At 58.5% G+C, this 115,343-nt stretch carries 100 protein-coding genes, 3 tRNA genes, 4 rRNA genes and 1 pseudogene (2 of these 108 only partly in view); 36 read left to right on the top strand and 72 right to left on the bottom strand.

The annotated features are described in order from the left end of the window. The 6 genes from AC07ZE_RS01610 to dibA all read right to left on the bottom strand — a co-directional run. Positions 1-897 carry the 5' portion of a sulfate/molybdate ABC transporter ATP-binding protein gene (locus AC07ZE_RS01610; protein ID WP_207260341.1) on the bottom strand. Its footprint begins 93 nt before the window's first position, so only the first 897 of its 990 coding nucleotides appear in the window; the start codon lies at positions 895-897; the stop codon falls past the left edge of the window. Between the two features lie 4 nt (positions 898-901). Further along, positions 902-1,774, bottom strand: a complete 873-nt coding sequence (gene cysW / locus AC07ZE_RS01605; RefSeq protein WP_095192424.1) for a sulfate ABC transporter permease subunit CysW — start codon at positions 1,772-1,774, stop codon at positions 902-904. A 13-nt stretch (positions 1,775-1,787) separates the two neighbouring features. After that, a complete protein-coding gene (cysT, locus tag AC07ZE_RS01600) occupies positions 1,788-2,606 on the bottom strand; it encodes a sulfate ABC transporter permease subunit CysT (protein WP_110965776.1) in 819 nt (272 codons plus the stop codon). 175 nt (positions 2,607-2,781) lie between these two features. Continuing rightward, positions 2,782-3,795 (bottom strand): sulfate ABC transporter substrate-binding protein, encoded by a 1,014-nt coding sequence (locus AC07ZE_RS01595; protein WP_207260339.1) that lies wholly within the window; start codon positions 3,793-3,795, stop codon positions 2,782-2,784. An 81-nt stretch (positions 3,796-3,876) separates the two neighbouring features. Then, positions 3,877-4,059: a sulfur starvation response protein OscA gene (gene oscA, locus AC07ZE_RS01590; protein WP_007975618.1), complete on the bottom strand. Its 183-nt coding sequence runs from the start codon at positions 4,057-4,059 to the stop codon at positions 3,877-3,879. A gap of 184 nt (positions 4,060-4,243) precedes the next feature. After that, positions 4,244-6,163, bottom strand: a complete 1,920-nt coding sequence (gene dibA / locus AC07ZE_RS01585; RefSeq protein ID WP_207260338.1) for a phosphodiesterase DibA — start codon at positions 6,161-6,163, stop codon at positions 4,244-4,246. 146 nt (positions 6,164-6,309) lie between these two features. Between dibA and desA the strand changes: the two genes are divergently transcribed. After that, a complete protein-coding gene (desA, locus tag AC07ZE_RS01580) occupies positions 6,310-7,491 on the top strand; it encodes a delta-9 fatty acid desaturase DesA (protein WP_207260330.1) in 1,182 nt (393 codons plus the stop codon). Between the two features lie 207 nt (positions 7,492-7,698). Further along, positions 7,699-8,688, top strand: coding sequence for a GGDEF domain-containing protein (locus tag AC07ZE_RS01575; protein WP_207260328.1), 990 nt, complete (start codon positions 7,699-7,701; stop codon positions 8,686-8,688). Positions 8,689-8,726: 38 nt separating this feature from the next. On the opposite strand, the gene AC07ZE_RS01570 is transcribed toward AC07ZE_RS01575, so the two are convergent. The 3 genes from AC07ZE_RS01570 to gabD form a co-directional block, all read right to left on the bottom strand. Further along, positions 8,727-9,941, bottom strand: coding sequence for a response regulator (locus AC07ZE_RS01570; RefSeq protein WP_207260326.1), 1,215 nt, complete (start codon positions 9,939-9,941; stop codon positions 8,727-8,729). A 136-nt stretch (positions 9,942-10,077) separates the two neighbouring features. Continuing rightward, entirely contained in the window at positions 10,078-11,355 is a 1,278-nt protein-coding gene (gene gabT, locus AC07ZE_RS01565; RefSeq protein ID WP_207260324.1) for a 4-aminobutyrate--2-oxoglutarate transaminase, read from the bottom strand. Between the two features lie 184 nt (positions 11,356-11,539). Beyond that, entirely contained in the window at positions 11,540-12,982 is a 1,443-nt protein-coding gene (gene gabD, locus AC07ZE_RS01560; protein WP_207260323.1) for an NADP-dependent succinate-semialdehyde dehydrogenase, read from the bottom strand. Positions 12,983-13,330: 348 nt separating this feature from the next. On the opposite strand from gabD, the gene AC07ZE_RS01555 reads away from it, so the two are divergent. Next, positions 13,331-13,407: transfer RNA gene (locus tag AC07ZE_RS01555), tRNA-Arg, on the top strand. Between the two features lie 80 nt (positions 13,408-13,487). Here the strand turns inward: AC07ZE_RS01555 and AC07ZE_RS01550 are convergent. From AC07ZE_RS01550 to AC07ZE_RS01530, 5 genes are all read right to left on the bottom strand, one after another. Further along, the gene (locus AC07ZE_RS01550) at positions 13,488-13,697 is read right to left on the bottom strand and encodes a hypothetical protein (RefSeq protein WP_207260317.1); all 210 of its coding nucleotides are present in this window, start codon (positions 13,695-13,697) and stop codon (positions 13,488-13,490) included. Between the two features lie 81 nt (positions 13,698-13,778). Next, a complete protein-coding gene (locus tag AC07ZE_RS01545; RefSeq protein WP_207260310.1) occupies positions 13,779-14,393 on the bottom strand; it encodes a hypothetical protein in 615 nt (204 codons plus the stop codon). Continuing rightward, on the bottom strand, positions 14,390-15,001 hold the full coding sequence (locus AC07ZE_RS01540; RefSeq protein WP_310650353.1) for an RNA polymerase sigma factor: 612 nt from the start codon (positions 14,999-15,001) through the stop codon (positions 14,390-14,392). Before AC07ZE_RS01540 ends, AC07ZE_RS01545 begins: the two co-directional genes overlap by 4 nt. Next, a complete protein-coding gene (locus tag AC07ZE_RS01535) occupies positions 15,001-16,740 on the bottom strand; it encodes a vWA domain-containing protein (RefSeq protein WP_207260308.1) in 1,740 nt (579 codons plus the stop codon). The genes AC07ZE_RS01540 and AC07ZE_RS01535 overlap by 1 nt, the downstream gene beginning before the upstream one ends. Before the next feature lie 86 nt (positions 16,741-16,826). Further along, positions 16,827-17,390, bottom strand: a complete 564-nt coding sequence (locus AC07ZE_RS01530; protein ID WP_207260306.1) for a YbhB/YbcL family Raf kinase inhibitor-like protein — start codon at positions 17,388-17,390, stop codon at positions 16,827-16,829. Between the two features lie 139 nt (positions 17,391-17,529). Between AC07ZE_RS01530 and AC07ZE_RS01525 the strand changes: the two genes are divergently transcribed. Further along, a complete protein-coding gene (locus AC07ZE_RS01525) occupies positions 17,530-19,053 on the top strand; it encodes an FAD-dependent oxidoreductase (RefSeq protein WP_207260305.1) in 1,524 nt (507 codons plus the stop codon). Positions 19,054-19,128: 75 nt separating this feature from the next. Here AC07ZE_RS01525 and AC07ZE_RS01520 read toward each other — a convergent pair whose 3' ends face one another. The 7 genes from AC07ZE_RS01520 to AC07ZE_RS01490 all read right to left on the bottom strand — a co-directional run bounded on the left by AC07ZE_RS01520 (position 19,129) and on the right by AC07ZE_RS01490 (position 26,622). After that, on the bottom strand, positions 19,129-20,634 hold the full coding sequence (locus AC07ZE_RS01520; RefSeq protein ID WP_207260303.1) for a YdgA family protein: 1,506 nt from the start codon (positions 20,632-20,634) through the stop codon (positions 19,129-19,131). A 227-nt stretch (positions 20,635-20,861) separates the two neighbouring features. Next, the gene (locus AC07ZE_RS01515) at positions 20,862-21,497 is read right to left on the bottom strand and encodes an NADH:ubiquinone oxidoreductase subunit N (protein WP_207260301.1); all 636 of its coding nucleotides are present in this window, start codon (positions 21,495-21,497) and stop codon (positions 20,862-20,864) included. Between the two features lie 92 nt (positions 21,498-21,589). Then, positions 21,590-23,038, bottom strand: a complete 1,449-nt coding sequence (locus AC07ZE_RS01510; RefSeq protein ID WP_207260299.1) for an efflux transporter outer membrane subunit — start codon at positions 23,036-23,038, stop codon at positions 21,590-21,592. Further along, positions 23,035-23,922, bottom strand: a complete 888-nt coding sequence (locus AC07ZE_RS01505; protein WP_207260297.1) for an efflux RND transporter periplasmic adaptor subunit — start codon at positions 23,920-23,922, stop codon at positions 23,035-23,037. Before AC07ZE_RS01505 ends, AC07ZE_RS01510 begins: the two co-directional genes overlap by 4 nt. Beyond that, on the bottom strand, positions 23,919-24,128 hold the full coding sequence (locus AC07ZE_RS01500) for a DUF1656 domain-containing protein (protein WP_137805970.1): 210 nt from the start codon (positions 24,126-24,128) through the stop codon (positions 23,919-23,921). Before AC07ZE_RS01500 ends, AC07ZE_RS01505 begins: the two co-directional genes overlap by 4 nt. Then, positions 24,125-26,197, bottom strand: coding sequence for an FUSC family protein (locus AC07ZE_RS01495; protein ID WP_207260294.1), 2,073 nt, complete (start codon positions 26,195-26,197; stop codon positions 24,125-24,127). Before AC07ZE_RS01495 ends, AC07ZE_RS01500 begins: the two co-directional genes overlap by 4 nt. Next, positions 26,194-26,622, bottom strand: coding sequence for a MarR family winged helix-turn-helix transcriptional regulator (locus tag AC07ZE_RS01490; RefSeq protein ID WP_095192443.1), 429 nt, complete (start codon positions 26,620-26,622; stop codon positions 26,194-26,196). Before AC07ZE_RS01490 ends, AC07ZE_RS01495 begins: the two co-directional genes overlap by 4 nt. Before the next feature lie 199 nt (positions 26,623-26,821). Here AC07ZE_RS01490 and AC07ZE_RS01485 point away from each other — a divergent pair, with 199 nt between their 5' ends. Then, on the top strand, positions 26,822-27,100 hold the full coding sequence (locus AC07ZE_RS01485) for an antitoxin of toxin-antitoxin stability system (RefSeq protein ID WP_095192444.1): 279 nt from the start codon (positions 26,822-26,824) through the stop codon (positions 27,098-27,100). After that, on the top strand, positions 27,097-27,378 hold the full coding sequence (locus AC07ZE_RS01480) for a type II toxin-antitoxin system RelE/ParE family toxin (RefSeq protein WP_207260291.1): 282 nt from the start codon (positions 27,097-27,099) through the stop codon (positions 27,376-27,378). Before AC07ZE_RS01485 ends, AC07ZE_RS01480 begins: the two co-directional genes overlap by 4 nt. Positions 27,379-27,382: 4 nt before the next feature. Here AC07ZE_RS01480 and AC07ZE_RS01475 read toward each other — a convergent pair whose 3' ends face one another. Then, a complete protein-coding gene (locus AC07ZE_RS01475) occupies positions 27,383-27,628 on the bottom strand; it encodes a DUF2789 domain-containing protein (protein WP_207260285.1) in 246 nt (81 codons plus the stop codon). Positions 27,629-27,759: 131 nt separating this feature from the next. Further along, positions 27,760-28,221 carry an aminoacyl-tRNA deacylase gene (locus AC07ZE_RS01470; RefSeq protein ID WP_095192447.1) on the bottom strand — a complete coding sequence of 154 codons (462 nt, stop codon included), beginning with the start codon at positions 28,219-28,221 and terminating at the stop codon, positions 27,760-27,762. 197 nt (positions 28,222-28,418) lie between these two features. Between AC07ZE_RS01470 and AC07ZE_RS01465 the strand changes: the two genes are divergently transcribed. Both AC07ZE_RS01465 and AC07ZE_RS01460 read left to right on the top strand, forming a co-directional pair. After that, on the top strand, positions 28,419-28,952 hold the full coding sequence (locus AC07ZE_RS01465) for an NfeD family protein (RefSeq protein ID WP_207260283.1): 534 nt from the start codon (positions 28,419-28,421) through the stop codon (positions 28,950-28,952). 2 nt (positions 28,953-28,954) lie between these two features. After that, positions 28,955-29,713: a slipin family protein gene (locus tag AC07ZE_RS01460; RefSeq protein WP_207260282.1), complete on the top strand. Its 759-nt coding sequence runs from the start codon at positions 28,955-28,957 to the stop codon at positions 29,711-29,713. 15 nt (positions 29,714-29,728) lie between these two features. Here AC07ZE_RS01460 and AC07ZE_RS01455 read toward each other — a convergent pair whose 3' ends face one another. From AC07ZE_RS01455 to AC07ZE_RS01440, 4 genes are all read right to left on the bottom strand, one after another. Continuing rightward, positions 29,729-31,300, bottom strand: a complete 1,572-nt coding sequence (locus AC07ZE_RS01455) for an efflux transporter outer membrane subunit (RefSeq protein ID WP_207260281.1) — start codon at positions 31,298-31,300, stop codon at positions 29,729-29,731. Beyond that, entirely contained in the window at positions 31,297-32,364 is a 1,068-nt protein-coding gene (locus tag AC07ZE_RS01450; RefSeq protein ID WP_207260280.1) for an HlyD family secretion protein, read from the bottom strand. Before AC07ZE_RS01450 ends, AC07ZE_RS01455 begins: the two co-directional genes overlap by 4 nt. Positions 32,365-32,390: 26 nt before the next feature. Next, on the bottom strand, positions 32,391-33,923 hold the full coding sequence (locus AC07ZE_RS01445) for an MFS transporter (protein ID WP_207260279.1): 1,533 nt from the start codon (positions 33,921-33,923) through the stop codon (positions 32,391-32,393). A 226-nt stretch (positions 33,924-34,149) separates the two neighbouring features. Further along, entirely contained in the window at positions 34,150-35,070 is a 921-nt protein-coding gene (locus tag AC07ZE_RS01440; protein WP_207260277.1) for a LysR family transcriptional regulator, read from the bottom strand. A gap of 254 nt (positions 35,071-35,324) precedes the next feature. Here AC07ZE_RS01440 and AC07ZE_RS01435 point away from each other — a divergent pair, with 254 nt between their 5' ends. Next, positions 35,325-36,065, top strand: coding sequence for an RHS repeat-associated core domain-containing protein (locus AC07ZE_RS01435; protein ID WP_207260275.1), 741 nt, complete (start codon positions 35,325-35,327; stop codon positions 36,063-36,065). A gap of 34 nt (positions 36,066-36,099) precedes the next feature. Here the strand turns inward: AC07ZE_RS01435 and AC07ZE_RS01430 are convergent, their stop codons facing one another. The 4 genes from AC07ZE_RS01430 to AC07ZE_RS01415 are packed head-to-tail and all read right to left on the bottom strand — an operon-like array spanning position 36,100 to position 39,785. Beyond that, positions 36,100-36,966, bottom strand: a complete 867-nt coding sequence (locus tag AC07ZE_RS01430) for an ABC transporter permease (protein WP_207260273.1) — start codon at positions 36,964-36,966, stop codon at positions 36,100-36,102. A gap of 21 nt (positions 36,967-36,987) precedes the next feature. Next, positions 36,988-37,848, bottom strand: coding sequence for an ABC transporter ATP-binding protein (locus AC07ZE_RS01425; protein ID WP_207260271.1), 861 nt, complete (start codon positions 37,846-37,848; stop codon positions 36,988-36,990). A 5-nt stretch (positions 37,849-37,853) separates the two neighbouring features. Continuing rightward, complete coding sequence (locus AC07ZE_RS01420; RefSeq protein WP_207260269.1) at positions 37,854-38,879, bottom strand: ABC transporter substrate-binding protein; 1,026 nt, start codon at positions 38,877-38,879, stop codon at positions 37,854-37,856. A gap of 18 nt (positions 38,880-38,897) precedes the next feature. Beyond that, on the bottom strand, positions 38,898-39,785 hold the full coding sequence (locus tag AC07ZE_RS01415; RefSeq protein ID WP_207260267.1) for a TauD/TfdA dioxygenase family protein: 888 nt from the start codon (positions 39,783-39,785) through the stop codon (positions 38,898-38,900). Positions 39,786-40,014: 229 nt separating this feature from the next. On the opposite strand from AC07ZE_RS01415, the gene AC07ZE_RS01410 reads away from it, so the two are divergent. Continuing rightward, positions 40,015-40,380, top strand: a complete 366-nt coding sequence (locus AC07ZE_RS01410) for a tryptophan synthase subunit beta (RefSeq protein ID WP_207260265.1) — start codon at positions 40,015-40,017, stop codon at positions 40,378-40,380. 61 nt (positions 40,381-40,441) lie between these two features. Here AC07ZE_RS01410 and lapD read toward each other — a convergent pair whose 3' ends face one another. Together lapD and lapG are read right to left on the bottom strand one after the other, a co-directional pair. After that, positions 40,442-42,388 carry a cyclic di-GMP receptor LapD gene (gene lapD / locus AC07ZE_RS01405; RefSeq protein WP_207260264.1) on the bottom strand — a complete coding sequence of 649 codons (1,947 nt, stop codon included), beginning with the start codon at positions 42,386-42,388 and terminating at the stop codon, positions 40,442-40,444. Between the two features lie 14 nt (positions 42,389-42,402). Further along, positions 42,403-43,095, bottom strand: coding sequence for a cysteine protease LapG (lapG, locus tag AC07ZE_RS01400; RefSeq protein ID WP_207260259.1), 693 nt, complete (start codon positions 43,093-43,095; stop codon positions 42,403-42,405). A 197-nt stretch (positions 43,096-43,292) separates the two neighbouring features. On the opposite strand from lapG, the gene AC07ZE_RS01395 reads away from it, so the two are divergent. From AC07ZE_RS01395 to AC07ZE_RS01370, 6 genes and pseudogenes are all read left to right on the top strand, one after another. Next, positions 43,293-44,003, top strand: coding sequence for a GntR family transcriptional regulator (locus AC07ZE_RS01395; RefSeq protein ID WP_207260255.1), 711 nt, complete (start codon positions 43,293-43,295; stop codon positions 44,001-44,003). A 662-nt stretch (positions 44,004-44,665) separates the two neighbouring features. Continuing rightward, the gene (locus AC07ZE_RS01390) at positions 44,666-45,442 is read left to right on the top strand and encodes a DUF3050 domain-containing protein (RefSeq protein WP_207260253.1); all 777 of its coding nucleotides are present in this window, start codon (positions 44,666-44,668) and stop codon (positions 45,440-45,442) included. Further along, positions 45,439-46,368, top strand: coding sequence for a diiron oxygenase (locus AC07ZE_RS01385; protein ID WP_207260251.1), 930 nt, complete (start codon positions 45,439-45,441; stop codon positions 46,366-46,368). The genes AC07ZE_RS01390 and AC07ZE_RS01385 overlap by 4 nt, the downstream gene beginning before the upstream one ends. Positions 46,369-46,381: 13 nt before the next feature. After that, entirely contained in the window at positions 46,382-49,798 is a 3,417-nt protein-coding gene (locus tag AC07ZE_RS01380) for a non-ribosomal peptide synthetase (RefSeq protein ID WP_207260244.1), read from the top strand. A 29-nt stretch (positions 49,799-49,827) separates the two neighbouring features. Then, positions 49,828-50,295: an SRPBCC family protein gene (locus AC07ZE_RS01375; RefSeq protein ID WP_207260241.1), complete on the top strand. Its 468-nt coding sequence runs from the start codon at positions 49,828-49,830 to the stop codon at positions 50,293-50,295. Positions 50,296-50,423: 128 nt separating this feature from the next. Then, a pseudogene (locus tag AC07ZE_RS01370) lies at positions 50,424-51,083 on the top strand (TonB-dependent receptor domain-containing protein); the annotation flags it as partial. A gap of 67 nt (positions 51,084-51,150) precedes the next feature. Here AC07ZE_RS01370 and rrf (AC07ZE_RS01365) read toward each other — a convergent pair. The 8 genes from rrf (AC07ZE_RS01365) to AC07ZE_RS01330 all read right to left on the bottom strand — a co-directional run bounded on the left by rrf (AC07ZE_RS01365) (position 51,151) and on the right by AC07ZE_RS01330 (position 59,586). Next, positions 51,151-51,266 (bottom strand): 5S ribosomal RNA (rrf, locus tag AC07ZE_RS01365). Between the two features lie 108 nt (positions 51,267-51,374). Further along, positions 51,375-51,490, bottom strand: a 5S ribosomal RNA gene (rrf, locus tag AC07ZE_RS01360). 154 nt (positions 51,491-51,644) lie between these two features. Next, positions 51,645-54,538, bottom strand: a 23S ribosomal RNA gene (locus AC07ZE_RS01355). 229 nt (positions 54,539-54,767) lie between these two features. Beyond that, a tRNA-Ala gene (locus AC07ZE_RS01350) sits at positions 54,768-54,843 on the bottom strand. 9 nt (positions 54,844-54,852) lie between these two features. Further along, positions 54,853-54,929, bottom strand: a tRNA-Ile gene (locus tag AC07ZE_RS01345). Between the two features lie 121 nt (positions 54,930-55,050). Next, positions 55,051-56,587 (bottom strand): 16S ribosomal RNA (locus AC07ZE_RS01340). The 16S, 23S and 5S rRNA genes sit together here with 2 tRNA genes alongside, the layout of an rRNA operon. 584 nt (positions 56,588-57,171) lie before the next feature. Further along, positions 57,172-58,392 carry a CaiB/BaiF CoA transferase family protein gene (locus AC07ZE_RS01335; protein WP_207260239.1) on the bottom strand — a complete coding sequence of 407 codons (1,221 nt, stop codon included), beginning with the start codon at positions 58,390-58,392 and terminating at the stop codon, positions 57,172-57,174. 12 nt (positions 58,393-58,404) lie between these two features. Then, positions 58,405-59,586, bottom strand: coding sequence for an acyl-CoA dehydrogenase (locus tag AC07ZE_RS01330; RefSeq protein WP_077047085.1), 1,182 nt, complete (start codon positions 59,584-59,586; stop codon positions 58,405-58,407). Between the two features lie 158 nt (positions 59,587-59,744). Here AC07ZE_RS01330 and AC07ZE_RS01325 point away from each other — a divergent pair, with 158 nt between their 5' ends. The 10 genes from AC07ZE_RS01325 (at position 59,745) to AC07ZE_RS01280 (ending at position 69,626) form a co-directional block, all read left to right on the top strand. Then, complete coding sequence (locus AC07ZE_RS01325; RefSeq protein ID WP_207267740.1) at positions 59,745-60,644, top strand: LysR family transcriptional regulator; 900 nt, start codon at positions 59,745-59,747, stop codon at positions 60,642-60,644. Positions 60,645-61,078: 434 nt separating this feature from the next. Further along, complete coding sequence (locus AC07ZE_RS01320) at positions 61,079-62,200, top strand: Re/Si-specific NAD(P)(+) transhydrogenase subunit alpha (protein WP_137806640.1); 1,122 nt, start codon at positions 61,079-61,081, stop codon at positions 62,198-62,200. 11 nt (positions 62,201-62,211) lie between these two features. Further along, a complete protein-coding gene (locus AC07ZE_RS01315) occupies positions 62,212-62,568 on the top strand; it encodes an NAD(P) transhydrogenase subunit alpha part 2 (protein WP_007992881.1) in 357 nt (118 codons plus the stop codon). Beyond that, a complete protein-coding gene (locus tag AC07ZE_RS01310; RefSeq protein ID WP_207260238.1) occupies positions 62,565-64,001 on the top strand; it encodes an NAD(P)(+) transhydrogenase (Re/Si-specific) subunit beta in 1,437 nt (478 codons plus the stop codon). The genes AC07ZE_RS01315 and AC07ZE_RS01310 overlap by 4 nt, the downstream gene beginning before the upstream one ends. Before the next feature lie 213 nt (positions 64,002-64,214). Then, positions 64,215-65,708, top strand: a complete 1,494-nt coding sequence (gene scpC / locus AC07ZE_RS01305; protein ID WP_207260237.1) for a succinyl-CoA:acetate CoA-transferase ScpC — start codon at positions 64,215-64,217, stop codon at positions 65,706-65,708. Positions 65,709-66,027: 319 nt separating this feature from the next. After that, positions 66,028-66,243 (top strand): DUF1127 domain-containing protein, encoded by a 216-nt coding sequence (locus AC07ZE_RS01300; RefSeq protein ID WP_028619839.1) that lies wholly within the window; start codon positions 66,028-66,030, stop codon positions 66,241-66,243. 333 nt (positions 66,244-66,576) lie between these two features. Continuing rightward, positions 66,577-66,894, top strand: a complete 318-nt coding sequence (locus tag AC07ZE_RS01295; protein WP_095194638.1) for a DUF2388 domain-containing protein — start codon at positions 66,577-66,579, stop codon at positions 66,892-66,894. A 107-nt stretch (positions 66,895-67,001) separates the two neighbouring features. Continuing rightward, on the top strand, positions 67,002-67,319 hold the full coding sequence (locus AC07ZE_RS01290) for a DUF2388 domain-containing protein (protein ID WP_207260235.1): 318 nt from the start codon (positions 67,002-67,004) through the stop codon (positions 67,317-67,319). A gap of 28 nt (positions 67,320-67,347) precedes the next feature. Further along, positions 67,348-67,668, top strand: coding sequence for a DUF2388 domain-containing protein (locus AC07ZE_RS01285; protein ID WP_095194636.1), 321 nt, complete (start codon positions 67,348-67,350; stop codon positions 67,666-67,668). 20 nt (positions 67,669-67,688) lie between these two features. Further along, positions 67,689-69,626 (top strand): DUF7844 domain-containing protein, encoded by a 1,938-nt coding sequence (locus tag AC07ZE_RS01280; protein WP_219739457.1) that lies wholly within the window; start codon positions 67,689-67,691, stop codon positions 69,624-69,626. 24 nt (positions 69,627-69,650) lie between these two features. Here the strand turns inward: AC07ZE_RS01280 and AC07ZE_RS01275 are convergent, their stop codons facing one another. The 16 genes from AC07ZE_RS01275 to tssA all read right to left on the bottom strand — a co-directional run bounded on the left by AC07ZE_RS01275 (position 69,651) and on the right by tssA (position 89,977). Beyond that, complete coding sequence (locus AC07ZE_RS01275; RefSeq protein WP_207260227.1) at positions 69,651-70,646, bottom strand: serine/threonine-protein kinase; 996 nt, start codon at positions 70,644-70,646, stop codon at positions 69,651-69,653. Beyond that, the gene (locus tag AC07ZE_RS01270; RefSeq protein ID WP_207260226.1) at positions 70,643-71,371 is read right to left on the bottom strand and encodes a PP2C family protein-serine/threonine phosphatase; all 729 of its coding nucleotides are present in this window, start codon (positions 71,369-71,371) and stop codon (positions 70,643-70,645) included. The genes AC07ZE_RS01275 and AC07ZE_RS01270 overlap by 4 nt, the downstream gene beginning before the upstream one ends. Further along, positions 71,371-74,874 (bottom strand): type VI secretion system membrane subunit TssM, encoded by a 3,504-nt coding sequence (tssM, locus tag AC07ZE_RS01265; RefSeq protein ID WP_207260225.1) that lies wholly within the window; start codon positions 74,872-74,874, stop codon positions 71,371-71,373. Before tssM ends, AC07ZE_RS01270 begins: the two co-directional genes overlap by 1 nt. Beyond that, on the bottom strand, positions 74,874-75,767 hold the full coding sequence (icmH, locus tag AC07ZE_RS01260; protein WP_207260219.1) for a type IVB secretion system protein IcmH/DotU: 894 nt from the start codon (positions 75,765-75,767) through the stop codon (positions 74,874-74,876). Before icmH ends, tssM begins: the two co-directional genes overlap by 1 nt. Positions 75,768-75,772: 5 nt before the next feature. After that, entirely contained in the window at positions 75,773-77,104 is a 1,332-nt protein-coding gene (gene tssK / locus AC07ZE_RS01255) for a type VI secretion system baseplate subunit TssK (RefSeq protein ID WP_207260216.1), read from the bottom strand. Positions 77,105-77,106: 2 nt separating this feature from the next. Then, on the bottom strand, positions 77,107-77,607 hold the full coding sequence (gene tssJ, locus AC07ZE_RS01250) for a type VI secretion system lipoprotein TssJ (protein WP_259331922.1): 501 nt from the start codon (positions 77,605-77,607) through the stop codon (positions 77,107-77,109). A 5-nt stretch (positions 77,608-77,612) separates the two neighbouring features. Beyond that, positions 77,613-78,803 carry a type VI secretion system-associated FHA domain protein TagH gene (gene tagH, locus AC07ZE_RS01245; RefSeq protein WP_207260212.1) on the bottom strand — a complete coding sequence of 397 codons (1,191 nt, stop codon included), beginning with the start codon at positions 78,801-78,803 and terminating at the stop codon, positions 77,613-77,615. Between the two features lie 17 nt (positions 78,804-78,820). After that, positions 78,821-78,961 (bottom strand): type VI secretion protein, encoded by a 141-nt coding sequence (locus AC07ZE_RS01240; RefSeq protein WP_207260207.1) that lies wholly within the window; start codon positions 78,959-78,961, stop codon positions 78,821-78,823. 76 nt (positions 78,962-79,037) lie between these two features. Beyond that, complete coding sequence (locus tag AC07ZE_RS01235) at positions 79,038-80,555, bottom strand: sigma-54 interaction domain-containing protein (protein ID WP_207260205.1); 1,518 nt, start codon at positions 80,553-80,555, stop codon at positions 79,038-79,040. Between the two features lie 10 nt (positions 80,556-80,565). Further along, complete coding sequence (gene tssH / locus AC07ZE_RS01230) at positions 80,566-83,172, bottom strand: type VI secretion system ATPase TssH (RefSeq protein WP_207260202.1); 2,607 nt, start codon at positions 83,170-83,172, stop codon at positions 80,566-80,568. A 3-nt stretch (positions 83,173-83,175) separates the two neighbouring features. Beyond that, the gene (gene tssG, locus AC07ZE_RS01225; protein ID WP_207260196.1) at positions 83,176-84,192 is read right to left on the bottom strand and encodes a type VI secretion system baseplate subunit TssG; all 1,017 of its coding nucleotides are present in this window, start codon (positions 84,190-84,192) and stop codon (positions 83,176-83,178) included. Beyond that, on the bottom strand, positions 84,156-85,943 hold the full coding sequence (gene tssF, locus AC07ZE_RS01220; RefSeq protein ID WP_207260193.1) for a type VI secretion system baseplate subunit TssF: 1,788 nt from the start codon (positions 85,941-85,943) through the stop codon (positions 84,156-84,158). The genes tssG and tssF overlap by 37 nt, the downstream gene beginning before the upstream one ends. A gap of 15 nt (positions 85,944-85,958) precedes the next feature. After that, entirely contained in the window at positions 85,959-86,369 is a 411-nt protein-coding gene (gene tssE / locus AC07ZE_RS01215; protein ID WP_207260188.1) for a type VI secretion system baseplate subunit TssE, read from the bottom strand. Between the two features lie 13 nt (positions 86,370-86,382). Then, a complete protein-coding gene (gene tssC, locus AC07ZE_RS01210; protein ID WP_207260185.1) occupies positions 86,383-87,855 on the bottom strand; it encodes a type VI secretion system contractile sheath large subunit in 1,473 nt (490 codons plus the stop codon). Positions 87,856-87,884: 29 nt separating this feature from the next. Continuing rightward, complete coding sequence (gene tssB / locus AC07ZE_RS01205; RefSeq protein ID WP_207260183.1) at positions 87,885-88,388, bottom strand: type VI secretion system contractile sheath small subunit; 504 nt, start codon at positions 88,386-88,388, stop codon at positions 87,885-87,887. A gap of 32 nt (positions 88,389-88,420) precedes the next feature. Then, a complete protein-coding gene (tssA, locus tag AC07ZE_RS01200; protein WP_207260179.1) occupies positions 88,421-89,977 on the bottom strand; it encodes a type VI secretion system protein TssA in 1,557 nt (518 codons plus the stop codon). 716 nt (positions 89,978-90,693) lie between these two features. Between tssA and AC07ZE_RS01195 the strand changes: the two genes are divergently transcribed. From AC07ZE_RS01195 to AC07ZE_RS01185, 3 genes are all read left to right on the top strand, one after another. Beyond that, the gene (locus AC07ZE_RS01195; protein ID WP_207260176.1) at positions 90,694-91,089 is read left to right on the top strand and encodes a DUF6124 family protein; all 396 of its coding nucleotides are present in this window, start codon (positions 90,694-90,696) and stop codon (positions 91,087-91,089) included. Positions 91,090-91,349: 260 nt separating this feature from the next. Then, a complete protein-coding gene (locus AC07ZE_RS01190) occupies positions 91,350-92,756 on the top strand; it encodes a PAAR domain-containing protein (RefSeq protein WP_207260175.1) in 1,407 nt (468 codons plus the stop codon). Continuing rightward, the gene (locus AC07ZE_RS01185) at positions 92,753-93,139 is read left to right on the top strand and encodes a hypothetical protein (protein ID WP_207260174.1); all 387 of its coding nucleotides are present in this window, start codon (positions 92,753-92,755) and stop codon (positions 93,137-93,139) included. Before AC07ZE_RS01190 ends, AC07ZE_RS01185 begins: the two co-directional genes overlap by 4 nt. Before the next feature lie 125 nt (positions 93,140-93,264). Here the strand turns inward: AC07ZE_RS01185 and AC07ZE_RS01180 are convergent, their stop codons facing one another. The 3 genes from AC07ZE_RS01180 to AC07ZE_RS01170 form a co-directional block, all read right to left on the bottom strand. Then, positions 93,265-93,540, bottom strand: a complete 276-nt coding sequence (locus AC07ZE_RS01180; RefSeq protein WP_003213368.1) for an HU family DNA-binding protein — start codon at positions 93,538-93,540, stop codon at positions 93,265-93,267. 194 nt (positions 93,541-93,734) lie between these two features. Then, entirely contained in the window at positions 93,735-94,883 is a 1,149-nt protein-coding gene (locus AC07ZE_RS01175) for an NAD(P)/FAD-dependent oxidoreductase (protein WP_207260173.1), read from the bottom strand. Positions 94,884-94,900: 17 nt separating this feature from the next. Then, positions 94,901-95,071, bottom strand: a complete 171-nt coding sequence (locus AC07ZE_RS01170) for a rubredoxin (RefSeq protein ID WP_095194616.1) — start codon at positions 95,069-95,071, stop codon at positions 94,901-94,903. Between the two features lie 200 nt (positions 95,072-95,271). On the opposite strand from AC07ZE_RS01170, the gene AC07ZE_RS01165 reads away from it, so the two are divergent. Next, the gene (locus AC07ZE_RS01165; RefSeq protein WP_207260163.1) at positions 95,272-95,835 is read left to right on the top strand and encodes a chorismate--pyruvate lyase family protein; all 564 of its coding nucleotides are present in this window, start codon (positions 95,272-95,274) and stop codon (positions 95,833-95,835) included. Beyond that, complete coding sequence (ubiA, locus tag AC07ZE_RS01160) at positions 95,835-96,725, top strand: 4-hydroxybenzoate octaprenyltransferase (RefSeq protein ID WP_207260161.1); 891 nt, start codon at positions 95,835-95,837, stop codon at positions 96,723-96,725. Before AC07ZE_RS01165 ends, ubiA begins: the two co-directional genes overlap by 1 nt. Before the next feature lie 100 nt (positions 96,726-96,825). On the opposite strand, the gene AC07ZE_RS01155 is transcribed toward ubiA, so the two are convergent. Continuing rightward, positions 96,826-97,212 carry a COG4315 family predicted lipoprotein gene (locus tag AC07ZE_RS01155; RefSeq protein ID WP_207260155.1) on the bottom strand — a complete coding sequence of 129 codons (387 nt, stop codon included), beginning with the start codon at positions 97,210-97,212 and terminating at the stop codon, positions 96,826-96,828. Positions 97,213-97,363: 151 nt separating this feature from the next. Between AC07ZE_RS01155 and phoB the strand changes: the two genes are divergently transcribed. The 3 genes from phoB to AC07ZE_RS01140 all read left to right on the top strand — a co-directional run bounded on the left by phoB (position 97,364) and on the right by AC07ZE_RS01140 (position 100,885). Next, the gene (gene phoB, locus AC07ZE_RS01150) at positions 97,364-98,053 is read left to right on the top strand and encodes a phosphate regulon transcriptional regulator PhoB (protein ID WP_008064504.1); all 690 of its coding nucleotides are present in this window, start codon (positions 97,364-97,366) and stop codon (positions 98,051-98,053) included. A gap of 81 nt (positions 98,054-98,134) precedes the next feature. Further along, entirely contained in the window at positions 98,135-99,421 is a 1,287-nt protein-coding gene (gene phoR / locus AC07ZE_RS01145; protein ID WP_219739455.1) for a phosphate regulon sensor histidine kinase PhoR, read from the top strand. A gap of 123 nt (positions 99,422-99,544) precedes the next feature. After that, entirely contained in the window at positions 99,545-100,885 is a 1,341-nt protein-coding gene (locus AC07ZE_RS01140) for a hemolysin family protein (protein WP_137806612.1), read from the top strand. A gap of 69 nt (positions 100,886-100,954) precedes the next feature. Here the strand turns inward: AC07ZE_RS01140 and AC07ZE_RS01135 are convergent, their stop codons facing one another. From AC07ZE_RS01135 to AC07ZE_RS01100, 8 genes are all read right to left on the bottom strand, one after another. Beyond that, complete coding sequence (locus AC07ZE_RS01135; RefSeq protein ID WP_207260153.1) at positions 100,955-101,851, bottom strand: peptidoglycan DD-metalloendopeptidase family protein; 897 nt, start codon at positions 101,849-101,851, stop codon at positions 100,955-100,957. 222 nt (positions 101,852-102,073) lie between these two features. Continuing rightward, the gene (locus tag AC07ZE_RS01130; protein WP_207260150.1) at positions 102,074-103,003 is read right to left on the bottom strand and encodes a response regulator; all 930 of its coding nucleotides are present in this window, start codon (positions 103,001-103,003) and stop codon (positions 102,074-102,076) included. A gap of 167 nt (positions 103,004-103,170) precedes the next feature. Beyond that, on the bottom strand, positions 103,171-103,932 hold the full coding sequence (phoU, locus tag AC07ZE_RS01125; RefSeq protein WP_008150055.1) for a phosphate signaling complex protein PhoU: 762 nt from the start codon (positions 103,930-103,932) through the stop codon (positions 103,171-103,173). A 115-nt stretch (positions 103,933-104,047) separates the two neighbouring features. Next, positions 104,048-104,881: a phosphate ABC transporter ATP-binding protein PstB gene (gene pstB, locus AC07ZE_RS01120; RefSeq protein WP_207260147.1), complete on the bottom strand. Its 834-nt coding sequence runs from the start codon at positions 104,879-104,881 to the stop codon at positions 104,048-104,050. 146 nt (positions 104,882-105,027) lie between these two features. Then, a complete protein-coding gene (gene pstA / locus AC07ZE_RS01115; protein WP_207260145.1) occupies positions 105,028-106,698 on the bottom strand; it encodes a phosphate ABC transporter permease PstA in 1,671 nt (556 codons plus the stop codon). Positions 106,699-106,713: 15 nt separating this feature from the next. Beyond that, the gene (locus tag AC07ZE_RS01110) at positions 106,714-108,996 is read right to left on the bottom strand and encodes an ABC transporter permease subunit (protein WP_207260143.1); all 2,283 of its coding nucleotides are present in this window, start codon (positions 108,994-108,996) and stop codon (positions 106,714-106,716) included. A 251-nt stretch (positions 108,997-109,247) separates the two neighbouring features. Next, positions 109,248-110,246, bottom strand: coding sequence for a phosphate ABC transporter substrate-binding protein PstS (locus tag AC07ZE_RS01105; RefSeq protein ID WP_095194605.1), 999 nt, complete (start codon positions 110,244-110,246; stop codon positions 109,248-109,250). Positions 110,247-110,478: 232 nt separating this feature from the next. After that, positions 110,479-111,777: an MFS transporter gene (locus AC07ZE_RS01100; RefSeq protein ID WP_207260141.1), complete on the bottom strand. Its 1,299-nt coding sequence runs from the start codon at positions 111,775-111,777 to the stop codon at positions 110,479-110,481. Positions 111,778-112,141: 364 nt separating this feature from the next. On the opposite strand from AC07ZE_RS01100, the gene AC07ZE_RS01095 reads away from it, so the two are divergent. Together AC07ZE_RS01095 and AC07ZE_RS01090 are read left to right on the top strand one after the other, a co-directional pair. Continuing rightward, a complete protein-coding gene (locus tag AC07ZE_RS01095) occupies positions 112,142-112,546 on the top strand; it encodes an acyl-CoA thioesterase (RefSeq protein ID WP_007896491.1) in 405 nt (134 codons plus the stop codon). A gap of 69 nt (positions 112,547-112,615) precedes the next feature. Next, positions 112,616-113,515: a D-hexose-6-phosphate mutarotase gene (locus AC07ZE_RS01090; RefSeq protein ID WP_207260139.1), complete on the top strand. Its 900-nt coding sequence runs from the start codon at positions 112,616-112,618 to the stop codon at positions 113,513-113,515. 51 nt (positions 113,516-113,566) lie between these two features. Here AC07ZE_RS01090 and AC07ZE_RS01085 read toward each other — a convergent pair whose 3' ends face one another. From AC07ZE_RS01085 to AC07ZE_RS01075, 3 genes are all read right to left on the bottom strand, one after another. Further along, complete coding sequence (locus AC07ZE_RS01085; RefSeq protein WP_207260137.1) at positions 113,567-114,103, bottom strand: DUF3299 domain-containing protein; 537 nt, start codon at positions 114,101-114,103, stop codon at positions 113,567-113,569. Between the two features lie 83 nt (positions 114,104-114,186). Next, positions 114,187-114,432, bottom strand: coding sequence for a GlsB/YeaQ/YmgE family stress response membrane protein (locus tag AC07ZE_RS01080; protein ID WP_008064532.1), 246 nt, complete (start codon positions 114,430-114,432; stop codon positions 114,187-114,189). 112 nt (positions 114,433-114,544) lie between these two features. Next, positions 114,545-115,343 carry the 3' portion of a 5-(carboxyamino)imidazole ribonucleotide synthase gene (locus AC07ZE_RS01075; RefSeq protein ID WP_207260135.1) on the bottom strand. 284 nt of this gene lie beyond the right edge of the window, so only the last 799 of its 1,083 coding nucleotides appear in the window; the start codon falls outside the window, past its right edge; the stop codon is at positions 114,545-114,547.

Genomic DNA, 115,343 nt, shown 5'->3' with positions numbered 1-115,343 from the left:
TTCGGCTTCGATCAAATCAGTCTGGCCTTCGACCTTCAGCGTCACCCGTGTGGTCGCGCCCAGCGGACGGATATCCCGTACTTCAGCCGCATGGTGATCTTCCAGCTCATGCCGCGACAACGACACTTCGTGCGGACGGAACAGCACGTGATTGTCTTCGCCCAGATGCAGGCGGTTCGAATCACCGAGGAAGTGATAGACGAAATCGCTGGCCGGGTTTTCGTAGACGTCGCCCGGTGAGCCGATCTGCTCGATCACGCCCTTGTTCATCACCACGATACGGTCGGCGACTTCCATGGCTTCTTCCTGATCGTGGGTCACGAATACCGACGTCAGGTTGATATCTTCATGCAGGCGAGCCAGCCAGCGACGCAGCTCCTTGCGAACCTTGGCGTCGAGGGCGCCGAAGGGTTCGTCGAGCAGCAGCACTTTCGGTTCCACCGCCAGGGCACGGGCCAGGGCGATACGCTGACGCTGGCCGCCGGAAAGTTGTTCCGGGTAGCGATCCGACAGCCAGTCCAGCTGCACCATGTTCAGCAATTCGTGAACCTTGGTCGCGATCTGGCTTTCGGTCGGGCGCTGGTTCTTCGGCTTCATCCGCAGGCCGAACGCAACGTTGTCGAACACCGTCATGTGGCGGAACAAGGCGTAGTGCTGGAATACGAAACCGACGTTGCGATCACGCACATCGTGGCCGGACACGTCTTCGCCGTGGAACACGATGTTGCCTTGATCCGGGGTTTCCAGGCCGGCGATGATCCGCAACAGCGTGGTCTTGCCGCAGCCGGACGGCCCCAGCAGCGCCACCAGCTCACCGCTTTGAATGTCCAGGCTGATGTCATTGAGCGCCTTGAACGCATTGAAATTCTTGCTGACGTTACGCACTTCGATCGACATGAATTCATTCCTCCGCGGCGCTGGCGCGCAGGCGGTTAATACGGTTTTCGCTCCACTGCTTGAGCAGCAGGATGAAGAGCGCCAGGATCAGCAACAGGCTCGCCACGGCGAACGCGGCCACGTGGTTGTATTCGTTGTAGAGGATCTCGACGTGCAACGGCAAGGTGTTGGTCACCCCGCGAATGTGCCCGGAAACCACCGATACCGCACCGAACTCGCCCATGGCCCGCGCGGTACACAGCACCACGCCATAGATCAGGCCCCATTTGATGTTGGGCACGGTGACATGCCAGAACATCTGCCAGCCATTGGCCCCAAGCAGGCGCGCGGCCTCTTCTTCCTGGGTGCCCTGCTCCTGCATCAGCGGAATCAGCTCCCGAGCCACGAACGGCACAGTGACGAAGATGGTCGCCAGCACGATGCCCGGCAAAGCGAAGACGATCTGGATGTCATGATCCTGCAACCATGGGCCGAATAGCCCTTGGGCACCAAACATCAGCACATAGACCAGACCGGCGATTACCGGCGATACCGAAAACGGCAGGTCGATCAGGGTCACCAGCATGCTTTTGCCGCGGAAGGAGTATTTGCTCACGCACCAGGCAGCGCTGACGCCGAACACCAGGTTCAGCGGCACCGAAATCAGCACGGCAATCACCGTGAGTTTCAAGGCCGACAAGGCGTCCGGTTCAAAGATCGCGGTGAAAAACGCACCCAGCCCGTTCTTCAAGCCCTGGGACACCACGATAAACAGCGGCAGCAACAGGAACAGCGCAAAAATCAACCAGCCAAGGCCGATCAGTATGCGTCGCGCCGAAGCACTGCCACGGCGGGCGGCGTTGGCCGAGGAAGCGGCAGCAATAGACGATTGGGACATGTTCTGCGCCTCCTTATGGGGTTTCGATGCGCCGCTGCAGCAAGTTGATCAGCAGCAACAGGATGAAGGAAACCACCAGCATCAATACACCAATGGAGGTAGCGCCGGTGTAATCGTACTGGTCGAGCTTGACCATGATCAGCAGCGGCAGGATCTCGGTTTTCATCGGCATGTTGCCGGCGATGAAAATCACCGAACCGTACTCACCGACCCCACGCGCAAAGGCCAGGGCAAAACCCGTTAACCAGGCTGGCAACAGCGCCGGCATCAGAATATGACGGAAAACCTGCAGAGGTTTTGCGCCCAGGCACGCTGCCGCTTCTTCCACTTCCCGCGGAATATCAGCCAATACTGGCTGTACGGTACGTACTACGAATGGAAGTGTCACAAAAGTGAGGGCAAGGGTGATGCCCAGGGGGGTGTAGGCGATCTTGAAACCCAGGTCCGCGGCAAACTGACCGACCAGACCGGTGGGGGTATACAGCGCGGTCAGCGCGATACCCGCCACAGCGGTAGGCAATGCGAAGGGCAAGTCGATCATTGCATCGATGACTTTGCGCCCAGGGAAGGTATAGCGCACCAGCACCCACGCCAGCAGCGTGCCGATGATGCCGTTGATGATCGCGGCATACAGTGCGGTGCCGAAGCTCAGCTTCAACGCCGCCAGCACCCGTGGTGCCGAGATGATTGCCCAGAACTGATCCCAGGTGAGTTGAGCGGCATGCACGAACATCGCCGCCAGTGGTATGAGCACAATCAGGCTGAGGTACACCAAGGTGTAGCCCAGCGTCAGCCCGAAGCCGGGTATGACGGGGGAGATACGACGCGACATAAAAGTCCTTGGTTAAAAAGCGATCCGCTAAACGCATTAATGTGGGAGCGGGCTTGCTCGCGAAGACGGAGTATCAGTCAACACTTACGTCGTCTGACACACCGCCTTTTCGAGCAAGCCCGCTCCCACAGGTTACGCGCCTGAGCATCAGGCTCGTGGTGTGGCTTAAGTCAGATTACTGCGCCTGGTAGATCTGGTCGAATACGCCGCCGTCGTTAAAGAATTTCGGCTGCGCGGCTTTCCAGCCGCCGAAGTCTTTGTCGATGGTCACCAGATCCAGTTTCGGGAACTGCTGGGCGTATTTGGCGGCGACATCCTTGTCACGTGGACGATAGAAGTTTTTCGCTGCGATTTCCTGGCCCGCCGGGCTGTACAGGTGCTTGAGGTACGCTTCGGCGATCTCGGTGTTGCCCTTTTTCTCGGCATTCTTGTCGACCACGGCCACCGGAGGTTCGGCGAGGATCGACAGCGAAGGCACGACGATGTCGAACTTGTCGGCGCCGCCATCTTCTTTGAGCGCCAGGAACGCTTCGTTTTCCCAGGCCAGCAACACGTCGCCCTGACCGTTGTTGACGAAGGTGATGGTCGAACCGCGAGCGCCGGTGTCCAGCACAGGCACGTGCTTGAACAGGGTTTGCACGTATTCCTTGGCCTTGGCTTCGTCACCGCCGTTGGCTTTGAGGCCATAGGCCCAGGCTGCGAGGAAGTTCCAGCGTGCCCCGCCGGAGGTTTTCGGGTTCGGGGTGATCACCGAGACGTCGTTCTTGACCAGATCGCCCCAGTCCTTGATGCCCTTGGGGTTGCCCTTGCGCACCAGGAACACGATGGTCGAGGTGTAAGGCGTGCTCGCTTGCGGCAAGCGTTTTTGCCAGTCAGCCGGCAGCGATTTGCCGAGCTTGGCGATTTCGTCGATATCACCGGCCAGGGCCAGGGTCACCACGTCGGCGCGCAGGCCATCGATCACCGCGCGACCCTGCTTGCCCGAACCACCGTGAGATTGCTGGATTTTCACGGTGTCGCCGGGATTGCTTTTCTTCCAGAAATTGACGAATTCAGCGTTGTAATCCTGGTACAGCTCACGAGTCGGGTCGTATGACACGTTAAGCAGCTCGTAATCCTTGGCAACCGCGGTACCGGCAAACAGGGCACTGGCCAGGGCGGCCAAAGCGAAATGGCGAATCGACGACATGGTGAAAGCTCCTGGAATTCTTGAGTGTTGGCTTTTCTTATGGAGGTGCTGGAACTGGGGTGCCGGTCACGCGGTTTCGCTTCAGCCGGGTTTGTTGCCCGGCTGCTGCAAGCGGAATTTTTCCTTGCGCTCGATCTGAACCACCTGGGCGTTGTGGACGGTGATTTCCACAGCGCCGAAACGCAGGTCGCGCAGGGCGCTCTGGATTTCACGCAGAATGGTTGCTTCGTCCTGGCCGTCAACGCTACGTAGAGATGCGCTCATGGTGCTGCTCCTTCGACTGAGAGGTTGCCAGGCAGTGGCGGCACTGCTTGCGGCGTGGAACCAATAGTAGAGAGGCATGGATATTCTTAAAAAGACTATTTAAGAATGTTTATATAACCATAAGACATTATTTGATGGGGCAAGGGTTTGCGGGTGGGTCACGCTCCACAGGGTTTGCCGGTTGCTAACCGATCACCGGCGCATTCAGCCAATTCAGTTGCCCGGCCGGCACCGGCCGCCCATACCAGTACCCCTGCCCCAGATCACTGCCGTGTTCGAGCAGGAACGCCGCCTGCTCAAGCTGCTCGATCCCCTCCGCATGCACCTGCATTCCCATGCTCTGCGCCAGGGCGATGATCACCCGCACGATGGCGGCGTCGTCTTCGTCCCACGGCAACCCGGCGACAAAACCCTGGTCGATCTTGAGTTTCTGTACCGGCAAGCGCTTGAGCCGTAACAGTGATGAATAGCCCGTGCCGAAATCGTCGATGGCCAGCCGCACTCCCAACTCACGCAGGCGATGCATCTGCTCCAGCGCGACTTCCGGATCGTCCATCACCGCGCTTTCCGTGACCTCCAACTCCAGGCAGGCCGGGGCCAGCCCGGTTTCGTGCAGCACTTGCGCCACTTGCTGGTACAGCTCGCGGCGGGCAAACAGACGCGAAGAAACGTTCACCGCGACAAACGACAACACCACGCCTGCCTGCTGCCATTGGCACATTTGCCGACAGGCCTGCTGCATTACCCAGGCGTCGATTTCGGCGATCAGGCCGGTTCGCTCGGCAACAGGAATGAATTCTGCCGGCGACACCAAACCCCGTTGTGGATGCTCCCAGCGCACAAGCGCTTCGACGCCGATCAACCGACCGGTCCGAAGGTCGTGAACCGGTTGGTAATAAACGCGCAATTGCTGCTGATCCAGCGCACGGCGCAATTCGAAGGCAATCTCGACCCGCTGCCGGGCATGGACCGTCAACTCTTCGGTGTAGAGTGCATAGCCATTGCGGCCAGCGCTTTTGGCCTTGAACAGCGCCGAATCGGCATTGCGCAACAATTGTTCGGCGCTCAAGGCATCGCCGGGGAACAGGCTGATACCGATGCTGGTGTTGATAAACAGCGGATGCCCTTCAATCGGGAACGGCTCCTTGAGGCCATCAATGATTCGCTCGGCCAGCGCCGCCGCCTGCACCAAGTGCGGGCAGCTTTCGGCCAGCACGGCGAACTCGTCGCCTCCCAGCCGAGCCAGAGTAATGCCGGCTCCGAACATGGCCCTCAAGCGCTCAGCCACCGCCTTGAGCAACTGGTCACCGATGGTGTGCCCGAGGCTGTCGTTGATCATCTTGAAATGATCCAGATCGATCAGCAGCAATGCGCAACCGCGCTTGTGGATCTGCGCCGAAGCCAAGGCCTGCCCGGCACGGTCGGTGAACAGCAGGCGGTTGGGCAAGTCAGTCAGCGGATCGTGGTGTGCCAGGTGTATCAGTTCGTGTTCGGACTTCTTGATCGCGCTGATGTCGGAAAACACCGCAACGTAGTGGCTGCGCCGCCCCAATTCATCATGAATGACGCGGATGGTTTGCCATTGCGGGTAGATTTCGCCGCTTTTGCGTCGGTTCCAGATCTCGCCGCTCCACTCACCGGCGCTGTCGAGCGACGCGAACATCGCCTGGTAGAACTCTGCCGGATGACGGCCGGATTTGAACAGACTGGGGCGCTGCCCCATGACTTCTTCGATTTGATAGCCGGTAATCTCCATGAAGGCGCGGTTGACGTGCACGATCAAGCCGTCACGGTCGGTGACCAGCACGCCTTCGCGGGTGCAATCAAATACGGCCGCCGCTTGCCGCAAACGCTCGCGATCATCGCTGCGCTGGCGCAATTGGTCGCTGCCGCCCGGGCTACGCAACGGTCGCGCACGGGCAACGAAGACCAACCCGGCGCTGATCGCCACCCAGACATAACCGTTGATCAGATGCCATCGCAACAGCTCAACCGAGCTATCGAAGAAACTGTTCAATAAGTAGCCACCCAGCGGTAGCCAGACCACAGAAAGCAACAGGTAAAGCAGCGCTGCGCGCACGGCATCGCGATAGCTGGCAGACATAAGACTGTCCATGTCCCTACAAAAAAGCCGGGATTATAGATTAAAGACACATCCAGCCACTCTTATCTGAAAGGGCGACTGGTTTTCTCTGTGGGCTTGGTGATAATGCAACGGCTGTTTTTTCTTTATCGAGGGCCCTACAGGCTATGTGGTACGAAGGTTTTCTCGGCTTGTCGCCCTGGTCACTGGTGGCAGTCACCTTACTGATGACCCACGTGACGATCGTCGCCGTCACGGTCTATCTGCACCGCTATTCAGCCCACCGCTCTTTGGAGCTGAATGCCGGCCTGAAACATTTCTTTCGCTTCTGGCTGTGGCTGACCACGGCGCAGAATACCCGTGAGTGGACGGCCATTCACCGCAAGCATCACGCCAAATGCGAAACCGTCGATGACCCGCACAGCCCGGTCATCAAGGGCTTGTCCACGGTTCTGCGCAAAGGTGCCGAACTGTACCGCGCCGAAGCGGAAAACCCCGAGACCCTGCGCATCTACGGCAAAAACTGCCCCGAAGACTGGATCGAGCGCAATCTCTACAGCCGCTACCCGCTGCTGGGTGTGGCGATCATGGGCGTCATCGACCTGCTGCTGTTCGGTACCATCGGCATCACCATCTGGGCCATCCAGATGATGTGGATTCCGGTCTGGGCCGCAGGCGTAGTCAACGGCCTGGGCCATGCCATCGGCTACCGCAACTTCGAGTGCCGCGATGCGGCGACCAATCTGGTGCCCTGGGGCATCCTGATCGGCGGTGAAGAACTGCATAACAACCATCACACCTACCCTAACTCGGCCAAGCTGTCGGTGAAGAAGTGGGAATTCGATCTGGGCTGGGCCTGGATTCAAGTGTTCAGCTTCCTGCGCCTGGCCAAGGTTCAGCGCCTCGCTCCGATCGCCCACCGTGTCGAAGGCAAGGGCAACCTGGACATGGACACTGCCATGGCCATCCTCAACAACCGCTTCCAGATCATGGCCCAGTACCGCAAATTGGTGATCGGCCCGCTGGTCAAGCAAGAGCTGGACAAGGTCGATCATTCGGTCCGTCACCAGTTCCGCCGCGCCAAGCGCTTGCTGTCGCGGGAAACCAGCCTGCTGGATGACAAACACCACGTACGCATCCAGAACATGCTCGAGCACAGCCAGGCACTGAAGGTAATTTACGAAAAACGCCTGGCCTTGCAGCAGATCTGGGTCAAGACCAGCTCAAATGGTCATGACATGCTGGCCGCCATCAAGGATTGGGTACACGAAGCAGAAGCCAGCGGGATTCAATCCCTGCGCGACTTCGCCAACCAGCTCAAAACCTATTCCCTGCGCCCTGCTGCCTGACACCAAAAACTGTGGGAGCGGGCTTGCTCGCTCCCACATTAGTTTTTTGATCAGCTTCAAGGATGCCGCCCGGCGGAAGCCCTCCTCCTCACCGCAGAAAGCGGGAACTTCACCTTAAATCACCCATCTCAAAGACACTTCGCCATCCAGGCGGGCTTCGTGTTGGCCGCTGTCGAATCCGCGGCACGCCCTTTGAGATTTGTGCCGATGGTCAATAAAAACCTGAAAGACCCATCTCCACCGCAGTGGCCCGAGACTGCGCAAACCCTATTGGCGCTGATGCACGCTCAAGGTGAAGTGGCACGCCTGAGCGAACGCGAACAGCTGCTCAGTACCTTACTGGTGAGCGTCAACGCAGTGCTCTGGGCATTCAACTGGGAAACCCGTCAGGTGCTGTATGTCAGCCCCGCTTATGAACGGATTTTCGGCCGCTCTGCCGATCTACTGCTGGCCGATTCCAACCAATGGCGCGACGCCATTTATCCCGACGACCTGGAGTACGCCGAGCGCAGCCTGGCGGACGTGCTGGTCAAAGGCGCCGTCGAAGACCGCGAATACCGGATCATCGACGCCGACGGCCAGGTCCGCTGGCTCAGCGACAAATGCTTTATCAACCGTCAAGCCGAGCCCGGTCAGCCGGTGATCATTGTCGGTATCGCCGAAGACATCACCGACAAGAAGCTGATGGAAACCGAGCTGCAACGCCTGGCCACCACCGATGCCCTGACCCAGAGCAGCAACCGCCGGCACTTCTTCGAAGGCGCGCGCGAGGAATTCGAATTGGCGCGGCAGCGAGGCACACCGCTGTCGTTCTTGATGCTGGACATCGATGACTTCAAAGTGATCAACGACACCTACGGTCACCAGGAAGGTGACAATGTGCTGCAACGCATTGCCGACAGCGGTCGCGCGGCATTACGTCGTGGCGATCTGTTCGGGCGCATTGGTGGCGAAGAATTCGCGGCCGTGTTCCCCGGTTGCACACCGGCCATGGCCCTGCAAGTGGCCGAACGGCTGCAACGGGAGATCCAGCGTTTGAGCTTCGACCATGACGGCCAGACATTCGGCATCACCGTCAGCCAGGGGCTGACCAGCCTCAAGGACGAGGATGAAAACATCGAAAACCTGTTTGCCCGGGCGGATGCGGCGATGTATCAGGCCAAGCGCGATGGCAAGAACCGGATCGTCACGGGCTGACTCCAGGCTCAAATCCAACACCGGGATTAGCGTGAAACCTATTTTTTGCGCATCCGTATCAATTCCGGCAACCCGATCTTGAGCAACCGCGCCGTCCGGCTTTTAGCCAGCTCCTCGATGCCCTCATGCTCGGTCAGGCGCGCCAGCTGCGCCGCCATGTTCATCACCAGCGCTTCACGGGAGTACACCCCGCCACCGAGCTGGTAGGCCGCTGCAATCAGCTGTCGCAGCTCCAACGGCAAGCGCCAGCGGGTGCGCAACGCCGAACCGTAGGCCGCGCCGAATTCGGCCAGCGCTTCGCCCACCTCCTCCTGATCGTCCAGCTCGCCACCGGCCTGCTTCCATTCCTGCAGGCAACGTAACAACGCCAGGTCGCCAAGGCGATGCAGCATGCCGGCGCAATAGCAGCGCGCCTGATCCAGATCCAGCAAGCGCGCCAGGGTTCGTGCGTACTCGGCAGTGTGCAGCGACAAGTCCCAATAGCGCTCGGCATAGTCCGCCAGGTACGGATCACTGAGCCGCGCACTGCGCTTGAGGGCCAGGCCAAGAATCAGGTTCATGCTCTGACCGGTGCCCAGCCGGTGCAACGCCTGGGACAGGGTTTGCACCGCGGCGCCATGGTGCTGGGCAGCGCTGTTGGCGGCGGCGATCAGCACAGCGGTAACCTGCGGATCGGTACGGATTTCATTTTCCAGCTTCGACAGATCGAGGCCGCTGGGATTGAGGCTGCGTTTGACCGCCAACTGCACGTCGGTCATCAGCGGCGCACCTTCGGCCAGTTCACGGCGACGTTCCAGATACACCGACAAGGTCATGCCGTGCGCCAGCGATGGCACCTCGCAGGTGACTTCCTCACCGGCATCAAGCAGCAAATCCTGCAAGCGATGAGTCAGGCTTTCCATGTTCAGGGGTTTGGTCAGATAGGCGGCGGGGGCCAGCGGCAAGGCTTCGCGCACGCTGGCGCTATCGTTACGGCTGCTCATCAGAATGAAGGGCAGCGGCGGGTTGCGTTTGCGCTGGCGGACACTGCGCAACACATTCAGACCATCGACACCGGGCAGTTCCCAATCGACGATCACCAGATCGTAAGGATTGGCCGCCAGCAACTCCAGCGCCTGCTGGCCGTCGGCACACAAATCCAGTCGCGCATCGCAGCGCACGTTCAGCAGCACTTCCTTGAGCAGATCCCGGGACCAAGGGTCGGACTCGGCAATCAACACTCTGGGAACGGCGGGTAAATTAACGGCAGTCATACAGCTCTCCCTGGCAATGCCTAAACCTTAGCGAATGCTGGCCCTTCGATACAGCGCGAATGCGCGGGATGTATTACGACCGGCATGAAAAAACCCGCCGAAGCGGGTTTTTTGTCGATCAGGTCACACTTGGCGATCAGAGCTCAGCGAAGCACTCTTCGATGATTGCCAGACCTTTGTCCAGCTGCTCGTCCGGCGAGGTCAGCGGTACCAGAACGCGCAGAACGTTGCCGTAGGTGCCGCAGGACAGCAGGATCAGACCCTTGTCGCGAGCCTTGGCCACCACCGCTGCCACGGCAGTCGGGTTTGGCTTGTGGCTGTCGCCGTTTTCGAACAGCTCGACGGCGATCATCGCGCCCAGGGCACGGACTTCGCCGATCACCGGGTACTTGGCCTGGATGGCTTTCAGGCCAGTGACCAGGCGCTCGCCGACAGCCTTGCAGCGGTCCAGCAGGTGCTCTTCTTCGAACACTTCCATCACGGCCAGGGCCGCGGCGCAAGCGATCGGGCTACCGGCATAGGTACCGCCCAGGCCACCTGGAGCAATGGCGTCCATGTATTCGGCCTTGCCGCACACACCGGCCAGCGGGAAGCCGCCAGCGATGGATTTAGCGAAAGTGGTCAGGTCGGCAGCAACGCCCATCTGTTCCATGGCGAAGAAGGTGCCGGTACGGCCAGCGCCAGTTTGCACTTCGTCAGCGATCAACAGGATGCCGTGCTGGTCGCACAGGGCGCGCAGACGCTTCATGAATTCTTTAGGCGCCACGTAGAAACCACCCTCGCCTTGAACCGGCTCGATGATGATCGCCGCGATGTCACGCGGCTCGGCGTCGTTCTTGAAGATGCGTTCGATGCTGGCGATCGAATCGTCGATGCTCACACCGTGCAGTTCGTTCGGGTACAGCGCGCGGAAGATGCCGCCTGGCATCAGGCCCATGCCCGCCGAGTAAGGCACGACTTTACCGGTCAGGCCCAGGGTCATCATGGTGCGACCGTGGTAAGCGCCGGTGAAGGCGATCACGCCGGCACGGCCAGTGGCGGCACGAGCGATCTTGATGGAGTTTTCAACGGCTTCGGAACCGGTGGTCACCAGCAGGGTTTTCTTGGCGAAATCACCTGGCACCTTGGCGTTGATTTTTTCGCACACTTCTACGTATGGCTCGTAGGCCAGTACCTGGAAGCACGTGTGGGTCAGCTTGTTCAGCTGCTCGGTCACGGCGGCGATGACTTTCGGGTGCACGTGGCCGGTGTTCAGCACGGCGATACCGCCGGCGAAATCGATGAACTCGCGACCTTCAACGTCGGTCACGGTCGCGTTCTTCGCGGAGTCGGCGAAGATCGGGTGAATCTGGCCAACACCACGTGGAACAGCAGCGGTACGGCGGGCCATCAAATCAGCGTTAGTCTTGCTCATACATTCCTCATTCACCGCTCATCGGGCGGCGTGGTTCAAGGATTAAGCGGCGGGGAACAACAGCGGCAGCATGCGATGATCGACTGCTACAGCGTTCCCGGCCACCGAGAAAATTTCGTTTGAAGCACGCAAAGGGACAGCGCTCTCGTGCCCTTTGCGTTTGAAGCGATGCCTTTTTCCGGGCTTAGATGCCCAGGCAGAGGTATTTGATTTCCAGGTAATCTTCGATGCCGTACTTGGAGCCTTCACGGCCCAGGCCCGAGGCCTTGATGCCGCCGAACGGCGCGACTTCGTTGGAGATCAGACCGGTGTTAACGCCGACCATGCCGTATTCCAGGGCTTCAGCCACACGGAACACGCGACCCAGGTCGCGAGCATAGAAGTACGAGGCCAGACCGAACTCGGTGTCGTTGGACATCGCGATCACGTCGGCTTCGTCTTTGAAGCGGAACAGTGGCGCCAATGGACCGAAGGTTTCTTCCTTGGCCACGGCAGCGTTGTTTGGCACGTTGGTCAGGATGGTCGGCTCGAAGAAGTTGCCTTCCATCGGCTTGCCACCGGCCAGTACGGTCGCGCCTTTGCTCAAGGCGTCGGCAATGTGCTCTTGCACCTTGGCCACGGCTTTTTCGTCGATCAGCGGGCCAGTGGTGGTGCCAGCTTCCAGACCGTTGCCGATCTTCAGCTTGGCAACGGCCACTTTCAGTTTCTCGGCGAAGGCATCGTAGACACCGTCCTGAATGTACAGACGGTTGGCGCAGACGCAGGTCTGGCCGTTGTTACGGTATTTGGAAATGATCGCGCCTTCGACGGCCTTATCCAGGTCGGCGTCGTCGAACACGATGAACGGCGCGTTGCCGCCCAGTTCCAGGGAGACTTTCTTGATGTCCTTGGCGCATTCGGCCATCAGTTGACGACCGATTTCGGTCGAACCGGTGAAGGACAGCTTGCGCACGATCGGGTTGCTGGTCAGCTCGCTGCCGATGTCGCCGGCGCTGCCGGACACAACGCTGAACACACCGGCAGGAATACCGGCACGCTGGGCCAGTTCAGCCAGGGCGAACGCCGAGAACGGCGTTTGGGAGGCAGGCTTGAGCACCATGGTGCAACCGGCGGCCAGGGCCGGGCCGGCTTTACGGGTGATCATCGCGGCCGGGAAGTTCCACGGGGTGATGGCAGCGGTCACGCCGATCGGCTGCTTGATCACGATCAGGCGCTTGTCTGGCTGGTGGCCCGGAATCACATCACCGTAAATACGCTTGGCTTCTTCGGCGAACCATTCGATGAAGGAAGCGGCATAAACGATTTCACCCTTGGCTTCAGCCAATGGCTTGCCTTGTTCCAGGGTCATCAGGCGAGCCAGGTCGTCCTGGTTCTCGATGATCAGCTCGAACCAGCGACGCAGCTTGGTCGCACGTTCTTTGGCGGTCAGTGCACGCCAGGCCGGCAGCGCCTTGTCAGCGGCTTCGATGGCACGGCGGGTTTCGGCAGCGCCCATTTTCGGCACGGTGCCCAGAATTTCGCCCGTTGCCGGGTTGTTGACCTTGATCGTCTGACCACTGTCCGCATCGACCCACGCGCCATCGATGAAGGCTTGCTGGCGGAACAACTGGGTGTCTTTAAGCTGCATGTCGGCTTTCCTTAACAGCACCGCAATAGATGCGGAGCAAATTATGATTGTAGAAAGGCGCCTCAGTAGGCTGCCGTCAGGGAAATCATTCACCGGGCTGAAGCACAAAATAGCGCACGGATTGGACTCGTGCGGTTCAGCACCCAGACAAGAGCGTTTGAAATCTCAAACGAATCCTAGGATCAAAGGGGGTAAAGGACAATAGGCCGTTCGAAAAAAAGAACGAAAACGCCGCATTTGCCTGTTTTTTCTGATCAACGTAGCAAACGCAGGTTACGCTTGTGAAAACAGCAAGCGATTCAGCAGCATGGACGCCCGCCATGCATATGAGTATCATGGCGCCCGCTTGCACCAGTAGCTCAGCTGGATAGAGTACTGCCCTCCGAAGGCAGGGGTCGTGGGTTCGAATCCCGCCTGGTGCGCCATAGATAGAAACGAGAAAGCCTCAGGCCGTAAGGTCTGGGGCTTTTTTGTGGCCCACAAAAAAACCGCAAAAGCGGTTTTTTCATTCCGTCGTCCAATCAAACTCGTCGTACTCATCATCCTCGTCGTCATCGAACACGTCCTCTTCATGAACGTCTTCTTCCTCAGCGCCACCCTCTTGCGGCTGATTCAGCAGAAAATCCTTCCGACTCTCAGTAATCGCGCGCCGAAGTTCTTCGCCCTTTTCCGGGCAGTTGAGCATTTGGGCGATGCGGTCGATTTTTTTTGCCACGGCTTCCTCCAACCCCATCGGCGATAGCTTGATAGTGCGCGCTTTCGGGCGCGGATGCCAAATCGCCGGGGTTGGTAAGGCTCAGTTTTTTTGCAGTGCCTTGAGTCGGGTGGTGAGGTTTTCGTTGGGGAAGCGTTTGTGCAGGTCTGCCAGCAGTTTGTCGGCGGCTTGGGTCTGTCCGGTTTTTTGCAGGCGCAGGACTTCACGCAGTTGTTCATCCAGTGATTTCACCGGTGCCGCTGCGCGCTTGCTGACGTTGGCTTCGTCAGCCATCTCGGCGCTGAAGGATTCACGTTGCGCGGGGGCTGTCATGCCCGCCATGGGCGCCGCTGGAGCAGGCATAGCGCCGGCCGGGGCGGCGAGCGAACGGGCAACGGCTGACTCGGCCTCTTGTTTGGCAATCGGTGCCGAAGCCTCGGGCGCAGGTGCGAGGTCGTAGCTTGGCGCTTGCTCCGGGGTGCGTTGTACCAGCGTCAGCATCAGGGCGACGCCGACGAGGCTGGCGAATGCGACTTGCCAGCGGGGTTGTTGGCAGGCGCGTATCCAGCGCTGCCACAGGCTTGGCTTCGGTATAGGCGCTTCGCGCTGTGCGGTGGCCAGGATGAAGGCATCGAGATGGGCAGGTGGTTCGCCTTTCCCATGTTCGCGGTAATGCTCGATTACCGGGTCTTGCGGTGTCGGGCGGGCGTCAGTCATGTCAGTACCTCCTCGGCCAGCAGCCGACGCAGTTTTTGCTGGGCGTAGCGCAAGCGGCTCTTGACGGTTTCCAGCGGTGTTTCGGTGAGGGTGGCGATCTGCGGCAGGTCGAGATCGCTGTAGGCACGTAGCAGGAACACTTCGCGTTGGTCGGCGGGCAACATTTGCAAGGCGGCTTCCAGGCGCTGGCTGTCACGGCTCAGGCTCAGCAGTTGCTCGGGATCGGTTACGCCGTCAGATATCGCGTGAATCTGCTCGTCGTAACTGTCGTGCAGCGGTTGGTGGACTCCGTTTTTTCGCCAGTGATCGATCAAGCGATTGCGAGCGATCTGGTACAGCCAGGTACGAAAAGTCGCCTTTCCTTGTGGTTGACTGCCGCTGCGGATCAGGCTCAGCCAGGTTTCCTGATACACCTCCTCGGCCCGTTCCGCGCTGCCACTGAGCCCCAGCAGAAACCGGTATAACCCCTGACGATGGCGCGCGTACAGAATCTCGAACGCCGCGTTGTCGCCTTGGCGATAGCGGGCCAGCAGCGATTCGTCGCTGCTGGCCTCAACGCTGTCTGCAGGTGCGAACAGCTGGCTGATGAACCCCTTGAGTCGGCTCACTATTCAATCCGTCGGTCAGTGGTGGTTGGATTCGACGCTGTAGTGGTGCGCAGGCTCTGCGCCAGTTCCACCAATTGCACGAACTCGCTACGCAGGCCGAAGCGGTCGTCGCCCCGGGCACCACGGGCCAGCGCTTCGGTGTCCTTGAGGCTGAACTCGCCGGTGTAACGGCCGTCCTTGAGTTGTTGAGAAAACGCGGCGACGGCAGCGGCAAATCGCAGATCGTCACTGGCCAGCGTCACGCGATCCGTGATGGCGCGCTCGATCAGGCGACTATTCCCACCTTCCGGCAGCTGGTATCGCACACGCAGCATCGCCAATTCCCCGCTTTTTTCGGCAACAACACCACCCGGTTTGCCGTAACGCAGCGGCTCCAACCAGCCCTTCTCGCCCGTGGGGACAATTTCGTACAGCGCCGTCACCGTATGCCCTGCCCCGATTTCACCGGCATCGACCTTGTCGTTGCTAAAGTCCTCACGCTTCAACGCGCGGTTTTCATAGCCCAGCAGGCGATATTCACTGACCTGCGCCGGGTTGAATTCCACTTGCAGCTTGACGTTCTTCGCCACCACGGCGAGGGTCGAGCCGAGCTGGTCCACTAGCACCTTGCGCGCCTCGCGCAGGTTGTCGATGTAGGCGTAGTTGCCATCGCCGGCATCGGCCAATTGTTCCATCAGGTGTTCATTGTAGTTATCCACACCAAAACCGAGGGTGGTCAGGGATACGCCGGTCTTGCGTTTATCCACAGCCATTTGCTTGAGGCTTTCGAAGTCGCTGATGCCGACATTGAAGTCACCGTCAGTGGCCAGCAACACGCGGTTGATGCCTTTGGGGATAAATGCCTGTTGCGCCATTTGGTAGGCCAGTTCGATGCCCGAGGCCCCGGCGGTGGAGCCGCCGGCGGTCAATTGGTCGATCGCGGTACGAATCTTCGCCTTGTCGCGTCCGGAAGTGGGCTTCAGCACCACGCGCGATTCGCCGGCGTAAACCACCAGCGATACTCGATCCTGGTCGCGCAGTTGATCGACCAGCAATTTCAGCGTGCTTTTGACCAGCGGCAAGCCCTCGCGGCGGTCCATCGAGCCGGACACATCGACCAGAAATACCAGGTTCGCCGGAGCCAATTGCGCCACCGCACGGTCCGACGCCTTGATGCCGATGCGCAGCAAACGGGTATGCGGGTTCCACGGTGACGCTGCCAGTTCGGTGGTCACGCCGAAGGGCGAGCCATCGGTGGGCAAGGCGTAGTCGTAAGGGAAGTAATTGACCATCTCCTCCAGCCGTACCGCGCCTTCCGGTGGCAGGCGTCCCTGGTTGAGCAGTCGGCGGACGTTGGCGTAGGCGCCGGTATCGACGTCGGCACTGAAGGTCGAGACCGGCGCGTCGGTGACGCTGTGGATCGGGTTGTCGACCAGGGCCTGGTATTGCTCGCGCTGTTCGTCGCGATAACCCTGTGGATAAGAGTCTTGTGGATAAGCCTCCCCGGCAGGCGTCGGCGCGAAACCAGCCATGGGTGCCGCGCGTACGCTGCGCTTGGCCACCGCGGCATCAGCCATGACGGTTTCATGTTGCACCAAGGCTTCGGTTTTCAGTTCCGCCTGCGCCGGCGGCGGCACCACCGCAGACTCGGGCTTCGAAGAAACGCCGCAACCGGCAATCGCCAGTAACAGCCCGGCGGCAAAACCCTGGGTGGCCGGGCGAAGAACATGCAGAGGGAGGGACTGCAGAGAAAGGAGCATGGGGCTGGCCTCAGGAGGAAATTGATCCATTCATCCTCTGAGACGGACAGCCCAAATGATTCGGGTTAACCCATGCGCAAAAATCTTCAGCGGTGATAACGCCGCACCACGCTGCTGTTTCTCAACACATGGCCTTTGATTTTTTCCAGGAACTGCGTACGGGTCAGGCCGGCGGGCAAGGCATCCGGGGCCAGGTCCAGGGCGTAGAGCTGGATAATGTAGTGGTGCGCGCTGTCGCCCACTGGCGGGCAAGGACCGACATAGCCCGTGGTGCCTTTGCTGTTGGTGCCGCCCACGCCTTCCAGCGCGGATTTGGCACCGACACCGGCCGGGATCTGGTGGGTGGTGGCCTTGATGCCGTAATGAACCCAATGATCAACGCCCTGCCCTTTCTGGCCATCCGGGTCGTGCATGACGATGGCATAGCTGAGCGTGCCTGCCGGACCGGCATTCCAGTTCAACGCCGGCGAAACATTGTGGCCGCCGCAACCCTGGGCATCGCTGGCGGCGGCCGAGGTGAACAAACGGTCATCCGATACACCCGGGATGTTCAGGGTGAATCGTTCCTGGGCCGCCTGCGCCGGAAATTGCACGCAAAAGGCGACGGCTAAGGCTGCCAGCCAAGGGTTCAGTGAGGTCAATCGGGTCATTCCAGAGCACCTTAAGCGGGTGGGGCCGTCGTCGGCGTGCAAACTATAGCCGGACCGTTCGCGCCTTGGCACCGGGATTTGGCTGAACCTCAAATTTGGGGCCAGACTCTTAAATGAAACGCTTGTCTGGAGAGCGATCATGATCCTGCATCGCGTCGCCCGCTTCGCCGATATTCCTGAAAATCGCGGTCTTGAAGTCAAGATCGAGGACAGCAAAATCCTGCTGTTGAAGGTCGGCGACCAATTGCGCGCCTACCAAGGCGAATGCCCTCATGCCGGAGCGCCGCTGGCCGAGGGCGCGCTTTGCAACGGACGCCTGACCTGCCCGTGGCACAAGGCCCAGTTTCGTATCGAGGACGGCGGGTTGTGCGAACCACCGGCCCTCGACAGCCTCAAGCGCTACCCGCTCGAAGTGCGTGACGGCGAGGTCTGGGTGGGCGATCAGCCGTTGGTGGATGCCCACACGCCGCCGGCCGACGACGAGCGGACCTTTGTGATTGTCGGCGCCGGCGCTGCAGGCACGGCGGCGGCAGCGGCGCTGCGGGAGAAAGGCTTCGGTGGCCGGGTATTGTTGATTGACCGCGAAAACGCTGCCGGTTACGACCGTACGGTATTAAGCAAATTCGTGATTTCCGGAGAAACACCCCCGGACGATGTCCCAACCCTGCGCGATGAAGCATTTTATAAAGTGCAACGCATTGAGCGGATCAATGCGGATGTGGTGAACCTGGATTCCACCCACCGAACACTACGGCTCAGCGATGGCCAATCGCTCGATTATGACGCCGCACTGCTGGCAACCGGCGGCACACCAAAAATACTGGAACTGCCCGGCGCCGACCTGCCGCAAGTGTTTGTTTTACGCTCAAGGGACCATGCGCAGCAGATCCTGAAAAGCGCCAAACCCGGTCAGCAGGCGGTCATCATCGGTGACAGCTTCATCGCCATGGAGTCTGCTTCGTCCCTGCGCCAACATGGCCTCGACGTTACCGTCCTGGCCCGTCAGCCGGTGCCATTCGCCAAACAGTTCGGTGAGACCGTTGGCAAGGCGATCCTTGCGCTGCATCAGGCCAATGGGGTGGTGTTTCATACCGGAGGCGAAGCTGAGCGAATTGAGGGTGCGAATAAGGTTGACGCCGTGCGCCTGGGCAATGGCCAACGGTTACCGGCGGATCTGGTGCTGGTCGGCATTGGCGTGAGCCCGGCGACCGGAGCGTTTACCGACCTGCCGAAGGAAAAGGACCTCTCGCTGCAGGTCGACGGCGGCATGCGCGTGACCGATGGACTTTGGGCAGCCGGTGATATCGCCACCTTCCCCCTCAACGGGCAGCCTGTACGGATCGAACACTGGCGCCTGGCCCAGCAACAGGCACGCATCGCCGCCGCGAACATGCTCGGGGGGGATGAGCATTACCTCGACGTACCGTACTTCTGGACCTGGCACTTCGGAAAAAACTACGACTACCTCGGCCACGTGGAAGCGTGGGACGAAGTCGAATTCAAGGGTGATCCGTTCAACCCGCCCTTTATCGGGCTGTTCGGCAAGAACGGCGTGGTGACGGCAGCCGTGGCCTGCGACGAAGAGCGGACCATGGCGATGCTCGCCGAGCGGATGAAACAGCCGCTGTCGGTGGATGAGGGGTGGCGGTTGATTCGTGGATAAATCGCGATCCAGGACAGCAAAACGCCCGGCGTCTGCATTGCGCAAAGGCCGGGCATTTTTATTCAAGCAATGGTTTTACTGAACGTCGCCAGCACCACCAAACTTGCTCATCAAGAAACCGACAAACTCTTCGAGGGTCATTTTCTGGCCGTTGAAATCCACCTGATTGTTGGTGTAGTGCAGCTTGGTGACGATGTTGTTGCCTTCCAGTTTCGCCAACTGCGAACCGACGGCCATGCTGCTGAACATGTCGGCCGTGGCGGTGGCCTGATCGGCGATCAACTTGGCGTCGGTCTGACCGTCGATTTGCGACTGCACGGTGAGCACGTCAACGATCATCGGCTTGGACACTTGCAGATTGAAGTCCAGCAGTGCGATCAGTTGTCTGACCAACTGATCGGCCGGCAGGTCGATCGCTTGTGGCTTGGTCAAATCGAGCACCAGGTTGGCGCGGCTTTCGCCATTGGCGGTGTTGAACGACAGGTTCTCCAGCGCCACCTGCGGACCGGCCGCGAGCAATTGCTCCAGATGGGTCTTGAGCTGCGCCTCTTCGGCTTCGGTCAGCTGAAGCTCCGGTACCGGTTGACCCGCCTCGGTCGCCTCGGCGACAGCCTCCTCGTACGGTTGCAGTTTGGTCTGGTAGATCTGCATCAACGCCAGGGTGGAAGGAATGTCGAGGTTCTTCAGGCTCAGGGCCATCTGCGCAGAACCGACAGCCTTGCCGTTGAGGGACACCTCACCAATCTTGTAATCGGCACGCCCGGAGGCGTTGGTCCCCGATTCCGAGGTCTGGTTCTTCATTTCGAATTTTTTGAAGCCCAGCACCGACTGTTTAGGGCCAAAGGTGGTTTGGCTGTTGCTCAGCTCGACCGTGTTTTCACCGGTGTAGTAACCGTAGGTACTTTTGCTCAGGTTGCTGGCCAGGGTCAGGCCACTCAACTCCACCTGCACCGGTGACTGGTCTTCGGCGACAGTGGTCAGCTTCAGGCTGTCCATGTAGCCGTCGGCCTTGACCTTTTGTGCCTGGGCACTGGCCGCGAGGTCGACTTTCAGACCGGAGAATTTCATGCTGGACTTGTCATCCAGCGCCGTTTCCAGCGGCAGCAATTCCAGCGTGCCATGGGTGGAATTGTCGTAGCCGATGTTGACCACGCCTTTGAGTGGCGAAGCATCCTTGGTCGCGGCGAACCATTTTGCCGTGAGCGGCGTTTTTTCCAGTGTGTAATGACTGGTGGCCATGACCGGCAACCACTTCAACGAGACCAGGCGCGAGAATGGCAGCGGGCCGTGTTCGAGGCGATCGACAAACAGCAACTCGACTGGCGCCTCGCCGAACATTTCACCTTCAGCCTTGAGGCGATAATGCGCGGTGCTGCTGAATACATGGCGCTCCAGCGAGACCAGCTCCACCGTCGCCGTGCCCTTGTGTCCCACCAGCGCGGCCTGCAATTGTTGGTTGGCGTCCGCCAGGGAGGTGTTCAGTACACTTTCGATCTTGGTGCCGGTGTACCACGCCCCGCCAACGCTGATTGCGCCGATGGCGACAACAATGCCCAGAAGCACGCCTGCTGATTTATTCATGAATGACCCGATCAATGTCCGTTGTTGAAGGTGTGGTCGTCTTCCCTGAACCCATGACGGGTTGCGGTCACGACTGCGCTTGAAGTGGGGAGCAGATTAGCATCAGGTGCGCGGAGCGGCCCAATGATTAAAGGTGAAAGAGTGTCATAAGCGGGTGAGGTATTTTGTGTTCATGAAAACGCCTTCGCGAGCAGGCTCGCGAAGGCGTCAGAACACCCAACATCGATTCAGGAATACTGAACTTCGATCTCATCCAGTTGATGATCAAAGGTTTTGAGCCGAGCGGTCCAGGTGTACACCAGCACTTCAAAGTCCCGATTGATCACCGCCCCGCCCGTCACTTCCCCACGTGGATCGCAGAAATCCAGTTGATAGCGCTCACGAGCCATGGCAGTGGCGACATCGGCCAGTTCCCGGGCGTTGTTGAGCCAGTGCCGACCATCGTCGGCCACTTGTTTGTCCAGCTCCAGGCACTGCTTTTTCAAGGTTTCGAGGCTCTTTTCCAGCGGCGTGCCGGTGAGCTCGCCCATGACTTCCTGGAACGTGCGCCCCGGTTGCCAGTAACTGCCCCAGAAATAGCGGTCGAACACCGTTTCGACACGACGCAGCGCCACCTTGGTGTCCCAGATCAGCACCAGGGTCTTGCCTTGTTCGAGTTGTCTTTTTTTGACCCGCTGAGTCTGGACGGACGCCCAGGCCACCACTGCGATGGACATCACGGCGATCAGCGCGGCGGCACTGTCGAGAAATACCATCGCCTTGTCGATCTGGTGGGCCAGCATGATGCCGTAGAAATAGGTCGCCGTGAGCAGCACCAACGCCACGACGGCACACCAGAAGCCGAGAGCATAAGGGTTTTTCATTATTGGTTTCCCCATGACCTGCGCAAGCCTTGTACGAAGCAAGGGGCGTTTTCACGAACGCCCTTTCAACACTTCAAAGCATAGCAACGGCCTCAGGGTTTGCCGGAGTTCGACGCTTGCGTTCGTCCGCTTTCCCAACCGCCATCCAGGGCCAGGAACAAATCGATCTGGCTCGTCGCAACCTGAGTGTTTGCAGCCGCCAGTTGCGCCGTGACGTCGGTGTAGGTGCGGGTCGCTTGCAAGTCCGCCAGGAATGACGCACGGCCGGCCTGGAAGAAACGGTGAGTCTGGTCGGCCGCCAGTTTCGCCGATTGCTCGGCGTCCGCCAGGGCATCACGGCGTTGCAGCAAGGCGGAGTACTGGGCCAGGCCGGTCTGGGCTTCACGAATAGCGTTGAGTACCACGCCGTCGAAATGTGCCAGTGCGCCCTGAGTGGCCGCTTCGGCCTCGCGGATACGCGCGCGGGCGCCGTTGGTCGGCACCGTCCAGGTCAGCGAGGGTCCAAAGCCCCAGCGGTTGGTGGACGGTTCGCCGAGGTTATCCAGGATACCGATGGTACCGACGGTCGCGCCGATGCTGATGTCCGGGTAAAGCTGACCCGTAGCAACGCCGATGGTGGCAGTCGCAGCCGCCAGTCGGCGCTCAGCTTGCCGTACGTCGGGACGCCGTTTGAGCAATGCCGCGCCATCCCCCACCGGCATCAAGTGGGCAATTTTCGGCAGTTCGGCGCAGCTGTCGGTCCCGGCAGGCAATTGACCCACCGGTATGGCCAACAGCATCGACAAACGGAACAGTCCGGCCTGGCGCGCCGCTTCATAACGCGGCATGTCGGCGCGCAGGGATTTGAATTGGGTTTGCGAACGGGTGACCTGGGTTTCATCGCCGCGCCCAGCATCGCGCAGACGTTGAATCAGCGTGGTGCTCTGGGCTTGCAGGTCGAGGGAGTGCTGGGCGATTTCCCGCTCTTCGTTGGCTGCACACACTTGCGTATAGGCGCGTACCACGTCGGCCACCAGGGTGATGCGTGCAGTATCGGCCGCGGCTTGCGTCGCATCGGCATTGGCCTTGGCCGCTTCGATGCCGCGCTGCAAGGTGCCGAACAAATCGAACTGATAAGAAGCGCTGATGCCGATATCACCGATGTTGGCCACCGGTACTTTTTCCGGCAAGAGGAACGCTTCGCCGGACTCCTGCAAGCGTTGGGCACCCATCTTCACACCAGCGCTCCAGCCGCCCGCCGCCTCGGCTTCGTCGACCTGGGCGCGAGCCCGCAGCAGGTTCGCTGCCGCTACGCGCAAGTCGGTATTGGACGCCATGGCTTGTTGAACCAGCTGGTCGAGCCGCGGGTCGTTGTACAGGCGCCACCAATCGGCAGGTACAGGCGCCGAAACCACCGGCTTGCCATCGACCGCCAGTTCGCCCTGCAAATCCTCACGTTGGATGGCCGCTTCTTCGGGCAACTGATAGTCCGGCCCGACCACCTGGCACGCCGACAACAGCAGGCCCAATCCGGCGACCGCTAAAACCGAGGCCTTGCTCATTGCACCGGCCCCCGGACCTGATCATCAATGATCGACACCGTGGCGGTGCGTCCGGCGATCATGCGGAAATCCGCCGGCACGTCATCGAAGGCAATCCGCACCGGAATCCGTTGGGCCAGCCGCACCCAACTGAACGCCGGATTGACGTTGGGCAACAGGTTGCTGCCGCTGGTACGGTCGCGGTCTTCGATACCGGCGACGATGCTTTCGACGTGACCGCGCAGCCGCGCACGGTCGCCGATCACGCGGATGTCGACGCTTTGGCCGACATGAATGCCGTCCAGCTTGGTTTCTTCGAAATAGCCGTCGATGTGGAAAGAGTTGCCGTCGACCACCGACAACACCGGCCGCCCTGCACTGACAAACTCCTGGGCACGCGGCGCGCGGTCGTTGACGTAGCCGTCCACCGGGCTGCGGATCACCGAGCGATCAAGGTTGAGCTGAGCGCTGTCCACCGCCACCTGGGCTTCCATCAATGCCACTTGGGCACGCGCCACCCGCGACTGGCTTTCCTCCAGTTGCTCGCCCGGCACCAGATTACCGAGCCCCTTGTTGCGCTTGGCTTCACGCTGGGCCTGGGCCAGGGTTTCTTCGCGGTCGGCCAACGCCGCTTTTGCCTGGCGCAGGGCCAGCTTGAAGCGGTCCGGGTCAATGCTGAACAGCACCTGTCCTCGCTTGACCCTCTGGTTATCGCGTACTTCCACCTGCTGGATCAGCCCGGACACGTCCGGAGCGATCTGCACGATGTCGGCGCGGATGTGCCCGTCGCGCGTCCAGGGGGCGAACATGTAATACATCACCATGCGCCACACCACGACAACGGCGAAGCTCACGATCAACAGGGTCAGGACCACGCGACCGATGGTCAATAAAGGTTTTTTCATGTCATCAGGTATCGACTGAGTGAATCCACCACGCCAAGCAGCAAGGCGTAGAGAGCCACGTTAAACAATGCCCGGTGCCAGACCAGACGGTAAAAGTGCAGGCGCGTCAGTACCCCATGCACCAGCAGGTACAACACGTACGTAAGGCCCATCAGCACCAGCAGCGTGGGCAGGAACACCCCGCTGATATCCAGATCACCGATCATAAAGGCGCTCCATCGATGCCATGAGGAAGCGGTTCTTCTTGCTCTGCGGAACCGACGAATTCGACACCCGGCAACAGCGCCAGGCGCAAGCCGCTCAAGGCGTGCAGCAGGTGCAGGCGGGTTTGCTCGTCACCCGCGCCAGCGAGGGCGCGACGGGTCCGGTCAAGGGTCATCAGCAGCGGGCTCGGCGCCGGCAAGCGTTCGCCGGCCTTGAGGCACGCCTTGAAGTATTTGCCGACCTCGGCCACCACTTGATGCAGCAGCGCCTGCGGCACGCCATCAACCCGTGGCGTATAGGCGAGCAGGTCCAGCAGATTCAGCACCACGCGCACTTCCCGCAGGGCGATGCCGGTGTCCTGGCCGGTCATGGCCAGGCGCGGCAAGTGCTGCATCAGGCGATCCAGTACCTGCACGCCCAGGTGCCGGTGCTCGGCCAGCGTTGCCGGCTCGGTGAGACTGACAATATCGCGCCAGCTGAAACGGGTCAGGCGCTTGGCTGCCAGCTCGGCGCCGAACGGCCGGGCAACCAGGGTCCAGATAAACGCAAACAGCAGACCGATGGGACCTGCCAGGTTGGAGTTGGCGAAGCTGAGGAAATCTGCGTCGTAGGCGCCCTGAATGCTGATGAAGGACGAGGTGTTGACCAGCGTCAGCAGCATCCCCAGGTAAAACTGCGGCTTGACCGTCAGGGTGCCGACGATGATGAACGGCACGGCGAACGCCAGCACCAGCATCGGGAAATCATGCAGGTTGGGCAGCACCAGAAACAGATACAGGCTGGCGAACAGTACCGACATCGCTGTCCAGAAAAAGAACCGGTAAATCTGCGGCGCCGGGTCGTCCATCGAAGCGAAGAAGCTGCACGCCACGGCGGCCAGGATCACCGCCGCGCCACCGTCAGTCCAGCCGAGCAGAATCCACAGTACCGACGCGACAATGATCGCGGTGACGGTGGACGCCGCCGAATAAAGCATCAGGCCACGGTCCAGAAACGGCGTCAGCCGCCCCAGCCGCCAATGGCGATACACCGCGCGCCAGCTGTCCTGGTTTTCACACTGGATGGCGATTTGCAGGCTGCGGCAGTCCTGCCATAGATCGATCCATTCGCCGAGGCGATACAGCGCGTTGGAAAACAGTAGTTGCTTGCGATCCTCCAGCGCCTGAGTACTGGGTTGCAGGGCTTCGAGCTGATGCTTCAACGCCTGCCAGCGGTCAATGTCGGCGTCTTGGCGCTGTAGCCAATCGGAAGTGGCGCCGAGCAGCGGCGCGAGCTTGTCCACAAGCTCGGGTGTGCGCCGTTCGAGGGCGTAAAGCGCATCGTCAAGGGCATCGATCACCGGCAGCAAGTGGATCATGCGCCCGCGCAATTCCTTGGTGTTGCGCACGGTCTGCGGACGCGCACCCTCGTGGGGCAACTGGCCGATCATCAATTCCAGGCTGTTGAAGGTCGCGACCATCGAGGCGCGCAAACCACTGACTTCATCCGGCTGAACGTTACGGCTGAGAAAACGCAGACTGTAGGTCGATGCATCGGTAAACCATTTGCTCACCGAATCGTTGAACACCGGCGTAAGCCGCCGGGGCCAGAAGATCGCGCCGACCACTGCTGCGACGGCGATACCGAGGAAGATTTCCTCGGTGCGCGCTTGCGCTACGTCCCACACCGCCAAAGGGTTATCCACCACCGGCAATGCGATCAAGGGCAAGGTGTATCCGGCCAGCATCAACGCGTAGTTGTTGGCGGTGCGCAGATGCAAGGACAGGAACAGCAACGTCCCTGTCCACAGGGCAATGACCAGCACCAGCACATAGGGGCTCTGGACGAACATCGGCACGAAAAAAACGGCTGCAGCAGCACCCAGCAAGGTACCGACCGCGCGGTACAGCGCCTTGGATGTGGTCGGGCCGAGAAACGGATTGGAAACGATGTACACCGTGGCCATCGCCCAGTACGGACGCGGCATTTGCATGAGCAGGGCGATGTACAGCGCGATCATCGACGCCGCGAAGGTGCGCACGCCGTAGAACCAGTCCCGCGCCGGGGGCATGCCGGTAAAGAAACCGTTCAAGGGTGGGTCACCGGAAATGGACTGGCCGATTCGAAGGCCTTCAACACACGCAGCGCGGCTTCCAGATCACGCCGGTCGATGCCTTCCAGTGCTTCATTGCGCAAACGCACCAGTTCGACCTCGACGGTTTGCACCAGCGTCCGTCCGCTGTCGGTGAGGCTCAGACATTTGGCGCGGCGATCCTGGGCGTCTTCGGTGCGGCAGACATGACCGGCATGGCACAACTGATCCAGCAAACGTACCAGCGAAGGACTCTCCATCCCCGACGCCTGCGCCACCGCCACTTGCCGCACACCATCGCCCAAGCGTCCGATCATCAACAACGGGACGGCGCAGGCTTCGGAGATTCCATAGTTGACCAGCGTCGTCTGGCAGATCTTGCGCCAATGCCGCGCGGCCACCACCATGGAGCTGCTGATGTTCATTTGGAGAGCGTCGAGGTTATTCGGCACGAGGGAAGGCACACACTGTTAGTTTGCTAACTATCAATATGGCATTTGAAGGGATTTTTCGTCAAGTTTTGAAACAAATTGGTGACCATCCGTCATTACTGCCCGACCGTTGGCGAATCAATGTAATGAATTTGTATATACTTTTTCATCACATCCGTTCGGAGGCCAGGCCATGTCAAAACAAGCCGTTTTTACGATGAAACTCGAATCAGAATTGCGCGAACAGTTCATGGCCGAAGCAGAAGCGGCTCACCGGCCTGCCTCGCAAATTGTTCGGGAAATGATGCGACAATTTGTTCAAACACAACGAGAGTCACGTGAATACGAAGCATTCCTGCAACGTAAAGTGGATATCGCTCGTGCTTCCATGCGCAAAGGTGATGGTCTGACGAATGAAGAAGTTGAAGCAGAGTTCGCCGCCAGGCGTGGAAGGGCAGCCATACAAGAATGAAAATAATCTGGACGAAGGAAGCAGCACAGGACCGTGCAGACATTTGGGATTACTTACACGCCGTTAACCCAAAAGCGGCCATCGACATGGATAACCGCTTCAGCGATGCGATATCCAGACTTGTACAGAACCCCGGGAGTGGTCCTGTTGGAGTCGTCTCAGGCACTCGCGAACTCATTCCGCACCAGAGTTATCGCATGGTTTATCAACAGGAACTGGATGCAGTCTGGATACTTGCCTTGGTTCATACATCCCGACAATGGCCTCCAGCGAACTAAACGCCTACACCCCCCGCCCCTTCCTCAACATTACATCCAGTTGATCCACCACCTCCGCCCAATCGGCATCATCCAGAATTTCATCGCGCAACAGTTCCGCCTGGCTCGGACTCCAGAAAAACGCATCCGCCAGATGCAGATCCGGTTTGAGCGGTGAATGGGTGGCGATGAATTTATCGATGCTTTCGGCGTCGTCCGGCAGGCCGAGTTGTTTGAACAGGGATGGGAGGCTGTGGGTTGGGTTTTCCATGTCTGACTCCTTCTTTCGTCGTGAGGTGACTGCTTCGCAGTCATTCGCGAGCAGGCTCGCTCCCACAAGAGAAACGCGATCCCCTGTGGGAGCGAGCCTGCTCGCGAATCGATGTCACAGGCGCTGTAAACTTAATAACTCAACTCCCGCACTTCCGCATGCGGCACCATTTTCAGGAAATCCGGCACGTTCATGTGCAGCAGATTGGTGTGGTTGCCGGCTTCCAGGTAGATGTCTTTCTGCCGGGTCAACAGCGGGTCGATGACCACGTCCAGTCCATAGGCTTCACCCAGGGCAGGCACGGCGCCGCGTTCGCAATCGTCAAACAGGTGCGGCAGATTGCTTTCACGGGAGACTTGCCATTCACCGCTGCTGCGGACTTTGCTCAGGTCCAGGTGACGGCTGGCGGGCAGCACAGCCATCAGGTAGTGCCCGTGGTGGTCGTCGAGGATTACGGATTTGGCCACCCGTTCGGCGGGAATGCCCGCGACACGCGCCGTTTCGAGGCTGCTGGCCGAGTGGGGATGGGTGACGATGTCATAGTCGCATTGAGCCTTTTCCAGGCTTCTCTGCACGGTTCTTGCCATACGCATGATGCACCTCGGTGTCCGCAAAAACGCCTGGCGGACGATGGTTAACACTTTTTCTACGTACTCAAAGTCTAGGCCTGCCGGAACGATCCGGCGGGAAATCCGCCCATCGGACAGGTCGACAACTGAGCAAAATTCATACAAACGACACGTCAACTAAACTGTATACAGAACCACCAGCGACTCTCCCGGAGGGTCACGTGAATACGCGTTGTTGTGCCATTGCATTCCTGCTGGCCTTGAGCGGCTCCGCCTTCGCCGCAGACCCTGTCGGACTGCCGGGTCCCGACCCCATCGGCATCTGGCTGATCACCTTCGGCATCGCGTTTCTGATCGCTGAGGCCGCCCTGCCCAACTATGGCGTGATCGGCCTGGGTGGGATCGTGATGTTCGTGATCGGCGCCGTGATCCTGACCAATGCCGAATTACCCGTACCCTTGATGATTGGCTTGGGACTGATCAGTGCACTGCTGCTGATCTTCTTGCTGATCCGCGCCCTGAAAACCCGACCGCGCCAGAACGTCAGCGGCGATGCCGGACTGCTGGGTAGTGTGACGCCGGTGTTATCGCTTCAAGTGGGCGATACCTGCCACGGTTGGGTGCATTTACAGGGCGAACACTGGCAGGTGTGGAGCGCCAAGCCGCTGCAAATCGGTCAGCGGGTCCAGGTGGTGGCACGCAAGGGATTAATGCTGGAAGTGGCCGCGGCTGACGCGGTATCGGTTGGAGAATAGTCATGGGCTTACAGCTGGGTTTTGCCGCGCTCCTGTTGCTGCTGATCGCATTGGCAGGCGCGACGTTCCGCATCCTGCGCGAATACGAGCGCGGGGTGGTGTTCCAGCTCGGGCGCTTCTGGCAGGTCAAGGGACCGGGCCTGATCCTGCTGATTCCGGTGATCCAGCAAATGGTCCGCGTCGATCTGCGGACCATCGTCCTCGACGTGCCGGCGCAGGACGTGATCACCCGCGACAACGTTTCGGTCAAGGTCAACGCTGTGCTGTACTTCCGCGTCCTTGATCCCCAGAGGGCAATCATCCAGGTCGAAGACTTTCTGATGGCCACCAGTCAATTGGCGCAAACCACTTTGCGCGCGGTGCTCGGTAAACACGAACTCGATGAACTGCTGGCCGAACGCGAACGGCTGAACATCGACATCCAGCAAGTGCTCGACGCCCAGACCGATGCCTGGGGCATCAAGGTGGCCAACGTCGAAATCAAGCACGTGGACCTCAACGAATCGATGATCCGCGCCATCGCCAGACAGGCCGAAGCGGAACGGGAACGCCGGGCCAAGGTGATCCATGCCGAAGGCGAATTGCAGGCCTCGGAAAAGCTCATGCAAGCCGCCGAAATGCTCGGTCGCCAGCCCGGCGCCATGCAGTTGCGTTACATGCAGACACTGAGCTCGATTGCCGGCGACAAGAGTTCGACCATCGTTTTTCCATTGCCGATCGAGTTGCTCAAGGGCATGGCGGATCTGTCGGCCAAGCCTTGAGCGGCATACGGTGACTTAACGCGGCGCGGCGAGCGGATAAACCGACTCCCATCCACCACCCAATGCCTTGTACAACCCGACCGCTGCCAGCGACACCCCGGTCGAACTCTCGACCCATTGCTCCTGGGTGGCCAGCAGTGCGCCTTGCACAGTGAGCACGTTGACGAAATCCACCACGCCTTCAACGTATTGCCGTTGCGCGGTTTGCAGGGCGATCCGGTTCTGGCGCACCGCTTCGGCCAGGCTGTCGCGACGCAATTGGCTGGCGTTGTAGGCGCTCAGTTGGTCATCGATTTCATGCCAGGCCCGCAGCACGGTTTGCTGGTAGGTGATGGCCGCTTCCTGTTGCTGGGCTTCGCGCAGGTTCAGCACGCCGCGCAAGCGCCCACCGTCGAACAACGGCAGGGTGAATTGCGGGCCGATACCGAAGGCACGCGAGCCCCACGAACCGAAATCGCTCAACTGCATGGCTTGCGAACCCACATTGCCCGACAGGGTAATGCGTGGATAGAAATCACCCTTGGCCACGCCGATGCTCGCGGTGGCAGCATGCAAACGGGCCTCGGCCTGGCGGATGTCCGGGCGGCGCTCGGCCAGTTGCGACGGCAGGCCGATGGCAACCTGGCGCGGCGTCTGCGGCACCGGCGCATCGGTGGATAGCTCGGCCGTCAGCGCCTGGGGCGGTTCACCCATCAACAGGCTCAAGGCGTTGATCAGTTGCGCCTGACGTTGTTCCAGCGCCGGCAGGCGCGATTCGATGGCGGCGACTTGCGCGGCGGCTTCGGCGACGTCCAGATCCGTGGCGACACCGTCGGCCAGGCGCAGCTGCGACAGCTTCAGACTGTGGCGAGCCACCTCAAGATTCTGCTCAGTGACGGCCCGGGTGTTTTGTACACCGCGCAGTTGAATGTAGTCCTGGGCGGTTTCAGCGAGGACCGACAACAGCACCCCGCGACGGTCGTTTTCCGCGACTTCCAGTGTGGCGTCGGCGGCCTCGGTTTCGCGGCGCACCCGCCCCCAGAAATCCAGCTCCCAGGATGCAGAGAAACCGGCATCCCAGAGGTTGAATGCGGAATTGCCGTTGTGCCCCGAGGGGTCCATCAAGCCTTCGCCGCTGTTGCGTTTACGGGCGTAGCTGCCGGTGGCAGCGGTCGTCGGGTAGCGGTCGGCGGTGACCACCTGGCGCACCGCGCGGCTTTGCTCCAGGCGACTGCTGGCGAGCTTCAGGTCGAGGTTATCGGTCAGGGCGCGCTGACTCAAGGCCGAGAGTTTCGGGTCGTTGAACACTTCCCACCAGCGTTCGTTCATCGCCTCGGTGATGGCCTGGCTGGGGGCGGCATTTGAAGGTTTCGACCACTCGGTGACTTGTTGGGTTTCGGGTTTCTTGAAGTCCGGGCCGACGGTGCAGGCTGAAAGACTCATGACCAGTAAGGCGCACAAGGTGAGTCGAGGCTGATGGCCTCTTCGCGAGCAAGCCCGCTCCCACAGGGAATCACCTTTTGAAAATAGATTGTGGTCAACGCACCGTCCCATTGTGGGAGCGAGCCTGCTCGCGAAAGCGTCAGACCCATCACCAAACATCTTCATCGCTGCGCCACCTCATGCTCGACGCCGGCGCTCGCGGTATCAATCCTCGCCTCCACCGACATCCCCACCCGCAACCGTTCAGCCAAGGGCTGCCCCGGCGCCAGCACGATCTTCACCGGAATCCGCTGCACGACCTTGGTGAAGTTACCGGTCGCGTTGTCCGGCTTGACCGAAGCGAAGGTCACTCCGGTAGCCGGTGCGATGCTCTCGACGCGCCCATTCAGCATTTCGCCGCCAAAGGTGTCGACGCTGACCTGGACGCTCTGCCCCGGCTGCACGTGGGTCAGTTGGGTTTCCTGAAAGTTGGCCACCACATAAGCCTGCGCCAGGGGCACCACAGCCAGCAGCTTGCTGCCCGGTGTGACATAAGCGCCAACCCGCACCGCTCGCTCGCCGACCATGCCGTCCTGCGGCGCAGTAATCCGCGTGTAGGACAGCTCGTAACTGGCCATTTCCAGCTTCGCCTGCGCCCGCTTCAAGCCACCGTCAGCCCCATCGCGCTGAGCGGTGAGGATGTCCACTTGCTTGCGTTCCGCCGCCAGCACCGCCGTGACATTGGTCAACCGGGCGCTGGCCTGATCGATGCGCGTGCGCGCCTGCTGCGCGTTCTGCACCGTACCGGCACCGACACCGGCGAGATGGTTGTAGCGATTGAGCTCATGCTCGGCGAAGGCCATCTCAGCCTTGGCCGACACCATCGCGGCTTGTGCCTGGGCAATCACCGACGCCTGGCGCTCAAGGGTGGCCTTGGCATTTTGCAATTGCGCCTGGGCCATCAGCGCTTCTGCGGCAGCCGCTTCGGCAGCGGCGCGTAGATCGCGATCATCGATCAGCGCCAGCAACTGCCCGGCCTGAACCTGCTGGTTGTCTTCCACCAGCACTTGCTTGATGAACCCGGCAACGCGCGGCACCACCAGCGTGTAGTCCGCCGAGACATAAGCGTCATTGGTACTTTGGTGCGTACGCTGGCCGAACAGGCCAGGCCCCAGCAGATAAATCAGCGCGCCCACCGCGATCACAACGGCAGCGCCCACGGCCACTTTTTGCTTCGATTGAGTCGTCATAAAAACCTTCAGTTTCAGTGGAGCATTCAGGTCGGTGCGCGCGGCGGATAGATCCGCGTCGGCAGCCAGAAAATCAGCAGGATCAGCGCCACGGCGACGCCGGCCATGCACAGGTAAAGGTCAGCTGCGGTCAGCACCACCGCCTGCTCATGCAGCCGATGGGCGAGGCCGGCGCTGTCGGCATCGGCCAAGGGCGAATTGCCCAGGCGATCCACCAGCATCGTCGAGTGAAAGTGCAGCCGCGCCGTGGTCAACGTCTCCAGCACGCCGGTGGCGATCACCGCCGCCAGGCCTTTCACGGTGTTGAACCAGGACGAGGCGAAAGGCCCATCCATCGGGCTGATGCTGCCGGTTGAAAGCATCAGCAGCGGCAGCACCGCCATGGGCTGACCGAAGATTTGCAGCAGTTGCAGCACATAGAAATCATCGCGAATCCATGCAGAGGTCAGCTGCGATCCACCCAGGCAGGACAGGGTCAGCATGCCCAGGCCGATGCCCAATACCCAGCGGCAATCGACCCAGCGCAAGTTGCACAGCGCCGCCACCAACGGCAGCGCGATCAACTGTGGCAACGCCGCCAGCAGGGTGATCGGCGCGGTCTGCACCGGGCGATAACCCTGGACCTGCGCCAGGTAACTGGACGGAATAATGATCACTGCCAGCAGCACCACCAGCACCCCGGCCAGGGTTAACAAAGCAAACGACAGGTTACGAATGCCGAGCATCTGCATCTTGAAAAACGGGATCGGCTGCGACCACTCGTTGATCAGAAACAGCACCAGCAACAACGTGCCGCCCACCAGCAAGACGCTGATCAGACTCGACTCGAACCAGTCCAGCCGATTGCCCTGCAAAATGCCGATCACCAACATGCAGATCGCCGGGAATCCCAGCAGCAAACCGCGCCAGTTGAACTGCTTGAAGCGCTCCAGTCGCAATGGGTCCTGGGGAATCCCGTAGGCCACCGCCACCGTGGCGATCAGGCACGGCGCGACGACTTGCCAGAACGTCCATTGCCAGCCGACGTATTCGGTCCACAACCCCGCCAGTGGCGTGCCAAGGCCCGGACCGAAGGTGGCGGTCAGGGCATAACCGGCCAGGCCGAATATCTTCACGTTGGCCGGCAGAAAACGCAGTGCGACAGTCATCAACATGGGGGGTAACGCGCCACCGGCCAGGCCTTGCAACGTGCGTAAAACCAGCAGGCTTTCGTAATTCGGCGCAATCGGGCACAACACGCCTAACAGGATGAATGCACTGATCGCACACAGCGTGAAACGCCGTAACGAGAACGTCACCGCACACCAGGGCGCGAAGGCCGCAGCCGCTACCGAAGTCGCGGCGTAGCTGGCGACCAGCCAGGTGCCTTCGTCGTAGCCGATGGCCAGGGCACCGCGAATGTCAGCCAGGGCGACCTTGGTCACCATCTCGTTCAGGCCCGAAACCAACACCGCCAGCAGCACACCCACCAGGCCAATGATGATCCGTGGACCAAACACCACTGGCGCGGCGGCCGACACAGGCGCGGCCAGAGGCACCGAGGCCGTCAGGGAGGTCATCGGTTCACAACTCCGAAATGATTGAGAGGGCAGTCTACGAAGGCAAATCGCTGACGAAAACTGACTTATTGGTAATTTATAAGTGCGTGGGACGCAGCAATTGGATGATAAAAAAAGCGAGGACAGAAAGTGGTCTCGCGAAGAAACGACGGGAAAAAACTAACACCACCGAGTCAGGCGGACCACCATCCATAGGTGTTAGAGCGGTGCTGCGATTTTTTGATCTTCAGACCGGCTGTGCCGCCAGCCACGTCTCATCGCAACAGCTTTTCAGCGTCTCACGCAACCAGCGGTGGGCCGGGTCATTATCGAATCGCGGATGCCAGGCCTGGGTCAGCATGATGGTCGGCAGCGGCACCGGCAGGGTGAACGAACGCAATTTCAAACCCAGGCGCCGCACGCTCAGCAGCGTTTCCCTGGGCACCGGCAGAATCAGATCGGAATCGGGCAAGGCGAACATCGCTGCATGGAAACTCGGTGCGATCACCGCCACCCGCCGCTCCAGCCCCAAGGCGTTGAGCGCCGTGTCAATCGGTCCACGGGCAATCCCGCGACGTGACATGCTGATATGGGAAAACCCGGCAAAACGTTCGGCGGTGATCTCTTCATCGAGCAACGGATGATCTTCGCGCACCAGGCCGACGAACTGGGTGGAAAACAGGTTCTGCACTTTCACTTCCGGCATCAGCGGCCGGTTGTTGCTGACGCTCAAATCGATGCGGCCCTCACGCAAGGCCTCGTCATCGCCATCGCCTTCCGGAACGAAGCGCAACTCGCAATGCGGCGCTTGACGCTCCATGGTGTCGAATAGTTTGCCGCCGTAGATGCCGATGAAAAAGTCATTGGCCCGAATGCTGAAGCGTCGGCGCAAACTGCCCAGGTCCACGACACGGGCCGAATGGAATAGCTGCGCGGCTTGCTCCACCACATCCCGCACCTGCTCGCGCAACTCCAGCGCCTTGGGTGTGGGTACCAGACCACGGCCGGCCCGCACCAGGATCGGATCACCAATGGCCTCGCGGATGCGCGTCAGCGTTCGGCTCATGGCCGCCGGGCTGAGGTTCATCCGCCGCGCGGCACCCACTACGCTGCCTTCGTCGAGCAGGGCGTCGAGAGCGACCAGGAGGTTCATATCCGGGAGTTGCATGCTGAGCACTCGTGTCTGATGTAGATTGATTCAGGCGCAATGCTAGCAAACATCTCCCCACTGATGCGTTGGCAGTTCCGGCCCCTTCGCGAGCAGGCTGCTTGCGAAGAGGCCCGCACAATCACCATCACCATCCGCATAGATCCCCATCTAACTCGCCCGAACCACTATCAGTTCTGCTAGTTCTCAACCGTTGCCGTGGAGGGTAAAACTTAGCCAGACATCACATCGACCCTCCCACATAGGTTTTCGATATGACCCAACCCAATCAACAGAATTCGACCGGACAACGCACGGTGCTGCTGGCGGTGGATTTTAAAAACTCGGTACTCGCCGAAATCGACGCGGGCAGGACCAATCGCATCGCATACTCACCCTACGGCCAGCAGTCGGCGCAGCTTGAGGTCATGACGCGGCTAGGGTTCAACGGTGAACTGCGCGAGCCGGGATTCGATTGGTATTTGCTGGGCAAAGGCTACCGTGCTTACAACCCTTGGTTGATGCGTTTTCACCGCCCGGACAGTTTGAGTCCGTTGGATAAGGGCGGAAGGAATGCGTATGCATATTGCAACGGGGAGCCGGTGATGAACTCGGATCCGACGGGGCATTCACCCTGGGCGCTTTCACGCTTTGTGCAGGCATTGACGGACGCAGTGCAAACCGTTGCTGCTCCTGTGCTCAGGAAGACCGCAAGCCTCGCCAATAGCGGTGTTTCGCAGGTTTTAGGTGCTGCAAAAAGTGTAAAAAAGGCCTTTGCCGACAATTTTTTGTTTGATCCTGAAGCCCTGAAAAAACTACCCCCTTACCCTCAAAAATTTAAACAAAAACCACCATCAAATCGCGTCGTCAAGCAGCCAAACCCCTATCAAGGACACAATTCACTCAGGGGTCAACAAACCCAGTCTGTGCCTGGAAGTAGAACCGGAAGCAGACCGCGGATGACTGCCACGACGGGACCAATAACGCGTGTCACAGAACTTCGAAGGGGATATTAATCACCGTCCAAAAAACAGCGCGGTGAGGCCAGCCTCACCGCTGCATCCCCCACCGCTTCACCGTCACCCGCTCCAGCGAATCAAACACCAAATTCTCCACCAACAACCCAATCAAAATCACCACCGCCAACCCGGCAAACACCTTGTCGGTGTACAGCTCATTGCGGTTCTGAAAGATGTACCAGCCCAACCCGCCCTTCCCGCTGGTAGCACCAAACACCAACTCAGCGGCAATCAACGTGCGCCAGGCAAACGCCCAGCCGATTTTCAGGCCCGCGAGGATCGAGGGCAGTGCTGCGGGGATCAGGATGAACAGCACGAAACGCATACCCTTGAGGCCGTAGTTGCGTCCGGCCATGCGCAGGGTTTCCGAGACGCCGAGAAAGCCTGCGTAGGTGTTAAGGGCCAAGGCCCAGAGCACCGAGTGCACCAGCACGAAAATCAGGCTGTTCTGCCCCAGGCCAAACCACAACAGTGCCAGCGGCAGCAGCGCAATCGCAGGGAGCGGGTTGAACATCGAGGTCAGGGTGCTCAGCAGGTCGCGGCCGAACTGGGTCGACACTGCCAGCGTGGTCAGGGCAAACGCCAGGACAATGCCGATCAGGTAGCCCTTGAGCAGCACCATCAGGGAAATCCACACCTTGCCCAGCAGCTCGCCGCTGAGCAGACCGTCGTACAGTGCGTGCGAGGTTTGCACGAAGCTCGGCAGCAACAGGTCGTTGTTCTGATAACGGGCGACCGCCTCCCAGAGTACGGCGAGCAAAATCAGGATCAGGCTTTTGCGCAGCCAGCCCTGTTGCCACAGGCGTTGCCCGAGGGGCAATTCACGCTCTAGCGGCACGCTGGTCAGTGGCTGCAATACGGTTTCGAATTCTTCACGCGGGGATGATAAATGGCTCATCGGGCCCTCCTTTCAACTGGCTCAATAAGCGATGCGGATGTCGGCGAAATCCAGTTCGCGCTCGGTTTCCGGCGACTGCCCTTCGTCAAACAACAGCCTGTGGATACGCCGCGCCGATTCCTGAAACGCCACACCGCCCAGGCTATGCAAATCGTACTGATGGCTGTGGACTTCCGCCCTCACCCGCCCCGGATGTGGCGACAGCAACAGGATGCGGTTGCCCACCACCAGCGCCTCTTCGATGGAGTGCGTGACAAACAAGAGCGTGAAGCGCACTTCTTCCCAAAGCAGCAGCAGTTCTTCCTGCATCTTGCGTCGGGTCAGCGCATCGAGCGCAGCGAAGGGTTCGTCCATCAGGAGGATTTTCGGCTGCATGGCCAGTGCCCTGGCGATGGCGACTCGCGCCTTCATGCCACCTGACAGGGTATGTGGATAGGCATCTGCAAACGCTGCAAGACCGACCTTGTCGAGGTAGTGCAGCGCCCGCTCTTCAGCCTCTTTGCGCTTGAGGGTCTTCGACGCCAGCAACGCAAACATCACGTTCTGTTTGACCGTCTTCCATGGCGGCAGCTGATCGAACTCCTGGAACACCACGATCCGGTCCGGCCCCGGCGCATCGACGCGCTGGCCCTGCAACCGAATCTCACCCTCCACTGGCTGAATGAACCCGGCAGCGGCCTTGAGCAAGGTCGACTTGCCGCAACCGGACGGACCGAGCAGAACAAAGCGGTCCGCCGAATCGATCTCGAAACTGACTTGATGGGTCGCCCGCACCACCCGCTGGGGCGTGCGATATTCCAGGCTGACGTTATCGACCGACAGCAGCGCTTGGGCTGCCGTGGTCGGTTTGCTGACCGTGTGGCCTTGCAAAGGGGCGTTCATGTAGGTCAGCTCCCTTGCAGTGGTTTGGCGTCCTGGAAGAAGTAATCCTTCCACGAGTCCGGCTTGTTTTTGATCGCGCCGACGCGGTAGAGGAACTCGGCCAGCGGATAAGTATTTTTCGGTGTGACACTGAATTCGAACTGCGGGTTATCGATAATTTTCAGCAACGCAGCGCGGTCGATCTTGGCTTTGGTGACGCGGATGTATGTGTCCGCCGCCGCCCCTTTATCGTTCTGCGCAAATTGCGCGGCTTCAGTCAGCGCTTCGATGAAGGCTTTGTAGGTTTTCGGGTTTTCGTTGCGGAATTTCTCGGTGGCGAACAGCACCGTCGGCGAGTTCGGGCCGAGCAGGTCATAGGTGTTCAACACCACGTGCACGTTCGGGTTGTCGAGCGCCTGATCCTGGAACGGCGGGTTGGAAAAATGTCCACTTAACTCAGTGCCGCCGGCAATCAGCGCCGCCGTGGCGTCGGGATGCGGAACGGCGATGGTGTACTTGTCGAGGCGATTGAATTCCTTGTCGCCCCACTGCTTGGCGGCCGCGTATTGCAGGAAACGCGACTGCACCGACACCCCCACCGCCGGCACCGCGATGCGGTCCTTCTCGGTGAAATCGGCGATGGTTTTGACCTTGGGATTATTGCTCACCAGGTAGTACGGAAAATTACCCAGGGATGCCACGGCCTTGACGTTCTGCTTGCCATGGGTGCGGTCCCAGATGGTCAGCAGCGGGCCGACGCCGGCACCGGCAATGTCGATGGAACCGGAGAGCAACGCATCGTTGACCGCCGCGCCGCCGGAGAGCTGGGTCCAGTCGACCTTGATGTCGATGCCCTCCTGCTTGCCGTACTTCTCGATCAGGTTCTGATCGCGCACCACGTTGAGCAATAGATAAACGATGCCGAACTGTTCGGCGATGCGAATTTCACCTTCGGCGTGGGCTGCGGTCGGCGCCACCAGGCTGCCGGCGATCAAGCTGAAACCCAGGCCGATCGCCGCGGCCAGTGACGCAAAAGGAAGACGTTTGGACATGATCAAATCTCCGAGAAATCAGAAAGGCGCGTCGCCTTGGATGGTGGTGCGATACAACTTGCGCCGCAGGTAGCTTGGGCAGCCGGCGGCAAGGTGGATTAGCGAACGGTTGTCCCAGAACACCAGGTCATGGGGCTGCCACTGATGGCGGTAGATGTTTTGCGGCAACACGCTGTGGGCGTAGAGCTCGGCCAGCAGTTGCCGGCTCTCGTCTTCTGGCAGGCCAACGATGCGGGTGGTGAAGCCCTCGCTGACGAACAGTGCCTTGCGGCCGTTTTCCGGGTGCGTTCGCACGACCGGATGCACGACTTCAGCCACTTGGGCGAGCTGCTCCGGCGTCAGGGTCGGGCGCCAGTTGCCTTCGAATTTGGTCTCGCTGTAACGCGCCGTGTAGGAGTGCGCTGCCGAGCGACCTTCGACCGCTTTGCGCAACGCTTCAGGCAGGTTGTCCCAGGCCTTGTGCATGTCGGCGAACAGGGTATCGCCACCCTCGGTCGGCAGCTCCTGGGCATGCAGCATCGAACCCAGGCTCGGCAGTTCCTTGTAGGAGAGATCGGAGTGCCAGAATTTGCCGGCATCGCCCAGGCCGATGTTCTGGCCATTCTCGACAATGTTGGAAACGATGAGGATTTCCGGATGCCCCGTCAGCAGGAACTGCTTGAGCACATGGATCTGCAACACGCCAAAACGGCGGCTGAAATCGATCTGTTGCTGGGGGGTGATGCGCTGGTCGCGGAACACCACCACGTGATGATCCAGGTGCGCGCGGTGAATGCGGGCGAAGTCTTGATCATTGATCGGTCGGGACAAATCGAGGCCGATGATTTCGGCGCCCACCGCCCCACTGAACGGGCGGATTTCAAAGCGTTGTGGCGCGATGACTGGCGATGCTGAAACTGCTGACATAAATCACTCCCACGCACGGCACGCTCAAGGGCGCGCGCGTCGATCAGAAACTCACGGAGGTCCCGTGTTGGTTCGTGTCGTGCGGCGCGCCGATTGGTCGGCAGGTACGCAGGGGTGTGACTTTATAGCTATAAGAACAGGATTTTAAATACCGTTAGCGAATAACCATATGGCGTATTTCGCCTATGCTGCTGACAGCATGACGCGGTTCACTTCTGAGGGATGCTCCATGTTCTACGTGCAACGCAATGCAGAAGGGCAACTGATGCGCGTCGAAGCCGAAGCCTACGCCGAATCCACGGAAACGCTGCCGGCCGACCACCCTGACCTCCAGGCCTGGTTCGCCAACGAGGTCATGGCCACCAGCCTCAATCAGCTCAAGCAAATTAAACAACTCAAGCAACTGCGCCAGAGTGACCTGGAAATGATCCGGGTACTCGACGACTTGATCGAGGTGCTGATCAGCAAAGGCGTGATCCTCGTCACCGACCTGCCGGCGCCCGCACGGGCCAAACTGATGGACCGAACCCAGGCCCGGGAGGCATTGGGCGGGTTGAGTCATTTGGTTGATGATGATGAGGAAGGGGTTATCTAGCCCAGCCTCATCGGTGTCTGTGCTCGCGAAACGGTCTTACTGGCGACGCAACTTCAACGCCTTACTGCCAGGGCCTGGGCTCCCCCACCAATCGCCCCTGAACTCCATATACCCCCATCTCCCGAATCACCGCCAACTCCCCCTCGGTCTCGACCTGTTCGGCAATCAAGGGCAAGTCGATGCTATGGGCAGCGCGCTGGATGGCTTCGATAAACAGACGCTTGTCGCTCTCCTGATCGATCGCACGGATGTAGCTGCCATCGATCTTGAGGTACGCCAACCCGAGACGCGCCAGATTGCCGATCATGCTGAAACGCCCGCCAAAATGTTGCAGACTCAGCGAGAATCCGAGTGCGCGCAAACGCCGCGTCAGTTCTTCCAGCATGGCCTGCTCCGGCAACTGTTCTTCACCGATTTCCAGAGTCAGCCGCGGCCCCATATTGGAATGAGAACGCAACAATTCGAGGAGTGCATCCAATGCTTGCGGGTCCTCCAAGGTGGCCGAGGACAGGTTCAGCGCCAGCGAGGCGTTGTGATCGGCCATCTGCTCCAGCACCAATTCCAGCATCAGGCGATCCAGCCGCGCGGTCCAGCCGAACCGCTGCAGCCACGGCAGGAAGCGTCCCGCTGGAATGCTCTGGCCTTGGTCATCAATCAAGCGTGAAAGCACTTTGTGGTGCAGCACCAGTTGTGTGTCCTGGCTGGCCACCACCGGTTGGAAATACAGTTTGAATCGCCGTTGATTGAGTGCCTGATCCAGCAAGTTGTGCCAGGCGTGATGGTCATCGCCGCCCCCGGACAGGGCGCGCTGATCCAGGCAGACCCCATTTGAATCGCTCTGGCCTTCGGCTTGTGCCAACGCCTGATCAGCCAGCGCGAGCACCGCTTGCGGCGCATCGCCATGAACAAACGGTGCCAGCCCGATCGCAGCGACCGAAGCCACGTCGGTGGCCCCGGTCGCATGCAGGCTCGCCAGGGCCGTATCGAGGTGCTGCGCCAGTTGCAGCGCTTCTTCGCGCATCAGGCCCGGCGCCAGCACGGCAAATTCGCCGCCTCGAATCCGCGTGACGAGGTTTTGCGTTGCCGGATAGCGGGCGCATTCACGCAACAGCTGCTCGCCGACCGCCTGCAACAATTCGTCCGTGCGTTGCCCGCCCAGGCGCTGGTTGAGCCCCGCCAGATCCTGAACCCGCAGCAACAACAAATACCCGGAGCTGGCCTGCTCCGGGTTGCTCACCCGTGCGTTCAATTGCATCTCGAAATAACGGCGGTTGGCCAACCCGGTCAGGGTGTCCTGATAGGATTCGGCCCGCAGTTTTTCACTGCGCTCGGCCTGCTCCTGAAACAATGCCTTGAGCTTCTCGACCATCTGATTCATGGCCTGCACCACGCGCCTCAGTTCCGGTGTGCGCGGCAACTGCGGCAAGCTGAGGAACTCGCGGCGGGCGATGGCGTGAGACTGCTGGACCATGTAGTCGAGCGGCTTCAATTGTCGACGCAACAACAACGCCCCCAACACCGCGCTGATCACGCCGCAGATCAGCAGCCACACCAGACTGCCCAGCGCGCTTTGCCACAATTTGGCCAGGGCGAACATCGGGTGACTGACCACCTCGACACGCGCCGCCTGCTCCCAACCGCGGCTGATAATCGCATCGCCACCGGCAGACTCCAGGCCGATCAGCCTGACGAACCAGTCCGGCACCTGGGTATCGGCCGGGATACCGCTGCGCTCGACCAGCGTTTTGTCGCTGGACAGATCAACCACCCGGATGCTCGCGTAGTAACCGCTGTCAAAGATCGAGCTGACCAGCAACTCGGTCATCGCCCGGTCGTCGATGTTCGGCGTCAGGGACAGCGCCAGTGCCGTTGCGGCGTCCTGCGCGTGGGAGCGCAACTGGTTGACGTACTGGCTGCGCGAGCTTTCGAGGCTGACCATGAAGCTGCCGGTGAAGGCGATGACCAGGAACAGACAGATAGCGATCAACAGTTGTTTGAACAAAGACATCTGTGGGCGTACTCCTAATGAGTCGTCTCGACCGGAAATCCTTCGGCCTGCATTTTCTTCAGCACATCCTGCCAACGGGACAGGCGCTTTGTGTCACCGACCTTCTGGTTGCCCTTGGTACCGGGTAACCACAACCCTTCTGCATTGAAAGCGTAGACGGGCAGCAAATCCGTACGCTGACTGGCCGGCTGGATCGTATCGATCAAACTGTCGAGCACCAGCGGCATGGCGTCGGGGCTTGTGTAGTAGGTCAACACCATGTGCGCGCGATTCAGGCTCAATGCCTTAACGTAGGTGATGCGCAACTTGTCGCTGGCAACCCCGAGATGGCGCAGGCTGAAGTACTTGGCGATAGCGTAGTCTTCGCAATCGCCGGCACCTTTCCACAGGGCCTCGATCGGGGTTTCCCAGTAATCGACCTGGTGCCAGAGGTCGATGTCTTCGACGTAGCGCATCCGCTGGTTGAAGAACCGGTTGACCAGGTTGAGCTGTTCCAGCTCGCTGACCTGCTTCTGTGTGGCCAACAACTGTTGCCAATCATCAATACGCTGCTGACCTGCACCCAAAGGTCCGTACAATGCCTGCGCCCGACGGCTGATTGTGGAAAAGTCCCAATCGGCCAGTACACCGCCCAGCATCACGCCGGACAGCAGCCAAGCGCCGCACAGCCAGCGCAATATCGGGGGAATCGGGAAACGTACCGCCAATGCAAGGCATCCAGGGTAGGCAGGTGGAAGTCGATTGATGGTGTAGGTTAGCCCGTTAAAAAACAATGGCACGGTGCGATCACCCACAGCGCGCTAAACTGGAGGAAGAACGCTCTGTTGCGCGTTTGACAAGCCGTCAGGCAGTTACTAGTGTCAATTGGATCCAAAAACAAATCAGTCAATCAGGGTGCGTTGTAGTGACACAAAAGCCCAACCCTCTCAGCAGTATCAAGGTCAACGGGCCGATTCCCGCTCACCTGGCACGCTCGGTGATCGAACAAACCCTGCGCTCGGCCATTCTCGATGGCCGCTTGCCTACCGGCATTGCATTGCGTCAGCAAGACCTGGCCGACCTGTTCGGTGTCAGCCGCATGCCGGTGCGCGAAGCCTTGCGCCAGCTCGAAGCCCAGGCGCTGCTCAACGTAGTCGCCCACAAAGGTGCGGTGGTTGCGCCGCTGGTTCAGGGTGATGCCGCAGAGACCTACGCCCTGCGGATCCTCCTGGAGTCCGAGGCACTGAGGCTGTCGATCCCGCTGCTGGATACCGCGGATCTCGAACAGTCCGCCCACTATATTGACGCGCTGGAAACGGAACACGATTACACCGAAATCGGCCGGCTCAATCGTCTCTTCCATATGTCGCTCTACTGCAAGGCACCCAATAAGCGATTGCTGAAACTGGTCGAAGAAGGGTTGAACGAGGAGGAACGCTTCCTGCGCTTCAACCTCGAAGCCATGGGCCTGGGCAAATTGTCCCAGGAAGATCACCGGGCACTGTTGCGGGCCGCCGAAAACCACGATGTCGAAGGCTCGGTGAAGCTACTGGAAAATCACCTCAATCGGGGGGTCGAGGTTATTACCCGCTACCTCAATAGCCCCGAGGCCAAGAGTAGAAACACCTCGAACTAACCCATCATCCCTGTGGCGAGGGAGCTTGCTTCAGTGGGAGCAAGCTCCCTCGCCACAGGTACAGTGCCCGCGAATAATCCGCTACAAAATCCCCTTCCCTACAACCCTGACCGATTCCCGGTTCTGGGTGATAGCGGCTGCCTTGAATTACGCTCACTCTTGGGGTGCGACAACCATGAACGGGTGACGCACCGCTACAGTGGCGCAGTCCCCGCACCAAGAACCTACGGAAGGAGCCTTGTCACGGGAACGGAAGAATCGGCGCAGCCCCCGCCAACTTCCACCCCCTCAGATCACCTCGACGGATTCAGTTAGAAAGTTGCTTCGAGTGAGGCATTCACTCTTTATAAAAAATTCTGACTTATATAAGACGGAAGGAGCAGCTACATCCAAATAAAACTTAAACCAAAAGTCTTATTGAAACTTGTCACCCTCAAAAAAGTTGAACATACAAATATTAATAAAATAACTTGCTCAACACTTTGTTTGTGTACTAGCTTTTTCACGCCGCCCATAAACTCTGGCCGCACAGCGCATCAACACTGCTCTGAGAGCAACTTATACAGATCAATTCGTTTGAGGCATCCGCTCGCCAGCAGAAACTTCAAACAGCAATCAAGCAATTGATCGCCACTGACATTCAACTATTGAAAGGCTTGCTTATGAAATCAACTAAAGAACATCTCGAACAAAAAAAATCCGAACTGAGTGCGCATCCGATCTTCTCCGAAATCAGCTCACTGTCGGTATTGCAACGTTTCATGGAAACCCATGTCTTTGCCGTCTGGGACTTCATGTCGCTGACCAAGCGCCTGCAGCAGGAACTGACCTGTACGCGCCTTCCCTGGTTGCCCCCGCGCGATCCGCAGGCGGCGCGGCTGATCAATGAGATTGTGCTGGGTGAAGAGTCCGATGACCGCCCGGGCCAGGGTCACTACAGTCATTTCGAGTTGTACCTGGATGCCATGCGTGAAGTCGGCGCCAGCACCGACGCCGTAGAGCGCTTCGTGGCGCTGCAACAGGAGGGCGTAAGCTACGACGTGGCGCTGCAAAGTGTCGATGTCGAGCCGGCGGCAGCGCGATTCGTACGCCATACGCTGCACACCGCGCTGCACGCCCCGAGCCACAGTGTCGCGGCGGCATTTCTGCATGGACGCGAAAGCGTGATCCCACAGATGTTCCAGCGCATCCTCGATGACTGGGGCATCGGCATCGAACAGGCCCCGACCTTTCGCTACTACCTCGAGCGACACATCGAGGTCGACTCCGAAGACCATGGCCCTGCCGCTGAAGAACTGCTCGCACGGCTGGTCGATGGCAACCCGCAACGCCAAGAAGACGTTTATGCCAGCGCTATCGCCGCCGTGGAAAGTCGCATCGCCCTGTGGGATGGCCTGCGACTGAGCATGAGCGAACCTTTGGCGCAGGTGAACGCATGAACGCCGCCGACTATCAGTCGTTCGCCGACGCCTGGGAGAGCCGCGCCACCATCCGCACCCGCCCGCGTCGCGTGCTGGAGAACGACGACAAACTGATCTATCCCCTGAGCCGCCAACCGCTGGTGCTCAGCGAAACCTTTCTGCGTGAATGCCCGCAGCAGCGCGACTTTGCCCTGGTGCAGACGCTGTACAAATTCATCAACGACGTGGTGATTTTCGAAACCGAGATCGTCGACAAGACCGCCCGTAGCATCGCCAAGAATCGGTTCGCCGTGACCTTCCCGTTTGCCTGTCGCTACGACGCCATGACCGTGGTGGTGGATGAGGATTACCACGCGCTGGTGGCCATGGATTTCATGCAGCAGACCGTCGCCATGACCGGCATTACGCCCATCGATCTACCCGACGAAATCGAGCTGAGCCGGGCGATCCCGGCGGCCGTGGACCTCGCACCAGCGCATCTGCGCAGCGCCGTGGAATTGATCTGCGTGGCCATCGCCGAGAACACCGTGACCGGCGATGTCGCTGCGTTTGCCAAGGACGACACGGTCAAGCAATCGATCAAAGGGTTGATGGCCGACCACTTGCTCGACGAGGGCCGCCATTCCGGCTTCTGGTCGCGGATGGTGCGCATCTACTGGCACACCGCGAGTGAAGATGATCGCCAGTGCATCGCGCAAATCCTGCCGGTGTTCATCGGCCATTACCTGACCAACGACATCCAGAAGTCTTTCGACTTCCGACTGATCGACGCCTTGCAGATCAGCGATGCGGCGCGCCAAGCCCTCAAGAGCGAAGTGTCGGGGCTGGCCTTTCCGATCAATCGCCATCACCCCCTGGTGGCCAACATCGTGCGGTTCTTCCGCAGCAGCTCGCTGCTCGATTCGCCGTGCGTGCAAAGCGCCTTGAGCGACTACCTGATCTGACGAGGAGCACATCATGAGACGTCTCGACATTCTGCTCATTGGACAAAGCCAGGCCCTGACTGATCTTGGGCTGGAACTGGAGCAACACGGTCATGCACTGACACGGGTGACGGCGCTCGATGATCAAGTGCCGAGTCACCCGGATCTTGTGATCGATGATGCCAGCTTGCCGGTCAAGGGACTCGGAGCAGCGACGCGACTGACCCTGCAATTGGGTATCGGGCTGCCGGGCGTTTGCGGCCTACCGTCATTGGACTTGCTGTGCCTGCACAATTCGACGCTGCACGCCCGCGTACCAATCGCCGAGGAACAGACAGGCAACGGACAGGCACTGCGTCTGCGCGCGGTGGCGGAACTGGTGGACCAGGTGGCCCTGCTGGTCAGTCGCTACTCCCGGGATGCCGAGTATTTTCTGCTCGCCGAACCGGTGGCCCCCGTTCACTTCGCAAAGGTCGAAAACCTGCTGTTTCTCGACAGCCTGGCGTTCGTCCATCAGCGCAATACAACCGCAGAACCCCGGTTGCTGGAACTGGCCCGGGCGCCAATGATCGAGCGACTGGAACAGCGTTTCATTGAGTGTGCCGAACGACCGGCGTTGAGCGTGGCAGGCAGCACGCTCGACTATCGCCAATTGCATGCCATGAGCCGCGTTGTTCAGCAACGTTTGCAGCCCCTGCTCGAACAACATGAGGGGCCGTGGGTGGTGGGTATCTGCCTGCCAAAATGCACTGCGTTGTACGCGGGGATTCTGGCGATCCTTGGCAGCGGCGCTGTGTACCTGCCGCTGGAACCGAACCATCCGTTGCAACGTCAGCAGTACATCCTGTCGAATGCCGGCGCGGTGTTGCTGCTGCACGACGGGCAGCATCCACTCGCGGCAGAAATGCCAGGCCTGGATATCACCGCCATCGACTGCGATGAGGTGAATCTCGATCTCCCCCTGATGCGCCACCGCCCCGATCTCGACGCTCCATGCATGGCGCTCTACACCTCGGGCACCACCGGCCATCCCAAAGGCGTGCTGCTCAGCCAGGCCAACCTCGCCCACTTCACGGCGTGGTACGCCGACTATGTGCAACTGACCGAACAGAGTCGCGTGCTGCAATTTTCCTCGTTGAGTTTCGACTCGTCGCTGATCGATATTTTCCCGACCCTCTTGCAAGGTGCCGAGTTGATCGTACCCAGCGACGATCAGCGACGCGATCCGCTGCAACTGGTGGAGCTGATTCGTCATCAACACCTGAGCCACGCCTTTCTACCGCCAGCACTGTTGAGCATTCTGCCGCTGGAGCAGCTGATCAATCTCGATCACATCATGACCGGTGGCGATGTCTGCGAGCCTTGGGTCATCGAGCAACTGACCCGTCAGGGCAAGCTCTACAACCTTTATGGCCCCACCGAAGCCACGGTGCTGATTACCGCGCGACAACTGCAGGCCGGCGATCACAATCGGACCCTGGGCGACCCGATCGCCAACAGTCAGGTGCTGATTCTCGATGAGGATTTACAACCGGTGGTCGAGCAGACCGTCGGCGAGCTGCACATCGTCGGTCCGGGCGTGTGTCTGGGTTATCTGAACAACCCGCAACAAACCGCCGAACGCTACCTGAACCTGACCCTGCCCGATGGCCGGAGCCTGCGCGCCTATCGCACCGGCGACATGGCGAAGTGGACCGTTACCGGTATCGAGCTGTGCGGACGGCGCGACAATCAGGTGAAGATTCGCGGCTTTCGGGTCGAGCCGGAAGAGATCGAACGCTGCCTGCGCGACAGCCAGTTGTATCGGCAGGTGGCGGTGGTGATCGATAGCCAGCGACGGATACTGGCCTTCCTCGCCCAGCCTCGCGAACCCCGGCCCGGTGCCGCTCGCGAAGCGCTCAAGACCCACGCCAGGCAATTGCTGCCCGACTACATGCAGCCCGTAGCGTGGACCGAACTGGCGAGCATGCCATACGCCAGCAACGGCAAGGTCGATCGCAAGGCGCTGCTGGAACTGCCGGTCAGCGTCAGCGAAAACACTCTGCGACGCCTGCCCGCCAACGCCGATGAAGCCCTGCTGCTGGAGATCTGGGCCGAGCTGCTGGAGTTGCCCGCCAACGATATTTCCACCGACGAAAGTTTTTTCAATCTGGGCGGGCACTCGATTCTGCTGTCACGAATGCTACTGCGCTTGCGCGAAGAATTCGGGCGCAGCATTTCGATCAACCGCTTCATCGAACTGCCCACCATCACCAAACTGGCGACACTGGTGCGTGGCTCCGGCAGTGATGAGGTGTTGAGTGAACAGGCCATGGCCGATGCCTCGCGCGAACTTCAGGTGCAGCCATTGCCAATCAGCCGCATGGGCGATGTGCACAAGGTGATCGTCACTGGCGCCAACAGCTTTGTCGGCGTCCACATCGTGGAAGCGCTGTTGGCGTGGGGTGCCAGTGAAATCGCCTGCCTGGTCCGCGACGGCAACGGGCAATCGGCGACCGAGCGCTTCACCCAGGCACTGCGGGAGAACCGCCTGGAGCACCTGGATTTGAGTCGGGTGCGGGTTTACGCGGCGGACATCACGCGCCCGGAATTGGGACTGGACGCCGAGGTCTACGAGCGCCTTGATCGGGAATTCGGCGCGCTGGTGCACAACGCCGCCAACGTCAATCACGTACTCGATTACGAGTCGCTGGCGCGCGACAACGTCGAACCAATTTTCGAGTGCCTGCGGTTGTGCGAAGGGCGCAGCAAAAAGATCTTCAACTTCGTCTCGACGCTCTCGGCCTCCAGCACGATTTCCGCCGATGGCCGAGTGCTTGAACTGCCCGCCGCGCAGACCCCGCCGATCTACATCAAGAACGGCTACAACCTGTCCAAGTGGGTGGGCGAGCGAATCCTCGAGCGCGCCCGTGAGCGTGGCGTGCAGGTCAATCTCTTCCGGCCCGGCAACATCAGTTTCAACAGCCTCACGGGCGTGTGCCAACCCCACAAAAACCGTTTGATGCTGATGCTCAAGGGCTCGATACAGCTCGGCCAGGTGCCGGAGTTCGCGCTGAACTTTGACTTGATGCCGGTGGATTTCCTCGCCCGTTTCATCGCCTTCCATGCCAGCCGCTATCAGCCGGAAAAAGCGGTGTTCAACCTGCACAACCCCGAGCCCCTGAGTTGGGACCGCTATGTAGCGTCCTTTCGTGAAGCCGGTCGGGAGTTCTCCCTGGTCAGCGTCGCCGACTGGCAGCAACAACTGGGCCGGGTCGACAGCGACAACGCGTTGTTCGGCGTGCTGGGTTTCTACCTCAACGGTTTCGAGGAAGACATCGGCGATATCTCGATGATCGGCCATGACAACGCCCAGGCCGGCGTACGGCAGATGGGCGCGCGTTACCCGGAAAAAACTCCGGCACTACTGCGTCGGGGCTGCGACTACCTCAAAGAAATCAATTTCATCTGATTCATCCCAACCAGCAACGGAGCAAAACCATGAGCACACTGCAACCCGATACCCTGATCAAAAACCCGCAAGGCTGCCACGTCGTGTCCTCTGTGGAAGTCCCGGCGGACGCCACGCAGGTCTGGTCAGTGGTCGGCAACTTTGCCGGCTTCGACCGATTCATCCCGGCGCTGTCGCACATCGAGATGACCGGTGAAGGTGTGTCATCCCTGCGCAAGAAGTTCTTCAAGGACGGCAATCTGGTGGTCGAGCAGCTCAACTCACGCGACGACCAGACCCTGAGCATGACCTGGACCACGATCTACAACACACTGGGCGTGGCTAATTTGTGGGCGGCGATGCAGGTGAAACCGCTGGGTGCAGGCAAGTCTGAGGCGACCTGGATCATCATCGCCGAACCGGCGCTGGGTGGCGCCGAAGCTTTGCCGGGCTTCAAGGATTTCGTGCAGGCGTTTGCCGATGATGCGATGAATAATGTGCTGAAGATGTTTGCTTAGGGCTGTCGTTAAGCGGTGTTTGATATACCGCTTTCGCGAGCAGGCTCGCTCCCACACACTGAAGGGAGCAAGCCTGCACGCGAATGAACGATAACGCGGTGCAACTGATGTGAAGAACAGCGGCCGTTGCAAATTCTCCACCCTTGAGGAACTCGTCGATCGGTTTCTATAGCCGACCAGCTATCTGCGCCGCCTGGAACAACAGGCGTCTACCTGCAAGACCTGATCGAGATGGACAAATGGCGTTTCTCCCTCGGCCTGCGTCAGGACTGGGTCGAAACCCCTGATGAAAATCGGCTGGCGGAAACCGGACCTGCGCAGGGCACGGAAATCAGTGACACTCGAACCAAGCTGACAGGGCGTGCCGGAGCGTTGTATCTGTTCGAAAACGGCCTTGCGCCGTACATCAGCTATTGCGAGTCATTTAACCCGGACGCCTATGCCGACAGTAACGACAGTGCCGGCAATCCTTTGGCACCGATCGATGGCTCGCAGTGGGAAGTCGGTTTGAAGTAACAACCACCGGGCACTGACAACCTGTTCACGGCATCGCTGTTCGCGCAGTGTTCGATGGTCTGCGACCGGGTGGTGTGCTTCGATATGTGGGTTATAGCTGGGCCGGTGCGGAAAACACCATGAAGGTGGCGTCGTATACGTTGTTTGACGCCCCTGTCGGCTATGACTTGGGCAAGGTGGGTCTGAAAGGCGTGGATGTACGTCTGAATGCGAACAACCTGACCAATGAGTCCTATGTGGCATCCTGTGCCAGCCTGGCTTTTTACATCGGCAGCTTTTGGAAGTCTCAGAACGACAAAACCCCTGTCTGCGCAAGCAGACAGGGGTTTCGGAATTCAATCTTGACGATGACCTACTCTCACATGGGGAAACCCCACACTACCATCGGCGATGCATCGTTTCACTTCTGAGTTCGGGATGGGATCAGGTGGTTCCAATGCTCTATGGTCGTCAAGAAATTCTGTGACCGGTTCGTTAAAATTCTAACGTACCAGCGAAAATGGGTGACTTCTACTAAAACAAAACCCCTACCTGCATACGCAGATAGGGGTTTCGGAATTTAATCTTGACGATGACCTACTCTCACATGGGGAAACCCCACACTACCATCGGCGATGCATCGTTTCACTTCTGAGTTCGGGATGGGATCAGGTGGTTCCAATGCTCTATGGTCGTCAAGAAATTCTTGAGCTGACGCGTCTTGCGACGTTCCAGCGAATTGGGTATGCGATAGTTTGTGTGTTGGCGAACTTTCGGTTCATTGCGTCTTCACACACCGCAATCTGGTCTCTTTCGTCTTTTCAACTCGGAGTATCAAATTGCTTGGGTGTTATATGGTCAAGCCTCACGGGCAATTAGTATCGGTTAGCTCAACGCCTCACAGCGCTTACACACCCGACCTATCAACGTCGTAGTCTTCGACGGCCCTTCAGGGAGCTCAAGGCTCCAGTGAGATCTCATCTTGAGGCTAGTTTCCCGCTTAGATGCTTTCAGCGGTTATCTATTCCGAACATAGCTACCCGGCAATGCCACTGGCGTGACAACCGGAACACCAGAGGTTCGTCCACTCCGGTCCTCTCGTACTAGGAGCAGCCCCTCTCAAATCTCAAACGTCCACGGCAGATAGGGACCGAACTGTCTCACGACGTTCTAAACCCAGCTCGCGTACCACTTTAAATGGCGAACAGCCATACCCTTGGGACCGGCTTCAGCCCCAGGATGTGATGAGCCGACATCGAGGTGCCAAACACCGCCGTCGATATGAACTCTTGGGCGGTATCAGCCTGTTATCCCCGGAGTACCTTTTATCCGTTGAGCGATGGCCCTTCCATACAGAACCACCGGATCACTAAGACCTACTTTCGTACCTGCTCGACGTGTCTGTCTCGCAGTCAAGCGCGCTTTTGCCTTTATACTCTACGACCGATTTCCGACCGGTCTGAGCGCACCTTCGTACTCCTCCGTTACTCTTTAGGAGGAGACCGCCCCAGTCAAACTACCCACCATACACTGTCCTCGATCCGGATAACGGACCTGAGTTAGAACCTCAAAGTTGCCAGGGTGGTATTTCAAGGATGGCTCCACGCGAACTGGCGTCCACGCTTCAAAGCCTCCCACCTATCCTACACAAGCAAATTCAAAGTCCAGTGCAAAGCTATAGTAAAGGTTCACGGGGTCTTTCCGTCTAGCCGCGGATACACTGCATCTTCACAGCGATTTCAATTTCACTGAGTCTCGGGTGGAGACAGCGCCGCCATCGTTACGCCATTCGTGCAGGTCGGAACTTACCCGACAAGGAATTTCGCTACCTTAGGACCGTTATAGTTACGGCCGCCGTTTACCGGGGCTTCGATCAAGAGCTTCGCGTTAGCTAACCCCATCAATTAACCTTCCGGCACCGGGCAGGCGTCACACCCTATACGTCCACTTTCGTGTTTGCAGAGTGCTGTGTTTTTAATAAACAGTCGCAGCGGCCTGGTATCTTCGACCGGCGTGGGCTTACGCAGCAAGTGCTTCACCCTCACCGGCGCACCTTCTCCCGAAGTTACGGTGCCATTTTGCCTAGTTCCTTCACCCGAGTTCTCTCAAGCGCCTTGGTATTCTCTACCCAACCACCTGTGTCGGTTTGGGGTACGGTTCCTGGTTATCTGAAGCTTAGAAGCTTTTCTTGGAAGCATGGCATCAACCACTTCGTCACCTGAAAGGTAACTCGTCATCAGCTCTCGGCCTTGAAACCCCGGATTTACCTAAGATTTCAGCCTACCACCTTAAACTTGGACAACCAACGCCAAGCTGGCCTAGCCTTCTCCGTCCCTCCATCGCAATAACCAGAAGTACAGGAATATTAACCTGTTTTCCATCGACTACGCTTTTCAGCCTCGCCTTAGGGACCGACTAACCCTGCGTCGATTAACGTTGCGCAGGAAACCTTGGTCTTTCGGCGTGGGTGTTTTTCACACCCATTGTCGTTACTCATGTCAGCATTCGCACTTCTGATACCTCCAGCAAGCTTCTCAACTCACCTTCACAGGCTTACAGAACGCTCCTCTACCGCATCATCCGAAGATGATACCCGTAGCTTCGGTGTATGGTTTGAGCCCCGTTACATCTTCCGCGCAGGCCGACTCGACTAGTGAGCTATTACGCTTTCTTTAAAGGGTGGCTGCTTCTAAGCCAACCTCCTAGCTGTCTAAGCCTTCCCACATCGTTTCCCACTTAACCATAACTTTGGGACCTTAGCTGACGGTCTGGGTTGTTTCCCTTTTCACGACGGACGTTAGCACCCGCCGTGTGTCTCCCATGCTCGGCACTTGTAGGTATTCGGAGTTTGCATCGGTTTGGTAAGTCGGGATGACCCCCTAGCCGAAACAGTGCTCTACCCCCTACAGTGATACATGAGGCGCTACCTAAATAGCTTTCGAGGAGAACCAGCTATCTCCGAGCTTGATTAGCCTTTCACTCCGATCCACAGGTCATCCGCTAACTTTTCAACGGTAGTCGGTTCGGTCCTCCAGTCAGTGTTACCTAACCTTCAACCTGCCCATGGATAGATCGCCCGGTTTCGGGTCTATTCCCAGCGACTAGACGCCCTATTAAGACTCGCTTTCGCTACGCCTCCCCTATTCGGTTAAGCTCGCCACTGAAAATAAGTCGCTGACCCATTATACAAAAGGTACGCAGTCACCTAACAAAGTAGGCTCCCACTGCTTGTACGCATACGGTTTCAGGATCTATTTCACTCCCCTCTCCGGGGTTCTTTTCGCCTTTCCCTCACGGTACTAGTTCACTATCGGTCAGTCAGTAGTATTTAGCCTTGGAGGATGGTCCCCCCATATTCAGACAAAGTTTCTCGTGCTCCGTCCTACTCGATTTCATTGATAAGAGATTTTCGCGTACAGGGCTATCACCCACTATGGCCGCACTTTCCAGAGCGTTCCGCTAATCTCAAATCAACTTAAGGGCTAGTCCCCGTTCGCTCGCCACTACTAAGGGAATCTCGGTTGATTTCTTTTCCTCAGGGTACTTAGATGTTTCAGTTCCCCTGGTTCGCCTCTTGCACCTATGTATTCAGTACAAGATAACCATCTTATGATGGCTGGGTTCCCCCATTCAGACATCTCCGGATCAAAGTCTGTTTGCCGACTCCCCGAAGCTTTTCGCAGGCTACCACGTCTTTCATCGCCTCTGACTGCCAAGGCATCCACCGTATGCGCTTCTTCACTTGACCATATAACCCCAAGCAATCTGGTTATACTGTGAAGACGACATTCGCCGAAAATTCGCGATTAAACTCACAAATTTTACCTTAGCCTGATCCGTTACCAGTGAAAGTAACGTTCAGTCTATCTTTCTATCACATACCCAAATTTTTAAAGAACGATCTAATCAAAAGACTAGAAATCAATATTCACACCGGAATACTCATTTCTAAACTCTCAAACTTTCGAAGCAGTTTATGGTGGAGCCAAGCGGGATCGAACCGCTGACCTCCTGCGTGCAAGGCAGGCGCTCTCCCAGCTGAGCTATGGCCCCATACAAAATTGGTGGGTCTGGGCAGATTCGAACTGCCGACCTCACCCTTATCAGGGGTGCGCTCTAACCAACTGAGCTACAGACCCAATTTCGAGCTTGTAACTGTTAGCGTGAGCTATCAGCTTGGAGCTTAAAGCTGCTTCTATCGTCTTCTTCAATGAATCAAGCAATTCGTGTGGGAGCTCATGGTGCAGCTGAGTCGTCGATTAAGGAGGTGATCCAGCCGCAGGTTCCCCTACGGCTACCTTGTTACGACTTCACCCCAGTCATGAATCACACCGTGGTAACCGTCCCCCCGAAGGTTAGACTAGCTACTTCTGGTGCAACCCACTCCCATGGTGTGACGGGCGGTGTGTACAAGGCCCGGGAACGTATTCACCGCGACATTCTGATTCGCGATTACTAGCGATTCCGACTTCACGCAGTCGAGTTGCAGACTGCGATCCGGACTACGATCGGTTTTATGGGATTAGCTCCACCTCGCGGCTTGGCAACCCTCTGTACCGACCATTGTAGCACGTGTGTAGCCCAGGCCGTAAGGGCCATGATGACTTGACGTCATCCCCACCTTCCTCCGGTTTGTCACCGGCAGTCTCCTTAGAGTGCCCACCATTACGTGCTGGTAACTAAGGACAAGGGTTGCGCTCGTTACGGGACTTAACCCAACATCTCACGACACGAGCTGACGACAGCCATGCAGCACCTGTCTCAATGTTCCCGAAGGCACCAATCCATCTCTGGAAAGTTCATTGGATGTCAAGGCCTGGTAAGGTTCTTCGCGTTGCTTCGAATTAAACCACATGCTCCACCGCTTGTGCGGGCCCCCGTCAATTCATTTGAGTTTTAACCTTGCGGCCGTACTCCCCAGGCGGTCAACTTAATGCGTTAGCTGCGCCACTAAGAGCTCAAGGCTCCCAACGGCTAGTTGACATCGTTTACGGCGTGGACTACCAGGGTATCTAATCCTGTTTGCTCCCCACGCTTTCGCACCTCAGTGTCAGTATCAGTCCAGGTGGTCGCCTTCGCCACTGGTGTTCCTTCCTATATCTACGCATTTCACCGCTACACAGGAAATTCCACCACCCTCTACCATACTCTAGCTTGTCAGTTTTGAATGCAGTTCCCAGGTTGAGCCCGGGGCTTTCACATCCAACTTAACAAACCACCTACGCGCGCTTTACGCCCAGTAATTCCGATTAACGCTTGCACCCTCTGTATTACCGCGGCTGCTGGCACAGAGTTAGCCGGTGCTTATTCTGTCGGTAACGTCAAAATTGCAGAGTATTAATCTACAACCCTTCCTCCCAACTTAAAGTGCTTTACAATCCGAAGACCTTCTTCACACACGCGGCATGGCTGGATCAGGCTTTCGCCCATTGTCCAATATTCCCCACTGCTGCCTCCCGTAGGAGTCTGGACCGTGTCTCAGTTCCAGTGTGACTGATCATCCTCTCAGACCAGTTACGGATCGTCGCCTTGGTGAGCCATTACCTCACCAACTAGCTAATCCGACCTAGGCTCATCTGATAGCGCAAGGCCCGAAGGTCCCCTGCTTTCTCCCGTAGGACGTATGCGGTATTAGCGTTCCTTTCGAAACGTTGTCCCCCACTACCAGGCAGATTCCTAGGCATTACTCACCCGTCCGCCGCTGAATCAGAGAGCAAGCTCTCTTCATCCGCTCGACTTGCATGTGTTAGGCCTGCCGCCAGCGTTCAATCTGAGCCATGATCAAACTCTTCAGTTCAAACATCTTTGGGTTTTGAGAAAACCCTAAACTTGGCTCAGCAATCGTTGGTTACATCTTTGATTTCTCGCGGAGTAACTTGTGATGCTGATAATCTGTTGACTAGCAGTCTAATACCACAAGCACCCACACGAATTGCTTGATTCAGTTGTTAAAGAGCGGTTGGTTAAGAGCTTTCGTCTCAACCGAGGCGCGCATTCTACAGCAGCCTCATTTGCTGTCAAGCGGTTATTTCAGAAGTTTTCAAGGCTTTCCTTAACAACTTCAACCACTTGCGCTTTCGATCTCTCGTCAGCGGGAGGCGAATTCTACAGCGTTACTCGCTGCTGTCAACACCTCTTTTTCAACTTCCTTTCAGCTTCGATGACCTGAAGCAACCTGCTGCCGAAAACTGCGTAACTCATTGTTTACCAAGGAGTTTTCCGTTTCGACTGCGCCGGAAGTGGGGCGAATTATAGACACCTCAGATCTGCCGTCAACCGTTAATTTCAGTTTTCTTTCAATAAGTTACGAGAGGTAGGAAATGAGCCCGCTCCACCCACACCTGGAAGGAGCAAGCCACTCTTCTATATAGAGGGAAATCCTTAGAGCACGCCGGACTCTTTGAAGTTAGCCACGGTACCAGCATCCAGCCCCAGCACCCGCTGTAGAACCTCAAACGTATGCTCTCCCAACAAAGGAGGTGCACGACGGTACTCCACCGGCGTCTCCGACAAACGAATCGGGCTCGCCACCTGCGGCACTATCCCGGCCAACGCATGCGGCAACTCAATCGCTAACCCGCGGGCCTTGACCTGAGGATCGGCAAACATCTGTGCAAGATCATTAATAGGCCCACAAGGAACCCCCGCCTGCTCCAGCTGCGCCACCCATTCTGCAGTGGTCTTAAATACAGTGGCCTGGCGGATCAGTGGAATGAGGACCGCCCTATTCACTACCCGCTGCTTGTTGGTTGCGAAGCGCGGATCATCCGCCCACTGAGGCTGCCCGGCGACCTCCGCGAATTTGCGGAACTGCCCGTCATTACCCACGGTTAAGATGAAGTCGCCATCCGCCGTAGGAAAATCCTGATAAGGCACGATGTTCGGATGAGCATTCCCCAAGCGTTTGGGCGCATTGCCTGTCGTCAGATAGTTCATCGCCTGGTTAGCCAGGCACGCCACCTGAACATCCAGCAACGCCATATCAATATGCTGACCACCACCGTCATGATCACGATGCGCAAGCGCCGCCAGGATCGCGACCGTCGAATAGAGCCCGGTCAAAATATCTGTCAGCGCCACACCCACCTTCACCGGCCCCGCCCCCTCATCCCCCTCGGGTCGCCCCGTCAGGCTCATGAGGCCGCCCAGCCCCTGGATCATGAAGTCATAACCCGCACGCTTGGCATAAGGACCGGTTTGACCGAAACCGGTGATCGAGCAATAAATCAGGTCCGGATTGATAGCCTTCAGCGATTCGTAGTCCAGGCCGTAAGCGGCCAGACCACCGACCTTGAAGTTCTCGATCAGGATGTCCGACTTCGCCGCCAGATCTCGCACCAGCTTCTGCCCCTCTGGGCGCGTGAAGTCGATAGTCACCGATTGCTTGTTGCGATTGGCCGACAAGTAATAGGCAGCCTCGCTAGTGTTCTCGCCATAAGCGTCTTTAAGGAATGGCGGACCCCAGGCGCGCGTGTCATCACCATTGCCCGGGCGCTCGACCTTGATCACTTCAGCGCCAAGGTCGGCCAGGATCTGTCCAGCCCACGGCCCGGCCAGCACCCGCGATAAATCCAGTACCCGTAGATGTGAAAGCGCGCCCATGCCATTCTCCTATTAATAGAACGCCTGGATGCCGGTCTGCGCACGACCGAGGATCAGCGCGTGGACGTCGTGTGTACCTTCATAGGTATTCACCACTTCCAGGTTGACCAGATGACGCGCGACGCCGAACTCGTCGGAGATACCGTTGCCGCCCAGCATGTCGCGGGCCATGCGCGCAATGTCCAGAGACTTGCCACAAGAATTGCGCTTCATCATCGAAGTGATTTCAACCGCTGCGGTACCTTCATCCTTCATGCGCCCCAGACGCAGGCAGCCTTGCAGAGCCATAGTGATTTCGGTCTGCATGTCGGCCAGCTTCTTCTGGATCAACTGTGTGGCAGCCAATGGGCGGCCGAACTGCTGACGATCCAGTGTGTACTGGCGAGCGGTGTGCCAGCAGAACTCGGCAGCACCCAACGCCCCCCAGGAAATGCCGTAACGTGCCGAGTTGAGGCAAGTGAAAGGACCTTTCAAGCCACGGACATCCGGGAAAATGTTCTCTTCAGGGACAAACACGTTGTCCATGACGATCTCTCCGGTGATCGATGCGCGCAGGCCGACTTTGCCGTGAATCGCCGGAGCGCTCAGGCCTTTCCAGCCTTTTTCCAGAACGAACCCACGGATATCGCCCGCGTCGTCTTTGCCCCAGACCACAAACACATCGGCGATCGGACTATTGGTAATCCACATCTTGCTGCCGGTCAGGCTGTAGCCGCCTTCCACTTTGCGTGCACGGGTAATCATCGCGCCCGGGTCGGAACCGTGGTTAGGCTCGGTCAGACCGAAGCAGCCGATCCACTCACCCGAGGCCAGCTTCGGCAGGTACTTCTGTTTTTGCGCCTCGGTACCGAACTCATTGATCGGCACCATCACCAGCGAAGACTGCACACTCATCATCGAGCGATAGCCGGAGTCGATACGCTCGACCTCACGAGCAATCAAGCCGTAGCTGACATAGTTCAGGCCGCTGCCACCGTACTGCTCCGGAATGGTCGCCCCCAACAGACCCACTTCCCCCATCTCGCGGAAGATCGCCGGGTCGGTCTTTTCATGACGGAACGCTTCGAGAATGCGCGGTGCGAGGCTTTGCTGGGCGAACTGCGCGGCGGTGTCGCGGATCATGCGCTCTTCTTCGGTGAGCTGCTGGTCCAGCAGCAGGGGATCGATCCAGTTGAAGCTTGCTTTACCGGCCATGGGTGTTTCCTCTCGAAACGGGTGAAATAAACGTGGACTGATCCTAGGCCGGGTTCGTCGTCTCGGCAAACGAGGATTTCGCATACTGTTGTGCTAATTTCTCACTCCGAAACGTCGCAAACGGCAAATTGTGCGATGTATTAGTGAGGTTGACGTACATGCGCAGGAAGATACCCAGCACGACCGCCCTGATCAGCTTTGAGGCGGCCGCACGCCATGAGAGCTTTACCAAGGCGGCACAGGAACTTTCACTGACCCAAGGCGCGATTTGCCGACAGATCGCCAGCCTTGAGGAGTTTCTCAACGTTGAGCTGTTCCGACGCTCACGACGCGGAGTGAAACTGACAGAAGCCGGTCTCTCCTACAGTCGCCGGGTCGCCACCCAGCTCGACGCGGTCGAACGCGACACGCTGTCTGTGATGGGGCAGCAAGGCGCAAACGTGATCGAGCTGGCCGTAGTTCCGACGTTCGGTACCCAGTGGCTGCTGCCTCGACTCAAGGACTTCCAGCAAAAACACCCGGAAGTGACGGTCAACCTGACCAACCGCACGCGCCCCTTCCTGTTCGCCGATACGGACTTCGACGCAGCGATTTACTTCGGCGATGCGGACTGGTCCGGTACGCAGTCCCACCGCTTGATGGATGAACACCCGCTTCCCGTTTGCAGCCCGAACCTGATGGGGGAAAACACGCACCTGTCCGCAGGTGAAATCGCTGAACTCCCCCTTTTGCAACAGACCACCCGCCCCTACGCCTGGCGACATTGGTTTAACTCTCAGCGACTGAATGTCCCTCGGGACATGACAGGACCGCGCTACGAGCTATTCTCCATGCTGGCCCAAGCGGCCATGCACGACATGGGCATCGCCTTGATTCCACCCTTCCTGATTCAGCGTGAATTAGCCGAGAAGCGCCTGGTCATTGCCAACCCCCAGGCACTCTCAAGCATCAAGGCTTATTACCTGATGATTCCTGAGCGAAAGGTCGAATCGGCGTCTTTAAGGGCATTCAGAGATTGGCTGGTCAATCAGGCGCACAGCTACAGCCTCGAAGGATAAAGGCTTACAGACGATAGCTGACCCAGTAGTCAGCAAAATAAAAACCCTACAGATATAACTATTTGTCGCATATTCGAAGACTGTACCGAAAGCAGTACAAACGTCCCACAAGTGCCTGAACATATGGCTTTGCGCCGCTATTTCGAAGCAATGCAGGAACATTCATATGGCCTATGTGAAAATTCTCAAATTCAAGAAAAACGCTCTGAAAGGCACGCATTACATGGGACTGCGCCTAATCGATGCGACATTCGGTCACGGGGTGACTTGTAGTTAATTTTCCGTCACGCGTCATAATCCCTTGAAGGGCACAAAGTTCGCCTGCAAAATGCCGCGCCCCGCCCTGATTTGGCGGGGTCGTGCTGATCGGCCGCCCCAGCCGCACCATCCGTAGTGCATGGGTTTACTCAATAAGATCACGCAGGAGATTTGACGTGCACATTGGTGTTCCTCTCGAAACCCAGACCGGTGAAACACGGGTTGCTGCAACCCCTGAAACCATTAAGAAGCTGATCGGCCAGGGTCATAAGGTCACTGTACAAAGCGGCGCCGGCGTCAATGCCAGCGTTGTCGACAGTGCCTATGAAGCCGCAGGCGCAACTATTGGCAGCGCCGGTGACGCGTTTGGTGCAGAGCTGATTCTGAAGGTCGTGGCCCCCACTGACAGCGAACTTGCGCTGATAAAAAGCGGCACCATTGTGGTGGGGATGCTCAATCCGTTCAGTAACGAAACCATCGCCAAAATGGCCGAGTGCGGCATTACCGCGTTTGCGCTGGAAGCTGCGCCACGCACCTCCCGTGCCCAGAGCCTGGATGTGCTGTCCTCGCAAGCCAACATCGCCGGCTATAAAGCCGTGTTGCTGGCTGCTCACCACTATCCGCGCTTCATGCCGATGCTGATGACCGCTGCGGGCACCGTGAAAGCGGCGCGCGTGCTGATTCTCGGCGCCGGCGTCGCCGGACTGCAGGCCATCGCCACGGCGAAACGCCTGGGAGCGGTGATCGAAGCATCCGACGTGCGCCCTGCGGTTAAAGAACAGATCGAATCCCTCGGCGCCAAGTTCGTCGACGTGCCTTACGAGACCGATGAAGAGCGCGAATGTGCCGTTGGTGTCGGCGGCTACGCGCGCCCAATGCCGGCCAGCTGGATGCAGCGTCAGGCTGTGGCTGTGCACGAACGCGCCAAACAGGCTGACATTGTTATCACCACCGCACTGATTCCAGGCCGCAAGGCTCCGACGCTATTGAGCGCGGAAACCGTGGCGCAAATGAAACCGGGCTCGGTAGTCATCGATCTGGCGGCGGCCCAAGGCGGTAACTGCCCGCTGACCGTGGCTGATCAGGTGGTGATCGAAAATGGCGTGACCATTGTTGGCCCCACCAATCTGGCGGCCGCGGTCGCAGCCGACGCCTCGGCGTTGTATGCACGCAACCTGCTGGACTTCATGAAACTGTTGTTCGATAAAGAAGGACAACTGGTGATCAACCTTGAAGACGATATCGTCGCCGCGTGCCTGATGTGCCGCGACGGCCAGATCGTGCGCAAGAACGGCTGAGGATAAAAACAATGGAAGACATGCTGATCTCTCACGGTATCTACAACCTGATCATCTTTGTGCTGGCTATCTATGTCGGCTACCACGTGGTCTGGAACGTGACGCCTGCACTGCACACTCCACTGATGGCTGTCACCAACGCCATCTCGGCCATCGTGATCGTCGGCGCCATGCTCGCCGCGGCCCTCACCGTGACCCCGCTGGGCAAGACCATGGGCACCCTGGCCGTGGCCCTGGCCGCGGTCAACGTGTTTGGTGGCTTCCTGGTGACCCGGCGCATGCTGGAAATGTTCAAGAAGAAAGCGGCGCCAGCGAAAGCTCCGGCAGCCAAGGCCGAAGCAGTCAAGGCTGAGGTGCAGCAAGCATGAGCATGAACCTGGTTACTTCCCTGTATTTGATCGCCTCGGTCTGCTTCATCCAGGCGCTCAAGGGACTCTCGCACCCCACCACGTCGCGTCGCGGCAACCTGTTTGGCATGCTCGGCATGGGCCTGGCGATCCTCACCACGGTCGGCCTGATCTACAAGCTGGGGGCTGAACTGGCCCATGACGGCATCGTCTACGTGATCGTTGGCTTGCTGATCGGCGGCACTGCCGGCTCGATCATGGCCAAACGCGTTGAAATGACCAAGATGCCTGAGCTGGTCGCCTTCATGCACAGCATGATCGGCCTGGCAGCGGTGTTCATCGCCGTGGCCGCCGTGGTCGAACCGCAGTCGCTGGGCATCGTCCAGAACCTCGGCGATGCGATCCCGGCCGGTAACCGTCTGGAGCTGTTCCTCGGCGCTGCCATCGGTGCGATCACTTTCTCCGGTTCGGTCATTGCCTTCGGCAAGCTGGCGGGCAAATACAAGTTCCGCCTGTTCCAGGGCGCACCAGTACAGTTCTCCGGCCAGCACAAGCTGAACCTGCTGCTGGGTCTGGCCACACTGGCACTGGGCGTGACGTTCATGCTCACCGGCAACTACACCGCTTTCGGCGTGATGCTGGCGCTGGCCTTCGTGCTCGGCGTGCTGATCATCATCCCGATTGGCGGCGCCGACATGCCGGTCGTCGTGTCCATGCTCAACAGCTACTCCGGCTGGGCAGCAGCGGGTATCGGCTTCTCGCTGAATAACTCGATGCTGATCATCGCCGGCTCCCTGGTAGGCTCAAGCGGTGCGATTCTCTCGTACATCATGTGCAAGGCGATGAACCGCTCATTCTTCAACGTATTGCTCGGTGGTTTCGGCAACACCGCGGATGCGGCCGGCCCTGCGGGTTCGAAAGAAGCCCGCCCGGTGAAATCCGGTTCGGCTGACGACGCGACCTTCCTGCTGACCAACGCCGACACCGTGATCATCGTTCCGGGCTACGGCCTGGCGGTAGCGCGGGCGCAACATGCACTGAAGGAACTGACCGAGAAGCTGACCCATCGCGGCGTGACCGTGAAGTACGCGATCCACCCGGTTGCCGGTCGTATGCCTGGCCACATGAACGTACTGCTGGCCGAGGCTGAAGTGCCTTACGACCAGGTGTTCGAGATGGACGACATCAACTCCGAGTTCGGTCAGGCCGACGTGGTCCTGGTGTTGGGCGCCAACGACGTGGTTAACCCGGCCGCCAAGAACGATCCGAAATCGCCGATTGCCGGCATGCCGATTCTCGAAGCGTTCAAGGCCAAGACCATCATCGTCAACAAGCGCTCGATGGCCAGCGGCTATGCCGGCCTGGACAACGAATTGTTCTACCTGGACAAAACCATGATGGTGTTCGGTGACGCGAAAAAAGTCATCGAGGACATGGTCAAGGCTGTCGAATAACCTTCGCCGGCACCACAAAACGCCCCGACTTGTCGGGGCGTTTTTGTTTGCGCGAATCGTCGGACAAACCACCGCTTTGTTACTGATCCGGTAACGGTGTTTTGCTTTAAAGGCCCGGAATAGACGCCTCTTTTGCGACCTTGGTAGCGGGACAGGGACCGGTGAAATTCAATAGACTGCGCTTCCTGTACCCGTTGCCCGAGATAACAATCCATGTACCGTGACCGAATTCGCCTGCCTTCGTTGTTGGATAAAGTGATGAGTGCCGCCGAGGCTGCTGCCTTGATTGAGGACGGCATGACCGTCGGCATGAGCGGCTTCACCCGCGCCGGCGAAGCCAAGGCCGTACCCCATGCACTGGCCGAGCGGGCCAAGGTCACGCCGCTGAAGATCAGCCTCATGACCGGCGCCAGCCTGGGCAACGACCTCGACAAACAGCTCACCGAAGCCGGCGTATTGTCACGACGCATGCCATTCCAGGTGGACAGCACACTGCGCAAGGCGATCAACGCCGGGGACGTGATGTTCATCGACCAGCACCTCTCGGAAACCGTCGAGCAACTGCGCAACCAGCAATTGAAGCTGCCGGATATCGCGGTGATCGAAGCCGTCGCCATCACCGAACAAGGCCATATCGTGCCGACCACTTCCGTGGGCAACTCCGCCAGCTTCGCGATCTTCGCCAAACATGTGATCGTCGAGATCAATCTCGCGCACAACCCGAACCTCGAAGGTCTGCACGACATTTATATCCCGACCTATCGTCCGACCCGTACACCGATTCCGCTGGTCAAGGTCGACGATCGCATTGGCAGCACCGCCATCCCGATTCCGCCGGAAAAGATCGTCGCGATCGTGGTCACCAACCAGTCCGACTCGCCCTCCACTGTATTGCCGCCGGACGTAGACACCCAGGCCATCGCCGATCACCTGATCGGCTTCTTCAAGCAGGAAGTCGACGCCGGACGCATGACCAACAAGCTCGGCCCGCTGCAGGCCGGGATCGGCACTATCGCCAACTCCGTGATGTGCGGCTTGATCGACTCGCCCTTCGAAGACCTGACGATGTACTCCGAAGTGCTACAGGACTCGACCTTCGACCTGATCGACGCCGGCAAGTTGAGCTTTGCTTCGGGAAGCTCGATCACGCTGTCCAGCCGTCGCAACGCCGATGTTTTCGGCAACCTGGAGCGCTATAAGGACAAACTGGTGCTGCGCCCACAGGAGATTTCCAACCATCCCGAAGTGGTCCGCCGCCTCGGCATCATTGGCATCAACACGGCGCTGGAGTTCGACATTTATGGCAACGTCAACTCCACCCACGTCTGCGGCACGCGGATGATGAATGGTATTGGCGGTTCCGGCGACTTCGCGCGCAATGCCCATCTTGCGGTGTTCGTGACCAAGTCGATCGCCAAGGACGGTGCGATTTCCAGCGTGGTGCCGATGGTCAGCCACGTTGACCATACCGAGCATGACGTCGACATCCTTGTCACCGAAATCGGCCTGGCCGACCTGCGTGGCCTGGCGCCTCGGGAACGCGCCCGCGTCATCATCGACAACTGCGTGCACCCCGACTACCGCCAGGCATTGAATGACTACTTCAATGCTGCTTGCGCCCTCGGCGGACACACCCCGCATATCCTGCGCGATGCCCTGAGTTGGCACATGAACCTGGAAGACACCGGTCGAATGCTCGCTGTGTAATTGATACAGATAGCCGCTGGCGCAAACACAGTTTCGCCAGCCCGCTATTGCGAAGCCACAACTCGTCAAAAACTGTACTGCTGTACCGGTCATTTCCTACAGAAAAACCCTACAACTTGACGCGAAACCAGTAAAAACGCACCATAACAGTGCAGATAGGTACAGTTGCCTCAATTTAGACCAGTACACCCCCTATAAACAGTTAACTGAGCTCTCACAATACAGGTGAACTGTATCTACAGAGACTAGGCAAACGGGAGGATCATGGGCACCAGTTAAACCACTACCTAATCCCGCCACAAGCGGAAGGATGAAAACCATGGAACGTACACTCAGTTCCGATCTGTTCTTCGAAAACACCGCTGCAAAAACCCAGGCTTCCATGCCTCTGCGCGTTATCGCCAACCTGATGCTGTGGCAGCGCCGCATCTCCAGCCGCCACCAACTGGCTCGTCTGGATTCGCGTCTGCTGGCTGACGCCGGGATTAGCGAAGCACAACGCTACGAAGAGCTGAGCAAGCCGTTCTGGCGCTAAGTGAGCGTCGCTGGCTCTGACCCACAGGGTCCACCGCCAGCAACCTGAATTGAACAAGCAAAACCCGACGTGGGAAACCACGTCGGGTTTTGTCGTTTCAGGGGCAAAAAAAGACAACAAGTACAGTTAATACAGGAATAAAATTGACCAGTACAGTTACATCGATAGTATTTCATCCATACGGCTTCTTGCAGATCGCAACACGTTCAGATTGTCGCAACATCGCGCACGGGCCTACTATCAATCCAGAACGTGGCGAATACCGAGCGTCTAACGTCTGACTCTTTGGACACTGCGCCACCTTTCAATCGGTTTACCCAAAGGAGTTACACCATGTCCCGTCTTCGCCTGCTCAGCGCTGCAGCCCTGCTTGCCGTGGCTGCCAATGCCCACGCCACCAGCTTCATCGTGACCACCGATGCCGTCGTCGGTGCACTCAAAGCCACCTCCGACGCGACCTCGGACGTCACCTCATCCTTCCGCGATGACAAGATCGTACTCGCCGCCCGTGATGACGCCGCCAGCTTCGTTGCCAGTGAAGGCAACATTCGCGGTGTAAAACTGGAAAGCGCCCTCGATCACATTCGCCATCAAGCACCACAGCTGAACGCATCCGATGCACAACTGGCGCAGGCGATCCTCGCGATCTAAGCGCCTTCCCTGGCATGGGACACGCCCGACGTGTCCCCGTGTTTCGGCGCTGGCTCTAGACCGGGCATTGCGCTAGCCTTGGGACTCGCCTTCAACCGTCGAGTCTCATGCGTTTTCTTTCAAATCTGTTACTCACTTCAGCCTTTCTTGCGGCCAATTATTCAGGTTCAGCCTGCGCCTTCGACGCTTTTAACCTGTCGACCCAAGGCATCGTGGCCAGCGGTTACGCCACAAGCATGGTGACCTCCGCCCCCTTCGACCATAAACTGCTGCTTGCCGCCCAGGATGACGCCGCGGCATTCATTGCCAGCGACGGCCAACTGAGAGGTGCACAACTGGAGTCGGCCCTGCGTTATCTGCGTCAGACCCAGCCAAAACTTCATGCCAGCGATCTTGAACTGGCACAGGCAATTCTCGTCCAATAGTTATCCTTAGTTTCTCCGGAGTCGTTCCATGCGTAGCCCGCTAATTGCCGCCACCCTTGGCCTGCTGTTGTTGGCCGATATGGCCCAGGCCCATACCCTGGTTGCCACCAGTAACATCCTCATCCGTGCCACCGAGCGCACACTGGATTTCACCTCCGACACCACCACGTCGATCCGCGATTCGAAAATCGTCCGTGAAGCCCATGACGACGCCGCCAGTTTCGTCGCAACCAATGGCGATATTCGCGGTGCGCACCTGGAAGCCGCCTTCGACATGCTGCGCACCCGCGTACCGGAAGCCCGTGACGCCAGTGATCAGGTCCTCGCCGAAGCCATCCTCGCACTGTGAAGTTTCCAGCAACCTGGCTGATGGCCGGGGCGCTGTTGCTATTGGGCAGCAGCGCCCACGCCGGCCTTGAATTACACCTCAAGACCGAAGGCTTGAGTCCCGCACAACAGCAAGCCAGCCAGGCTTTGCTCGATGAAGCCATGCAGGCGCTACCGCCGCGCTTTATCGAGCAACTGGACCGGCGCATCGACGTCGGCTGGACCGATGACATGCCCGGTAACGCCTATGGGCAGGCATCGCTGGTGTCCGAACTCGATCTGAATCGCAAACTGCTGGCCAGCCTCACGGACGGCAGCGCCGCGACCAAAAAAACCTATCGCCCCCATGGCACCGTGCGCCGGGAAATGCTCGCCACGGTGTTGCACGAACTGACCCACATCTATGACCGTTCCCGCCTGTGGCCACAGGCGGAGCGCACGTTGATCCAACGCTGCACCCGCCAGGACAACAGCTCAGGCCTGATCGGCATTCCCGACCAATGCCGTGGCCAGTCCGGCCGCCGCTTTACCCTCAGTGACGATCCACGCCTGCTCGACCTTGCCGGCTGGCCGCAATACGTAGGCCGTCGCGGTGAGCGCGAACAGTACAACCGGCAGATCGCGCGCAGCCCGGACATCTACGAGACCAGCAGCCCCAAAGAGTTCGTCGCGGTCAACATGGAGTACTTCCTCCTCGACCCCGGCTACGCCTGCCGCCGCCCTGCCCTGTACCGCTACTACCAGGAGCACTTCGGCTGGGCGCCCGCCGCCAAAGACACCTGCGGCAAGACCTACGCCTTCCTTAACGCCGGCAATGACTTTGCCAAGACGCCACTGGGTCAGGTCGACCCCGAGCGGGTGTATGCCGTCGACTACCTGCTGGCCGAAGCCAACCAGAACTGGGTCAGCCGCTGGGGCCACAGCATGTTGCGCCTGGTGATCTGTGCGCCCGGTCGCCCGCGCGGGCCGGACTGTCGGCTGGACCTGGACCAACATCTGGTGCTGTCCTACCGCGCCTTCGTCGGCGACGTGCAACTGTCGAGCTGGGATGGGCTGGTGGGTAAATACCCGTCACGCCTGTTTGTGCTGCCATTGGCTCAGGTGATCGATGAATACACCAAGACCGAATTGCGCAGCCTGGCTTCCGTGCCGCTGAACCTGTCGCGCAACGAGATTGATGAGGTGGTGGAACACGCCGCCGAGATGCACTGGAGTTACGACGGCAACTACTTCTTCCTTTCAAACAACTGCGCCGTAGAAGGCCTGAAACTGCTGCGCAGCGGCACCAACAATTCGAAACTGGTGGGGCTGGACAGCATCATGCCCAACGGCCTGCTCGAAGTACTCAAGGGGCGCGGCCTGGCGGACACCAGCGTGCTGGATGATCCCCGTGAAGCACTGCGCCTGGGTTACCGCTTCGACTCCTTCCGCGAGCGCTACCAAGCAATGTTCGAAGTGCTGAAGAAACACTTGCCGATCAAGCAGGAAAAGGTCGAGGACTGGCTGTCACTGAAAGCCGAACAGCGCCGCCAATGGTTCGATCAGGCAGACCTGCGCACTAGCGCCGCGTTACTCCTGCTCGAACAAGCCAGCTTCCGCCAACAATTGGTGCTGGCCCAGGACGAAGTGAAGCAACGCTACCTGGGCGCCCGGGAACTGCAACACGGCGGCATGGACAGGGCCAACAAAACCTTGCAGGAAATTCTCGCCAACAGCGGCTTCCTCAGTCGCCCGGCAGAACTGCTCGGCAGCGGCGGCTATGGCTTGCCGCAACCGAATGAATGGCAACGCCTGGAATCGGAAAGCAGCCTGCGCCAGAAACAGCTGCAGGCACTGAGCGGGGATCTGGACAAGGAAGTGCGCGCGCTGCTCGAACCGGAACGCGCTGCGGAAATGGCGGCCAATGAAGCCAACGTGAAGCAGATTGGGGAGCATCTGCGTAAATTGCACAAGGCTTCGGGGGGGTTGGAGTTGCCTTGATGCCTTACAACCTGATCGACCAGCTCAACGTGCGACCCAGCGTCGCAACCACGATTGCTTGTTGAAAGCGCCATACAGCTCCCGGGCCGTGATAGTGCGTTGGGCTGCATCGAAACTCAGGGCCTTTCGTAGTGCGGGCCAACAGTGTTTCGGCAAATACCGGGGGGCTCGCAATTCACGGTCAAGATGCTCATCCCGCGCGCGGGTTGAAGACCAACGGTGGAATGGGTGCTTGCCTCCCGCCAACTCATACAGCACACAAGCCACGGCATAAATGTCCGAAGAGACGGACAGCGGCTGGTCTTCAAGCAACTCAGGGGCCGCATAACTCGGTGTCCAGGCATTGAATCGGTCGCGACTCAGCTTGGGCAGCCCCGGAATGATGCTTTCATCGGCTCGGCCCAGACCGAAATCAAACAGCCGAACGCCTTCTTCGCTGACCATTACGTTGCTCGGTTTTAGATCGCCGTGCAGCACACCACGGCTGTGAACATGGGCCAATGCATCGAGCAGCGGGAGCGCGACATCGCGCAATTCTGGCCACGATATTCCAAGAGGCCTTTCGCAGAGCAGTTTATCTAGGGTCAAGCCGCGCATCAGCTCCATTGTGAAGAAGGCTCGTTGGCAACCTGTGTCCACGTCAAAACTGTTCAAGCGCAGCACATTCGGATGGTGCAAATGTTGGGTGAGGGCAAACTCACTGTAGAGCAAGGCGCTGGCGTCCGGGGAATCGACGAGGTCTTCACCGAGCATTTTCAGCGCAACGTATGGCTCACGATCACCGAACTGTTCGTGCAACAAATCCCGTGCGCGATACACCACACCCATACCACCGGCACCGAGCAACCGCTCAATGCGGTAACGTCCCGACAGCACCTCAGGCAATTCGACGGCAGCGGCTTGAGGCAAGATGACGTCATGGGATGCGGTGGCAGGTTTGGCGAAAGCAAAATAGGTCAGATCGGTGGCCGCCCCTTCGCAGATCGGTAGTTTCTCAGGTGTTGGTACTGGCTCACTCATTGGCGGATCACCACACCCGTCAAGTTATCCCGCGCCGGACCGCTCAAGGCGCTATCGAACAAGCGCTCCATCACTTGCGTTGGTGTATTCAGACTCAGGGCGCTGCCCAGTGCGTTGCTGCTCAAGGCTTGATACAAACCATCACTGCACAGCAAAAACGAGTCTCCGGGATACACCATCAATTCCAGTACCTCGAGCGTCAGCTGTTCGCTTGCCCCTACTGCGCGGGTCAATGCTCCGGCATGCGGTTGAATGCTGGCCTGTCCGGCGCACATCTGCTGCTGGTCGATCAGTTGCTGCATCAGCGAATGGTCCTTGGTCAGCTGATACAAGCGTTGGTCGCGCCACAAATAACAGCGGCTGTCGCCAGCCCAGATACACGCCGCACGACTGCCATCCACAAGCAGCACTACCACGGTGCTGCCGACGATGCTGTCCTGATGCCCGGCCATTAGGGTCAACTCTTGGCCCAAACGACGATTGAGCCAATGCAGGCACTGACTCACACTTCTGAGTCGATCATCGAAGTTTTTTTGCAGCGGCATCTCCGCCAGGCTGGTAACGATCATCTGGCTGGCAATGTCGCCCCCTTGATGTCCTCCCATGCCATCGGCGACCACCCAAAGCCCCTGCTGCGGACAATCGAGAAAGGCATCCTCATTGCACCCCCTGACCTTCCCGACATCGGTACGCGCAGCACTTCGCCAGGGACTGATCATCGACATCAGAGCTGCACCGGCATGCGGAACGTGCGCAGTACACCCATATCGAACGGATTCGGCGCACGTTGACTCGTCAGCAAGTAGTTGGCGCGCAGGCCACCCACATCGGCTTTGAGCACGAGCACATCACGACCGATCAGGTATTCGGTCTGCATCAGGTCCAACAGACGGAACAGCGACCATGGACCGCTGTTCTTCTCGATACCGATCGGACGCTCGGTCATTCTCTCGAGTACCAGGCTGGTGCGGCCATCTTCGGCATCATTTGGCCATTTGAATGAAGCCGCTACGATTGGCCCGTGGCGATATTCCATGGCCGTATCTCCAAAGCGGAACTCGGAACGGCTGACGCTCGGATCGAGGGTGTACGGCTCCAGCTTAAACGGCACGTGCGGCTCGGCTGAGTTCTCGGCGAAGAAACTCTGGCGAATGATGTGTGCTGAAGCCATCTGATCGAGGTAAATCCGAGACACGGGCAGATTTTGACCATCAATACTGCGCAAACGGTAGTTACCCGGGCCGCCGCTGACAAATGGGCGCATGTAGTTGTCGAAGAAGCGGTCAACGATGCCTTGAGTCTTGAAAAACTCGCGGAAATCGCTGAGCGCCACGTCGCTGGCACTATGCGCACTGAATGGATAACGCTTGTAGATCGCCTTGCCATAGAAACTGTACAACTCACTTTGATAGCGCTGATTCAGGTACTGATAGGCGTCGCCAAGCACCAGACGCCAGGCATCTTCGGCCAGCACGTTGAACCAGGCACCGACTGGTCGCGGCAAGCGACCTGAGGCCATGCGCAATTGACTCAGCGCATCACGCTGGTTAGCCATACGGGCCTTGGCCAGATCATACGCCGCCTGATCAGGTGAGCTGGCACGAGCCAGACTCGACAATTGCAGTTGCAGCTCATTGAGCGCGTGCATAACAGGGGTCAGGTCGGCGCTCGGGCCGTTATTTTCATCCAGTAACCGGTGGAGAGGTTCAAAGCGACGTTGCAGGGCCTTTCTCGCGGTGTCCGGCAGACTACTGCCCAAGGCGCCTGATGCTTTTTCTAACGTGGCGACGGCGAGTTTTCCAACCTCCCCATTCTTCTCTACCAATATTTGTGCGGCTGTCGCTACGTCATCTACAGCATCGGTGACCACCGGGAAATGAGTGTTTTCACGCACCTGCACGAGCAGTTGCATCACGGGCGAGTTGGCAGATGTCAGGCCGGCCAGCTGCTCTGCCCCTTCGACGGCGTGGTTGATGGGCTGTAAAGCAACCCTCCCCATCGCATCGCCCCATGCATTGGCGTAGTCACGGAAATACAATTGCTCCAGCTCGACCATCAAGCGCCGCAAGTCCATGTTGCTGATGTTCGACACCTCACCCAGCACCCAGTTGTCGCGCAAAATGTCGGTGACCAGCGCAGCGCCCCGGACCGAGAAATACTGCTGATAACCCTGCCGGGTGTAAAAGCCGGGGATCACGTGATCGGTGCCAACCAATAGTGCCCCCTGTGGCCCCAGATGCTGACTCAAACGGTACTCCGGGAGAATGCGAGCCTGCTCGCGGAGTATTCGGTAAACCACGTTGGCCAGGGATTCGCTGAGCAAGCTCTGACGTGCCTGGGCCACTAGTGAATCATTGAGGGGGTAGCTGAAGGGTAACGCGAGCAAATGATCAACATGGGTGTTCACGCGGTTTTGCACTGAAGTGTTGCCCGCGTATCGCACGGACCAATCAGTGGCAACCCATTCCTTAAGCCATGCCACGTCGCGGCGATCCTGGTTGCTCAACATCAGGTATGCACGCAGGCCGTTGAGCAAAAGCTCGCGGTCTTTCATGTTGGTGCGGATCTGCCCTTCCAGCAGCGTCGCGAGCCGCGGCAGAAGGAGCGCTTCAAGTTCGCGCTCGTAGGCACTTCTGATCACCGTATTTACCTCTACACCTTGGTACAAGCCCCCGCGCTCGTGGTAGGAGACATCGCGTTTGTCAGGGAACACCTGAGTTGCCGCGTAGCTGGTGTCGAGGGACTCGAGCGCTGGCAGCCATTCATCCTCTGCCGTCAGGGTCGAACGCTGTTGAATCCAGGTCTGCGCAAGAGCGCGAAGGTTATCCAAGCGCTCATGGTTGGCCGAGAAGCTGCTGGCCCATAAAAAACCAAACAAGCTCAATGCAGTCAGCGCCCCCACATACAGCGTGCGCTGCATCCAGGAAAGACGGTTGCGCTCACGCTTATCCAGCTCGGCAAGACCGGACTCGGAAAAGATGGTTCGACTGAACAAATGGTGGATAAACCGCGAGTGCCCGGCATGCGGGACCGGCGCAGCCCCCTGATTCAGCCCTCCACCGGCGTCAGTTGGTTGATTCTGCGGCTTGCTTGAGTAAGTGGCACTGGTGAGGTAGAAACCGCGTAATTGGCCCATGTGAGGATTACGGCTACTGCTAAATGTCTTTTCGACGAATTTGCACAGCCCTTCACCAACCTGACCCAATTGATGCGGAAAATCGAGAATGCGGCCTCGACGCAGAGGGTCGCGCTCTTGATGCATGCGCATAATCACCTGGCTGTTGAGGCGCTGTAGCATTGCTTCGAATTCGATGCGTACCGCGGTAGCCTCAGACGCCAGCGACGTTTCACTCAGACTGGCGCCCAGCACCTGCTCCTTTTCCTCCCGGGTCAGGCGATCGAAAAACTCCTGAAAGCCCGGCTGATCATCCGTTTTGCTTAACACCAGGTAGATCGGAAGGTCGACGTGCAGCCTTTGCTGTATCTCTTGCAAACGTGAACGCACGTGTTTCGCCAAAACCTCCAAACTCTCATGGTCATGGCTGAACAAGGTTTGCACCGGGAGCATCACCATCACACCATTGAGCGGTCTGCTGCGACATCGTTTATGCAAAAGGCCGAGTAAAGAGCTCCAGCCACTGGCGTCGACTTCAACGTTTGACTGAGTCAAGTAGCGGCCGGCCGTCTCGAGCAGCACACCGTTCTCAGTGAAGTACCAATCGCAATACTCTGTACTGAGCAAATCGCGAGTCAGCGTGCGGTCGAACGAATTGAGCGGAAACTCCAGGCCTGAACGCTCCAGTAAACTGGTTTTGCCACTGCCCTGAGGACCGATCAGCAAGTACCACGGCAATTCACGACGCCCGCGATAGAGGTTCGAAGTCCTGAGGGTGTGAAGGGCACTCTTGAAGCGCACCTTCAGCTCTGTGCATTCCTGATTGATCTGTTGATCACGGAAAAGACTTGCCCGGGCGTCTTCGGAGCTTTCCAGGATCTGCTGGCGTATACCGGCGCGCCAATTGACGAAAACCATGGTCAGGCCCCAGACCAGGAACAACACGCTGATGCTCAGCAGACGCGAGGTGGGACTTTCCCAGAACCTATAATCATCCACTGCCAACAGCGGTCCGATGCGCCACACCAGCAGTGCGACAAACAACACCAACAACAGGCTCCAGATCCACGTCTTTATCAGGAAAGGGCCGGTTCTTCTGAAGAGCGTGATCATCACCAGCGCCCCTTCAATGGGTGCGACTGCGAATGAACCGCTGTTTGGTCAATTTGCTGGAACGGCTTTAAAACCGAAGCACGCTGCTCAAACAATACCCAGGCAAACCCTGAGTACATAACTATCAGGCACACCCCGGTAATCAGCGCCACCGTCCACCACGGCACTATCCGCATCAGACCGCGCCGCTGGCCTTCACCAACGCCTTTGCGGTGCTGTGAAAGTTCATGCGGAACATCTACGTGCAACTGGTGAATCTGCCGATAGAGTGCATCACGGAGATTTTCCAGCTCCTGATGGCCTCGCGACTGAACTCGGTATTTGCCCTCGAACCCAAGAGCCAGACACAAATACATCAGCTCCAGCATCGGCAAGTGCTTGACCGGGTTTTTTGATAAACGATCAAGGAGCTGGAAGAATCGTTCACCACCTGACGTCTCATTGTGAAATGTGCTCAAAAGGCTCATTTTCGACCACTCGCCTTCCTTACCCCACGCAGAGGTCGCCACCGCCTCGTCAACAACTGTGCAAAGTACGTAACGTGCAGTTGATACCTGGCCACTTTCGACACCTTTGTGCAGCGCGTTATTCACGAAGTCTCCCAGCGCGGTACTCAACCGTTGGTTAAGGGTTGGCAAGTCTTCACCGGCGGCGGTCTGCTTGAGCTGCACCACTTCCGATAGCAGACCGGATGCCGCCGCCACCAACGAGTTGAGACTCATGCTGAAACTATGTGCCGGCCGCTGCCGAGCGGCGTAAATCATGCGCGCTTCCAACTGTTCGAAATGCGGTGGGGCGGTGGAATCGGTCAGGTTTATCTGCGCCGGTCCATGACCCAAACGATCGAGCAGCACAGTTTTGTCGTCCTGATGATGGTCCATGTTCTTGATCATGTTGCTCAGTTCCTGATGGCCCAGAATTTCAGTTCGAGCTCGGCGAATTCACCGGAGACATGGAACGCGAAGCCGCCAGAGCGCTCGAGTTGCGTCTGGTCTTCGGAACTGAGTTCGAGGATGAAATAGGTTTTGTTGGCGTGGAACGCGATCTGACGCGGGGCTACCGGTAATGGCCTGACTTTGATACCCGGCAGATGAAGATTGACCAGTTGACGGATGCTTTCCACCGGACCGACCTTGAGGTGTGCCGGCAATCGATGGCGCAGTTCTTCGCTATCGCATTGAGCACTGGCGGCGAGTACGAACGAGGCCGAGCCCAGTAGTTTATGGTCGTGCAACGGCGAAACAATGATTCCGTACTGACGCGCCTGCATCGGCAACTCGACAGCATGCTGTTCCAGCACCATCGATAGAACCTGACGAATCGCCTCCATGAGTTTGCGGAAGCTTGTGCCTTGGTCACTGTGCTCATAGCGACTGTCCAGACCTGGGCGCTTGCTTTCGCTGGAGAAAGTGGCCAGTTCGCCCAGCAGGGTCAGCAGTGTGCAGTACAGCTCTTGAGGATGAAGCTGCTCTTTGGTGAGGTAATGACGCAACAGTGGTTCGGTGCGGTTGATCAATTGCAGCATCATGAAATCGCCCACTTCCGCGCCCCCCACCTTGCCATTGGAGCGAATCCGCTCGGCAATGGCGTCCCCCCGATGGCCGAGCATGCTGATGACCTCTTTCAGACAAGAGAGCAGATAGCTGGACGAGTGGACCTGCAGGTACGTCGCCACGAAATCCGGAGCGAGTGTGATCACACCATCGGGAGTGGTGTCGAGGACTTCGCAGACTTTCAGCTTCACAAAGGCCTGATCGTTTTGCTGTTCGCCTAGCATTAGGCGGAAGTCCGGACGGCCGCAACTCACCGTGCCGGTGCAACCGTCTTGCGCATTGGAGTCGGCGATCTCAACTTCATAGGCGATGTAACGCGCCAGTACGTCGTTTTGCTCCGGACGGCGTGATTCGACATGGTTGCCGGTCACTAGCGGCAACGCCAGATAGATGGGTGAATTGCCGGTGTTGGCCGGTATGTCCAGGATGAGCGGTCTGGTGCTGCCTCCCACTTCGAAGAGACTGCCATCCGGCAGGATCCCCGAGGCACAGTTGATAACCACTTTCCCCATCTTGAGAAACTGCGGATCGATTTCCAGGTTCAGGAGACCCCAGATGTAACTGCCTGCCAGTTGTGTTCGGGCTTTCAACTGATGGTCGTGGTAGCGATCGCTGTGCTGCAAGTGCTGCGGACGCAGCAGCATGCCCTCCTGCCACATGACTTTATGGGTATGCATGGTCAATCACCTGCCTTGGCGAGAGTTTCATTGCTGCTGCGAATACCGGCATGGTCCAGCTTGAGGTCCGAGTTGTTAATGTCCCCTGATGTGAGTGGCACGGTGAAGCGCCACCTGGATTCAGGCAGGTCACGGTAAGCAGCGAGGATGCCGACGAAGCGACTTTCTCCTTGCACGCTGAGCTTGAGTTCTACAGTTTCCCCGGGCCGCAGCTGTAGCTCTTCACTGGTCACAAGATCCGGCATCAGAGACGTCGTCGCACGCTCGTAAAGGCTGAAGAAGTCGGCGTTCTCAAACGCAACAGGGTGCTTCAGCTCCAGCAGGCGCACGACTATCGGAGATGGACGCCCATGGAGATCCGGATTCAGTTGATCACTGGCGGTCAGCTTCAGATTGAGCTTGGTCATAGCGGAATACGGCGATAACACCGAGCACCCCGTCAGCACAAGCAGCGCCGCGAGACCGGTCAGCGCATTGATTGAAACAGTCCAACGGCGCGACATATGCATCATCCCTGGAGGTCAGAATGGAGGGTGGAGATCAGGCGAATCTGCTCTTCATAGGCCACGGCGAAGTCTCTCGTCAGCAAACGCTCGCTCCAGTCGTCATCCTGTAGCAGGGCCTGGTGGTAACGGCCATAGGCTTTCCAGCGGCTGCCGGAAGTAGCGATCAGCGACTTGTTGTCGCGCTCGAAACGCAAGGTCAGCTGTTGGGGTGAGAGATGTTCCAGAGTGCCTCGAAGCGCCGCGCGACTGCCGGCCAACAAGGCGACTTGGTGCGCCTGTAGATCACGGAAAACGCGGGAGAGTGCTTGCTCAGCCGATAATTGACCTGGTTTATTGGCTAACAGCATCCCCAGCGCCTCACCTGCACCAACGCCGATCTTCAGCGGGTTTATGGGTAACCCTTGCTGGGTCGTCTGGGCAAGCCGCAACTCGTTTTTCAGCTCGCTACGGGTGCGCAGGCTTTGCTGTAAGCCGCAGACGCTTTGCTTGAGCAATCGTGCGACATTGAGCGCAACTGCTTCGCGGGCGACAGAGTCGAGGCCCTTGAGATCCACTCCCAGTGTGGCACCGAAGCGCTCCCAGAAATCCTCACGCTGAGGCTCGGTTACTTCGGGCCTGACTGGTGCGGGTTCCGACGGAATATCAATCAACTGCGGTACCGTCAGATTTTCCATGTCGATGCGCGCATAGTCGGCGCGTTGCATGGGTGCTTGAAACGGCGCATCGAAGTCACTCAGCTCCTCGAGCTCGCAGCAAGAACGCTCCAGCTGATCAATGGCGCTCAACGGATCGAGGTCAAGGAACACATCGTCAGGAATGATGTTGCCAGTCCTGGTCGGACGGCAGGCTTCGGCGCCTAAGAATCCAGAGTCATGGCTCAGTCGCGCGCGGATCTCGAAGTCGCCCAGCGCGTAAATGCTGCCGGCCTCGATACGCATCGCTTCCCCCTTCATGAGTGGGGTACCACTGACTTGGTCCAGGATACCGTTGCTGCTGATATCGGTCAGGTAAAACACGCCCTCGTGATAGCTGATCATTGCGTGGTGGCTGGAAAGGTGACGTTTACGGTCGGGAATAACCCAGTCGCAATCCTCGCCCCGACCGATCAATCCACCAGACTGTGTGAACGTTTTCTGGCACAAATCGGTCGGCACGAACTGTTTGTTGTTCAGCATTTCTAAAACCAGTTCCATGGTGGTGCTCCCTGTATTTACTTGCCGCGATTGGCCGCCTGTGGATCACCCAAGGGGCGATAGGTGCTGTCATTGAACTTGTAATTACCGCCACAGCCGCCAACGCCGCATAAAACGACGAGCGCCAGCAAAGCGGCCTGCCAGTGACGAACAGGCATGCGAGGTCTCCGAAAGACAAAAGAGGTTGGAGCAGGTTGAACGGACGCAGGGAACCGATCATTCATAACCAGACGATCAACCATCGAGGTCACCTGGCTTTATGTTCAAACGTGCGAGGCGATACAACAGCGTACGGCGTGGCAACCCGAGCTCCCGGGCAGCAAGCGTCTGATTACCGTTGTTTTTTCGCAGACAATCGATGACCAGACTGCGTTCGACCTGCACAAGGCGCTGGCGCAAGTGCAGGCTGCTGTCTTGCGTAATCGAATCCATAGGCAGAGAAAAGTGCCCGACCAGCAACTCGTCGCCCTCGCACAGCAACACCGCACGCTCGACGAGTCCTTTGAGTTCTCGCACATTGCCGGGAAAGGCATAAGCCGCCAGATGACTCAGCGCCGCCTCAGACCAATGCACGCTATCGCGTTGCAGGAAGGTGCAAGCCTTTTCAGCGAAATGCCGGGCCAGATCGAGGATGTCACCTGCACGTTGACGCAGGGCCGGTAGTTCGATTGGAAACTGCGCGAGACGGTAGTACAAGTCCTCACGGAATTTTCCTTCCCTGACCAGCAACGCCAGATCACGGTGGGTCGCCGCGATAATGCGCACGTCGATCTTGTGGGTATCGTTACTGCCCAGGGGCCGGACCTCTCCCTCCTGCAAAACCCTCAACAACCTGGCTTGCAGAGACAATGGCATATCGCCGATTTCATCCAGGAACAGGGTGCCGCCATTTGCCGCATCGAACAGTCCGGCGCGATCGCGGTCGGCACCGGTGAAGGCGCCCTTTCTGTAGCCGAACAGTTCACTTTCCAGGAGGTTCTCGGCGAATGCCGCGCAGTTCTGCACGATAAGTGGCCGAGAACGCCGAGGGCCTCCATTGTGAATCGCCCGCGCAACCACTTCCTTGCCAGTACCCGTCTCGCCGCGCAACAACACGGTGTAAGGACTATGCATGACCTTGCTGATCAGCAAATAGGTTCGGCGCATGGCCGGACTATTGCCGACCAGTCCATAGCCACTGGCATTTGGGACGCTGACTGATGCACATCGTGTATTGCCAGACGGTCGACGCAGCCGTTGCAACAGTTGCAGCTGGCCAAGCACAAACGAGCCCAATTGACCCAGTGACTCGGCGAGCCCCTGCAGATCAACATGTCGGCGGCTGGCACAGAGCACTAAACCCTCAACGCCCTTTTGCCGATTTAGCAGAGGCACACACAACAATGATCTCCATGGTTTGCTCTGGAGCGGCAAAAAACTGGTCTCGTACAAGCTGTCACTCAAGGAGTCGAGGCACATCACGCGGTTCTGGCGCAGGGCGTATTGCAACAGCTGCGCATCGTGGAAATCCACCGGGATGTCCGCCGGGTCCCGAGGCTGCAAAATACCGTTCAAGTGTTCGGAGTTCAGTTCCAGGCAGCCGTGGTTTGCGTCAAGCAGATACAATTGCGCCAGCTCGCAATCACTCAGTTGCGTCACTGCGCGAAGAAAGTCTCCCAGCAATACAGCGCTGTCCGCCGCCTGTGACAAACTGACGAATTGATCCAGCAAGGCTTCGGCATATGCCAGCGGTTGAGGTGTTTGAGCGAGCATTACCCCCATCTCAAGCGAACTCGCAGATAACGCCGGCATCAGCATCCAGCGTCGCAAGAACGCGCGTGAAGTGTTCACCGGTTGCCATTGCATCAAGCAAGCGGTCAGCCACCTGGGGCATCACATGCCGGTCCAGCAACGGGTCAATCAGACGGGCACCGCTGTCGCTTTGCGTGCAAAGCCCGGCCAAGTGATCGACAAGGTTCTGGCAATAGCCGAAGTCCAGCTGACGACGATGCAAGCGCTCTCTCAAGCGGCCAAGCTTGACCTCGATCAGCTCACGGAGCACAGACCCACTGACCGGGTAATACGGCACTACGCGCATACGGGCCAGCAGTGCCGGCTTGAAGTGTTGGATGAGAATCGGGCGAATGGAGGCTTCGAGCTCCTGCAAGGGTGGCCGTGCAACGCTTTTGCACAGTTCGCTGATCCGCTCGCTACCCAGGTTGGAGGTCATCAGAATGAGCGTGTTTCGAAAGTCGATCTGGCGCCCTTCGCCATCGTTGGCCAAGCCTTTGTCAAAGATTTGGTAGAACAGGTTGAGTACGTCCGGGTCGGCCTTTTCGACCTCATCAAGCAATACAACGGAGTACGGCTTCTGACGCACAGCTTCGGTAAGCATGCCACCCTCCCCATAACCGACATAACCGGGGGGCGCTCCGATCAAGCGAGAGACGGTGTGCTTTTCCTGGAACTCCGACATGTTGATGGTGGTGATAAAACGATCACCGCCATACAACAAGTCCGCCAGCGCCAGCGCGGTTTCGGTTTTGCCGACGCCACTCGGGCCGACCAGCAGAAATACGCCCACCGGCGCTTCAGGATTGTTCAGGCCGGCGGCCGTCGCGCGCATCGAGCGATCCAGTACCTCGATGGCTTGTTCCTGACCACGAATACGATTGCGAAGGTCAGTAGCAAAACTGGCTATCCTGGCGTTGTGCTCAAGGGCCAGTTGAGCCAATGGCACTCCCGTCCAGGCACTAATGACTTCAGCCACCAGACGCGGGCACACTTCAAAGCTCACCAGGCGTTGTCTGGCTTGCGCATCGATCAAGGCGCGATAGACTTCGTTGAGTGCAATTCCCAGAACTTCAATGTCTGGTGCCTGTTCCTCGGTTACGGCTGTTCTAGTGACAGCGTCTTCCCGGGCCCTTGCCAGTTGCTGACGCAGCTCCAGCAGACGTTCAGCCAGTTCCTTTTGCACGGCCCACACTGATTCCAGTTCAGCCCTTTCGTGTTCAACCAGGACGAGGCGTTCTTGCAGGACGGTCAGCGCTTTATGATCAATCTGCAATCCCGCCTCGGCGTCCCGACACATGGCCTGACACTGGCGGACACCTTCAGCCAGTTCACCACGCAAATGCTCCAGACTTTGCGGAGCCGCAGCCAGGCTGATACGCACACGGGCACATGCCGTGTCGAGAACATCCACGGCTTTGTCCGGTAATTGACGACCGGTCAGGTAGCGAGCAGACAGTTCAGCCGCTGCCACCACAGCGTCATCACGAAGGTAAATGCCGTGGCTCTTCTCATACACCGGAGCCAGCCCGCGAAGGATCGTCACGGCTTCGCTGATAGTTGGTTCATGCAACTGCACGGGATGAAAACGTCGGACCAGGGCCGAGTCTTTTTCGAAGTATTTCTTGTACTCCGTCCAGGTCGTGGCGGCGATGGTTCGCAACTCGCCACGAGCCAACGCCGGCTTGAGCAGATTGGCCGCGTCGGAACCGCCAGCACTGCTTCCCGCACCGATCAGCGCATGAGCTTCGTCGATGAACAGGATCACCGGCTTTGACCTGTCCTTGATTTCGTCAATTACACCCTTGAGGCGCCGTTCGAACTCACCTTTGATGCTGGCGCCAGCCTGTAATAGCCCCATGTCCAGGGATAACAACTCAACACCTTTCAACGCTGGCGGCACTTCACCAGCAGCGATGCGCAATGCCAGACCTTCGACAAGGGCCGTTTTCCCCACGCCCGCTTCGCCGACCACGATCGGATTGTTCTTGCGACGACGGGCGAGAATATCGACCATCTGACGGATCGCAATATCGCGGCACAACACCGGGTCCAATTTGCCGTCACGGGCTTGTTGAGTCAGGTTGTGAGTGAAGCGTTCCAGCAGGGATTCAGCAGATTGAGCCGGGTTGCCGGTGGCGGGTGACTCAATCCGTGATAGGGCGAACTCTTTGATTCGCTCAATGTTCAACCTCGCGAGGATCAACTGGTAATGACTACCGGCGTAGCGCAGCGGATTGCACAACAATGAGAGGATCAGTGCGGCCTGCCCGATCACGCGCTCACCCAACTCGACTGTTGCCAGCAGTAAGGCATCCTGCAGCCATTGGACCAATTCCAGTGCAAACACAGGGCTCTGCGAGGCGGTGTGCTCGACGCGCAATGTCAACGCGGCCGCCAACTCACCGGCATCTACTTCAGCGTCTTGCAGGGCTCGGGCTAGCAAACCTTGCGGCCGCTCCAATAACGCCAGCAGAAAATCCTCGACGAGAACTTTACTGCCACCACGGGCGATGCAGCGCTCGGCAGAGCTTTCCAGGTCATGACGGCTTTCGGCGTCAAGCGCTTGAATAAGCTGTTGCAGGTCCACGTTGATCATTGCTCACATCCTTAATGAGTTTTTACTGCTTAGTGTCACCACACCATCGGCGCGTTCGCGGCCCAACCAACTGGTCCAACCCAAATGGCAGACATTCAGCGCACCGATGCGCAAATCGCGAATCTCTTCCTGACACAGAACCAGTCGAATGTCGTAGTCGAGCGGATCACGCAGGGTGAATCGCACCAATGCACACAACGGCTGATAGCCGAAACCGACCGGCAGGAATTCATGAAAGCGTTGCCAGTCGAGTTTGCGAATATGAATCCGGAATTTGCCGCTTCGATCGCGAACGTGCTCGCCCAGTACCAGGTCTTCACCAAGTTTGCTGTTGCTGCGCCCGAGGCCATTGCGTTGCTCGTCTTGAATCGAAACGCGACGCTCGATGCATTGCTCGATGGTGAGCTCGGCGTGCTTGAAGTAGTAACGTAGTACTGCCTCGATCAAGGTTGCCGAGTGCGCTCGCTGACTGAGCAAACCGAGGTACGGCAGCAAGCGCTTCCAATTCAACTCCCGGGCTTTGCGAATCTCTTCACCACCAAGACCTATCAGGGCAAACAGTTGCGAAGAAAAAGAATCGAGGGCACCACTCTGAAAGCCCGCGTGATATCGGTACTTGCGCCAGATCGGCCACATCAGCCGTTGCAATCGGTGATGAAACAGATCGAGAAAATCGCGGGTCGGGTTACCCTCTTCGCCGTCCCTCAAGGCTTGTTCGGCATAAAATGCAGGCAGCGGTGAACCGGAACCGACCAGACTTATCAGGTTGAATCGCAACCGCGCGCGCATCTGCCCGTGCTCTTCAAAGAACTCCACACGGTCCACGTCGCTACCGGGAAAACCAAGGCTCGGATTAGCCTGGAACTCCAGCTGGTCATACAGTTGGTCTTCGCTCAGATGCGGATACATCTCGCGCAACCGATTAATCACCAGCCGCACAGCCTGAAACAGTGAATATTCTCTAATTGCCCGGCTCAGCCCGCTTAGAGCAAGGGCTGAAGCCCCATGCGCGGTGTCCATTGATAGACCTCTCCTTGTGTGCTGATTACCCGCAGCTCGTGATACGAATTGAGGCTGGCGTAAAGTGCGAAAAACTCGTTGAGTACCGAAGCGAACACGAACAAATCGCCCTCACCGATATACCCCTGAGGGTCGATGACCAATTCGGTGCGCAAGCCTCGTACCGGTAATCCACGGTGCAATCTGTCGACGTGCTGATGCTTGATCGACTTCAGCCCGCCGAGCAGCCTCTTGCTGACTTTCTCAGCCTGTTGGTCGTAGTAGCGTGGCAGGTCGTAGGTTTCGAGAATCAGCTTCAGAGCATTGACGTCGGCGAGGGACAGATAGTTGAGCGACATATTGCTTATCAGCTTCCAGAGGAAGTCCTGATTGAGCGGCGGCGCAAAACATGATGTGACCGAAGTGATGTTGCGAAAACGCAGGAACTCCGGCGTCTGCCTACAAGGCTGGTTGATGTCACCGGGCTTTAACTTGCGCGGCAGGTTTTGGTTGGTGCACATCAGCTCGACCGAGAGCGTTTCCTGTACTTCGCAATGTTGAACGCCGAAACTCAGATAGGTATCAAGGCCGTCGTGAAGCAAGGATGAACGCTGGCGAACGCTGTAGTGCGGGCGGCTGACCGGCACATCAAAACTCGGATCGTGCTCGAAGGATTCGAACGGCACATAGTCCCGATTACCCAGCCCCCCAGCTCTCCATCCGGTGACGCTTTCAACCGAAAACACCCCGCAGTGTTGCGGGTCGTACTCGGCTGGCAGGAGCAAGTGCTCATCTTGTTTGCCGTCCAGACGCACTGGCAGCGCGTCGTGTGTGAACAGATTTACAATCGGTGTGCAGTGGAGCTTTATGTTGTCCAGGGTCGGACACAGTTGCTGCAATGCACTCTTGCGAATATCAAAGCGCAACTCCAAACCTCGCATCTGCTTCATGCGGTCTTCGGCTAAAGACTTGAGCAGATCGAATCCATTGATATCGACAAACAGGAACTTGTCCTGGAAAGCGAAATATTCCTGCAGGTAGCGATAACCGCGGAAGGTATTCAACGGGTAAGGCACCAATGCGTCTTCTTCGGCAAAACCTACCGGTTGCACATGATTGCCAGATAACCGGAGTGCCATCTGCATCTCGCTCACATCAACAAGTGGCTTGCCAGCGCCATCCAACGGGACTAATTCGATGCCATGCAAATGGCGCAACAGGCTCAGGTAAAGCATCTGGCTGATATAACGCTCACCCGTGAAGTGCAGGCGCAGACGATTCAAGGCCAGCTCACCAAAATGGCCGTCAGTGCTCATCTCCAGCCGCAAGCTCAAAAGCGAACCATCGCCTTTGGCCGAATAATTCAGCCCGACAAGATTCAGTGCTGAGACTTCGGTCGAGTAGCACGTGCGGAAACGGCAACGCACACCATCGATCGGCACACTTTCCACCGGTGTGTCGCGCTCAACCACAAATGCCGGCTCCGAACGCGTTAATGCTGCGAACTGCAAAATACTGAACGCCGGCAGCGGCCGCATATAGTTGGGCCACAGTAACCGCATCAACGATTGGCTCAGCTCTGGCAATTCGTCGTCAAGCTTCTGCCGCAGACGCCCGGTCAAGAACGCGAACCCTTCAAGCAATCGCTCCACATCCGGGTCACGTCCGGGCTGGCCCAGGAAAGGTGCCAATGCCGGACTACGCTCGGCGAAACGACGGCCCAACTGGCGCAGCGCGGTGAGTTCGCTTTGGTAGTAGTGGTTAAAGGACATGGAAAACTCCGTCTTTCACTGGCTGACCTTGACCTGTCCGCTGCCATCCAGACATGCCGTAAAACTGATCTGCCGTTTGAAGCCGTCGATTTCCAACAGACCTTTAATGGCGAAGGACAGCCGAAGCCAATCGTCATCCCGCACTCCAGGAGAAACCTGGACGTTGCTTAGACGTGGTTCGTAGGCCTCAATGAAGTGTTCAATGGCCAGACACGCCTGACTCAGGGAGTCGTGCAGACTCAGGCGCATGTCATTGAGATCTGGTAATCCGTAGTCGGGCAATGTCTGCACGCTGCCCATACGGGTACTTAGCATCTTGGCCAGATGGGCAGCCACAGACGCCATGGCAGAGTTCTCGCGACTCCAGCCAATACGTTCTTCCACATCTCCGCCCAGGCGTTCGAAGAGGCTGCCATATCCAGTCATGAGTCAGCTTCTCTTATTCTTTGTCCAGCTTGCCAACCAGAGACAGAGTGAAATCGGCCCCCATGTACTTGAAGTGCGGGCGTACGTTGAGGCTGACGCGATACCAGCCCGGTTCCCCGTCGACATCGCTGACAATGATCTGCGCTGAGCGCAGTGGTCGACGACCACGGACTTCAGCACTCGGGTTTTCCTGATCGGCTACGTACTGACGAATCCATTTATTGAGCTCCTGCTCGAGGTCAGTACGTTCCTTCCACGAACCCAGCTGTTCGCGCTGCAATACCTTCAAATAGTGGGCCAGGCGATTGACGATCATCATGTATGGCAATTGAGTGCCGAGCTTGTAGTTCAGTTCTGCAACCTTGCCTTCGGCGCTGATGCCGAAGTGTTTTGACTTCTGCACTGAACTGGCAGAAAAGAAAGCTGCGTTATCGCTACTTTTGCGCATCGTCAGGGCGATAAACCCTTCCTCCGCCAGCTCGTATTCACGGCGATCGGACACCAGCACTTCGGTCGGAATTTTGGTTTCGATTTCGCCCATGCTTTCGAAGTGGTGCAACGGCAGATCTTCAACCGCGCCACCGCTTTGCGGGCCAATGATATTCGGGCACCAGCGGAACTTGGCGAAGCTTTCAGTCAATCGCGTGCCGAACGCGTAAGCCGTATTGCCCCACAGGTAGTGCTCGTGGTTGTTGGTCACGGTTTCTTTGTAGACGAACGACTTCACCGGGTTCTCTTGCGGATCGTAGGGATTGCGCAGCAGGAAACGCGGAACAGTCAGCGCCATGTAACGCGCATCCTCCGATTGGCGGAAACTCTGCCATTTGGCGAATTGCGGACCGTCGAAGTGGTCTTTCAGGTCTTTCAGATCAGGCAGGCCGGTAAAGCTCTCCAGGCCGAAAAACCCTGGCCCGGCGGCTGCGATGAATGGCGCATGGGACATGCAGGAGACACTGGACACGTACTGCATCAGCTTCACATCCGGCGAGCTCGGCGACATGAAATAATTAGCGATGATCGCTCCGACCGGCTGGCCACCGAACTGGCCGTATTCAGCAGTGTAAATGTGCTTATACAAGCCAGACTGCATCACCTCTGGCGAATCTTCGAAGTCATCCAGCAGGTCTTCTTTGGAGACGCTGAGGATTTCGATCTTGATGTTCTCGCGAAAGTTGGTGCGATCAACCAACAACTGCAGACCTCGCCACGAGGACTCCAGCGACTGAAAGTCAGGGTGGTGGAGGATTTCATCCATTTGGCGGCTGAGCTTGCTGTCGATCTCGGCGATCATCCGATCAACCATGGCTTTCTTGACCGGCTCACCATCATTCCGGGGCTTGATGAGTTCCTCAATGAACGCCGACACACCACGTTTGGCAATGTCGTAGGCTTCGTCGTCAGGGCTGAGGCGGGTCTGGGCAATGATGCTGTCGAGAATGCTGCATTCACTCTCGTTGCCATGTTGCTGCGCTGCACTGGTTTTCACGTTATTGGCTTCCTTGACGGGTGGCAGATTCAGGCGGGTTGAGCTTCGGTGTTGAGCCCTAGCTCAACCAGTACGCGACTGCGGGATTCGTCATCTGCCAAAACCCCTTCAATGGCCTTGCGGAACGCAGGTGTATTACCGAGCGGCCCCTTGAGCGCGACCAACGCATTACGCAGCTCCATCAGTTTTTTCAGTTCAGGTACCTGCTCGACCAGGCTGGCCGGATTGAAATCCTTCATCGAGTCGACGTGCAGATCCACGACCAACTCTTCAGAACCGCTGTCATCCTGAAGTCGATTTGGCACACTCACGGTCACCTGCAGCTCCTGCTTGGCCAGTACTTCGTCAAAGTTCAACTTGTCGATGTTGATCGGCTTGCGATCTTCAACTTTCCGGTCATCCTTGCGTTGGGTGTAGTCCCCGATCGCCAGCAGTTTCAGTGGCAGTTCGATCTCTTCCTGAGCGCCACCGGTGGCGGGCTTGAACGTGACGTTTATGCGTTCCTTGGGGGCTACCGAGCCTTCTTTGGCCATGGCGATTCTCCTTACGGTTGTGGCCCTGAGGCCTAGTCGAGTGCCACTTCAAGATCGAGGTGGCACAGCCTGCGATAAATCTCTTCCTTGCATTCACGCACCGCGTGGTTCTGCGGTAATGACTCGCAGCAGCTGTGCAGCAACTGCAGCACTTGCAACGCAAGATCCGGCTCCCAGGCGTGCAGGCCTGCGTTCCTTAACGTCTGGTCGAGGGTTTCAAGTTGAGTCTTGGCCAATTCAAACTTTCTGGCCATGAAGCACAGGCGTGCGAGTGCGAACTTCCAGAAAAACCGCGCCCGCTCGCCGTGTGCGCTCAGCAATCCCTGCTTGAGAATCTGCACCGCAGGCTTGAGGCCGTTCTTGCGCAGGATCGGCTGAACGTCTTCCAAGGCTTGCTCCCAAGCAGGTAAAGCCTCCAGGACATCTGCAGAGCGAGGTGCATGGGGACTTTTCAAATGCGGCATGACTTGGGCATTGACCCATGTACGGGTGGCCGGATCGGCGAATGGAACGCCGTCATGAAAGCGCAACTCGAGGATGCCGGGCAGACGCTGAATCAATAATGCAAAGTGGATTTCCACTTCACGCATGGCCATCTCTGCGTTCAATCCCTGAAGGCATTCCCAAACCATCCGCTGACCGTCAAACCAGAACGGCGCCTTGGACAGACTGGACTCCAGCTCCACCAGCAAATCAGCGTATCGGGCTTGATCGTAGTGCTCTTGTAAGAGTTGGAGCCTGTCGACGGGTAACCCGCGCAGTGCGGTGATCTGCTCGGCGTTGCGCTCGGGTAATGTGTCGACAGGTAGCCAGAGCAGCGTACGGTTGAGACGTAATGCGCGCAGATCGGTAGCCATTTGTTTGAGCCACCAGGCACACAGCGGCCTCGCACTGTCCTGTTGGGCACGCAAGGCTTTATGGGCATCTTTTTCGTTATCAATGGGTGTGCAGGGGTTGAATAGCTGCGTGGCAACCTGTTTGACCTGAGCCACTGCGGACTCAACGACGCTGGGTGCCGATTGATGCTCGATTGTGCGTTGCACCAGACTTTTCAGGCGACGGGAAATGGGTAGCAACAAAGGTGCGTCGTCGCCCAAGCATTTGGTGCAAATGGCATCAAGCCCTTCCAGGTGCTCCACAAAACAATGGAACAAGGGCAGTTGCTCTTTGATCGCAACGTTTTCAGTGAGCACCTTTTCAAGACGCGGCACCAACCAGTTGATCGCGGCAGCACGGGTACGGGATTTTTTCGGGTAAACCTCGGTCCAGTGACTTTCACACAGGTGACGCAACAACCCGAGGCCGGCCAACAGTCCCTGGAAGGACTCACATTGGTACAAGGCCCATGTCAGCCAGACGCCAACCCGTAAATCCTTGGACTGGGTCCGCAGCAGGCCTTCGCAGTTCTCGCGAACTTTCAGCCAATCGATCTGCCCTCGTTCCTGCATGGATCGAGCTTTATCCAACTCACTTTCCAACGCTTCGTATTCGCTCGAATAGCGAACATCCTCCCCTGCAAAATTACCGTTGCAGACTGGTGACTTGGCTAATTCGAGATAATGCGCCGATAGCTTAGTTGAATATGTCATAGAAACTTACAACTCACATCAAGAATACGCTTGCAAGTAGACAGGATTACGAAAAGGCCAGGCTTTGGATGTTGGGAAAGTGTACGACCGAACCCACGAAGCAAAGGTCATCCGTTGAAGGCTGGAGAACTTATTATGAAATTGAGGCCGAATATGTAGGAAAAGTCGCTGTATTCCATGCGATTTGCCATTCCCCGGTGTAAGACAGCAATAAACTGGAGAATATTGATTAAACAGCAATCTCTATAGTGCAATTACTTGCGCATTATTTAGTGTTCAATGCCTCACAAAATTTATAGTAGTTAAAGCAACGAGATCTATGTCACTGAATGCTTCTTGATCTGTACTCCACTGATCAACACCTACTCAACAACCCCATGTTTAAGAGTCGTCAGATTTACTTCAGGAAAGCTACGACACCTTGCGCCGTTGCCTACAGGTACGCCAGAATCCGCCGGCTTGTGCGCCTTGGGGCTGCTCGGTAACTTGATTCGCGTCACTGCCCATCAGTGATCGGGTTTAGTAGCCCGTCGTAGTCAAGTCGCACAAGATCTCCATCAAGCAGGTATCCCATCCCTGCATTTGATGGTGGCTGTGCGCAGGGCGCTTCGGCGCGCCGATTTCTTGGCTCATCGGTCTACTAACCTGTGCACAGCTGCCACCCTATCGTTTAGTAGCGACTTGGTTGCAGCCTCACTCATATGAGGATAGAGCCAATGTTCAAGGTCACTCCAAATCCGCCAGAAACAGATCCGGTATCACCCTACGAAAACCTCGATTCAAAGAAACTCCACGAAGCCGCCGAACGCGCCCTCGACCATCACTTCCCGCCTACCGAAAAGAAACCACCGAAACGCAACGGCCAACTCTTCAGTGTCTGCCCGGACATCAACACTGAAGCACTCCTGGCCAACGCCTCGGAAGACCTGCTGTCGATCAGCGCCATCGCCGCCGACCTCGCCGATGATGTCGACGGTTCGCGTCGCTCCGTAGCCTTGGCACTCAGCCGCATGGCCGATGGGGTGCAGTTGTTGGTAGAGCGAGCGCTGGATCATCTGGATGAACCGGACATGGCGGCGATTATTGCCAAGCGACACAGTCGGGTCTTCTAACCCGCGAAGCAGCAAAAACCCCGATGGGTGATGACACCGATCGGGGTTTTTCTTGGCCAAGCCACAGTGGGAGTAACCATTCCTACACAACCCCCGTCCCTGTTTCTGACGCATGTGTAAGACACGTCTGGTTTGATCTCTGGCGCCTCAAATGGCGTCTTTGCCCAAGTACCTGTTTAAGGCCAACTGAACTCTGCGTCGGTGCACCGCACCGATAACCACAGTGCGCTTGATGGCGCGAAGAAACAGGGAGTTCAACCATGGTTAAAGGACACTTCATCGTCTTAGGCGACAAGACCACCTGTGGAGGCGAGGTTAAGGACGCCGATACAAGAAGCCGCATGAATGAGCGCGCCCATGCGTGCGAAGGTGACCCGGTGAGCTGCGGCGTGGACGGCCAAACCTACACGATTGTGGGCGGCATTCCTTTCATGAAGAGTAATGGACGATTGCGTGCCGGCACGCTGCACAGCTCCAGCGGTTGCCCTTGCAGAGCAACGTTGCTCGCGTCGGAATTCTCAGCCTCGTACGTATCAAGAATGAGTACGTCACCAAACGCCGCTCCGACCGTCAGACAACCGACTGCACGAGCCACGAGCAACTCGGTCTCTACGCCATCATCATTTGCAACGGCGCGCAGCAATCCGAATCCAATACCGCTCCATACATCACCCCAGGACCCCGGTTTTTACATCGTTCCCAAAAGCACCACCCGTGAACAACTCGAGGCCAACCTCTTCACCCTGCGCGACCCGGCAGTAATGGGCAAATTCAAACTGCTGAACCCCTACCTGCGCAATGTAAAAGCGGGCTCGATGATCGTGCTCGGTGATCCCAATAATTACCAATGCACCCGCGAAGAAGCCTTGCTCATGGACGTAGCGGCCAAGACCAACCGGATTATTGAGACGCTTAGCCCGGAAGAAGCGGATTTCATGGTGCAACACCGTGACGCCATCCAGACTTTCCTTGGCCATGGCTCGACTGCAATCGGCGTTGGCGCGAGCATTTTCAAAAACAATCTGGATAACGTAGGCGACGCCCTGAAGGACATCGAAGCGTTGCAGCAGAAGACGCTCCAACGCGATGGGCACCTGCGCTCGCCGACATTTTTTGCAGAACGACAGCGCCTGCTCGCACAGCTCAACAGTCATATGACAGCACTGACACGCAAGGGTATTGGCTTCCCTGAACACATCAATCTGAAAAAGATGCTGGGCATCTCCAGTCAAAGCCTCGTTCACCTCTGGACCGATGCCAGTTCAACCGTGCAAATTCCAGGTTACGCCACCCACCTTGAGGGTGTGGCGAAGGCTTCTAAATACGTTAAATATGGCGGTTGGCTGGGCACTGCCATCGGCGGTGGGGCGTCTGCTTTGAAAGTTCAGGAGGTGTGTACTGCGGGAAATACCGAAGCGTGTGCACGGGTTAAGTTTACTGCGGCGGGAAGTTTTTTTGGTGGCGTCGGCGGAGGTGCAGGAGCTGGTTTGATATTAACTGTACCCGTTGTCGGTGCACTTTGTATTGGATTGGGGATATCAACAGGAGGCATAGGCACTTTGGCTTGCAGTATCGTTGTAGCGGGCACTGGCTCATATGCAGGAAGCGAATTGGGCGGCATGCTTGGTGAAGGGGTTGGGAACATAATTTACGAGACAACAAAATGAGCAATGCAGAACTGATTGTTGGCAGTTTGGGTGGCTTGGTGCTGCTGGGTTTATTCATTTGTATCGGGATTGCCCTCTACTATGGCTACACCCAAGGTGATCAGTTATGTAGCTACTTCAAAAATAGCCGATCCAGCATAACCAGTGCCACGCACAGAAATTCCGGCCCTTACGGTAAAATGCAGCTGGTGGGGGGAATTGCCTTCGTTGTGACTTTTCCTAATATATTTTTGAAGCAGGGGACTCTTGATGCGGAAGACATGAAGAACTTCCCCATGCCACTCAGACGGCAACTTATTAAATTGCAATGGGGCATTATCGGAACGCTAACGTCTATGGTGTTGCTGGCCGTTATAGAGACATTAGCGATACTTAAAAACTGATGAAATATGCAACGCACACAATGGATTAGATGCATTAAATCGCTAATCAAAAAATGGGCACCCAACCTCGGTTGGCGTGCCCATTCTTTATTCCACTCCCCCGCTACACGGGTCAGGGAAACGACTTACGGATTGACGCTGTCTTTCAACGATTTACCTGGCTTGAACGCAACGGTGTTGCTGGCCTTGATCTTTACTGGCTCACCGGTTTGCGGGTTTTTGCCGGTGCGGGCGCCGCGGTGGCGCTGCAGGAAGGTGCCGAAGCCTACCAGCGTGACGCTGTCTTTGCGGTGCAGGGCGCCGGTGATTTCTTCGAGAACGGCGTTCAGGACGCGGTTGGCCTGCTCTTTGGTGAGGTCTGCTTTTTCAGCAATTGCTGCGGCGAGTTCTGGTTTACGCATGTTAGTGAAGCCCCTTTGACGGTTTTTTGTTGTTATGTCCGTGCTGCTCTCTATGGAGCAGCGCCCAAAGCGCCGCAGATGCTCTACTCTGCGGCAGACGGGAGTGAGGATGGCACGCACGGAAGCCCTGCGCCAGTATCCGCGTGGCCATTCTCAGGGCATTTTGGGGGTGATTCCGACAGAACGACCGGTATTTACGCCAGCAGTGCCGGAAGCTCTTTGTTCAGGGCCAATTTTTCCATCACGGCCGTGCCGGTGAGGGCATAACCCAGCAGTTTTCCGCTGGCATCGCGGCATAACACTTTGATGTCGGCGCCCTGCCCTTCGACCGTCCAGACGCCTTCCGCACCCCGTGGCGGCGGGGACACCACCAAGGGGCATACCGGGGTTTTGACGGTGATGGGCATCGGGCCATAGTTGACCGTCATCGGGTTGCCGGCGAGGGTCTGGGCCAGCGCTCGCGCACAGCTCATCAGGGGCATCACGTACAGCAAGTTCAGCCCATCGACCTCGGCGCAGTCGCCCAAGGCGTAGATGTTGGCGTGGGAGGTTTGCAGGTGACGGTCGACGACAACGCCACGGTTGACCTGCAAACCGGCAGCGGCCGCCAGGTCGATGCGCGGGCGCAGGCCAACGGCCGAGACCACGACGTCGCACGGGATGACCTGGCCGTCGGACAGGTGCGCTTCCAGGCCCTCGGTGACCTTCTGCAGGCGAGTGAGCACCGGCCCCAGGTGGAAGCGTGCACCGAGGCTTTCCAGCCCGGTCTGTACCGCAGCGGCGGCGGCCGGGTGCAGCAGGGTCGGCATGACCTGTTCGCACGGTGCAACCAGTTGCACCTCATAGCCGCCCAGGCTCAGGTCGTTGGCGAACTCGCAGCCAATCAGGCCGGCGCCGAGCAACAACACCCGACGTTTGCCGGCCGCTGCCGCGCGAAAGCGTGCGTAGTCTTCCAGGTCGTTGATGGGGAACACGCAGTCCGCCGCGTCGCCTTCGATGGGCACGCGCACGGTTTCAGCACCCCAGGCCAGGATCAGGTCGCGGTAGTACACCGCTTCTTCACCGATCCACAGGCGTTTGTGGCCCGGGTCGATGCCGCTGATGCGGGTGTGGGTGCGTATTTCGGCCTTCAACTGTTCGGCCATCGCGCCCGGTTCGGCCATGCTCAGGCCGTCGGCGTCTTTGTTTTTGCCGAAACCGGTGGAGAGCATCGGCTTGGAGTAGGAGCGCCCGTCATCGGCGGTAATCAGCAGCAGCGGGGTTTCGCCATCGAGTTTGCGAAACTCCCGGGCCAGGTTGTAGCCAGCCAGGCCGGTGCCGACGATCACGACAGGTGCGTTCATTCCTTACTCCTCAGTTTTCAAGCGGTGATTTCGATCATTTCAAAATCCATCTTGCCCACACCGCAGTCCGGGCACAGCCAGTCTTCCGGCACGTCTTGCCACAGGGTGCCCGGCGCAATGCCGTCATCCGGCCAGCCTTCGGCTTCGTTGTAAATCAGGCCGCAGACTACACATTGCCACTTTTTCATTCAGGTACTTCCTCAGGATTCAGGCTTTTGCCGGCGCGAACGGTCGATGATTGCAGTGCTGGCGTTCGGCTCAGCGCGTTTTGTACTGATGGGGCCACGCAGATGCAAGCCCGTTCGGTGCAACGGGCGGGCGGACCAGTCAATTTGATGAGCTGACATGTTAAGCTCGCCGCCTCCTTTGCTGCCAATAATGACTCATTGTGCAACACACAAAATCCCCCTGTTCGGCCCCACTCTGGCTCCCTCAAAGCTTGCTGACGCCCCTCCCCGACCCGTTTATCCTCGACTGGCTGTTTGACGAAGGATCGCTGACCCGACGCCTGACCCGCTTGTCGAATGACGGTTTCAGCGTCACGCCGCTGTTCGAAGGCTGGCAAACCCTGCGCGCCGATGAATGCGCCGCGCTGGACCTGGCCGAAGGCAGCGAAGGCTGGGTGCGCGAGGTGTACTTGCGTGGGCATGGCCAGGCCTGGGTATTTGCCCGCAGCGTCGCGGCGCGCAGCGCGTTGCAGGGCGACGGCTTGCACATGGACGAACTGGGCAGTCGCTCCCTGGGCGAGCTATTGTTTTGCGACCACGCCTTCCAGCGCCGCGCCATCGAGGTTTGTCACTATCCTCAAGCGTGGCTGCCGACCGAAGTGCAGGCGCCTGAGCTGTGGGGTCGCCGTTCGCGCTTCGACCGCGGTACGTTGAGCGTGCTGGTGGCTGAAATCTTCCTGCCGACCCTATGGAGCGCCGCCCGCGCCCATCCGGAGAACTCTTGATGTACCAGAGCCTGCTCAAGTCCCTCAATCGCTTGAACCCACGGGCCTGGGATTTCATTCAGCTGACGCGCATGGACAAGCCTATCGGCATCTATCTGCTGCTGTGGCCTACGTTATGGGCGCTGTGGATTGCCGGCAAGGGCTCGCCGTCACTGGCCAATATCGTGATTTTCGTCCTTGGCGTGGTGCTGACCCGCGCGGGCGGCTGCGTGATCAACGATTGGGCGGACCGCAAGGTCGACGGCCATGTGAAGCGCACCGAACAGCGCCCGCTGCCCAGCGGCAAGATCAGCTCCAAAGAAGCGCTGGTGTTCTTCGCCTTGCTGATGGGCGTGAGTTTCCTGCTGGTGCTGTGCACCAATGCGGCAACGATCTGGCTGTCGTTCGGCGGCCTGGCCCTGGCCTGCACTTATCCATTCATGAAGCGTTACACCTATTACCCGCAAGTGGTGCTGGGCGCGGCGTTTTCCTGGGGAATGCCGATGGCGTTCACCGCCGAAACCGGCGAGTTACCGGCGGTAGCCTGGCTGCTGTGGATCGCCAACCTGATGTGGACGGTGGGCTACGACACTTATTACGCGATGACCGACCGTGACGACGACTTGAAGATCGGCGTGAAATCCACGGCGATTCTGTTTGGCGAGGCGGACCGGGTGATCATCCTGACCCTGCAAGGATTGGCGCTGGGTTGCCTGTTGCTGGCCGGTTCGAAGTTCGAGCTTGGCGGCTGGTTCCACCTCGGCCTGGCGGTGGCGGCGGGCTGTTTTGTCTGGGAATTCTGGTACACCCGCAACAAGGACCGCATGCGCTGCTTCAAGGCTTTTTTGCACAATCATTGGGCCGGGTTAGCGATTTTTGTCGGGATTGTGCTGGATTACGCGTTGCGTTGAAAAACTGAAAAGATCACAGCCTGCGGTAGCTCCTACATGGGTGGGTGTACACCAGTAGGCGCTGGCGCAGGCTGCGATCTTTTTCAGCTCACCGTTTCCATTACTTCTGCGACTCACGCACAACGTGCCAAACGTCTTTCATCTTGTCGCCCGTCATGTCTCCCGGGGCCTTGTCCTTGACGAAGTAGTACAACGGCTTGCCGTCGTAGGCCCATTGCATGCTGCCGTCATCACGTTTGATAACGCTCCATTTACCCTCTGCCTTGGCACCCGCCTCTGCCATCAGTGGCGGCCAATTTTCCGCGCACTGGCCGGTACAGGCAGACTTGCCGCCGGTGTCCTTGTCGAAGGTGTACAACGTCATGCCTTTGTGGTCGGTCATCACGCCGCCTTTCATCATCGCCGGCTCGGCAGCGAAGGCCATTGTTGGTAAAGCGAGGGCAGCCGCCAACAGCAGGCCTTTGAAGGATTGCGGGCATAGCTTCATGGAAACCTTCCTTTTGTGGTTGTCAGGATTCGGACTTAGAGCTTAGTCCAGGTTCGTGACAACCGCAGGCGACTAAAATACTGTCACACGACTGCAATAATTCCGTTATCTAATGCGGCGCAAGACAGTTAAATGACAAGAGGATTAAGGCATGGTTGGCAGGAGCATTCTGATCGTCGACGACGAAGCGCCCATTCGCGAAATGATCGCCGTTGCGTTGGAAATGGCCGGCTATGACTGCCTGGAGGCGGAAAACTCCCAGCAGGCCCACGCCATTATCGTCGACCGCAAACCGGACCTGATCCTGCTCGACTGGATGCTGCCCGGCACGTCCGGCATCGAGCTGGCCCGGCGCCTCAAGCGCGATGAGCTGACCGGGGATATCCCGATCATCATGCTCACGGCCAAGGGTGAAGAGGACAACAAGATCCAGGGCCTGGAAGTCGGCGCCGACGATTACATCACCAAACCCTTTTCCCCCCGCGAGCTGGTTGCGCGCCTCAAAGCCGTATTGCGCCGTGCCGGCCCGAGCGATGGCGAGGCGCCGATTGAAGTCGGTGGCCTGTTGTTGGACCCGATCGGCCACCGCGTGACCATCGATGGCAAACCCGCGGAAATGGGGCCGACCGAATACCGTCTGCTGCAGTTTTTCATGACCCACCAGGAACGTGCCTATACCCGTGGCCAGTTGCTGGATCAGGTCTGGGGCGGCAACGTCTACGTCGAGGAGCGCACCGTCGACGTGCACATCCGTCGCCTGCGCAAAGCCCTCGGCGATGCCTATGAAAACCTGGTACAAACCGTGCGCGGCACCGGGTATCGCTTTTCTACCAAAGCCTGATCCGGACTTTTCCCGCTTTAGAAGTAGACAAGGACGCGCGTTCAAGTGAACCAAAACTGGCATGGCACCCTGATTCGCCACATGCTGCTACTGGTCACCGCTTGCCTGGTGATCGGCCTGATTACCGGCTACTACGGCTGGAGCCTCGCTGCGGGACTGGGCCTTTACCTGGCCTGGACGCTCAAACAATTGCTGCGGCTGCACGAATGGCTGCGCCTGCACAAACCCGATGAAGCACCGCCCGATGGCTATGGCCTGTGGGGCGAGGTGTTCGACAGCATCTACCACCTGCAACGTCGTGACCAACGCGTGCGCGGGCGCCTGCAAGCGGTGATCGACCGCGTACAGGAATCCACGGCGGCCTTGAAGGACGCGGTGGTCATGCTCGACAGCGACGGCAACCTGGAATGGTGGAACCGCGCCGCCGAGACCCTGCTGGGCCTCAAGACCCCGCAGGACAGCGGCCAGCCGGTGACCAACCTGGTGCGCCATCCGCGGTTCAAGGAGTACTTCGAGCAGGACAGTTATGCCGAGCCGTTGGAAATCCCCTCGCCGACCAACGACCGGATGCGCATTCAGTTGTACATCACCCGCTACGGCAACAATGAGCATTTGATGCTGGTGCGCGACGTGACGCGCATCCATCAGCTGGAACAGATGCGCAAAGACTTCATCGCCAACGTATCCCATGAGCTGCGCACGCCGCTGACAGTCATTTGCGGCTATCTGGAAACCCTGCTCGACAACGTCGAGGAAGTGAACCCGCGCTGGACCCGCGCCCTGCAGCAAATGCAGCAACAGGGCGGGCGCATGCAGACCTTGCTCAACGACTTGCTGCTGCTGGCGAAACTGGAAGCCACCGATTACCCGTCGGACAACCAACCGGTGGCCATCGACGGTTTGCTGCAATCGATCAAAAGTGATGCGCAACAGCTGTCGGGCCAGAAAAACCAGAAAATTTCCCTGGAAGCCGACCCGACGATCCTGCTCAAGGGCAGCGAAACGGAATTACGCAGCGCGTTTTCCAATCTGGTGTTCAACGCAGTGAAATACACCCAGGCCGAAGGCAACATTCGTATTCGCTGGTGGGGCGATGAGCAAGGCGCGCACCTGAGCGTGCAGGACTCCGGCATCGGCATCGACAGCAAACACCTGCCGCGCCTGACTGAACGTTTCTACCGCGTCGACTCCAGCCGCAACTCCAACACCGGCGGCACCGGGCTGGGCCTGGCCATCGTCAAACACGTGCTGTTGCGCCATCGCGCGCGCATGGAGATCAGCAGCGTACCGGGCCACGGCAGCACCTTTACCTGCCATTTCGCCCCTGCCCAGGTCAGCAAATCCCGGGTCATCAGTACCGCGGACTGATACCGGCCAGCACGCGCCACTAGGCAATCGCACGGTCAGCCGTTACATTGGCTGACTTGCGCCTGCTTTTCAGGCGCACTTTTTTCTTTCCATTCGAATACACGGAACCCGCAAAACTCCATCATGGACCCTTCCCCTGGCTTGTCCCTCGCAACAATATTCGCCGACTTCGGCATGATTCTTTTTGCTCTGATCCTGGTTTTGCTCAACGGCTTTTTCGTTGCGGCCGAATTTGCCATGGTCAAATTGCGCTCGACCCGGGTCGAAGCCATCGCTGAGCAGCACGGCTGGCGCGGGCACATCCTGCGCACGGTGCACAGTCAGCTCGATGCTTACCTGTCGGCGTGCCAATTGGGTATCACCCTCGCCTCTCTGGGCCTGGGCTGGGTCGGTGAGCCGGCGTTCGCCCACCTTCTGGCACCTGTACTGAGCGCGGCTGGCGTGGACTCCCCCGAAGTGGTCAAGGCGGTGTCGTTCTTCACCGCGTTCTTCATCATTTCGTACCTGCACATCGTGGTCGGCGAACTGGCGCCGAAATCCTGGGCGATCCGCAAACCCGAATTGCTGTCGCTGTGGACGGCGGTGCCGCTGTACCTGTTCTACTGGGCCATGTACCCGGCCATCTACTTGCTCAACGCCAGCGCCAACCAGATCCTGCGCATTGCAGGGCAAGGCGAGCCCGGCCCGCACCACGAGCACCACTACAGCCGTGAAGAACTGAAACTGATCCTGCACTCCAGCCGTGGCCAGGACCCAAGCGACCAAGGCATGCGCGTATTGGCCTCGGCGGTGGAAATGGGCGAGCTGGAAGTGGTCGATTGGGCCAACTCCCGCGAAGACCTGGTGACCCTGGAGTTCAACGCACCGCTCAAGGAAATCCTGGCGATGTTTCGTCGCCACAAGTTCAGCCGCTATCCGGTGTACGACAGCGAGCGCCAGGAGTTCGTCGGCCTGCTGCACATCAAGGACCTGCTGCTGGAGCTGGCAGCCCTGGACCACATTCCCGAGTCGTTCAACCTGGCCGAACTGACCCGCCCGCTGGAGCGTGTATCCCGGCACATGCCGCTGTCGCAGTTGCTGGAGCAGTTCCGCAAGGGCGGCTCGCACTTCGCCGTGGTTGAAGAGGCCGACGGCAATATCATCGGCTACCTGACCATGGAAGACGTGCTGGAAGTGCTGGTGGGTGACATCCAGGACGAACACCGCAAGGCCGAGCGCGGGATCCTCGCGTACCAGCCGGGCAAACTGCTGGTGCGCGGTGATACGCCGCTGTTCAAAGTTGAACGGCTGCTGGGCATTGATCTGGACCACGTCGAAGCCGAAACACTCGCCGGACTGGTTTACGACAGCCTCAAGCGGGTGCCGGAAGAGGAAGAAGTACTGGAAGTCGAAGGCCTGCGGATCATCATCAAGAAGATGAAAGGGCCGAAGATTGTCCTGGCCAAGGTGTTGATGCTCGATTGACACACTGATCTGACACCCATTCGATCCCTTCGCGAGCAGGCTCGCGAAGGCGTCAGCTCAAGCAACACCTCATTGTTTGCCCAACGCAAAGTTGGGCAAAGCCCCCACCGGCTGATTGAACCGGAACGGTATCGACACCAGCCCCATCCCGGTATTGCGCTGCACCGCGAAGTGCAGATGCGGCCCGCTGCTGTTGCCGGTATTGCCTGACAGTGCCAGCGCACTGCCCACTGCCACCCGCTGCCCCTCGCGAACACTGACCGAGCCCTTTTTCAGGTGCAGATACACGCCCATGGTGCCGTCATCGTGCAGCACCCGCACGAAATTGCCCGACGGGTCGGTGCCGCGCCCGGTCTGGCGGTTTTCGGTTTTCACCACGACTCCGCCACGGGCGGCGACGATCGGCGTGCCCACGGGCATGGCGATGTCCATGGCGTAACGGTTCTTCGGCCCATAGTGGCTGTATTGACCATTGGCACCCTGACTCAGGCGAAACGGCCCACCTCGCCAAGGCAGCGGGTAGCGATAGGCCATGGCGGCCCCTGACGGGTCGCCCAGGGAATATTCGAACCTTGGGGTATACACCAGCGGCTTTCCGGGGCGGCTGGCTTTGAGCAGCGCCAGACGAATGCTGCTGCGGGCAGGCATCACCCGACGGATCGGCCGACTCGGCGCACCACTGACGTTGTTCAAGCCAGCAAAACTCAGTTCGATCTCTACCGGCGCATACAGGTCATTGCGCACAAACACACTGTCCATGCCTTTGAGCTTTTTGATATCGAGGTACACCTGACGTTCCAGGTGCTCGTCCATGCGATCGCGAAAGACGAACACCTTGGCGCCCTTGATGGGGCGATCACTGTAGGAGACCACGCCATTGGCGTCGGTGGACGTGTAGATCGTCATGGCCACAGCCGAAGTGGAGGCCATGAAAAGACCACAGAAATACAGCAGGCGCGCGTACATGGGCAGGGTTCTGTCGAGTAAGGCCTGGGAAGGAGCCTAGCAGCTGCAATGGACCCGGGTAGTCGGCAGATGTTTCAAGATGGGTGGATCAGGGTGATGTGTGGTACAGGTGATGGCCCCTTCGTCGGAACGCCGCCCGGAGCAAGCCCGCTCCCACAGTTGAAATGCATTCCAAAGTGGGAGCGGGCTTGCTTGCGAAGACGGACAGCCAGGCGACGAAGATTACGCGCCCGGAATGAAGTGCTTCTGCGCCGTGCCCCGGGCAATCAATCGGGAGATGTAATCAAGCTTCTGCGCATCCTGATCGACGAAGCGGAAGGTCAGTTGCAACCATTCGCTGTCAGGTTTCTGCTCGTGGGCGACGATGGCGTGCAGGTAGCCGTTCAGGCGCGCGGTTTCGGCGTTGTCGCCCTGCTCCAGGTCGAGTACGGCGCTGTCGAGCACTTGCGGCAAGGTGTCGGCACGTTTGACCACCAGCAGCGCTTCCTTGAGGCTCAGGGCCTTGATCACGCATTGCTGAATGCCGTTCGGCAAGCGCAGTTGACCCTGGCCACGCCCTCCCACGGCGGCCGCAGCGGCTACCGGTGCCTTGACCGGTGGGCTGTTGAGCAAACCACGGGCTGGGGCGGCTGCCGCAGCAGGTGCAGGTGCAGGTGCAGGTGCAGTGGACACCACCACGGCGGCCTTGCCACCGGTCAATGCATTCAGCGAGTCATTGCCGAATGCCGAGCTGGTTTTGGTGTTGGCGGTGTTCATCAAGGAGTCGAGCTTGCCGACCTTGTGCAGCGCCTGCTTGACCTTGGTGATCAGTTGCTCGTTGGTGAATGGCTTGCTGACATAACCGGATACCCCGGCCTGGATCGCCTGGACGACGTTCTCTTTGTCGCCACGGCTGGTCACCATGACGAACGGCATGCCTTTGAGATTGTCTTGCTCACGGCACCAGGTCAGCAGTTCCAGGCCGGACATTTCCGGCATTTCCCAGTCGCACAGAACCAGGTCGAACGCTTCCCGAGCCAGCAGGGCCTGAGCCTTCCTGCCGTTGACGGCGTCTTCGATCCGCATGCCCGGGAAATAGTTACGCAGGCATTTTTTTACCAGGTCACGAATGAACGAGGCATCGTCCACGACCAATACACTGACCTTACTCATCCATAACCCCTTTAAAAAATCCCGGCAAGCATACCGCTTTGCTGATGGCACTTTGCCAAAAACCTTCAGTCACGCCGGCACTTTTCGTTCGCGGGTGCTGCTTTTCGAATTCGTAAGCCACAAACAAAAACGCCCGGCCAAAGGGCCGGGCGCGTCCTGGGGCAACCTTACTTATCGTCAGCTTTGCCCGGAACATTAGCGGTTTCGCCACTTGTTCCCTCAACTTCTTCCTTCATGCGTTTAAGGCCCAGGTGGCGCACGTCAGTGCCGCGCACCAGATAAATCACCAGCTCCGAGATATTGCGCGCATGGTCACCGATGCGCTCCAGCGAACGCAGCACCCAGATGATGCTCAAGACCCGCGAGATAGAGCGTGGGTCTTCCATCATGTAGGTCGCCAGCTCACGCAGGGCCGTCTTGTATTCGCGGTCGATGATCTTGTCGTACTGCGCCACCGACAACGCCAGGTCGGCGTCGAAACGGGCAAAGGCGTCCAGGGCATCGCGCACCATGTTGCGGACCTGGTCGCCAATGTGGCGCACCTCGACGTAACCGCGTGGCGCTTCGCCTTCTTCGCACAGCTGAATGGCGCGACGGGCGATCTTGGTCGCTTCATCACCGATGCGCTCCAGGTCGATCACCGATTTGGAGATGCTGATAATCAGGCGCAAGTCGGATGCCGCCGGCTGGCGACGGGCCAGAATACGCAGGCATTCTTCGTCGATGTTGCGTTCCATCTGGTTGATCTGGTCGTCGATCTCGCGCACTTGCTGGGCCAGGCCGGAGTCGGCCTCGATCAGCGCGGTCACCGCGTCGTTGACCTGCTTCTCGACCAGCCCGCCCATGGCCAGGAGGTGGCTGCGTACTTCCTCGAGCTCGGCGTTGAACTGCGCGGAAATGTGGTGTGTGAGGCCTTCCTTAGAAATCATTGTGTCTGCTCCGCAAAAGCTGTGAGCTGCAAGCTACAAGCTGCAAGCTGATGTGTGTCGTTATGCTGAACTGCTTTTACTTGCCGCTTGAAGCTTGCGGCCTGCAGCTCCCCCACTAGCCGTAGCGCCCCGTAATATAGTCTTCGGTCTGCTTCTTCGCCGGATTGGTGAAAAGAGTGTCGGTGTCGCCGAACTCCACCAGTTTGCCCATGTACATGAACGCCGTGTAGTCGGAAACCCGCGCGGCCTGCTGCATGTTGTGGGTCACGATAACGATGGTGAACTTGGATTTCAGTTCGTAGATCAGCTCTTCCACTTTCAGCGTCGAGATCGGGTCGAGTGCCGAGCAAGGTTCGTCGAGCAGCAGCACCTCCGGTTCCACGGCGATGGTGCGGGCAATCACCAGACGTTGTTGCTGACCACCGGACAGGCCCAGTGCCGACTCGTGCAGACGGTCTTTGACTTCGTCCCACAGTGCCGCGCCTTTCAACGCCCACTCAACAGCTTCGTCGAGTACACGTTTTTTGTTGATGCCCTGGATACGCAGGCCGTAGACCACGTTCTCGTAGATGGTTTTCGGGAACGGGTTCGGCTTCTGGAACACCATGCCGACACGACGACGCAGCTCCGCGACGTCTTCGCCCTTGCGGTAGATGTTGTTGCCGTACAGGTTGATCGCGCCTTCGACACGGCAGCCATCGACCAGGTCGTTCATACGGTTGAAGGTACGCAGCAGCGTGGACTTGCCGCAACCGGACGGGCCGATGAAGGCGGTCACGCGCTGTTTCGGGATGTTCATGCTGACGTCGTACAGCGCTTGTTTCTCGCCGTAATACAGGCTCAGGCCCGGCACTTCGATGGCCACGGTTTCCTGCTCGAGGCTCAGGCTCTGTTTGTCGCGACCCAGGGCCGACATGTTGATGCCGTGGGTATGTGCTTCGTGCTGCATGGGAGGCTCCCTGTGCTAACAAATTCGGTTCAGTTTTTGTGGGAGTCAGCCTGCTGGCGATGCTAGCGACGCGGTTTAACTCTGAAACCGCGGTGATGCCATCGCCAGCAGGCTGGCTCCCACATAGAAATCATTGCTGCTGTAAATCAGCTATCCAGCGCCTTGTACTTCTCGCGCAGGTGGTTACGGATATAAACGGCCGACAGGTTCAATGTCGCAATCACCAGCACCAGCAACAGCGCTGTGGCGTATACCAGCGGTCGCGCGGCTTCGACGTTCGGGCTCTGGAAGCCGACGTCATAAATATGGAAGCCCAGGTGCATGATCTTCTGGTCCAGGTGCAGGTACGGGTAGTTACCGTCCACCGGCAGCGACGGTGCCAGTTTCACCACACCCACCAGCATCAGCGGCGCCACTTCACCCGCGGCACGGGCGACGGCGAGGATCATGCCGGTCATCATCGCCGGACTGGCCATTGGCAGCACAATCTTCCACAAGGTTTCAGCCTTGGTCGCGCCGAGGGCCAACGAACCCTCACGCACGGTACGAGGAATCCGCGCCAGGCCCTCTTCGGTGGCCACGATCACCACCGGCACCGCCAGTAGCGCCAGGGTCAACGAAGCCCACAGCAGCCCTGGCGTACCGAAGGTCGGCGCCGGCAAGGCCTCAGGGAAGAACAGACGATCGAGCGAGCCACCCAGCACATAGACGAAGAAGCCCAGACCGAATACGCCATAAACGATGGCCGGAACGCCCGCCAGGTTGTTCACCGCGATGCGGATCACCCGGGTCAGGGTGTTCTGCTTGGCGTATTCACGCAGGTACACCGCCGCCAGCACGCCGAACGGGGTCACGATCATCGCCATGATCAGGGTCATCATCACGGTGCCGAAGATCGCCGGGAAAATCCCGCCTTCGGTGTTCGCTTCACGCGGGTCATCGCTGAGGAATTCCCACACCTTGCTGAAGTAGAAACCAATCTTGGTGAAGGTGCCCATGGCGTTCGGCTGATAGGCGTGAACCACTTTACCGAGGCTGATTTCGATTTCTTTGCCATTGGCATCACGGGCGGTCAGGCTGTCGCGGTTGAACTGCGCGTGCAGATCGCCCAGACGCACCTCGATGTCCTGGTAACGGGCATTGAGTTCGGCGCGCTCGGATTCCATGTCCGCTTGCGCGGCTGGATCAAGCTTGCCTTCCAGTTCCAGTTTTCGGCTGTGCAGGCGGATGCGCTCGAGACCGGCGTTGATCGCGCCGATGTCGACCTTTTCAAGGGTCTTGAGTTGCACGGCCAGTTGGTTCACACGGTTGATCCGCGCTTGCAACTCGGGCCAGGCCGCTTCGCCTTCGGCGATCACCTTGCCGTCCTGTTTGACGTTGACCAGGTAACCGTAGAAGTTGCCCCACTCACGACGCTCCAGCGCCATCAATTCGACCGGGTTTTTCTGATTGGTCAGCCACTCGCCAACGATCCAGGTGAAGTCGGTGCCGTTCAGGTCACGGTTGCCGACCTTGATCAGCTCACGGGTCATGAACTCCGGGCCTTCATCCGGCACCGGCAGGCCAGCGCTTTTCAGGCGCGCGCGCGGCACTTCTTCCTTCTGTACCACTTCGCCGATGACCAGGTGATTGGCCTGGCCCGGCACGTCATAGCTGGCATGCACCAGATCCGCCGGCCAGAAGTGACCCAGACCGCGCACGGCAATCACCGCCAACAGGCCAATGGTCATGATGACCGCGATGGACACCGCGCCACCGCTGATCCAGACGCCCGGGGCGCCGCTCTTGAACCATCCTTTCAGGGAGTTCTGTTTCACAGACTTCTACCTTTCTTAAAGCGACGAGTATTTCTTGCGCAGACGCTGACGAATCAGTTCCGCGAGGGTGTTCATGATGAAGGTGAACAACAGCAGCACCAGCGCCGAGAGGAACAGCACGCGGTAGTGGCTGCCGCCGACTTCCGACTCCGGCATTTCCACCGCGACGTTGGCCGCCAGGGTGCGCAGGCCTTCGAACAGGTTCATCTCCATGACCGGGGTGTTACCGGTGGCCATCAGCACGATCATGGTTTCACCCACCGCGCGGCCCATGCCGATCATCAGCGCCGAGAAGATGCCCGGGCTGGCGGTAAGAATCACCACGCGGGTCATGGTCTGCCACGGCGTGGCACCGAGGGCCAGGGAACCGAGGGTCAGGCCACGCGGTACGCTGAACACGGCGTCTTCGGCAATGGAGTAGATGTTCGGGATCACCGCAAAGCCCATGGCCAGACCGACCACCAATGCGTTGCGCTGGTCGTAGGTGATGCCCAAGTCGTGGGAGATCCACATGCGCATATCGCCGCCGAAGAACCAGTTCTCCATGTACGGGCTCATGTACAGCGAGAGCCAGCCGACGAATAGGATCACCGGAATCAGCAGGGCACTTTCCCAGCCGTCAGGGACTTTCAGGCGGATCGATTCAGGCAGGCGGCTGAAGGTGAAACCGGCGACCAGAATACCGATCGGCAACAACATCAACAGGCTGAAGATGCCCGGCAGATGCCCTTCCACATACGGCGCGAGGAACAGTCCGGCGAAGAATCCGAGGATCACCGTCGGCATTGCTTCCATCAGTTCGATCACCGGTTTGACCTTGCGACGCATGCCTGGGGCCATGAAGTACGCGGTGTAGATCGCAGCGGCGACAGCCAGGGGCGCGGCCAGCAGCATGGCGTAGAACGCAGCTTTCAGGGTGCCGAACGTCAGCGGGGACAGGCTCAGTTTCGGTTCGAAGTCGGTGTTGGCGGCAGTCGATTGCCAGACGTATTTAGGCTCGTCGTAGTTCTCGTACCAGACCTTGCTCCACAACGCGCTCCACGACACTTCCGGATGCGGGTTATCCAGCAGCAACGGCTGCAGTTTGCCACCTTGCTCCACGATCACGCGGTTGGCCCGTGGCGACAGGCCGAACAGGCCCTGGCCTTCGACCACCTGGTCCACCAGCAAGGTGCGGTGGGCGGTACTGTGGAACACGCCGAGTTTGCCGGAAGCATCCAGGGCGACGAAGCCCTTGCGGCGCTCTTCGGCGGTGATTTCCACGATCGGCGTGGTGCCCATCTGGAAGGTGCGGATCTGCTTCAGGCGCTGTTCGCCATCCGGATCGCGCGCCATGAACCACTGGGCCAGGCCACCTTTGGAATCGCCAAGGATCAGCGAGATGCCGCCTACGAGCTGGGTACTGGCGGTAATTTCAGCGTCACCGTTTTCCAGCAGTTTGTAGCGACCGTTGAGGCTCTTGTCACGCAGGCTGAACACGTCGGCCTGGGCACGACCGTTGACCACGTATAGCCATTGCTGACGGGGGTCGACGAAGATGTTCTTCACCGGCTCGGTCATTTGCGGCAGATCGATGCGTTTCTGCTCGCTGGTGATTTCGCCGGTCATCATGTTTTCTTCGCTGGTCAGCGACAGAACATTGAGTTGCGCACCGGTGGAACCGACCAGCATCAGGGTCGAATCGTTGGCGTTGAGGCTGACATGCTCCAGCGCACCGCCGGTTTCGTTCAGCGCGATAGGCGTTTCGCCGTAAGGGTATTCGATGGCCGGCGAGATGGTTTTCTTGCCGTCCGGATAGCTGACTTTATACGTGTGACGGAACACCAGGGCCTGACCGTTGGAAAAGCCCACGGCGACCAGCGGGTGACCGGGTTGATCTTCGCCGATGGACGTCACGCTGGCACCCGCAGGAACCGGCAGATCGACGCGCTTGAGTTCAGCGCCACTGTCGATATCGAAGAACAGTGCCTGGCCTTTGTCGGAAACCCGCATGGCGACCTGGTTCTGCTCTTCAAGGGAAAACATCAACGGCTTGCCGGCATCTTGCATCCAGGCAGGCGTGATGGCGTCCTTGGCCGTCAGGCTGGCCCCCTGGAACAGGGGCATGACCACGTAGGCAAGGAAGAAGAAAATCAGTGTGATCGCCGCCAGAACGGCAAGGCCGCCCACGAGAACGTACCAGCGAGTCAGGCGATCCTTGAGCGCGCGAATGCGGCGCTTGCGTTGTAGCTCAGGCGTATTGAAATCAATTCGCTTGGGGGGATTTGTAGTCATTGTGGAATTGGCCAGATCATTCATTCGCACACCCTAGCGATCCTGTATGACAGAAAGATGACAGTGCAGTGACGCAACAAATCCGCCGCCAGCGGGAACTGGCAGTGGACAGAGAATTGGGGAGGGCCGGGTTACCGAAAATGGCAACCCTGAGCCGTTGCAGGAGCGAGCTTGCTCGCGAAGATGGAACATTCAGACACATTTTCTGTGGCTCGACTTCCATCGCGAGCAAGCTCGCTCCTACACAGATCCGGGGCTAGCCCCGGATCAGGGTTTTACTTTTTTGCTACGTTGTTACCTTCCTGCAGACCCAGGTCAGCCAGTGCTTTTGCAGCAACCTTGGCTGGCAGCGGGATGTAGCCGTCTTTCACTACAACTTCCTGACCCTGCTTGGACAGAACCAGTTTCACGAACTCGGCTTCCAGCGGGGCCAGAGGCTTGTTCGGGGCCTTGTTGACGTAAACGTACAGGAAGCGCGACAGCGGGTACTTGCCGTTCAGGGCGTTTTCTTCGGTGTCTTCGATGAAGTCGGTGCTGCCTTTCTTGGCCAGGGCCACCGTCTTCACGCTAGCGGTTTTGTAGCCGATGCCCGAGTAACCGATGCCGTTCAGCGAGGAGCTGATCGACTGCACGACCGAAGCCGAGCCTGGTTGTTCGTTGACGTTTGGCTTGAAGTCGCCTTTGCACAGGGCTTCTTCCTTGAAGTAGCCGTAGGTGCCGGATACCGAGTTACGACCAAACAGTTGAACCGGCTTGTTGGCCAGGTCGCCGGTCACGCCCAGGTCACCCCAGGTTTTCACGTCGGTTTTAGCACCGCACAGACGAGTGGACGAGAAGATCGAGTCAACCTGTTCCATGGTCAGGTGCTGGATCGGGTTGTCCTTGTGCACGAATACAGCCAGGGCGTCCACGGCAACCGGGATTGCGGTTGGCTTGTAGCCGTACTTCTGCTCGAAGGCAGCCAGTTCGGTGTCCTTCATCTTGCGGCTCATCGGGCCCAGGTTGGAGGTGCCTTCAGTCAGCGCAGGTGGCGCAGTGGCGGAGCCAGCGGCCTGAATCTGAATGTTTACGTTCGGGTATTCTTTTTTGTAGTTCTCAGCCCAGAGGGTCATGAGGTTGGCCAGGGTATCGGAGCCGACGCTGGACAGGTTGCCCGACACACCAGTGGTCTTGGTGTAGCTCGGGATAGCAGGGTCAACAGCGGCAACCGCGTTGGCAGTCGCAACGCCAGCAGCGACAAAAGTCATTGCCGCCATCAAACGCTTCAGTTTCATGCCTTACTCCTAGCAGATAGGGTGTGTTAAGTCGGGGCCAAGTATCAGCAGGCCGTGTGAACACTCTATGGCTGAAATATGACAATTGGATGAAAGGCCAGTATTGGAGTTTTTCCTGGATGATTCATGGCGCCCCAATCGCCAGCAGGCTGGCTCCCACATTGGAATGCATTTCAATGTGGGAGCCAGCCTGCTGGCGATTGGGCCGGTACAGACGATAGGAAAGTCGAAATTAACGACCCTTCTTCCAGAGATACGCACCCACCAAAATCCCCACCCCACACAGCACTGCCACGTAATACGCCGGCCCCATCGGGCTTTCCTTGAGCAGCAGGCTGACGATCATCGGCGTCAGGCCGCCGAAAATTGCGTAGGCAACGTTGTAGGAAAACGACAGGCCGCTGAAGCGCACCACCGGCGGGAACGCCTTGACCATGACGTAAGGCACCGCACCGATGGTGCCCACCAGCAGGCCGGTCACGGCGTACATCGGGAACAGCCAGTCCGGGTGGTCAGCCAGGTTGTGATAGAAGGTCCAGGAGCTGGCCAGCAACGCGGTACAACCGATCACGAACACTCGCCCCGCACCAAAGCGATCCGCCAGGGCACCGGAAATGATGCAGCCAAAGCTCAGTAGCACAATCGCCACGCTGTTGGATTGCAGGGCCGTGGTTGGCGAGAAATGGTAGACCGTCTGCAACACGGTCGGGGTCATCAGGATCAGTACCACAATGGCGGCGGACAGCAGCCAGGTCAGCAGCATGGAAATGGCGATAGCACCACGATGATCACGCAGCACCGCACGCAGCGGCACTTCTTCGGCCAAAGCCTTGCGCAGTTGCAGTTCGGCGAACACCGGGGTTTCGTGCAGCCAACGGCGCAGGTACACCGAGAACAGGCCGAACACACCGCCCAGCAGGAACGGAATCCGCCAGGCGTAATCCGAGACTTCCACCGGGGTATAAACGCTGTTGATCGCCGTGGCCACCAGTGAACCCAGCAAGATACCCGCCGTCAGGCCGCTGGTCAGGGTGCCGCAGGCATAACCGATATGGCGTTGCGGCACGTGTTCGGAAACGAAGACCCAGGCGCCGGGCACTTCACCGCCAATCGCGGCGCCCTGGATCACCCGCATCAGCAGCAGCAGGATCGGCGCCCACATGCCGATCTGCGCATAGGTCGGCAGCAGGCCCATGATCAGGGTCGGCACCGCCATCATGAAAATACTCAGGGTAAACATCTTTTTGCGCCCCAGCAGGTCGCCGAAGTGCGCCATCACGATGCCCCCCAGCGGCCGGGCCAGGTAACCGGCGGCGAAGATGCCGAAGGTCTGCATCAGGCGCAGCCACTCGGGCATGTCCACCGGGAAGAAAAGCTTGCCCACCACCGTGGCGAAGAACACGAAGATGATGAAGTCGTAAAACTCCAGCGCGCCACCCAGGGCCGACAGCGATAGTGTCTTGTAGTCGCTGCGGGTCAATGGACGTGCTGGTTGTGAAGGCTGCGCGATACTCGAGGGCGCTGTGGTCATGGCAAGGGCTTCTCTTATAGTCAGGTCTGCCGCCCCAACAACGCTGGCAAGGGCTCGGGCAGGTCCGGCACGATAGCAAATTGTTCGAAAAAGCACATAGAGGTGCTTATTTGACGGTCAAAATGAGAACCGGACGGTCGTATCGGAGTCTACCGACCGATATACTCGCAACTGTGCAATGGCTTGCAAGGGTTGCTGTGCGAAAACGCCTGTCAGGTTCATAGGCGATTTCGCAGAGTTTCCCTTTAGGCGCCTTATGGAAAACGTGACGAACGTAGTATGTTCGGTGCTGAATCGTTTTTCCTGAAGACGGCTACCACCAGGCATTACCAAAGAAGAGTCACGGGTCAGAGGCACCCCCGGCATGATAGAGCTCGAACAAGAAGATCCGATCCCGCAAGGCGACCTGGCCCTGCAAATCACCGCGCTTCCCCGCGAAACCAATGGCTTTGGCGATATTTTCGGCGGGTGGCTGGTGGCGCAGATGGATTTGGCGGGTACCGCGATGGCCAGCAAGGTAGCCGGCGGTCGCGTGGCCACGGTGGCGATCGACCGAATGGCGTTTCTGGTACCGGTGGCGGTGGGCGCCCAGCTCTCCTTCTATACACAGGCACTGGAAATCGGCCGCAGCTCGATCCAGATGATGGTCGAGGTCTGGAGCGACGATCCGCTGTCCAGCGAATGGCGCAAAGTCACCGAAGCGGTCTTCGTATTCGTCGCCATCGATGGCAGCGGCCGCACTCGCTCGGTTCCGCCTCGCGCTCGTTAAAGAGCCTCGTTAAACCCGGCGACCGTTTTACGGTCCATTGCAGTCCTGTTACTGATCGAGAGCTGTCCCATGAGCACGCCCAACGTTGAAGCCGTGAAACTGGATGAACTGAACTGCTGGCGCATTCGCCACGGTCAGGCCGAATTACTGGTGGCCCAGCAAGGCGCGCACATCCTCAGTTATCAATTGGCGGGGGAACCGCCAGTGATCTGGCTCAATGACGAGGCCGTGTTCAAGGCCGGCAAAAGCATCCGCGCCGGTGTGCCGGTGTGCTGGCCGTGGTTCGGCAACTTCTCGCGTAACCCGCAAAGTGTGCAGGCAATGCGCGTCGGCAACGAACCGCCAAGCGCTCATGGCTTGGTGCGGGCGATGGACTGGGAACTGGGAGGCATCGAAGCCGAGGGCGAAAGCCTGAAGGTCGAATTCCTCTTGCCCTACCCTGAAGGAGGCTTGCCAGGCTGGCCGCATCAGGTGGACTTGAAGCTGAGCATTCGCGTGGACGAGCAATTGCACATCAGCCTGACCAGCCACAACCGAGGCACTGAAACAGTGACCGTCAGCCAGGCACTGCACAGTTATTTCGCCGTCAGTGATGTGCGCAACGTGCATGTCGAAGGTGTGGATGGCTTGAATTACGTCGAGACGCTGGACGACTGGAAAACCGTCATACAGACCGGTGATCTGCGCTTTACCAGCGAAACCGACCGCATCTACCTCGATCCTCCAGCAAAACTGAGCATCGTCGACCCAACCTGGGAGCGGCGCATCGAGCTGACCAGTACCGGTTCGCGCTCGGCGGTGATCTGGAACCCATGGATCGACCGCGCCGCGGCATTCAGCGACATGGCCGACGATGGCTGGCAGCGCATGCTGTGCATCGAGACGGCGAATGTGATGGATGATGTGGTGGCATTGGCGCCGGGGGCCAGCCATACCCTGGGCGTGAGCATCGCCAGCAAACCTCTGTAAACACCAAAAACAAAATGTGGGAGCGGGCTTGTGTTTGGCCTGAAAAGCGCGTTACAGATCCGCTTCCTGCACCACCCGCACCTTCGCCGCATCCAGCGCATAGGCCGCGTCCGCCAGGTCGTTGCTGACCTTCTCGATCTTCAGCGTGCCAGTAACCCACAACGGCGTGTAGATATCATTGAGCTTCAAACCCTTGGGGTAACGCACCAGCACCAGTTGGTTAGGCGGAGGTGGCGGTACGTGGATGCAGGCGCCCGGATAAGGCACGAGGAAGAACAAGGTGCTGTGGCCCTTTGCATCGGTTTCCAGCGGCACCGGATAACCGCCCAAGCGGATGTTCTTGTCGTTCATCGACGACACGGTTTTGGTCGAATACATCACCGCCGGCAGACCTTTGCTCTGCTTCATGCCACCCTTTTCGGTAAAGGTGCCATTGGCTTCGGGGGAGTTGTGGTCGATCTCGGGCATGGCCTCGAGGGCTTTCTGGTCCGACTTGGGCATCAGTTCGAGCCAGTCGGTTTCCGGCAGCTCGCCGGCATGGGCAAGAGCCGTACTCAGTAAAACAAGAGTCAGCAGAAGACGTCGCATGAAAATGCTCGGTAGGGTTGAGGAAATCGCCGGGCATTCTAGCCCTCCCGGGCTGCGCAGCCGAGAGGACTTTGTCGCTTGAATCAGTTCTTTTTGATCAAGCCGTAGATCACCAGCAAGATGACAGCGCCCACCAGCGCACCGATGAAGCCTGCGCCTTCACCCGCCTGATAGAAGCCCAGGGCCTGGCCGCCGTAAGTGGCCGCCAACGAACCGCCGATACCGAGCAGGATGGTCATGATCCAGCCCATGCTGTCATCGCCCGGTTTCAGGAACCGTGCCAGCAGGCCGACGATCAAGCCGATAAAGATGGTTCCGATAATTCCCATGGCATTTCCCTCTGATTTGGTTGGTTATGCGAAAGCCTAGTCAGACTTTGGCATCCTGCCATGAGAGAACGGCGGTCCCGCAATGGTTCCGCCGCAGCCACATGAAACTGTTTTACTCGGCGATGAGCGCTTCGACCTTGAGGATCTGCGCGGCCAGCGTTTCGCGGTCTGCACAGCGCAGGTTGGCGTGACCGACCTTGCGACCGACCTTGAACGCCTTGCCGTAGTGATGCAGATGGCAATCGGCTATGGCCAGGACTTTATCGGTCTCCGGCACTTTGCCGATGAAGTTGACCATCGCGCTTTCGCCAACCTTGGCGGTCGAACCCAACGGCAGGCCAGCTACCGCCCGCAGGTGGTTTTCGAACTGACTGCACTCGGCGCCTTCGGTGGTCCAGTGTCCGGAGTTGTGCACCCGCGGGGCGATTTCATTGGCCTTGAGGCCGCCATCGACTTCGAAGAACTCGAACGCCATCACGCCGACGTAGTCCAGCTGCTTGAGCACGCGGCTGGAGTAGTCCTCAGCCAGGGCTTGCAGCGGATGGTCGGTACTGGCCACGGACAGCTTGAGAATGCCACTGTCGTGAGTGTTGTGAACCAATGGATAGAACTTCGTTTCACCATCGCGGGCACGCACGGCGATCAGCGAGACTTCACCGGTGAACGGCACGAAGCCTTCCAGCAGGCAGGCCACGCTGCCCAGTTCGGCGAACGTGCCGACCACGTCTTCAGCGGTGCGCAGTACTTTCTGGCCCTTGCCGTCGTAACCCAGGGTACGGGTCTTGAGCACGGCCGGCAGACCGATGGAAGCCACGGCGGCGTCCAGGTCAGCCTGGGACTGAATGTCGGCGAACGCCGGGGTCGGAATCCCCAGGTTCTTGAACATGCTCTTCTCGAACCAGCGATCGCGG

Source organism: Pseudomonas sp. GW101-3H06 (assembly GCF_059424605.1).
Note: the sequence above shows the minus strand (reverse complement) of the source record. Positions and strands in the feature narration are given on the sequence as shown.

What these genes read in the sequence shown, in the direction of transcription:
- dibA (WP_207260338.1), bottom strand. Translation starts at nt 6,163, where the DNA reads ATGTCTGCCAGCTATCGCGATGCCGTGCGCGCAGCGCTGCTTTACCTG.
- tagH (WP_207260212.1), bottom strand. Translation starts at nt 78,803, where the DNA reads ATGGAACTGGTTTTAGAAATGCTGAACAACAAACAGTTCGTGCCGACC.
- phoB (WP_008064504.1), top strand. Translation starts at nt 97,364, where the DNA reads ATGGTTGGCAGGAGCATTCTGATCGTCGACGACGAAGCGCCCATTCGC.
- AC07ZE_RS01240 (WP_207260207.1), bottom strand. Translation starts at nt 78,961, where the DNA reads ATGCCTGTTCGTCACTGGCAGGCCGCTTTGCTGGCGCTCGTCGTTTTA.
- AC07ZE_RS01425 (WP_207260271.1), bottom strand. Translation starts at nt 37,848, where the DNA reads ATGAACGCCCCTTTGCAAGGCCACACGGTCAGCAAACCGACCACGGCA.
- tssJ (WP_259331922.1), bottom strand. Translation starts at nt 77,607, where the DNA reads ATGTCGCGCCGTTGGACTGTTTCAATCAATGCGCTGACCGGTCTCGCG.
- AC07ZE_RS01375 (WP_207260241.1), top strand. Translation starts at nt 49,828, where the DNA reads ATGAGCACACTGCAACCCGATACCCTGATCAAAAACCCGCAAGGCTGC.
- AC07ZE_RS01515 (WP_207260301.1), bottom strand. Translation starts at nt 21,497, where the DNA reads ATGAAAAACCCTTATGCTCTCGGCTTCTGGTGTGCCGTCGTGGCGTTG.
- AC07ZE_RS01080 (WP_008064532.1), bottom strand. Translation starts at nt 114,432, where the DNA reads ATGGGAATTATCGGAACCATCTTTATCGGCTTGATCGTCGGCCTGCTG.
- AC07ZE_RS01545 (WP_207260310.1), bottom strand. Translation starts at nt 14,393, where the DNA reads ATGACTGACGCCCGCCCGACACCGCAAGACCCGGTAATCGAGCATTAC.
- phoR (WP_219739455.1), top strand. Translation starts at nt 98,135, where the DNA reads ATGCTGCTACTGGTCACCGCTTGCCTGGTGATCGGCCTGATTACCGGC.
- AC07ZE_RS01300 (WP_028619839.1), top strand. Translation starts at nt 66,028, where the DNA reads ATGGAACGTACACTCAGTTCCGATCTGTTCTTCGAAAACACCGCTGCA.
- AC07ZE_RS01445 (WP_207260279.1), bottom strand. Translation starts at nt 33,923, where the DNA reads ATGACCTCCCTGACGGCCTCGGTGCCTCTGGCCGCGCCTGTGTCGGCC.
- AC07ZE_RS01460 (WP_207260282.1), top strand. Translation starts at nt 28,955, where the DNA reads ATGGGCTTACAGCTGGGTTTTGCCGCGCTCCTGTTGCTGCTGATCGCA.
- AC07ZE_RS01140 (WP_137806612.1), top strand. Translation starts at nt 99,545, where the DNA reads ATGGACCCTTCCCCTGGCTTGTCCCTCGCAACAATATTCGCCGACTTC.
- AC07ZE_RS01380 (WP_207260244.1), top strand. Translation starts at nt 46,382, where the DNA reads ATGAGACGTCTCGACATTCTGCTCATTGGACAAAGCCAGGCCCTGACT.
- AC07ZE_RS01095 (WP_007896491.1), top strand. Translation starts at nt 112,142, where the DNA reads ATGATAGAGCTCGAACAAGAAGATCCGATCCCGCAAGGCGACCTGGCC.
- AC07ZE_RS01490 (WP_095192443.1), bottom strand. Translation starts at nt 26,622, where the DNA reads ATGAACATCAGCAGCTCCATGGTGGTGGCCGCGCGGCATTGGCGCAAG.
- AC07ZE_RS01480 (WP_207260291.1), top strand. Translation starts at nt 27,097, where the DNA reads ATGAAAATAATCTGGACGAAGGAAGCAGCACAGGACCGTGCAGACATT.
- AC07ZE_RS01570 (WP_207260326.1), bottom strand. Translation starts at nt 9,941, where the DNA reads ATGACTGCCGTTAATTTACCCGCCGTTCCCAGAGTGTTGATTGCCGAG.
- AC07ZE_RS01440 (WP_207260277.1), bottom strand. Translation starts at nt 35,070, where the DNA reads ATGCAACTCCCGGATATGAACCTCCTGGTCGCTCTCGACGCCCTGCTC.
- tssA (WP_207260179.1), bottom strand. Translation starts at nt 89,977, where the DNA reads ATGACATATTCAACTAAGCTATCGGCGCATTATCTCGAATTAGCCAAG.
- AC07ZE_RS01110 (WP_207260143.1), bottom strand. Translation starts at nt 108,996, where the DNA reads ATGAATGATCTGGCCAATTCCACAATGACTACAAATCCCCCCAAGCGA.
- AC07ZE_RS01135 (WP_207260153.1), bottom strand. Translation starts at nt 101,851, where the DNA reads ATGTACGCGCGCCTGCTGTATTTCTGTGGTCTTTTCATGGCCTCCACT.
- icmH (WP_207260219.1), bottom strand. Translation starts at nt 75,767, where the DNA reads ATGATCAAGAACATGGACCATCATCAGGACGACAAAACTGTGCTGCTC.
- AC07ZE_RS01525 (WP_207260305.1), top strand. Translation starts at nt 17,530, where the DNA reads ATGATCCTGCATCGCGTCGCCCGCTTCGCCGATATTCCTGAAAATCGC.
- oscA (WP_007975618.1), bottom strand. Translation starts at nt 4,059, where the DNA reads ATGAGCGCATCTCTACGTAGCGTTGACGGCCAGGACGAAGCAACCATT.
- AC07ZE_RS01085 (WP_207260137.1), bottom strand. Translation starts at nt 114,103, where the DNA reads ATGCGACGTCTTCTGCTGACTCTTGTTTTACTGAGTACGGCTCTTGCC.
- tssK (WP_207260216.1), bottom strand. Translation starts at nt 77,104, where the DNA reads ATGCATACCCATAAAGTCATGTGGCAGGAGGGCATGCTGCTGCGTCCG.
- AC07ZE_RS01325 (WP_207267740.1), top strand. Translation starts at nt 59,745, where the DNA reads ATGCGCAGGAAGATACCCAGCACGACCGCCCTGATCAGCTTTGAGGCG.
- AC07ZE_RS01475 (WP_207260285.1), bottom strand. Translation starts at nt 27,628, where the DNA reads ATGGAAAACCCAACCCACAGCCTCCCATCCCTGTTCAAACAACTCGGC.
- AC07ZE_RS01190 (WP_207260175.1), top strand. Translation starts at nt 91,350, where the DNA reads ATGGTTAAAGGACACTTCATCGTCTTAGGCGACAAGACCACCTGTGGA.
- tssG (WP_207260196.1), bottom strand. Translation starts at nt 84,192, where the DNA reads ATGGACACCGCGCATGGGGCTTCAGCCCTTGCTCTAAGCGGGCTGAGC.
- AC07ZE_RS01235 (WP_207260205.1), bottom strand. Translation starts at nt 80,555, where the DNA reads ATGCTCGCTCAAACACCTCAACCGCTGGCATATGCCGAAGCCTTGCTG.
- AC07ZE_RS01335 (WP_207260239.1), bottom strand. Translation starts at nt 58,392, where the DNA reads ATGGGCGCGCTTTCACATCTACGGGTACTGGATTTATCGCGGGTGCTG.
- AC07ZE_RS01535 (WP_207260308.1), bottom strand. Translation starts at nt 16,740, where the DNA reads ATGCTCCTTTCTCTGCAGTCCCTCCCTCTGCATGTTCTTCGCCCGGCC.
- cysT (WP_110965776.1), bottom strand. Translation starts at nt 2,606, where the DNA reads ATGTCGCGTCGTATCTCCCCCGTCATACCCGGCTTCGGGCTGACGCTG.
- AC07ZE_RS01450 (WP_207260280.1), bottom strand. Translation starts at nt 32,364, where the DNA reads ATGACGACTCAATCGAAGCAAAAAGTGGCCGTGGGCGCTGCCGTTGTG.
- AC07ZE_RS01290 (WP_207260235.1), top strand. Translation starts at nt 67,002, where the DNA reads ATGCGTTTTCTTTCAAATCTGTTACTCACTTCAGCCTTTCTTGCGGCC.
- AC07ZE_RS01455 (WP_207260281.1), bottom strand. Translation starts at nt 31,300, where the DNA reads ATGAAGATGTTTGGTGATGGGTCTGACGCTTTCGCGAGCAGGCTCGCT.
- gabD (WP_207260323.1), bottom strand. Translation starts at nt 12,982, where the DNA reads ATGCAGCTTAAAGACACCCAGTTGTTCCGCCAGCAAGCCTTCATCGAT.
- AC07ZE_RS01170 (WP_095194616.1), bottom strand. Translation starts at nt 95,071, where the DNA reads ATGAAAAAGTGGCAATGTGTAGTCTGCGGCCTGATTTACAACGAAGCC.
- tssF (WP_207260193.1), bottom strand. Translation starts at nt 85,943, where the DNA reads ATGTCCTTTAACCACTACTACCAAAGCGAACTCACCGCGCTGCGCCAG.
- AC07ZE_RS01430 (WP_207260273.1), bottom strand. Translation starts at nt 36,966, where the DNA reads ATGAGCCATTTATCATCCCCGCGTGAAGAATTCGAAACCGTATTGCAG.
- AC07ZE_RS01270 (WP_207260226.1), bottom strand. Translation starts at nt 71,371, where the DNA reads ATGTCGATGATCAGTCCCTGGCGAAGTGCTGCGCGTACCGATGTCGGG.
- lapD (WP_207260264.1), bottom strand. Translation starts at nt 42,388, where the DNA reads ATGTCTTTGTTCAAACAACTGTTGATCGCTATCTGTCTGTTCCTGGTC.
- AC07ZE_RS01090 (WP_207260139.1), top strand. Translation starts at nt 112,616, where the DNA reads ATGAGCACGCCCAACGTTGAAGCCGTGAAACTGGATGAACTGAACTGC.
- AC07ZE_RS01295 (WP_095194638.1), top strand. Translation starts at nt 66,577, where the DNA reads ATGTCCCGTCTTCGCCTGCTCAGCGCTGCAGCCCTGCTTGCCGTGGCT.
- AC07ZE_RS01180 (WP_003213368.1), bottom strand. Translation starts at nt 93,540, where the DNA reads ATGCGTAAACCAGAACTCGCCGCAGCAATTGCTGAAAAAGCAGACCTC.
- AC07ZE_RS01100 (WP_207260141.1), bottom strand. Translation starts at nt 111,777, where the DNA reads ATGACCACAGCGCCCTCGAGTATCGCGCAGCCTTCACAACCAGCACGT.
- AC07ZE_RS01275 (WP_207260227.1), bottom strand. Translation starts at nt 70,646, where the DNA reads ATGAGTGAGCCAGTACCAACACCTGAGAAACTACCGATCTGCGAAGGG.
- AC07ZE_RS01500 (WP_137805970.1), bottom strand. Translation starts at nt 24,128, where the DNA reads ATGATCGGTGATCTGGATATCAGCGGGGTGTTCCTGCCCACGCTGCTG.
- cysW (WP_095192424.1), bottom strand. Translation starts at nt 1,774, where the DNA reads ATGTCCCAATCGTCTATTGCTGCCGCTTCCTCGGCCAACGCCGCCCGC.
- desA (WP_207260330.1), top strand. Translation starts at nt 6,310, where the DNA reads ATGTGGTACGAAGGTTTTCTCGGCTTGTCGCCCTGGTCACTGGTGGCA.
- AC07ZE_RS01330 (WP_077047085.1), bottom strand. Translation starts at nt 59,586, where the DNA reads ATGGCCGGTAAAGCAAGCTTCAACTGGATCGATCCCCTGCTGCTGGAC.
- scpC (WP_207260237.1), top strand. Translation starts at nt 64,215, where the DNA reads ATGTACCGTGACCGAATTCGCCTGCCTTCGTTGTTGGATAAAGTGATG.
- AC07ZE_RS01530 (WP_207260306.1), bottom strand. Translation starts at nt 17,390, where the DNA reads ATGACCCGATTGACCTCACTGAACCCTTGGCTGGCAGCCTTAGCCGTC.
- AC07ZE_RS01315 (WP_007992881.1), top strand. Translation starts at nt 62,212, where the DNA reads ATGGAAGACATGCTGATCTCTCACGGTATCTACAACCTGATCATCTTT.
- AC07ZE_RS01435 (WP_207260275.1), top strand. Translation starts at nt 35,325, where the DNA reads ATGACCCAACCCAATCAACAGAATTCGACCGGACAACGCACGGTGCTG.
- ubiA (WP_207260161.1), top strand. Translation starts at nt 95,835, where the DNA reads ATGTACCAGAGCCTGCTCAAGTCCCTCAATCGCTTGAACCCACGGGCC.
- tssB (WP_207260183.1), bottom strand. Translation starts at nt 88,388, where the DNA reads ATGGCCAAAGAAGGCTCGGTAGCCCCCAAGGAACGCATAAACGTCACG.
- AC07ZE_RS01130 (WP_207260150.1), bottom strand. Translation starts at nt 103,003, where the DNA reads ATGAGTAAGGTCAGTGTATTGGTCGTGGACGATGCCTCGTTCATTCGT.
- AC07ZE_RS01385 (WP_207260251.1), top strand. Translation starts at nt 45,439, where the DNA reads ATGAACGCCGCCGACTATCAGTCGTTCGCCGACGCCTGGGAGAGCCGC.
- AC07ZE_RS01420 (WP_207260269.1), bottom strand. Translation starts at nt 38,879, where the DNA reads ATGTCCAAACGTCTTCCTTTTGCGTCACTGGCCGCGGCGATCGGCCTG.
- AC07ZE_RS01390 (WP_207260253.1), top strand. Translation starts at nt 44,666, where the DNA reads ATGAAATCAACTAAAGAACATCTCGAACAAAAAAAATCCGAACTGAGT.
- AC07ZE_RS01505 (WP_207260297.1), bottom strand. Translation starts at nt 23,922, where the DNA reads ATGAAAAAACCTTTATTGACCATCGGTCGCGTGGTCCTGACCCTGTTG.
- AC07ZE_RS01575 (WP_207260328.1), top strand. Translation starts at nt 7,699, where the DNA reads ATGGTCAATAAAAACCTGAAAGACCCATCTCCACCGCAGTGGCCCGAG.
- phoU (WP_008150055.1), bottom strand. Translation starts at nt 103,932, where the DNA reads ATGATTTCTAAGGAAGGCCTCACACACCACATTTCCGCGCAGTTCAAC.
- AC07ZE_RS01510 (WP_207260299.1), bottom strand. Translation starts at nt 23,038, where the DNA reads ATGAGCAAGGCCTCGGTTTTAGCGGTCGCCGGATTGGGCCTGCTGTTG.
- tssM (WP_207260225.1), bottom strand. Translation starts at nt 74,874, where the DNA reads ATGATCACGCTCTTCAGAAGAACCGGCCCTTTCCTGATAAAGACGTGG.
- AC07ZE_RS01280 (WP_219739457.1), top strand. Translation starts at nt 67,689, where the DNA reads ATGGCCGGGGCGCTGTTGCTATTGGGCAGCAGCGCCCACGCCGGCCTT.
- AC07ZE_RS01310 (WP_207260238.1), top strand. Translation starts at nt 62,565, where the DNA reads ATGAGCATGAACCTGGTTACTTCCCTGTATTTGATCGCCTCGGTCTGC.
- AC07ZE_RS01195 (WP_207260176.1), top strand. Translation starts at nt 90,694, where the DNA reads ATGTTCAAGGTCACTCCAAATCCGCCAGAAACAGATCCGGTATCACCC.
- tssH (WP_207260202.1), bottom strand. Translation starts at nt 83,172, where the DNA reads ATGATCAACGTGGACCTGCAACAGCTTATTCAAGCGCTTGACGCCGAA.
- AC07ZE_RS01105 (WP_095194605.1), bottom strand. Translation starts at nt 110,246, where the DNA reads ATGAAACTGAAGCGTTTGATGGCGGCAATGACTTTTGTCGCTGCTGGC.
- AC07ZE_RS01410 (WP_207260265.1), top strand. Translation starts at nt 40,015, where the DNA reads ATGTTCTACGTGCAACGCAATGCAGAAGGGCAACTGATGCGCGTCGAA.
- AC07ZE_RS01175 (WP_207260173.1), bottom strand. Translation starts at nt 94,883, where the DNA reads ATGAACGCACCTGTCGTGATCGTCGGCACCGGCCTGGCTGGCTACAAC.
- AC07ZE_RS01470 (WP_095192447.1), bottom strand. Translation starts at nt 28,221, where the DNA reads ATGCGTATGGCAAGAACCGTGCAGAGAAGCCTGGAAAAGGCTCAATGC.
- AC07ZE_RS01415 (WP_207260267.1), bottom strand. Translation starts at nt 39,785, where the DNA reads ATGTCAGCAGTTTCAGCATCGCCAGTCATCGCGCCACAACGCTTTGAA.
- AC07ZE_RS01595 (WP_207260339.1), bottom strand. Translation starts at nt 3,795, where the DNA reads ATGTCGTCGATTCGCCATTTCGCTTTGGCCGCCCTGGCCAGTGCCCTG.
- pstB (WP_207260147.1), bottom strand. Translation starts at nt 104,881, where the DNA reads ATGCAGCACGAAGCACATACCCACGGCATCAACATGTCGGCCCTGGGT.
- tssE (WP_207260188.1), bottom strand. Translation starts at nt 86,369, where the DNA reads ATGACTGGATATGGCAGCCTCTTCGAACGCCTGGGCGGAGATGTGGAA.
- AC07ZE_RS01520 (WP_207260303.1), bottom strand. Translation starts at nt 20,634, where the DNA reads ATGAATAAATCAGCAGGCGTGCTTCTGGGCATTGTTGTCGCCATCGGC.
- AC07ZE_RS01285 (WP_095194636.1), top strand. Translation starts at nt 67,348, where the DNA reads ATGCGTAGCCCGCTAATTGCCGCCACCCTTGGCCTGCTGTTGTTGGCC.
- AC07ZE_RS01485 (WP_095192444.1), top strand. Translation starts at nt 26,822, where the DNA reads ATGTCAAAACAAGCCGTTTTTACGATGAAACTCGAATCAGAATTGCGC.
- gabT (WP_207260324.1), bottom strand. Translation starts at nt 11,355, where the DNA reads ATGAGCAAGACTAACGCTGATTTGATGGCCCGCCGTACCGCTGCTGTT.
- AC07ZE_RS01185 (WP_207260174.1), top strand. Translation starts at nt 92,753, where the DNA reads ATGAGCAATGCAGAACTGATTGTTGGCAGTTTGGGTGGCTTGGTGCTG.
- AC07ZE_RS01155 (WP_207260155.1), bottom strand. Translation starts at nt 97,212, where the DNA reads ATGAAGCTATGCCCGCAATCCTTCAAAGGCCTGCTGTTGGCGGCTGCC.